This window comes from Hymenobacter sp. CRA2 (genome assembly GCF_002007105.1).
Taxonomy (GTDB): domain Bacteria; phylum Bacteroidota; class Bacteroidia; order Cytophagales; family Hymenobacteraceae; genus Solirubrum.
On record NZ_MVBC01000012.1, the window covers coordinates 1 to 115,343 of the forward strand.

Here is a 115,343-nt window from a genome sequence, read left to right on the forward strand (position 1 = left end):
TGCGGGTCCTGGTACAGGTGGTCGATGCGGTCCGTGTTGAACAGGGACGAACGGCGCTTGATGCCGTGCACCTCGTACCCTTTTTGCAACAGAAGTTCGGCAAGATAGGCACCATCTTGACCGGTGATGCCAGTGACCAGAGCTACTTTCATACGGAAGTTAGGGGATTACAAAAACAACAGGTGCCTTTCAGTCGATTAGGCACATTGGACGGCAAAAGTACGGATAATCAGCTTCCTCGCCAACCTGCCATCCGGATTAGGGCGGGCGGAACGCTGTGGTGCACCGGCCTGAGCGAGGCAATTAATGCCGCAACCAACGGTCGTAAAACCCTCGGCGGTAATCACGAACAGAGGTAGTGCACCCAGGCTATGAGCGTCTACTCCCGTTTAGCGGCGGCCGGGAGCAGTTGATAAGGGTTACTTGCCCCTCTTCCACTGCCAACGGGCAGCGCGTCAGGGACTAAGTAGACCTTCGTTAGTTACGGGCCAGAATTTCTTTCAGCAGCGTTGCGCGGCAGGACGTGTAGTGCTTGTCCAGGATGGCGCGGTGCGTGTCGAAGGACGGCTTGTCGTCGTTGAGGTAGCGCAGCATCACCTGCTCAAACTCTTCGTAGGAACCTACGCTGGGGCACACCTTTTTCAACTCGTAAAACTCGGTTTCCTCGTTGTCAGGGTATTTGCCAATCAGGCGGCACTGGGCACTCAGCAGCTCCAGGTAGCGGGGCGTTACCGGGTTGAAACCGCCGGTGCGCACTTCGCCCCCATCAATGCCTGGCGTGCTGTAGAAGGAAATTCGGCTGGCCCGCAGCAGCTCCAAGTACTTCTCGCGCGACTGGAACTTGCCGATGATGCCGTTCTTGTTCGACTCGTAGTAAAACTCGCCGTTGATTTCCTTTTGGTAGAGGTACTCTACGTCCGGGTATTTGAGTACAAACTCTTCTAAATAGTTGCGCAGGTTTTGGTTCGTGCGGATGTTCAGGCGGCCGGCCAGCAGTACGTCGTATTTCTTTTCGTAGTGCGTTTCGGGGAGCATGCGCAGATTATCCGACAAGCTCAGCGGGAAGTGCTCGATGTTGAGCGGGCAGCCGTGCGCTTTGAGAAAGCAGTAGGCCTCGAGGCTGGAAATCAGCACCAGCTCACAGTCCTTGTAAATCCGGTAGAATTGCTCCAGGTCGGTATGCTTCCAGAAGTCAATCATGATCGGAATAGCCTTCGCGGAAGTCGAAAAGTTAGGTTCCTTGCTGACGTACAGCTCGAACACCAGATTCTTCGCGTCGGACTTCTTCGCCTTTACCGGCGCCTCCACTATGTTGTTGAGCGCCATCAGAGCACTATCGCCGAAAGCATTGAACACACGCTTGGTGTAGCGGTTGATCAGCATCTTCCGGTAAAAGGGCTTGGCATCGACAACCGGCAACGACAAGGCTTTGGCTAGCCCATCTTCCCACTCGAAGATCAAGTGGTAGCTCGGATCAAATTCGAAAGAACGTGAGGTTAGGATCTTAGAAACTTTCATGGATTGTGTAATTCCGACGGGCGGAACGGAGGAAGCCCCCAGAAAGTTCTGGCCATAGGCTTATAAGTAGCCCAACCGGGCTATTTAGTCGGTAGTAGCGGTAAATAAACCTACGAACGCTGCCGCTCTGCTTACTAGGTTATTTCAGTTGTTGCAGCGCTTTATCGATGGCCTGGGAGCGGAATTTGTACTCTTCGGGGCGCCGGGCATTAAACTGCTCCATGAATTCATCACACACCCGGAAGGCCTCGTTCAGGCGGTCAGCGTTTGCATTGGGCACGTAGCCGGTAGGCATCCGCTCGAAGCCCTGGTACTGCTTGATGTTCAATACATCGAACAGCCGACGCTTGGCCGGCCGCAACGGGCGCTTGAGAATCTCGCTCCAGCCGAACTGCGGCTTCATACGCTCCAGGTAGCTGGTGCCGATCTGCTTGTCGTAGAAGTGGCGCATGCGCTCTGCTTCTACCTCGCTGGCCCGCGCCGCTTTGCCTTGGTTCATCACCCGGAAATTGCTTTGCGGGTTTTCGATACGCATGGCCAGCATGGCGGTGCTCCACGCGATGTTGACCTTGAGGCTGGTGATGCGGTACGTAAATTCCGTATCGATCTGCACCATGCCGGTATGAAACAAGCCCGTCAGCGCCAGCGACTTGCGCCGAATCAGCAGCGGCAGGCCAATCATCCAGATAACTTCCTTGGTGTCAAACCAGCGCTGGAAGTTGGCTTCTACATCTTCATACAGGGTAGCATAGCTGGGGTCTTCCAGCATGACCTGCCCCGTATTGCCGGACAGCACGTCCACCTCGGGGTGCTGCTGCATGAAGGCGGCGGCGCGGCGAATGGAAGGGTAGTGAAACGCGTCGTCGTCCGTAATAATCTTAATCAGCTCGCCGCGGGCCATCAGCATCCCTTTGTTGAAGCCGTGGGCCTCGCCCTTGTCGGGCTCGGAGACGAACTGCTGGATCTGCCCGGCGTCGTGGAGCTGCTGCAGGTAGGCAGCGGTGCCGTCCTTGCTGCCCCCGTCGCACACCACGATTTCCTCGTCCGCCTGCCGCGCCGCCACCAGCCGCCCCAGCACCTGCTGCAGGTACGGCAGCTTGTTGTACGTCGTTACGACGTACGAAATGCGATATTCACTCATGTTGTCCGCTCCGTTATCAGTAGCCGAGGCGCTTGGCGTACTCCAGCATTTTTTCCCGCGGCCGAACCTTCACCGGCCGGGCTGGCACGCCCACATACACCGTCCAGGGTTCGGTGTCAGCCGTAACCAGTGAGCAGGCACCGATTACGCAGCCTTCGCCAATGGTCACGTTGGGCATAATCACCACGTTGGTGCCGATGCCCGAAAACTTCTCGCAGCGAATGGTACCCAGGTCCACCGAATCGCGGAACTCCTCGGGTACCGTGACGCTGGTAAACCCGTCGCCCATAAAGTGGTCGGAACCACAGATAAGGCGGCTGCCAGCGGCAATGGTCACGAAATGCTCCACGACCAAAGTGCTTTGGGCCCCACCGATAATGGTGAGGTAAGGCGACAGGTGAGTATAATCCCCGATTTCGGCGGCAGTGGTGAGGTAAACGCCCGAGTCGATGGCTACGTGGCTCCCCACCGTGACAAGGTGCGGGCGCCGGATTTCAACGTTGGCGCTGATGAACACATCTTCGCCGCAGCTCTTCAGCAACGACTTGTCGAACTGGGGGGATTGTAATTGGGGGTTGGTGGCCATGAAGTAGGCGAAGCCAAGCAAACGGGCTTGGTGGTGTTAGTTGAAATAGCCTAGCTCTTTGGCAAATGTCAACATCCGTTCCCGCGGGCGCACCTTCACCGGGCGCGCGGGCACGCCGATGTAGATGGTCCAGGGTTCGGTGTCTTTATTGACCAGGGAGCCAGCCCCGACGACGCTGCCTTCGCCCAAGGTTACCCCGGGCATCACCATTACGTTCGTACCAATGTTGGCGAAGTTCTCAAACACCACCGGAGCGGTGTGGACGATGTCGTGATACTCTTCGGGAACGGTCGGGCCGACCAAACCATGGCCGAGGTGCTCGTCGCTGGCGCAGATAATACGGCTACCCGCAGCAATGGATGCGAAATGCCCCATTTTTAATAACGCCTGCGACCCACCGATAATGGTGGTGTACGGCGCAATGTGAATGTAGTCACCGATTTCGGCGGCCGTAGTCAGGTAGAAGCCCGTATCGATAGCCACGTGGTTGCCCACCGAAACAAGGTGCGGGCGCCGGATTTCGATATTGGAGCTGATGAACACATCCTCACCGCAGCTCTTCAGCAACGACTTGTCGTACTGAGGGGAGTTTAGTTTTTCACCAGAAGAACTCATGAGCTTGGTTGTTGAAGTGGGCGAAAGACGTTGGCACGCGCCAACAAGGAACCGTACTTAGTAAGGGAAAACCGACTCGTAGTAGGCAATGGTATTAGCAATGCCCTGCTCGAAATCCGTGAACTTAAAGTCGGGGAATACTTGCCGGAAACGGGTATCGTCCATCACCTTCTTGGGGGCGCCATCGGGCTTGCTGTGGTCCCAAACCACCTTGCCGCGGTAGTCGAATTTCGCCTGAATGATGTCCACCAACTCCTTCACACTGAGGCCATCGTTCTGCGCAATGTTGAGCGGCTGGTCCAGACCGGGACGGTCGGGCAGCAGCATGATGTCCCACACGATGCGGGCAAAATCACGCGCGTACAGCCACTCCCGAATAGCCACCCCAGTACCCCAAATGGGCAGCTCGGGCTGGCTGATTTTTTCGGCCTTCACAAATTTCGATACCAACGCATTCAGGGCATGCGCCTTGTTGGGGTCGGTCGAATCGAAGGGGCCGTACATATTGGGCACCAGCAGATTGATGCTGCGCATGGCGTACTGCATGGCGTAGCTTTCTGCCACCGTCCACAGCAACCGCCGCGTGGAGCCGTAAGCCAGTACCGAACGGTGCAGGTGCCCGTTCCACCACTCATCTTCCCGGTACAGCTCGGCCTGGCCAGGATAGGCGCAGTTGGCAATAGGGTTAATGATGATGGCACGCGGGCAGGCCGCTGCCGCAGCCTCGTACATGCTCAGGATCATGCGGGTGTTGTCAGCAATAACCGTTGCGGCTAGTTCCGTAACGTAGTTAAGGCTGCCGACGTGGGCCGCACAGTTGATAATGAAATTGGGCCGGTGCTTTTTCAGGAACTCGGTCACTTGCGCCGTGTCGCGCAGGTCCAAGCCAGTGGCGCGTGACGCCTCAATAGGCGTTACGCCGTTTTCACGCAGCACTTCGGCCACGTTGCTGCCAACAAATCCGTTGGCGCCAAACAATACTACTTTCATATTACCAGCCCTGCTTAATGGTGTCGATGACGAAAGCTACCTGTTCGGTAGTCAGCGCATCGTGCAGCGGCACGTGAATTTGGGTTTCGTCAAAACGGCGCTGCTTCGTCAGCTCTTGACGCTTGCCGCCGAAAAGCGTGTTTTTATCAATGCCGTCGTGCACCACCGAGCTTACGATGCCTTTGGCCCGCAAAGCCCGGATGAACTCCAGACGGTTTTCTACGTGGAAGCCGAAAAGCCAATGGGCGCTTTCGCGGTCGGCCTGGTGCTGAAACAGCGTCACGCCGGGCACGTTGCGCAGCCCTTCTTCGTACTGCTGCACCAACTGGCGGCGGTACGTCATGCGTTCCTGGAAGCCTTCCAGGTTAGCAATACCCAGGGCCGCGGCGTAGTCGCTCAGGTGGTATTTATACCCTACGTCGGTCAGGTCGTACACCCGCTCGCCGATTTCCGACACGGGCGAGTTGGCGCGGTCGATGCTGAACCAACGGCGGCGGAATACTTCGCGCGCATTGGCCGGGTCGGGGCAGCACAGGGCGCCACCGTCGCCGGTGGTCAGGTGCTTAATAGCCTGAAACGAGAAGCAGGTAAAATCAGAAATTGAGCCGATAGCCCGGCCTTTGTAGGTGGCACCGGGAGCGTGAGCCGCATCCTCAATCACCAGCAGGCCGTGTTTTTTGGCAATGGCGTGAATCTCATCCAAATCACAGGGATAACCGCCCCAGTGCACGGCCATGATGGCCTTGGTACGCGGGGTAATGCGGCTTTCAATCGTAGCTGGGTCGATGTTGCCGTTCTCGTAGTGGATGTCGGCAAACACGGGCGTTGCCCCTTCCTGCACCACTGCCAGCGCGGAGGCAATAAAGGTTTGGGGGGCCATGATGACCTCGTCGCCGGGGCCGATGCCCGCCACTACTACTGCCAGATGCAGCGCGCTGGTTCCGCTGTTCAGGGCAGCCGGGTTGGCCATGCCCAACTCCGAAGCCAGCCGCGCTTCGAACTCCTTCACCAGCTTGCCTTCGCTCAGGAAGGTCGTGTTCAGCACTTCAGCTACACGCGCCTGCGCCGAAGCATGGACAAACGTGTTGAAAATAGGAATGGTAACTGCCGGTGCGCCGCTCGCGGAAGCTATATCTGCCATACTCAAGCAAAGTCGTGAATGAGCCGGCAAAGGTAAGGTGATTTTGTTAATCAAAAGGTTTCGGATAGGTTATTAACACGAATGAGGCACCAAGCTCTCCCCACAACTTCAAATCATTAATACCATGACTACCAGCACCATAATTAATATTCGGCCAATTGTATAAAGTTAGGTATATCACTCTGGCTACTGCCTAAAGCATCATATCCAAGAGTAGCCTGGTTTGCGAGAGGTAAGGGTGATGCGGCGCTAGTGCTTGGGCAAGCAGTAGCTCTCTACAGCAAGTGGGCCGCTGCTATGCCTTCCAAGGAAGACATGGTAGCGGCCCACTTACAAGGAATATCCGAAGGCTTACTTGCGGTTGCCCCGGAAAATAAACTCCGTCTCGACGCCCTCGTTTTGGGCTGTCAGGAACTCGTCGCAGACACGGTATACTGCCGTCAGCGCGTCTTCGCCTTCCTGCGGCACGTAGCCGGTCTCAATCCCTTGACGATGCTGAATCTGGGCCAGTCCGAGACGGGCGAATATCGCCCGCTTCAGCGGACGAATGGGTTTCTTCAGCGCTTCCATTACGTCACGCTGTATGGCTTTCATCGACCGCCGCTGGCGTGCGTGGCCCAGGTAGAAGGCGTGCGCCCGTAGTCCTTCCTCTTTGATGGCTTCCTGCTTCATCTTTGAGAAGTTGCCATTGGGGTTGGCTACGTGCATACTCATTACCCCCGTGTACCACCCGATATTGGCGCCGACGCTGGTCATGCGGAGAATGTACTCCATATCAACCAGCACCATGCCCGTGTACAGGAACCCCGTCAGCGCGAGTGAGCGACGGCGAATCAGCAGCGATAGGCCCACCATCCAGAACGGCGTCTGGTCATCCAGCCACCGCTCAAACTCTTGACGCGGCCCGTGGAGAATGTAGGCTTCGCCGGGGTTATCAAGGTAGGTACCTGCCGAGTAACTCACTGCTACGTCCACCTCGGGGTGCTGCTGCATGAAGGCAGCGGCGCGGCGGATAGCCGGGTAGTGAAACGCGTCGTCGTCCGTGATGAACTTGACAAATTCCCCCTGCGCCATCAGCAGGCCCTTGTTGAAGCCGTGGGCTTCGCCCTTGTCGGGCTCGGAGACGAACTGCTGGATCTGCCCGGCTTCGTGGAGCTGCTGCAGGTAGGCGCCCGTGCCGTCCTTGCTGCCCCCGTCGCACACCACGATTTCCTCGTCCGCCTGCCGCGCCGCCACCAGCCGCCCCAACACTTGCTGCAGGTACGGCAGCTTGTTGTACGTCGTTACGACGTAGGTAATCCGGTAGTTCGAGGTGGACGCGGCGGAGGTGTGGGCGGCGCTGTTCAACGGGCGGCGGTTAGGCTTGTTGGTATTCGGAATATACTTGACGAACGCCGTCTTCCAACTTGGTAGTGTAGTGCCAGCCGAGCGAAGCCAGCTTGCTCACATCCATCACTTTGCGCGGCGTGCCGTCGGGGTAATTGGTGTTGAAACGGATCTGCCCCTGGTAGCCCACTACGTCGCGCACAAGTTCGGCCAGCTCGCGGATGCTCAGGTCTTCACCGGTACCGATGTTGATCAAACCAGGCTCGTTGTAATGCTGCATCAGGAAGAAGCAGGCATCGGCCAGATCATCGGAGTGCATCAGTTCGCGGCGGGGCGTGCCCGTGCCCCATACTTCTACTTCTGGCGCGTTTTGCTGTTTAGCCTCGTGGAACTTCCGAATTAGGGCCGGAAGTACGTGGGAGTTCTTCAGGTCGTAGTTGTCGTGCGGGCCGTACAGGTTCGTCGGCATGGCCGAGATGAAGTTGCAGCCATACTGGCTCCGGTACGCATCGCACAGCTTGATGCCGGCAATCTTGGCAATGGCGTAAGGCTCGTTGGTGTGCTCCAGCAAACCCGTCAGCAGCGCGTCTTCCTTCAGCGGCAGCGGAGCCAGCTTCGGGTAAATGCACGACGAACCTAGGAAAAGCAGTTTCTTGACGCCCTGCACGTAGCTCTCATGAATCACATTGGATTCGATCATGAGGTTGTCGTACAGGAAGTCGGCGCGGTAGGTATTATTGGCATGGATGCCGCCTACCTTGGCGGCGGCCAGCACTACGTATTCCGGTTTCTCTTCCGCAAAGAACGCGCGTACTGCCTCCTGACTGCGCAGGTCGAGCTCCTTAGAAGTGCGAACCACCACGTTGTGGTATCCGGCCTCCGCCAGTCGGCGCACGATGGCCGACCCAACCATGCCGCGGTGGCCGGCCACGTAGATTTTCGCGTTCTGTTCCATATGTATTGCGGCTGCCGCCCGGTGGAAGCGGCGATTTTTTGCAGGTGGTAAGGAATATAAAAAGGTATGTCGCCCGGCGTGCGCCGGCGTAGCCCGTCAGTAGGGGCCAAACCCGCGCAACATCCAGTTCGCCACTCCGAAGCGAGGCTGCGCAGCTCGCACAGCCTACGTGAGGAAAGGTCGTCAGTTGCGGGCGCAACCGGAATGCCAATGCAGGCGAAGTCGTGCGGCCCAGGCAGCCGCCGCGGCATAAGCTGCTGCCTGGGCCGCTTGCGGTGCGGTTAGATGCCGAGACCCTGCAGGTCAGCCAGCCACAGATCCAATAGCTCCAGCTCCTGCTCGGTAACGATGCTTTCCTTGGCCAGTTCGGCGTAAGCCCGGCGCAGGTTTTCGCCCACGCTTACCGCCGGGTCGATGGCGCGGTTGACGGCGGCAATGACGCGGTTCGGGTGCAGGTAGCAGGGGATTTCCGACTCGAAGTCCTTTACGTAATCGTGCGGGTTGCGCTCCTGAAGCACGGTGGCTTCGGTAAAGCCGAGGCGGTAGCCGTGGGCCCACATGATGGGCTGGGCAATCAGGCCGCGCAGGATGTCGGTGAAGCGGAACGTAACGTAGGCCGGCAGGTAGAGCAGCGGGAACAGTTCGCGGCGTACGGCCGTGTTCTGCGAGTTGAAGGGGCAGAGCGTGCCCTCAGCCAGCACGATGGGCGTGCGCTTGTCGAAGAACACTTCCGTGTTGTCCACCAGACGGTAGATGGCGTCGACGTCCGGGTCGCTGTCGGCCAGGCCCTGCCACACCCCGATCTTCACGTTCTGCTTTTGCAGTTGGTCGTCTTTCAGCACCTGCTCCTGGTTCAGGATCAGATCCAGCGGGTAGCCGCGCGGCCAGATGTGGTGGCTGGTGAAGTTCTTGTAGATGTTGACAAACCCTTTGCCGCTCGGCGATACGTCAAACTCGCCTTCCATGAAAGGGAACGTCCAATCGTCGTACGGGATGTTGTCGTCGTCGGTATCGATGATAACCTGCGCCCCTTGGCGGATGGCGTGCAGGTAGCCCATCATCTTGCGGCCGTAGTGGTTGAAGGGCAGCTTGTCGAACATGCGGAAGCCGAGGGCCTCCTGATCGGCCACGGATAAATAAGCCACGTTGGGCTCACTCCAGTCAGCAGGCGACTTCTTGTCTCCGGCCACTACCAGCTGGTAATCCGGCAGCGAGGCGAACTTGGTTACGGCTTTGGTCGGCGCGAAGATAGAAGTAATGACGATGCTGGTTGGCTGGGCACTCATGCGAATGGGCTAAGGGAAAAACCGGTTTGTTTTTCTGGGGCACAAAGATAGGAGCTTTCCAGCAAGGCTGAAAGGCGCAAAAAATAGTAGCGCACCGACTAACGAATACCTGCTGCGGCCTACGGGACCTGCGTAGCCCTCGCAAGCCGCAGCGGAAGCAAACGAGCAGCAACCCGGGCGAGGAGCCAAGCTGCGGGCAACAGCAGCAACACATCCGCCTGCAGCAGGTAGCGCATTTCCAGGCTCCGAAAATCGAAGCTCACGTAGAAATAAATGAACAGGAAGTAAGCGGCTACCGGCCCGAATAGGGCCTGCCGCCGGGCCGCCAACAGGCCCGCCGCTCCTACCAGTAGCAGCAGCGTGCGGTACAGAAACAGCACCCGCTGAATCAGCAGCTTGCCGCTGGACACTTGGTGCACCGTGGCCGTCTTAAAAAAGGCTTTGACCAGGTTGGCAGTGGGTACGGCGGTGTAGTAGGCCACGGGCTGGCGGCGGATGTAGCTGCGGCGCAGGGAGTCGAAGCCCGCGGCTACCTGGGCATTACAGTTGGCAAAGCGCTCCGGCAATACTAGCCGATACTCATGCGTATCGAGGCGGCGTAGGTGGAAGCTGCTGCCGCAGCGAGCCGCTAGCGCCGTCAGGGCATAGGCCCGGCGTTCTTCGGTAGCGTCCTGAAATATCTCCCCCGGGTAGTGCAAGGGCACGTCGCGCACTAAGCCTTCCACCCAGGTGGTATTGTCGTTGGTCCAGCAATGCAGCCAATCGAGGTAAGCCTGCATGTCTTCGCGCTGGTTGGCATAGCCGGCCGCTACCGGCTTCACGAATACCCAGCGGCCGTAGTTGATATAGTTGCGCAGCGGCCAGCCGGCATAGAGCAGCAGAAAGCCGAGCATTACCCACGCGGGGCGTTGCCAGCGGCGCAGGAGCGCACCTTCGGCTGGCCAGAGCCACACGAACAATAGGCTGATAGGCAACAGAATGCCCATGAACTCACGCACGTAGAAAGCGGCTGCCGTCAGCAACCCCACCAGCAGGTAATGGCGGCGGGTATGAGCCCGCGCCGTAATCACATTCAGCCAGAGCACCGTGCAGAAGGTATTCATGGTTTCGCTGCCCACCACAGTTACCCACACGATGGCGAAGGGATAAGCGGCGTAGAGCAGGGCTACCAGGCGCGGCGCCAAAGTTGCACCGCCGGTCCAACGGCGCAACGTGTAGTACAGCAGCGCGATGGTGCCTGTATCGCAGAGAATCTGGGTGGCCGTGAGGGCGGCTGCCACCCGCTGCGGCCCGAAAAGCACGTAGTGCAGGCCGTAGAAGAACGGGTAACCGGGCAAGCGGCCGAAAGCAGCATCCGGAATGAGCGGCTCCAGGGTATACTGCCCGGAGCGCCACCAGTTCATGAAGCTTTCGATGAAGGAAAAGGAGTCACCGTTGTAATGCTCCTGGCCGGCACCGTAGTAGATGGTTGCGCCCTTCCACCAGAATGCCAGGCGTAGCAGCAGGCCCAGGGCGAGGATGGCCAGCAGCCACCGATCGGCGGGCAGGCGCTTACTGGACGGGCCCATACACTTGCTTGACCACGTACAGCGGGCGGCTGCGGGCCGCATCGAGGCCGCGCCATACGTACTCGCCAATGATGCCCAGGGCAATCATCTGAAAGGAAGACACCAGCAGCACAATCAGCATGAGCGTGGTCCAACCTTCGGGCACATGCGAGCCGCTAATCTTGAGCAGCACGATGTAGCAGCCGTAGAGCAGCGCCGCGAGGCCCAGCGTCAGGCCCATGCCCGAAATCAGGCGGATGGGAAAAAACGAGAAGGACAGCAGCGAGTCAATGAACAGCTTCACCTTTTTCTGCAGTGTCCAGCGCGACTTCCCGATTTTGCGCTTCTGCCGCACGTAAGGGATGTTGACGTAGGCGTAGCCCAGCCAGATCATCAGGTAAAACAGGTTGCTGTTGCGCTCCTGCAGCTGCACCACCTGGTCGCGCACCTGCCGGTCAAAGAGCACGTAGTCGAAGCCGCCGTCGGGAATGTTGGGCAGGGCCAGACGCTTCATCAGGGTGTGAAACAGGTTGGCAAATAGCTTCTGCGGGCCGGTTTCCTCTCGGTCCTGCCGGTTGCCGATAACCAGCTTGATGCCCTGCTTCCAGTACTGGTACATCTGTACCATCAGCTCCGGCGGGTCCTGTAGGTCGGCGGTGATGATGACCATACAGTCGCCGGTGGCCTGCTCCATACCAGCTACGATGGCGTTGTAGGAACCGACATTGCCGGCCAGCTCCACCACTTTCACGCGGTCGGGCACCTGGCTCTGAAAAGCCAGCAGGGCCTGCAGGGTATTGTCGCCGGAGCCGTCGTCCACCATCACGTACTCTACTTCTACTTCGGCCGGGAACCGGGCTTCGTTGGCCAGCAGTTCCGCCGTGGTGACGGGGATGTTGCCTTCGTTGAAGTAGCAGGGAATGATGACGGAAAGCTTGGGCATGCGAGAAAACGGCGGCCGAAAATCAGTTAAAAAAGGAGTGCACGGCGGTACTTACAGCCTGCAGATCGGTTTCCGTCATGCCCGGCCACAGCGGCAGGCTGAGGCTGGTGCGGGCCAGCTCTTCGGCCAGCGGAAAAGCGCCGGGCTGGTAGCCCAGAAACTCGTAGGCTTGCTGCAGATGCGGGGGTACCGGGTAATGAATTAGCGTGCCGATGCCGTGCTGGGTGAGGTGCTGCTGTAGTGCGTCGCGGCGGGCGGTGCGCACCACGTATAGGTGGTACACATGCGTGGCACCGGGCGCGGTGCGAGGCAGCACCAGTTCGGGTAAGTCGGCTAGTAAGGCATCGTAGCGGGCAGCCAGCTGTTGCCGCTGCGCCGTCCAGGTGGGCAGGTGGGGCAGCTTCACGCGCAGCACGGCGGCCTGCAGCTCGTCCAGACGCGAGTTATAACCGACTCGCTCGTTGTAGTATTTCTGCTGCGAGCCGTAATTGCGCAGGGTGCGCACACGCTCGGCCAAGGTAGCATCGTGGCAAGTCACGGCGCCGGCGTCGCCGAGGGCGCCGAGGTTTTTGCCGGGGTAAAAGCTGGTGGCGTTCAACTGCCCAAAGCTGCCGGTCAGCTGCCCCTGCCAGGCTGCCCCTTGTGCCTGCGCGTTGTCTTCCACCACGTGCAGGCCGTGCCGCGCCGCTACGGCCATGATTTCGGACATGGCGCAAGCCTGCCCGTACAAGTGCACCGGCATGATGGCCCGGGTACGCGGCGTGATGGCGGCTTCGATGCGAGCCGGGTCAAGGTTGTACGTGTGCGGGTCGGGCTCCACGGGCACCGGCGTGGCGCCCACAAACGTGGCGGCCAGCCAGGTGGCGATGTAGGTATTGGAAGGCACGATGACCTCGTCGCCCTCCCCTACTCCCAGCGCGACCAGCGCCAGGTGCAGTGCATCGAGGCCATTGGCCACGCCCACGCAGTGCGGCACCCCGCAGAAGGCGGCATATTCCTGCTCAAACTGCTGCACCGACTTGCCCAGCACGTAGTAATGCGAGTCGTATACCTGCCCGATAGCGGCCATGATGTCCTGGCGCAAGGGGTCGTGCTGGGCGGCAAAGGAAAGAAACGAAACAGGCATAAGTCAGAAAAAGCCGCAGTACTAACCGGTTAGTGGCCTGCCAGAGGTGCCCACACCCGCCGGTACTCGTCGTAGTCGCGGATATAATCGGTTTCGGTGTAGGGCTGCGAGGCCATGACCAGCTGCACCGCCGTGTGCGAGTACTGCATGGTGTGCCAGGCATTGGGCGGTAGGTACAGGCCCACGTTGGGTTCCTCCAGCCGGAAGGTGTGCAATGTGCCATCGGGCGTTTCGGCCGTCACCACGATGCGTCCCGCCACGGCTACTAGTATTTGCTCGGTGCGGTGGTGGGCATGGCGCCCCCGCAGAATGCTCTCGGGCGTGTAGTACGTCCAGAACACCCGCTCTACCCGAAAGGGCAACGCACCTTCAGCTTCCACCACCGAAATGTACCCGATGCTGGGTTCGCCGAGCCGGGGCAACGTGATTAAGTGCGGAAGCAGGTAGGCTGAATTCATAGGAGGAGCTGTTGCAAAGCTAACCGTTCGCGCGGAAGCATCCTAGCTGACAGCAGCTCCAGAACCGTGCCCACAAATGCGCAATGCCCGAAACGCCTGCGACAAGAGCCGCATTCGTTTCGGGCATGGGATGGCACTTCGGTGCTGCTTAAGCGGGCGTCTGGATGTTTTCCTTGAAGTACTCCAGCGTCCGGCGCAGGCCTTCGGCGCGGTCAATCTTCGGCTCCCAGCCGAGAATCTCCTGGGCCTTGGTAATGTCCGGACGGCGCTTCAGCGGGTCGTTCTCCGGCAGCGGGTGGAAAGTCGGCTTAAACTCGACCCCGGCCAGGCGCGCAATTTCTTCGCCGAACTCCCTGATTGTAATTTCCGCTGGGTTGCCGATGTTCACGGGCAGGTGGTAATCCGACAACAGCAGGCGGTAGATGCCTTCTACCAGGTCGTCCACGTAGCAGAACGAGCGGGTTTGTGACCCGTCGCCGAACACCGTCAGCTCCTCCCCTTTCAGGGCCTGGCTCAGGAATGCCGGCAGTACGCGGCCGTCGTCGAGGCGCATGCGCGGGCCGTAGGTGTTGAAGATGCGCACGATGCGGGTTTCCACGCCGTGCACGTTGTGGTAAGCCATAGTAATGGCTTCCTGGAAGCGCTTGGCTTCGTCGTAGCAGCCGCGCGGACCCACCGGGTTCACGTTGCCGTGGTACTCCTCTACCTGCGGGTGAATGTCCGGGTCGCCGTACACCTCCGAGGTGCTGGCAATGATGATACGCGCTTTCTTCACCCGGGCTAAGCCCAGGAGGTTGTGCGTACCAAGCGAGCCGACCTTCAGGGTCTGAATCGGAATCTTCAGGTAGTCGATGGGCGAGGCCGGCGAGGCAAAGTGCAGGATGTAGTCGATGTTGCCCGGCACATGGACAAACTTCGACACATCGTGGTGGTAGAACTCGAAGTCCTTTTTGCCGAACAGGTGCTCGATGTTGGCGAGGTTACCGGTCACGAGGTTATCCATGGCAATGACATGGTACCCTTCGGCCAAGAACCGGTCGCAGAGGTGCGAGCCGAGGAAGCCGGCGCCGCCCGTAATCAGGACGCGTTTCTTTTCGGAGCTGTTAGCCATAGGCTGTTAGCTGATATTAGCAGGTTTGGAATTGATTTAGGCTATCCGCCGACGGGCTTTATTGCACCGCGGGCTCCCGGTGACGCGTGCGGATGCCGATGCAGTGGTAGGCAAAACCGGCTTCTTCCATCTCCTGGGCGTCGTAGATGTTGCGGCCGTCGAAAACCACGCGCTGCCTCATCAGGCGGGCTACCACCCCGAAGTTGGGTGAGCGGAACTGCGGCCACTCCGTTACCACCAGCAGGGCGTCGGCGTCGATCAGGGCCTCGAACTGATCCTTGGCGTAGCCGATCCGGTCACCCAGGCTATGCTGGGCTTCCTTCATGGCCACCGGGTCGTAAGCGGTTACCGTCGCGCCAGCTTCGAGCAGCTTTTCGATGATAACCAGCGACGGTGCTTCGCGCATGTCGTCGGTCTTGGGCTTGAACGAGAGGCCCCACACGGCGAATTTCTTGCCGGTCAGGTCGCCCCCGAAGTGTTGCTCTACCTTGCTGTAGAGCACCGACTTCTGGTTATCGTTGACGTTTTCCACGGCTTTGAGCACTTGCATCTCGTAACCGTTTTCCGAAGCCGTCTTGATCAGCGCCTTCACGTCCTTGGGGAAGCAGGAGCCGCCGTAGCCGATACCGGGATAAATGAACTTGTTGCCGATGCGGGCGTCGGAGCCGATGCCCAGGCGCACCTTGTTCACATCAGCCCCCATGATTTCGCACAGGTTGGCAATGTCGTTCATGAACGAAATCTTGGTCGCCAGCATGGAGTTGGCGGCGTATTTCGTCATTTCGGCCGACGGAATGTCCATGAAGATGATCGGGTGGCCGTTCATCAGGAAGGGCTTGTAGAGGCGACGCATCACCTCTTCGGCGCGCTCCGAGGCCACACCTACCACAATGCGGTCAGGCTTCAGGAAGTCGTCGATGGCGGCACCTTCCTTCAGGAACTCGGGGTTGGAGGCCACGTCAAACTCGATGTCGGCATCGCGCTTAGCCAGCGCCTGCTCGATTTCGCGGCGCACCTTGGCGGCCGTGCCCACCGGCACGGTGCTCTTGGTCACCACCACGCAATGGCGGTTAATGTTCTCGCCAATGCCGCGGGCCACGGCCAGCACGTATTTCAGGTCGGCCGAGCCGTCTTCGCCGGGCGGGGTGCCCACGGCGATAAAGGCCACGTCGGCATCCTGAATGCTCTCGGCCAGCGAGGTGGAGAAGTGCAGGCGGTCCGCTTCGACGTTGCGGGTTACCATTTCCTCCAAGCCGGGCTCGTAAATGGGCAGAATCCCTTGCTTGAGGTTGTCAATTTTCCGTTGGTCGATATCGATGCAGGTTACCTCAATGCCAACTTCGGCAAAGCAAGTACCCGTCACGAGGCCCACGTAGCCCGTGCCTACAACTGCAATTTTCATGGCGAAGACGATGTCTGGAATGAAGGAATTAAGAGTTGGCCGACTGCGCCAGCGTCGACTTGCTGGTGGCCACCCCGCTACCGGGCATCATATAGCGCTTCCACCAATGCTGGAACACAATGAGCGCCCAGATGCGGGCGTGCACGTCGCCGGGGTTACGCGAAAATAGTTGCTGCTTCAATGCCCGCACGGCGTCCACGGAAAAAATTCCTTGGGATTCTACAAAACCATCCGATAGCAGGTCGTCCTCAATCAGCGGACGCAGCTCGTTGCGGAACCACTTCAGCAGGGGTACTTCAAAGCCGTGTTTGGGGCGCTTGTACAGCTCCTCGGGCAGCATTGGGCGGAAAGCATCCTGCACGATGCGCTTCTTCAGCTGGGCGTTGATTTTGCTGTCGACGGGCAGCGAAAAGGCGAAGTTGACGACGTGGTAATCGAGAAAAGGGCTGCGCACTTCCAGCGAGTTGGCCATGCTCATCAGGTCCACCTTGGTGTTCATGTCGTAGGGCAGCACCAAGCCCATGTCCGTTAGCAGCACCTCGTTCAGGTCGCCATCGGCGTGAATGTTCTCCAGAATATCCTTGCGGCGCTTCTCGGCCAGCTTCTTGTTGACTTTGCGCCGCGACTCCGGGCTAAGCAGCGAGCGGGCGTCCTTTTCGTTAACGAAGGTGGCCCAGTCCCAGTAACGGTCCTTGGGGCCGGAGAGCATGCCGCGCGAGAAGCGCTGAAACTGCCGCACCTTGTTGCCGAAGTACGAATTGCGCGACTTAGGCAGCGCATCCCACAACAGGTTCAGGCCCGTGACGGCCTCGGCCTTCCAGTCGGGGTTGCGCACCTGCCACTCGCCCATGTGCTTGTTGTAGCCGGCAAACATCTCGTCGGCCCCGTCGCCCGATAAAGCCACGGTGACCTTCTGCCGGGTTTCGCGGCTGAGGATGTACACGGCCAGGGCCGAGGAGTCGGCAAAGGGCTCGTCGAAGTAGTCCAGCACGTCGAACAGGTGCTGGTACATGTCGTTGTTGGTGAGCGAGAAGACCGTGTGGTTGGTCTTGTGCATCTTGGCCACCAAGTTGGCGTACTTCGTCTCGTCGAAGAAGGGCTCGTCCTTGAAGCCGATGCTGAACGTGTTCAGGTGCGGCGTGTGCTTGGCAGCCAGCGCCGTCACCACCGAAGAGTCGATGCCGCCGCTCAGGAAGGCGCCCAACGGCACGTCGGCCACGAGGCGGCGCGCCACGGAGGCGTCCATCAGCTCGACCAATTTGGCCTGCTGCTGCTCGTAGCTGAGCTTGTTTTTGGCAACCTTCTTCGGGTCGTACGGAATCTTGTACCAGCGCTTGCGCACCACCTTGCCGTCGGCCTTAATAAAGAGGTAATGGCCGGGCAACAATTTCTTGACGCCCTTGAAGATGGTAGCCGGACCAGGAATGTAGTTCAGCTGCAGGTAATGACTCAGGGCCGCGTAGTCGAGCTTGCGCGGTACGCCCAGGGCCAGCAGCGACTTCATCTCCGAGGCAAACATGAGCTTGTCCTCGTCGCGGTACACCAATAAGGGCTTCACGCCCATCCGGTCGCGGGCGATGAAGAGGGTATTTTCCTCTTTATCGTAAATAGCCAGCCCGAAAAAGCCGTTCAGCTTCTTCAGAAAGCCGCGGCCCTCCGTGATGTAGAGCTTCAGAATAACCTCCGTGTCGGTGTGCGACTTAAAAGTGTAGCCCTTCTTCTGCAGCTTGGCGCGCAGCTCGCGGAAGTTGAAAATCTCGCCGTTGAAGACGATGGTGTACCGCCCCGACTCGTCGGTCATGGGCTGGTTGCCATCGGCGGAAAGGTCGAGAATGGCGAGGCGCCGGAAGCCCAGGCCTACGCAGTCGTATACGAAATGCCCCTGCGAGTCGGGCCCCCGGCTCACAATAGCGTCGGTGGAAGCTTGCAGGCCCGCGAGCGACGACCGACCAGGGTCAGAAAAGGCGAAGAGTCCGGTTATTCCACACATAATTGGTGGGCAAAGGTACGAAGGTTCAGGACTTGGGGCAGACGAATTAGCACCGTTGCCGCCGCAACGGGCCTGGCGCAACCAAAGCTAGGCGGTGGCAGTAGAGTTCCTATCGGCCCGGCCGATTATCCAGTCCCACTTTCAAAGCACCCTCCATACGATGAGCCTTCAGAATCAGCTAAACCTGCAACAAGAATTTGAGCAGGCCGTGTCGCGCGTCGACAACCTGCCCGGCGACCAGGCCGCCGCCCACATGAATGACCTGTACGGCCTGTACAAGCAAGCCACCGAAGGCGACCATGACACCCTGGATCCGCAGAACGTGGGCGACGACTCGCCCGATGACCCGAGCGGTAAGCCTGGCATGTCGCAGGCCCAGTGGGATGCGTGGAGCAAGTTTAAGGGCGTGAGCCAAGACGACGCCAAGCGCCAGTACATCGAGAAAGTCAACGAGTTGGCGGGCCCCGTCGGCGAGGCCACTACGGCCATTACCGGCATCGGCCAGCCAGCTACCGGCTCACAAGTCGGCAGCGGCGACAAAGTCCCCGGCAACGAAGCTGCCGCTCCCGGCACCGCCAAGGCCCCCTATGAAAACGAGGGCGGTATTTCGATGGGCGGCCTGCGCGGCGACATCAACGACGGTGCCCCCTATGGCGGCGAAGACCGGCTGAAAACGCAGCAGTAAGAATCACGGATTTAGACGGATTGGTCGTATTGCTCGGATTTCGTGGACGATTGTGCGTCATATCAAACAGCCCGGCCTTGCGGTCGGGCTGTTGTATTTATACCCGCTAGGCTCGGCAGGAAACAAAAAGAGCCGAAGCTTTCCAGCTTCGGCTCTATAATCGCCCACGAAATCCGTGCGATACGACCAATCCATCTAAACCCGTGCTTAGAAGATCTTGCCGGGGTTGAGAATTCCGTGCGGGTCGAATACCTGCTTGATGCCGCGCATCAGGTTCAGATTAGCCTCTTTCAAGGCAATACCGATGTAGCCTTTCTGCACCAGACCGATGCCATGCTCCCCCGAAATCGTGCCGCCGAGCTTCACGCACAGCTCGAAGATTTCGGTGATGGGTTGGCGCAGTCCCACGTTCCACATCTCGTCGTCCAGGTCGCCGCGGATGATATTCACGTGCAGGTTGCCGTCGCCGGCGTGGCCGTAGCAGACACTTTTAAAGCCGTAGCGGGCGCCGATTTCCTTTACCCCCTTGAGCAGCGTGGGCAGCTCGGCGCGGGGCACTACAGTGTCCTCTTCCTTATATACAGAGTTGTAGCGCACCGAATTGCCAATGTTGCGGCGAATTTTCCACAGTTCGTCCTTCTGCGTGGCATTGTCGGCCAGCAGAATTTCGCCTACGTCGTAGCTTTCCAGCACGGCATATACCTGCTCCGCTTCTTTATAGAGCTGGTCCAGATCCTGTCCGTCCAATTCGATGAGCAAGTGCGCCTTGATATCCTCGGGCAGCGTGAGCGGAATCTTGAGGTAATCGGACGACCAGGCAATGGCCTCGCGCTCCATGAATTCCATGCCCGACGGAATGATGCCCGCGCGAAACACGGCCGACACCGCCTCGGCGGCCTGCTCTTCCTGGCGGAAAGGCACCAGCATCAGCACGTTTTGCGGCGGGTACGGCAGTAGGCGAAACACCACTTTAGTGATGATGCCCAGCGTGCCCTCCGAGCCAATCATGAGCTGGGTCAGGTTGTAGCCGGTCGAATTTTTCAGGGTGTTGGCGGCCGTCCAGATGATGTCGCCGTTGGGCAGCACCACTTCTAGGTTCAGCACGTAGTCCTTGGTGGTACCGTACTTCACCGCCTTCGGCCCGCCGCTGCTGTGGGCCAGGTTGCCGCCCAAAGAGCAGGAACCCTTGCTGGCCGGGTCGGGCGGATAAAACAGCCCGACCTCCTTCACCGCGTTCTGAAAGGTCTCATTGATGACGCCGGGCTCCACCGTAGCCTGCAGGTTCCGCTCGTCGATGTGCAGAATCTTGTTGAGCCGTTCGGTACTCAGCACCACCCCATGGTGCACGGGTAGCGCCCCACCCGAAAGCCCCGTGCCCGCCCCCCGCGGCGTGACGGGCAAGCGGTGTTCGTAGCAGAGCCGCATAATACGGCTAACCTCGTCGGCGTTGGCGGGGCGTAGCACCACGTCGGGCCGGTAAGCGAGGTCTTCGGTATGGTCTTGGCCATAGCGGACGTACTCGTCCTCTTCCAGGCGGCCGGGCGTGAGTACGTGCTCCTCTCCTACGATGGCCTCGAAGGCCGCCAGGAGTTCGGTCGTGAGCTGCCCAAACCGGATTTCTTCAAGCAAATGACTCATTCGCGTATCTTTGTGCCGATGCGGAAAACGTTCCCACCAAAGGTACAGCATTCAGCCCGGCCCGATGCCCGGTTGTTTCTGTGGCTGCTTACCGGCCTGTTGTGCCTTGCCGGCTGCGGCGGCACCAAGAAGCTGAATTACCGCAACGGCCGCTACTATTCCGCCTCGGAAATAGCGCGCATGAAAGCCGCCGAGCGACGCGGCGTGGGCTCCTCCAAGACCAAGGTTAAAACCAAGACGGCACGCATGAGCCCGGGTGGCCGCAAGATTGTGGCCAAGGCGCCTAAGCGCCCGAGCAGCGCAGCCTCGGTCAGCCGCCAGCTGGCTACCGTTATCCAGACGGCCCGCTCCTACCAAGGCACGCCCTACAAATTTGGCGGCACTACCCGGTTGGGGCTCGACTGTTCGGGCTTGCTGAATGTGTCGTTTGCCGCAGCCGGTATAGAAATTCCGCGCTCTTCCAACGAACAAGCCGTGTGGGGCGAACCGGTACGTACCCAGGACCTGCAAGCCGGCGATTTGGTATTTTTCGGTGCTTCTGCTGGTAGTAATACCATTACGCACGTGGGCCTTGTGACGGAAGTTAGCGACGAAGGCGTTCAGTTCATCCACGCTTCCACCTCATTAGGGGTCGTCGAGAATGCGCTGGAGAGTGATTATTACCTACGCCGCTTTATTAAAGCAGTACGGCCTAAGTTGTGAATTTCCGTCGTAGATTTGCCAAGCCATTGGTCTGGCTGTTACCAAAATCGCCTTTCTGCGACATGTAACAGTTCAGTAATACAAATTGCCTCTTCGTGCAGTAGCTTTGCGCCGTTTTTTGCCTCGCGTCTCCCTGCTTTCCCCTCTTGTTCTGACGTCTTTCTCCTGCATTTGGCCCACCGGTCGACGGACGCCCCTTTAGCGGCATCTATTAACCGGGAGCACACCTGACAGGCTGAGCCCAATTAAGCACATTGTTTCCGTTTCACCAACGCACTCACTCATGAGACACAAGTTTATTCACCATCTCCTGGCGCCGACGCTGGTAGCAGTTGCGGCTACTCAGAGTTGGGGTCAAGGTGCTACCACCTCTGCCATGGGTGGTACTATTACCGACAAAGCTGGGGAAGGGTTGCCCGGTGCGACGGTTATTGCCATTCACACGCCCACGAACACGCAGTACGTAGCTCCCACCAACTCGGAAGGCCGCTACAACATTCAGAACATGCGCGTGGGCGGTCCTTACACTATCCGCGTGACGTTCGTAGGCTACCAGGAAACCACCCGCGAGGGCGTGTACCTGACGCTGGGCCAGACGCTGCGCATGGATGTGAACCTGAGCGAAGCAACCACTCAGCTGCAAGGCGTAGAAATTTCCGGTCGTCGCGACCCGGTTATCAACGCCGGCCGCACGGGTGCTGAAACTACCGTAACGCGCGAGCAGATTCAGCGCCTGCCCACCCTGAACCGTTCGTTGAACGACTTCACCCGCCTCAACCCTCAGGCTAACGGTGGCGGCAGCAGTTCCATCGGTGGCTCGAACAACCGCTATAACAACATCACCATCGACGGTGCGGTAAACAACGACGTATTCGGTCTGGCCGGTAGCGGCACGCCCGGTGGCCAGTCGGGTACTACCCCCATCGCGCTGGACGCAATTCAGGAAATCCAGGTAGTCGTGGCTCCCTACGACGTGACGCTGGGCAACTTCACCGGCGGCGGCGTAAACGCCGTCACCCGTTCGGGCACCAACGACTTTTCGGCTTCGGTCTACGGCTTCGGCCGTAACCAGAACTCGGTAGGCAAGAGCGTAACCGAGCCCCGCACCAAAGCAGAAGAGTTCTACAACTACCAGACCGGTGCCCGCGTAGGCGGTGCCATCGTGAAGGATAAGGTGTTTTTCTTCCTGAACGGTGAAATTGCCCGTCAGAGCACCCCACTCTCCTTCGAGCCCGGCACTTCGACCTCGCGCATCCGCACCAGCACGCTGGACTCCATCACCAACTACGTACGCAACCAGTATGGTTACGAAGTAGGCGAGTACGGCGCCATCAACGTTCGTCGCGAAAGCAATAAGATTTTTGGTCGTCTGGACTTCAACCTGTCCCAGAACCACCAACTGACGGTTCGCCACAACTACGTGGAAGCCTTCGACGACAACAACTCGCGTACGTCGACGTCTTTGCGCTTCGGCACCAACGCCTACAAGTTCAACAACGTGACCAACAGCTCCGTTGTGGAATTGAACAGCCGCTTGGGCCGCTACTCGAACAAGCTGCTGCTGAGCTACAACCGCATCCGCGATACCCGCGGCGTGCAGGGCGACATCTTCCCGGCCTTCGAAATCACGGCTGGCGCCAACCGTTACACCTTCGGTACGGAGCGTAGCTCGGCAGCCAACGAGCTGGATCAGGACATCGTGGAAGTAACCGACAATGTGACGGCCGCCTTCGGCAAGCACACGCTGACGGCCGGTACCCACAACGAGTTCTTCAAGTTCCGGAATCTGTTCTTAAACAACGGCAACGGGTTCTACCAGTTTAACTCGCTGGCCAACTTCTACGCCGGCCGCGCCAACCGCATTCAGGCGGCTTACGCTACCGCCGATAACGGCGAAGCCAAATTCTCGGCTGCGCAGCTGGGCTTCTATGTGCAAGACCAGTACTCGCCCATCGAGAACCTGCGTCTGACTGGCGGTCTGCGCGTAGACATCCCGGTGTTCAATGACAAGCCGGCCTTCAACCAAAAAGTAGTCGACCAAGCGGCTTACGCCCGCTACGGCGGCATCAACACCCAGAACCTACCTGGCGGCCAGTTGCTGTTTGCTCCGCGCCTGGGCTTCAACTGGGACGTGAACAACGACGCCAAAGTGCAGGTGCGCGGCGGTACGGGTATCTTCACCGGCCGTGTGCCGTTCGTGTGGATTTCGAACAGCTACACCAACAGTGGCATCATCCAAGGCTCCGTCGACGTAACTAACCCGGCTTCGGTACGCAACGGCAACAACCAGCCGGTTGTGCTCACGGACATCTCGCAGTTCCCGAGCTACTACGCCGCCGGTGCTGCCCGCACCACGCAGGTGAACGTGCTGAGCGACGACTTCAAGCTGCCGCAGGTATGGCGCACCAACTTGGCCGTTGACTTCCGTCTGCCTGGCGACATCGTGGCTACGGTGGAAGGTATCTACACCAAGACCCTGAACGATATCTACTACAAGGATATCAACCTGGCTGACCCGATTGGCCGCCTAGCTGGTCCGGACCAGCGTCCGGTGTACTCGAGCAGCACGGGCGGTACGGCTACCCTGCCGCCTCGTCGCCTCGACCAGAACTTCACCAACGTGTATTTGCTGGACAACACCAACAAAGGCTACCGCTATAACGCAACGGCTCAGCTGCAGAAGCAGTTCACTAACGGCCTGAGCACGACCGTTGCCTACACCTACGGCGTATCGAAGGAAATCAACAGCGGCTCGAGCAGCACGGCTTCGTCAAACTGGGGCTTCAACCAGATTCAGTTTGACCCGAACAACCCGGAACTGGGCTACTCGCGCAACGACCAGCGTCACCGCATTCTGGCCACGGGTGGCTACACCTTGCGCTACGGCGGCGACAAGTTTGCCACGGGCATCTCGGCCGTGTACGAAGGTCTGTCGGGTGCGCCCATCACGTACCTGTACAACCGCGACCTGAACAACGACGGCAGCACGGGTAACGACCTGATCTACATCCCGACGGACGTACGTGACCCCAACCAGATCAAACTGGCTGCCTCGGAAGGACGCGACCTAGCAACGGTGCAGAACCAGCTGGAAGCCTTCATCAACAACGACCCCTACCTGCGTAGCCATAAGGGCCAGTACGCCGAGCGTTTCGGTGCCCGTATGCCCTGGACGCATCAGGTGGACGTTCGTCTGACCCAAGACTTCAACTTCATGGCCGGCGGCAAAAAGAACACCATCCAACTGACGTTTGATATCATCAACTTCGGCAACCTGCTGAACAAGGACTGGGGCCACCAGTACTCGCTGCTGAACAACGCCACCGAACTGCTGTCGGTAGTAGGTACCTCGGCGCCGAACGTACAGCCGACCTTCACTTTCCCCAGCGGCTTTGCGACCAACAACCGCTCGTACGACATTGCTCCTTTCAACTCGCGTTGGCAGGGTCAGCTCGGCGTGCGCTACATCTTCAACTAAGCAACCGACTTGGTTTTCCTCGAAAGGGGCGGAGATATTCTCCGCCCCTTTTCTTTTGCCCTTACTTCCTGTAAATCATTTGCTTCGGCCATTTGCCAGCCATTAAAAATTAATTAAAATCAGTACGGAATTAACATTTTGGTAATCAAAGCCGGATAGGCCAGCCCTAGTTTTGCCCCACTTTTCACTCACACACCTATGAAACAACATTACCTGTACTACCACTTGCAGCGGGTGTTTGCCGCGTTGCTGCTGGTGCTGACTGCGGTAACCACCGGCTGGAGCCAGGGCGCTACCACGGCGGCCATGAGCGGCACCATCACGGACAAGGGCGGCATGGGCTTACCCGGTGCCACGGTCATTGCCGTGCACACGCCCACGAACACGCAATACGTGGCCCCAACCAACTCAGACGGACGCTACAACATTCAGAATATGCGCGTGGGCGGGCCCTACACCGTGCGTATCACCTTCGTGGGGTATCAGGAAACCACCCGTGAGGGCGTTTTCCTGACCTTGGGCCAAAACCAGCGCCTGGATGTAAACCTGAGCGAAACCACTACCCAGCTGGCCGGCGTGGAAATTTCGGGACGGCAGGACCCGGTTATCAACTCGGGCCGCACCGGCGCCGCTACCACGGTGCAGCGTGAGCAGATTGAGCGCCTGCCCACTCTGAACCGCTCGCTAAACGACTTCACCCGCCTTACGCCGCAGGCCAACGGCCAGAGCTTCGGTGGCCGCAACAGCGGCTTCAACAACATCACCGTCGACGGGGCCATCTTCAACAACTCCTTCGGTCTTTCTTCCACCGTGGGCGGCCAGGCCAGTGCTCAGCCGATTTCGCTCGACGCCGTTGACCAGATTCAGGTCAGCATCGCGCCTTACGATGTGCGCCAGGGCTCTTTCACCGGAGCCGGCATCAACTTGGTGACCCGCTCGGGCACCAACAAGGTGCAGGGCTCCCTGTACGGCTTTTACCGCAACGAAAACTTGGTGGGCAGCAAGGTGGGCGACGTCAAGCAGCCTTACCCCAACTTCGACCTGAAGAACATGGGCTTCCGCCTCGGCGGCCCCATCGTGAAGGATGAGCTGTTCTTTTTCGTGAACGGGGAACGGGAGCGCCGCAACGACGCGCCGACCGGCAACTACACCGCCAACCGAAGCAGCAGCGCGCCGCCCGCCAACTCCACCGTTTCGCGCGCCGCCGCCACGGATCTGGACAACCTGCGCACTTTCCTCGTGGGCAAATATGGCTACGACCCGGGTGCTTACGAAAACTACCAGCTGCGCCAGAACAGCGACAAAATCACGGCTCGTCTGGACTGGAACATCTCGCAGAACCACCGCCTGAACCTGAAGTACAACTTCCTGCGCTCCTACGCCGACATCAACCCCAGCTCCTCGGGTGCCATCGGCGGGCAGTCGGGCACGCGGGCACAGTCGCAGTTCGGCCTGCCGTTCTTCTCCTCGTACTACACCATCAACAACAACCTGGACTCGTGGATCGGGGAGCTGAACAGCACCTTCGGCTCGCGCTTCGCCAACAACCTGACGGCCGGCTACTCGCGCTTCCGCGACTTCCGCGAAAGCCCTGGCGGCGGGCTGTTTCCGCTGGTCGACATCGGCAACGCCACTTCGGGCCTGAGCCCGGCCAACTCGCGCATCTCGGCCAGCAACGCCCTGACGACCTTCGGCTACGAGCCTTTCACGGCCTTCAACATCCTGAACTCCGACGTGTACCAGTTCGGGGACAATTTCACGGCTTTCCTTGGCAAGCACAATGTGACGGTGGGCACCTATAACGAGCTGTACCGCTTCCGCAATGGCTTTGCCCCGAACTACTACGGCTCCTACCAGTTCAACTCGCTGGAGGACTTCTACGCCGCGGCCCGCACGCCGGAGGCCCCGAACGGCTACACCCTCGACGCTAACCGCAACCCGGTGCCGCGCGCCACGGGCACAGCGGGTCCGGCCGCGGCCTTCGCTCAGCGCTACCAGCTGCAGTACTCGGCTCTGCCGGGCGGTGCCTTCCCCTTTGCCGTGACCAAAGCGGCTCAGCTGGGCCTGTTTGCCCAGGATGAGTGGACGCCCAAGAGCAACCTGCGCATCACGGCCGGCCTGCGCGCCGACCTGCCCATCATCTTCTCCGACATCGAGCGCAACGTGTACGTGGCCGGCGGCCAGGTGAACGGCCAGACCGTGCCCGGTCTGACCTTCCGCGACGGCGTGCGCATCGAAACCGACCAGCAGCCCAAGAGCCGGGTGCTCTTCTCGCCGCGCGTGGGCTTCAACTGGGACGTGTTCGACAACAAACGCACCCAACTGCGCGGCGGTACGGGTATTTTCACCAGCCGCGTGCCGTTCGTGTGGATTTCCAATCAGGCCAGCAACAATGGCGTGCAGTTTGGCTCGGTGGACCTGAACAACAGCAACACCACCACGGCCTCCACCAACGGCTACTACTTCACCCCCGACGTGGACGCCTACCGCAACCAACTGCAGGCCCGCGGCGCCAACACCCAGTACAATCTGGCCGTGACGGACCGCAACTTCAAGTTTCCGCAGGTGTGGCGCTCCAGCCTGGGCATCGACCAAGAGGTGTTTGCCGGCATCATCTTCACGTTCGACGCCTTGTTTACCAAGGACCTGAACGCGGTGTACCACCAGAACGTGAACCTGCCCGCGCCCGCCGGCAACGCCGTAGGCGCCGACAACCGCCCGATCTACTACACGTTCGGCGGCTTTCAGCCCGCCCCGAATGGCGACCTGCGGGTGACGACGGCCAACAACCGCATTTTCAACGGCCAGGGCGGCGTGTCGGCCACCAACCCGGTGATTACCGATGCCATCCTGATGCGCAATACCAACAAGGGCTACTCCTACTCCCTGACGGGCCAGCTGCAGAAGACCTTCGGCAACGGCCTGTTCCTGAGCGCGGCCTACACCTTCACCGATTCGCGCTCCGTCAACGACGGCGGCTCCATTGCCCAGTCGATCTGGCGTGACCGGGTAGTGTCGGGCGACCCGAACGCCGACGTGCTGAGCTACTCGCAGTACCTGCAGCAGCACCGCGTGGTAGCTTCGGCCTCGTACCGCCGTGAGTACCTAGGCCACCTGGGCACCACGTTGTCGTTGTTTTACGAAGGTGCGCCGGCCATCAACTTGGGCACCAGCCGCTTCTCCTACATCTACGCCAACGACATGAACGGCGACGGGCAGACCAACGACCTGATGTACATCCCGCGCAGCCAGAGCGAAATCGTGCTACGTGACATCGCGCTGACCACGGCCCAGGGTGGCGGCACGTACACGGCCGCCCAGCAGTGGGCCGACCTGGACGCTTACATCAGCCAGGACAAGTACCTGAATAAGCACCGCGGCGGGTACGCCGAGCGTAACGGCGCCGTGCGCCCCTGGCAGCACCGCATCGACGCCCGCATCCTGCAGGACCTGTTCACCAACATCGGCGAGAGCCGCAATACCCTGCAGCTGAGCCTAGACGTGTTCAACCTCGGCAACCTGCTCAACAGCAAGTGGGGCGTAATTCAGACGCCCAACCGCAGCAACCTGCTGACCTTCGACGGCTACAACGCCCAGAATCAGCCGGTGTTTGAGTACCGCTACTTCACCAACCCTGTTCGCAACGGCGACGGCTCCGTGACGCCTGGCGTACCGCTGAGCAGGACCTTCCGCAACGACACGGGCAACATCAACTCCCGCTGGCAAATGCAGGTGGGCCTGCGCTACATCTTCAACTAAGCCAAGCGCTTACCAACTAAAAAGTGGGCTGGCACTGCTGTCAGCCCACTTTTTTTGAAAATTTTCCTCAATTTTTTTTGAGCAAATACTTGCAGAAACAAAAACGCGCTGTACTTTTGCCTCACCAAACGCGAACGGCGGATGGTTAAATGAAAAACGGGGGATTAGCTCAGCTGGCTAGAGCGCTTGCATGGCATGCAAGAGGTCATCGGTTCGACTCCGATATTCTCCACTCCTGTTTTTTATAATTGCCCCAGGAAGCCCGGCCCTCTAGCCGGGTTTTCTGTTTTCCCTTGGTTGCGGTTCTGCCCTGCCGTAACAACACAAAGCCCCGGCGTCGTGTGACGCCGGGGCTTTGTGTTGTAGCAGCCGAGCGTGGGCTACACAAACAGCCCGTCGACGGAGAGGTACCGCTCGCCGGTGTCGTAGCAGAAGGTGAGCACGCGGCCGCCCTGGGGCACTTCGGCCAGCTTCTTAGCCACGGCGGCCAGCGAAGCGCCGGACGACACTCCCAGGAAGATGCCCTCTTCCCGGGCGGCGCGGCGGGCATACTCAAACGCCTCGGCCTGGCTGACCTGGATGACGCCGTCGAGGACATCCTGGTGCAGGTTGGCGGGGATGAAGCCGGCACCGATGCCCTGAATGGGGTGCGGACCGGGAGCCCCGCCGCTGATAACCGGAGAAAGTTCGGGCTCCACGGCGAAGACCTTCATGTTCGGGAACTGGGGCTTGAGCACCTCGGCCACGCCGGTGATGTGCCCGCCAGTACCCACGCCGGTAATGTAGTAATCGAAGCCCTCGGGGGCATCCTGCAGCAGCTCCCGGGCCGTGATTTCGGCGTGCACGCGGATGTTGGCCGGGTTGTCGAACTGCATGGGTATCCAGGCGCCGGGGGTGCTGGCTACGATTTCGTGCGCTTTTTCGATGGCGCCCTTCATGCCTTTCTCCCGCGGCGTCAGCTCCAGGTTGGCCCCGTAAGCGGCCATCAGCCGGCGCCGCTCGATGGACATGGACTCGGGCATGACCAGCGTGAGCTTGTAGCCCTTGACGGCGGCCACCATGGCCAGGCCCACGCCGGTGTTGCCGGAAGTGGGCTCCACGATGAGGCTATCGGCCGTGAGCAGGCCGTCGCGCTCGGCCTGCTCGATCATCGACAGGGCAATGCGGTCCTTGATGCTGCCGCCGGGGTTGGCGCGCTCCAGCTTGATCCACACCTCCACGTCGGGGCGGATGGACTGAAACAGGCGGTTCAGGCGGAGCAGCGGCGTGTTGCCGATGGTGTCAAGAATGGAATTGGCTTTCATGGGTTGTGAGTATTGCTAAATGGAGGAATGGTCAAATGATTGATTGTTCACGCCGGAACGACCAGCCATTCGATCATTTAACCATTCAAATGGAAAACGTTAGGTCTGCGGTGGGGTCTTCTACGCGCGTGACGTAGAGCTGCGCCCGGTGGTAGACGCGCGAGTGCGACGGCACGCTCTCGGTAAGCCAGACGTTGCCGCCGATGATGCTATGCCGGCCCACCACCGTGCTGCCGCCCAATATAGTGGCACCGGCGTAGATGACCACGTGGTCTTCGATGGTGGGGTGGCGCTTCTGGTGAGCCAGCTCCTTGGCCACGCTCAAGGCCCCTAGGGTAACGCCTTGAAACAGGCGCACATGGTCGCCGAGCACGGCCGTTTCGCCGATGACGATGCCCGTGCCGTGGTCGATGCTGCAGGAGCGGCCAATGCGGGCGCCGGGGTGAATGTCGATGCCGGTGAGCTGGTGAGCGTATTCGCTGAGCAGGCGCGGCAGCAGCGGCACCTGGCGCTGGTACAGGGCATGCGCCAGGCGGTGTAGCGCCAGGGCGTAGAAGCCCGGGTACGTGCAAATGACCTCGGCCAGGTCCTGCGCGGCCGGGTCGGCGGCCATGATGGCCTGGGCATCCAGCAGCAGCAGCTCGTGCAAAGTGGGCAGGCGGGCAAACAGGTCGGCGGCCAGCTCAGCCGGCGTGACGGGCAGGCCCGTCACGCTGGTGAGCACCGCTTCGAGCTGCTGCTGCAAGGCCTGCAGTTGCGCGGCTATGGCCGGCGCGGCCGTGAGGCGCTGGTGCGTGCGCTCGGGGAAGAGCAGCGCCAGCAGCTCGTCGGCGAGGCGGCAGAGCTGCGGCCCGGGCAGTGGCGGGGGCGCGGCGTGGTGCGTTTCGGCCAGGCTGCGGATGAAAAGGTCGGTCATGAGAAAGGAGTAGGCAGGCGCCGTTTGCGCGGGCAGGCCAACGGGAGTCAACCGCGAAACGAACCAAAAGTTAGCAGCCAGCGGGATACAACCGCTACCCCGCCGGCTGCGTTAGCCTGCCAAGAGCTTTTCCGTCTTACACACCAAACACCTTTCACCATGCCGGATACTTCGGTCACCAAAATTGATTCGCGCTTTTCGCCGCACGGCCCGGACGGGCAGAAATACTTGGCTTCGGGCACGCAGGTAGCCATGCGCCTGTGGGAAAACGAGGAGCCCGGCGACGCCAAGGAGCCCGTCAGCCGCGAATACGAAACGGTGGGCTTCGTCATCAGTGGCCGCGCCGAGCTGCAGCTCGAAGGCCAGACCGTGCTGCTGGAGCCCGGCAACTCCTGGGTAGTGCCCAAGGGGGCGCAGCACAGCTACCGCATCCTGGAGTCGTTTACGGCCGTGGAGGCCACCACGCCCCCGGCCCACGCCCACCACCGCGACGCCTAAGCCGCGTCCGTACTAGTTACCAAAGAAGCTGCCCGGCATTGGACTCGGGCAGCTTTTTCTTTGCCTCTATCGATATTCACAAGTATATTGATATCAACTTATTACGTATAATTTTTTCAGCGTTTTTATCCGCTAAAAACGCGCTACGGACTCCGGCGGGGCTTTGCCAGGGCACAAGAAGCGGCTGAGGCCGGGACGGGCATCAACCCGCGACGGGCCGGCTACGTTGGAGGGGCGCAGCTCTACTTGTTCTTTGGCTATGAAAACACTCCTACCTGCTTTGGCCTGCCTGTTGCTGAGCACGGGCTCGGTGTGGGCACAATCCTCGGTTTACGTCAACGACGCCAGCACCAGCGGCGACGTGTACACTTCCACTATCGGCAGCGACGCTACCGGCAACGGCTCGGCCGCGGCACCTTTTGCCACGGTGCGCCGCGCCTTGGAGGTGGCTACGCCCGGCGCCACGGTATACGTGGACGCGGGCAGCTACCAGGAAAGCGTGAACCTGAACAAACCGGTGAACCTGCTGGGCGCCGGCGACTCGCTGAGCCGCCCGGGCAGCGCCACCATCTTCCGCGACGGCCCCCGCACCGCCGACAACGTGTACGACGGCGTGCCCGCCCTGCGCCTGTCGGCTACCGGCACGGCGGCCCAGCCGCTGCGCATCGGGCGCATGAGCCTGCGCCGCTACGACGTGGGCATTCTGGGCAGCTTCGCTACGTCCACGCTCACCGGCGTGGTGTTCGAAGACCTGGATATCTTCAAGTGCTACCGGCAGGGCATCGAGCTCGACGGCAACGTGAGCGACCTAACGTTTCGGCGGGTGAGCATCCGCATGACGCGCATTCAGGGCCAGCCCAGCATCAGCAACAATAACTACGGCCGTGGGCTGTTCTTCAACGGCACCGACGCGGGCGCCGACAAGCGCAACCTGCTCATCGAGGATTGCGCCTTCGAGCAGAACCGGCGCGCGGGCATCGACGTGAATGAGCGGGCCACCTCCAACCTGGTGGTGCGCCGCTCCCGCTTCTACGGCAACCTGGGCCCGGCGCTGGCCGTGCTCAAGGCCGCCGGGCAGCGCGACGCGGGCGGCAACTACGTATCCATCGCCGCCCTGATCGAAGACAACGTCATTCAGGACAACGCCGACAACGGGCTGGAGCTGAAGTCGTGCACCGGCACGGGGCTGGGCAGCGGCCCGGGCTCCTTCGTGGTGCGCAACAACCGCATCACGCGCAACCTGAGCATTTCCACTAACCTCGTGGCCGACAACGCGGCTATTGCCGTTATTGACCGCGACCGGGTGGTGGACGGGCGCCCGAGCTTCAACGACGACCTGAGCACCGGCGGCGCCTGGGTAGAAGGCAATGTCATCCGGGGCTACCGCTCCACGGCTTTTGCCCTGCTCTTTCGCAACGGCTTCGGCATCGTGCTGGAGGGCAGCAACCACCAGGTGCGCCACAACCAGATTACGCGCTGCCAGTACGGGGTGCAGGTGCAGGACCGCCCGGCTGCCTCGGCCGAGCAGTTTACGCCCTACTTCGACATTCCGCGCAACCGGCAGCTGACCTCGGCCGGGGTGATGGTACAGGAAAACCTGATTGATACCTGCGACGTGGCCGGCCTGCGCGGCATCAACCTGAGCAACATCGTCAACGCGGGCCTGAACTGGCTGGGCAGCAACGCCTCGGCCGACATCCGCGGCGCCGACGGCACGGGCGGCCGCGTGCGCACTCTCAGCGGCAGCTTCGCGGAGGTGTCGTCCTGGGCCCCGGCCGGCCGCCTGCAGTTCAGCCCTTACTTGAACAACGCCACCGACGTGGACGGCGCCACTGCCGGCTTTCAGCCCGACCTGAGCTACCTGAATGTGGCGGCCAACGTGCCCGACGCGGCGCCGGCCGGCAACCTGCAGGAAGCCATGACGGCCTTGCTCGACGGCGGCACCATTTCGGCAGAGGGCGGCACGTATAACGAAGCCGTAACGGTCACCAAAAACACGACGCTGACCCAGTCCAGCGCCTCGCTTATCGTGCGCGACCTGACCCTGGACGGCGGCGGCAAAACGCTGACGCTGGCTGCCCCGCTCACCGTCAGCGGCAGCCTCACGTTTGCCCGCGGCTTCATCAGCAGCTCGGCGGCCAACCGCCTCACGCTGGCCGATGGCGCCAGCAGCAGCACGGGCAACGCGGGCAGCTACGTCAGCGGGCCGATGAGCAAAATCGGGTCGTCGGCCTTTGTGTTTCCGCTCGGCCGCAACGGCGTATGGGCCCGCCTGGGCATTTCGGCCGCCAGCGCCAGCAGCACGTTCACGGCCGAGTACATCGATCAGGCTTACCCCAGCGCTACCACGGCGCCCACGCTGAACAGCATCAGCCAGGTGGAATACTGGAACCTGACCCGCGACGCCGGCAGCGGCGACGTAAGCGTGCAGCTGTTCTGGCAGGATGGCGCCCGCAGCGGCATCACCTCGCTCACCGACCTGCGCGTGGCCCGCTTCGACGGCACGCAGTGGCAAAGCGAGGGCAACGGCGGCACCACCGGCTCGCTGGCCAGCGGCTCGGTGGCCTCGGCCAATGCCGTGGGCGGTTTCGGGGCCTTCAGCTTCGGCGCCACCAATACCCCGCTGCCCGTGCAGCTGGTGGCCTTCCGGGGCGAAGCCGTAGGCGAGGGCAAAGCCCGCCTGTACTGGACCACCGCCCAGGAGAAAGACAACCGCGGCTTTGCCGTGGAGCGGGCCCTGAACGGCCGCGCCTGGGAGCAGGTGGGCTTCGTGGCGGGCCACGGCACCAGCACCAACGAGCATCAGTACAGCTTCCTCGACGTATCGGGGCTGACGGATGTGGTGTACTACCGCCTGCACCAGTTCGATACCGACGGTAGTTCGTCTTACTCTTCAGTAGTAGCCGTACGGCTGCCGGCCAGCAAGGGCCAGATATCCTTGTACCCCAACCCCACTGCCAACGAGCTGACCGTGCGCCTGCCCTCCCCCACCGCCGGCCCCCTGACGGTGCAGGTGTATGACGGCGTGGGGCGTGCCGTTTGGAGCACCAAGGTCGTAGCCAACAACCAACGCCTGCAACTGGAACTGGCCGGCCACGTGAAGCCGGGCTTGTACGTGGTGCGGGTGAGCGGCCCTGGCCTAAGCTCCTGGGCGCAGCAGTTGCAAGTACAGTAAACCCACGCCTTCCTTGTTCTTAACGGCATCGGCCCGCCAGACTGCGCAGTCTGGCGGGCCGATGTGCTTAGTGGCTTGACTGTCCGGCGGGGGTCAGCGCCACGCTGGTTATCCGGTCACCGATGTCGAGGCGGTGCACCACGTCCATGCCTCGCTCCACGACGGCAAAGATGGTGTAGCGGCCGTCGAGGTGGGGCGTGGGGCTGTGGGTGATAAACCACTGGCAGCTTTCGGTGTCCTTGCCGGCCGAGGCTAGCCCCACGGCGCCTTCGCCGTAGCCGCGGTCAAAGAATTCGGAACGTAGGGTGTAGTCGGTGCCGCCCCACCCGTCGCCGCGGGGACAGCCACCCTGGGCCACGAAGTTGGGCACCACGCGGTGGAAGTTTTTGCCGTTGTAGAAGCCGTCTTTGGTCAGCTGCACGAAGCTGGCCACCGAGCCGGGCGCTTCTTCCACCAGCAGGCGCAGCTCAACAACGCCCTTGGAGGTGGTGACGGTAGCACGCTGCCCGGCCGGAATCGTCTGCACCAAGGCCCAGTCGATGGGGTGCTGCGCGGCGGCGCTAGGAGCCGGGGTGGGCGTGGTTTTGTTTTCGAGGTAATCCAAGGCCTGCTGCAGAGCAATCCAGGCTTCCACGTCGCGCGGGAGGCTGATGCGCTGCTGGGCCGAGCGCAGCAGCGCGAGGTTGCGGAAGTCGCGGCGCATCTGCAGCTTCGGCTCCTTCAGGGCCCCGGCTGCGGTGCCGATCAGCGCCACGTCGTTGCTGCCGATGGCTTTTTCCAGCGTCTGCACAAACAGCGGCTGCTGAGCCTCCGGAAAATCCACGCGGCTGCGCAGGGCCACCAAGGCCTCGATGCCGTAGGTGCTGACCACCGGCGGCTGGTTGGGCGCAAACGTGGCCTGCTCCACGAAGGCAAACGCTGCCGGGTCTTCGCCCAGCGCTTTGAGCAGAAAGGCCTTTTCGTAGGCATCGGTGGCCGCTACGTAGCGCCGCTGAATGGCCTCCCGAATGGCTGGCTTCTCGGTGGGAGCGGCGTGGTGCAGCGCCGCGGCCAGTACCACCGCGCGCGGCCGCCACGCCGTCATACGGCTGGCTTTATCGAGGAACAGCTGGCCGGTTTCGCCGGTGGCGTGGGTCAGAAAAAACTCGGCGGCCGTCAGCGCTACCTGCCCTTGCGGGTCCTCCAGCGCAGCCCAGGCCGCTTCTTTCACCGGCAGGTACATGCTGGCATTCATGGCGCGCAGCGCCGCCACGCGCACCCGGTAATCCGGGTCGCGGCGCAGTATGCCCGCCAGCGTGGGAGCCAGCGTCGGGGCTTTTACCTTGCCCAAGGCGGCCGTGGCGGCGGCCCGCACCGCGTAGCTGGGGTCGTTGGTGGCCGCGGCGGCTACGGGGGCTTCGTAGTCGGTCAGGTCCAGGCGCGGGGTACGGGCCAGAGTTTGCGCAGCGGCCAGGCGGGCGCCGTACGGCTGGGTGCGGCTCAACAAACCTACCGTTCGGCGCACGGCGGCTTCGGAAGTCAGGCCCCGCAGACCGGCCCGGTACAGTCCCCAGGCCTGCCCGACGGCCAGCAACGTATCGGTGGGGGTAGCCGAGGAAGGCACGCGCAGCAGCAAGGGCAAGGTGCCTTTGGCCACGCACTTGCCAAGGGCTTCCAACTCGTAGCGACGAGCCCGGGCATCCGTTTCCGTCCCGATCTGACTGGCTAGCGGAGCAGCGGCGAGGCTGTCGGCCGTCTGGCCCAGGGCAAAAGCCGTGGCTACGCGCACGTCCACATTTGCGTCGGAAAGTGTGCTGAGCAGGTCCGGCAGTACGGCGCGGTCCTGCACGGAAGCAAAGGCCATGGCAGCGGCTTGCCGGTAACGGGCCTTGGGGTGGTGCAGAAAGGGCCGCAGTGCCTGGCTTTGGCGCTGGTCCTGGGCCGTGGCAATGCGGCGCAGCGTGGTATCGGCCGCAAACTGGTTGAGCGGGGCGGCGGCCTGCGGCGTGCGGCTGGTAGAGCAGGCCGCGAGCAGCAGGCCGAGGGCAGCGAGGGGGAAGGCGGAGCGAGGCGTCATCAAGCCGGAAATTAGGCAAACGGCGCCGGATGAGGCGCTACACCAAATATAGCCGCTCGTAGCCCCGGCACATTTCCAGCACCAGTGTTGCGGCAGGCGTCGTTGGGTGCTGCTTATCCAGATCTTGATCCAGCGTCGCCTCCATTGGTTTCCCCTGCAAGGTCAGAAACCGGTAGCCCTCGGCCTCGAGGTGCAGAAAGACAGCCGTTGCCCGTAGCTGCTCACCCAAGTCCTTGAACCACTTCGCGACGCTGGCTGACTGCTGGAACAAGCGGCTCATCCTGCTCGTAACCGCCGTGAAGCTCACGTACAGCTGACCCGAAACACTATCCAACTGGGTTTCCAGATCGATGCTGTCTACCCGCCCGGTCGTATCAGTGGGGAAATAATGCTGGTATTGGCTTTCGTGGCTTAACAGAGGCCAGTGGATGGTTTCGGCGTTGCGTTTTGCGTCTTCTAACAAGTAAGCTAGTAGGGCGTCGTCCAACGGAAAATCCAGCGTAATGTACGCTTCGATGGGCCCTGACTGCCATGTGAGTGTACCGACCGCTGCGGCTGATCCTGTCCAGCAACTGCGCCTTAGCGCTTGGTTCGATGACGAGCACGTAAGTGTAATTGAGTCCCATCCGTCGGCTCACTCTACTGGTCCGACATAGCCCGCACCAGCTCCGCGTCCAGCGCCTGGAACAGCTCCTCATTCCCTTCCTGCTGGTACTTGCTCAGGGCCTGCTCAAACGGCGCCAAGTCGTACAGAAACGCTTTCAGGTTATCGGGCGTGAGGGCGCTGAAGTTGCGGCCGTAGCCCAGCTTCTCCACTTCGGCCGCGTTCAGCCACTGCTCGAACTGCGCTGGAATGGGAATGGCGCACACGGGCTTGCGCAGGTATATGGCTTCGGAAATCAGCGAAAAGCCGCCGTTGGTGACTACGGCGCGCGCCGAGGCCAGATCGGCAATGAAGCCGGCTTCGGAGAAGGGCCGCAGCAAAACGTTGCCGTGCTCTTCGTCGCGGTTGAAGCCGTAGACGCGAAACTCCTGTTGCGGCAGCTGCTGGAGCAGGGCTACCAGGTCGCGCTGGTTGGTGCTCGACTGGTACACCAGCACGTGCTGGCCGCGCGTGGGCGTCTGGGCAATGATTTCGGGCCGAACGATGGGCGGCACCAGCGTGGTATCAGGCTTGGCTAGGGGCGGTCGGAAAAACGTGGTGATGAGGTAGTGCTGCGAGCGGGGCAGCTTGGCGCGCACAATGCTGCGCGCCAACTCGAAGTTGCCGCGCTCCTCGCGCGGGATAGCCACATCGAGCTGAGTGCGACTGATAATCTGCATGTTGTCGATGCTGACGACGGGCAGGCGCTGGGCTTTGGCGAAGAAGTAGCTGAACGACTCGAAGTCGGAAATGACCAGATCGAAGCGGCAGCAGGTGGCCAGCAGGTCGCGGTAGCGGCGAAAATTCAGCTGCAGGTTGTCCGGCGCGGCGCGCAGCGTAAGGGCGGCCGTGCGGCTTTTCGACACGGTCAGCTCCTTGTAGGCCAGGTGGAAGCCCTTGATTTCGCGCACCCGGCCGGGAAAGTTGTCGGCCAGCAGCTTGTAGGCCCGGCTGCTGCTCACCACCTGCACATCGTGGCCCTGGGCCAGCAGGTAACCGATAATGACTTTGCTGCGGGTGGCGTGGCCGAGCCCTTCGCCGGGGACGCCGTAAAGGATATTCATCTGCTTCGGGAATTCGGGTATCAGCGGCAAATAACGAGGAATTGACAGCAGGCCGCGCTTACTCCGTGCGGCGAAAACCCTCGGCCAGGGTGCAGCCGCGCAGACGCAGGCCGGCTTCGGCGCAGTGGGCGCAGGGCAAGGGCGCATCCCAGCACTGAAAACCCTCGCGCGGCACTCGCACCCACAGCCCCGGCGCGACGGGCACCGGTACCGTCGCAGGCACGGGCGGCAACTCGGGCCATACCGTGCGCCGCGCAAAGCGGGCCGGCTGGTGGCGCAGCTGGTAGAGCGGGTCGCGCAGATTGTGTAGTACCCAGAGCACCAACAGCCCTGCTGGCACGTAGCGTAGCCACCGGCTGGCGCCCAGCCCCGGCCACCGCGGCCCGACCCAGGGCCACACCGCCGCTACCACCAAAAAGCCCGCGCCGAAGCGGAAATCGGGCGCGGCCACAAACCAGAACACGCTGCCCAGCCAAGCCACCAGCCAGCCGCCGGCCCAGCCGGCCTCGGACGTAGTGCGTGGCCGGCGCCAGCGCCACAGCGCTACCAGCGGCGAGGCCAGCCCGGCAATAAACACCGCGCCGGGGAAGCCGCGCATGGGCTGCCACCAGTTGGGCCACCATTCCCAGAGCGTCTGGTGCGGCGGCGCGTACGGGCTCTGCGCCGAGTTGCGGGCCAGGTTCACAATCATGTTATGCTCCATGCGGGCGTAGGGGGCGGGCAGCTTCCAGTCGACGGCAAACAGGTCCAGGGCCGGCAGCGGGTACACCAGGTAGCCCGACAGCACCACGTTGCGCGCCAGCCAGGGCAGCCCCAGCGTCAGGCCCAGGCCTAGCGGCAGCAGCCAGGTACGCTGCCAACCTTGCAGCCCGCGCCCGGCCCACACGGCGTAGGCCGGCAGCAGCAGCACCGGCAGGGCCGAGAGCTTAAACGTCACGGCCAGCGCGGCCAGCAGCACCAGCACGAGCCGGTTGGCTTCGGTGGCCTGGCCGGGCGGGTGCTGCGCATAGTAGAGAAACAACAGCGCCAGCAGGGCGGCCGTGGTGCAGTCGGAGGTCACCGACGACAACCACACCTGAAACGTGTACACCAGTAGCAGCAGCACCAGTACCGGCACCCACACCAGGCGGGCATCGGGGGCGGTGCCGCGCAGGCTGGCCACCACGGGCCGCACGGCAGCCAGGCTCAGCAGCGGGTACGCGTAGGAGCTAAGCGCATACACCCCGCCGGCGGGCAAGCTGACCTTGAATAGTGCCAGCGGCAGGTACAGGCTGGAATTGAAAGCGAGGCGTCCGTGCAGATTGCCCAGACCGGGCACTGCCGCAAAGTGCTCCGTCCACTGCAGTGTCTGCAATTGATAGAGGCCCACGTCGTAGTTGATGGGCACCTGCGCGGCAAACGTCAGCAGCCAGGCTACCAGCAAGGCCAGGAGTAAGGCCCCGGCCCACTCCGGGGCGGCCCACCGGGCGGGCAGTTGGGCTTGCCACCAGCTGACGAGGGGCCGCCGGTTTAGCCCCATTAGTACTACCGTAAGCCCACCTGCCACGCCTTGCGCCCAGGCGTCGATGGGGGCTGCCAGTGACCAGACTTCCAACCCCGCCGTGAGCAGGGCCAGCCCCACCAGGCTCAGCCATTCCGGCGCCGGCAGCCGCTCGGCGCCCGCCACGCCCAGCCGGGCCGCCAGCCGAAACGCGGCCGCGCCAAACACGGTGGAAACCACGGCCGCCAGCAGCCACACGAGGAGTACGAGGAGCATAGTGGCGTCAAAGTTGCCCAAAACCCGCCCGCCCGCCAATATTAGTCGCAGACCGGCCCGTTTTTTGGATATTGCCCGGCCGCTTCCCCCTTCTCACTTCGGCAACGCTTTTTCTATGCTTCGTTTTTCCCCCGGTCGGCTCCTCCCCTTTCTGATGCTGGGCGCTGCGGCCTGCACGGCTCCGCGCTCGGTTATTTTATCGGGCAAGGTCACACCCAAGGGCCAGTTCAAAGTCGGTGGCAACCTGGGCTTCAACGTGGGCACTTCCTCGACCGGCAAAATCACCGGCGCCGTGAAGTCGCTGGCCAACCAGGCCATCACCCAGGACAGCGTGGATTATCAGCCGGCCCTCGACAAGGTGCAGGCCGCCGCCATTGCCTACCTGCTCGACCCCACCGCCACTACCACCGACCTGTACGTGCGCTACGGCGTCGTCGACCGGCTCGACGTGGGCTACAAGTACTCCTTCGGGGCCCACAGCTTCGACGCCATGTACCAGTTTATGGGCCCGGTAGGTACGCCCGAGCGGCCCGGCGGCCCGGCCGGCGCCACCTACGGCAGCGCCGGGCTGCAGTTCTCCACGCAGCGCGCCAAGCTGCCGAGCCTGCCCTTCCTCGACACGGCCACGGACCTGCTGGGCTTTACCTCCAGCCGGGTGGATTTGCTCGTACCGGTCATCTTCAGCCGCTCGTTCGGCCCGGAAGAAGAAATCGGCAACATCTCCTACGGCCTGGCCTACAGCCACACCTTCGTCAAATACGGCATCGAGCCGGGCAAAATCTTCAACCGCGTGCCCGGCGGCGGCAACATCCGCGAACGGGTGCCCTCGGTGCTGGCGCACCGCAACTTTGGGGCGCTCGGGGCTTTCGTCAACGCCAAAGTGGGCTACCGCTACGCCTACCTGCTGCCCGCCCTGGCCATCTACTACCAGAATTTCGGTACCTACCCGCTGCTCAACGGGCAGCAAACCAAACTCAAGGGCCTGACCATCATCCCGTCGCTGGGCCTGCAGTTCCGCATTCCGGCCGGTAAAGGCCGCTAGCACCGCTGCCGACACAAAACGAGCCCGTCGTTCCTGCTGGGGGAACGACGGGCTCGGTGGTTATACGCGTATGGCGAGGCTTACCTACTACCTCGCCAAGCCCACTTTAGCGCATGGGCGCATCGTGCTGGTAATCTTCGGACAGCACCCGGTAGCGGTCGAAGATGGAGCGCACGGCCCGGCGCATCACTGCGTAGGCCTGCGGACCGTGCGAGGCCGTTACGTTCGAGGCGTAGCCCTGCCACACGGCGCGGCCGTTTTTGTGGTCGATGAGGGTGATGAGCAGCGTGCCGTCGTTGAGCAGGTAGCGCACCCGGTCGTAGCCCTGCCGCTCGTCCTTGGGCGTCTCGTCGCTTTCCACCACGTCCTGGCGCATCCAGTTCATGAGGTCGGGCTGGTTGTAGCCGGTAAAGCGCATGGCCCCGTCAAACACCCGGTACGAAATCAGCAGGTCGGGCCGCCGGTCGTTCAGGCGGTAGCCCTGGGCCCGCAGGTGCGTCTGGATGGCCTCTTTCACCGTGGCATCGAGGGCCTGGATACTATCGGACTTCAGCTGATCGATGCCCTGCAGGAAGGCAAAGGTGCGGTAGTGCCGAAAGTTACCGGCGTAGCTGTAATCCGATTCGATGCGCCCCTCGCGGGCCGTAAAGCAACTGCTGAGCAGCAAAGCGAGCAACGCGGATGCCGTAGTAGCGGTGGTTTTCATAGGTGCGGGGCCAGAGTGTAGGTTTTGGGTCTAGAAGTTACGCAGATTTCCAATTACGCAAAAAGCGTAGCTTCTGATTCTCAAAGTTTAAACCACGGGGCCGCCGCCACGCGTCCGGATTTGCTATCTTGCTAATCCGGCCTTGCCGGCGCGTCTACTTATGATTCAGTTTTACCTCAACGACCAGCTCGTGCGGCCCACCCTGCGGGCCGGCAGCACCTTGCTCGATTACATCCGCTACCACCAGCACCTGACGGGCACCAAAATCGGCTGCCGCGAGGGCGACTGCGGCGCCTGCACCGTGCTGGTGGGTGAGTTGCGCCCCGAGGGCCCGGACGGGCAGCCCGTGGTGCGTTACCAATCCATGACCTCCTGCCTGACGCCGCTGGGCAACGCCCACGGCCGGCACATCGTCACGGTGGAAGGCATTAGCCGCCCGACCGACCTTACGCCGGTGCAGCAGGCCATCGTGGCCGAGGGCGGCACCCAGTGCGGCTTCTGCACGCCGGGCTTTGTGATGTCGCTGACCGGGCACTGCCTCGCCGGCGCCGCCACCGCCGAAGCCGCCCGCGCCAGCATCGACGGCAACATCTGCCGCTGCACGGGCTACAAGTCGCTGGAGCGGGCTACTGACCGTCTCACGGCCCAGCTGGTGGAACGCGACGCGGCCCCCGAGCGCCTGCAGTGGCTGGTGCACCAGGGCTTCATCCCGGCGTACTTCACCGACATGCCGGCTCGCTTAGCCGAGCTGCGCGCCGAAACCGTAGCCGACGTGGCGGCCCGCACCGGCGGCCAGCTGCCCGGTCCCGAGGGCGCGGCTCCATTGGCCACTTACCTGCTCGGCGGCGGCACCGATCTGCTGGTGCAGCGCGCCGACGACGTGCTGGCGGCCGAAGTGCAACTGCTTTATGGCCACACCGAACGCAGCTTTATCCGCGAGCTGCCCGACGGGCGCATCAGCCTGGGCAGCGCCACCACGGCCGAGGACCTGCGCAGCTCGGCCTTGCTGCAAGCCCGATTTCCGCGGCTGCGCCAGCACCTGAAGCTGGTGTCGAGCACGCCTATCCGCAACATGGCCACCGTAGCTGGCAACTTTGTCAACGCCTCCCCCATTGGCGACCTGACCATTTTCTTCCTTGCCCTCGATGCCGAGCTGACCCTGCAGGACGCCACCGGCCGCACGCGCCAACTGCCCCTGCGTGAGCTGTACCGCGGCTACAAGCAGCTCAACCGCCAGCCCGACGAGCAGGTGGCCGAAATCAGCTTCCGACCGCCGGCTGCGGGTGAGGTCTTCAACTTCGAGAAAGTCAGCAAGCGCACCCACCTCGATATTGCCAGCGTGAACTCGGCGGCGCGGCTGCGCGTGCAGGATGGCCGCATCGAAGAGGCGCACCTCTCGGCGGGCGGTGTGGGCCCTACCCCGCTGTACCTGCGGCAAGCCTCTGCCTTCCTGACCGGCCGCGAGCTGACGCCCGATACGCTACGCGCCCTGAACGAAGTGGCGCAACAGGAAATCAGCCCCATCGGCGACGCCCGCGGCACGGCCGAGTACAAGCGCCTGCTGCTTCGGCAGCTGCTGTACGCGCACTTCCTGGAGCATTTCCCGCAGCAGCTCACGCTGCAGGAGCTGGTGTAGTCTATTCGGCTGCTGGCGCTGGTTTAGCCGCTTACGCTGCCAAACCAGCGCCTACTATACACTATACAGCAGGCTTTTAGCCTGCGTAAGGCGCCCGGATATGTGTTTGGGCCCTGGACGTTACTCGCAGGTTGCCAACCTGCTTTATTTCTGGCACCGGTCACACCCACTGGGTGGTAATCGGTGCCAGCCTCCCTCCCCTTCTCATGCACAACCTCGACGCTGCCGGCCACGTGCGCGGCGAATCCCAATACCTCGACGATATTCCGGTGCAGCGCGGCACCTTGCACGCCGCCGTGTACGGCTCCCCGCTGGCCCACGGCGTGCTCCAGGGCCTGCACCTGGAGCGGGCCCGCCGCGCGCCGGGCGTGGTGCGCATCCTCACTGCCGCCGACATCCCGGGCGAAAACCAGATTGGCGGCATCGTGCCCGACGAGCCGCTGCTGGCCGAAGGGCACGTGCACTTTCAGGGCCAGCCTGTAGCGCTGGTGCTGGCCGAAACCGAGCCCCAAGCCCGCGCCGCCGTCAAGCTCATCGAAGCCGACATCAGCCCGCTGCCCATCATCACCGATCCGCGTGTGGCGGCGGCCCAGGGCGAGCTGATTGTGCCGCCGCGTACCTTCCGCCTCGGCGACCCAGCTACGGCCTGGGCCGAGTGCGCCCACATCATCGAGGGCACGGCCGAAAACGGCGGGCAGGAGCACCTCTACATTGAAACGCAGGGCGCCTACGCCTATCCTACGGATGGCGGCGGGGTGCGCGTGCACTCCTCCACTCAGGGCCCGACGGCCGTGCAGCGCCACACCGCGCGGGTGCTGGGCACGGGCATGCACAAGGTGGAAGTGGACGTGGTGCGCCTCGGCGGCGGCTTCGGCGGCAAGGAAGACCAGGCCACGACCTGGGGCGCCCTGGCCGCGCTGGGCGCTTACGTGCTACGCAAGCCGGTGAAGCTGGTGCTGCCCCGCCACGACGATCTGCGCATGACGGGCAAGCGCCACCCCTACACCTCCGACTTCAAGCTAGGCCTCTCGGCCGACCTGAAGCTGCTGGCCTACGAGGTGACCTTCTACCAGAATGCCGGCGCCGCGGCCGACCTCTCGCCGGCAGTGCTGGAGCGCACGCTGTTTCACGCCTGCAATACTTACTTCATCCCAAACGTGCGGGCCACGGCCTACAGTTGCCGCACCAACCTACCTCCGAATACCGCTTTTCGCGGTTTTGGCGGTCCGCAGGGCATGTTCGTCATCGAGTCGGCCATTGCCAAGGCGGCCGAGCAGCTGGGCGTGCCGGCCTATGATATTCAGCGGCGCAACCTGCTGCAGGACGGGCAGGTGTTTCCCTATGGCCAGCGCGTGCAGGACTGCAACGCCACGCAGAGCTGGCAAACGGCCGCCGAGAAATTCCAATTGGAGCAGTGGCAGGCCGAGGTGGACCGCTTCAACCAGACGCACTACACCCGGAAGCGCGGCCTGGCAGTAATGCCCATTTGCTTCGGCATTTCCTTTACCAAAACGGCCATGAACCAGGCCCGGGCGCTGGTACACATCTACACCGATGGCACGGTGGGCGTGAGCACCGGGGCGGTGGAAATGGGCCAGGGGGTCAATACCAAAATGGTACAGGTAGCCGCCCGCACGCTGGGCATCAGCCCCGGCCGCGTGCGCCTCGAAACGACCAACACCACCCGCGTAGCCAACACCTCGCCCTCGGCAGCCTCGGCCACGGCCGACCTCAACGGCAAAGCTGTGGAAATGGCCTGCCAGGCCCTGCGCGCCCGCCTCATGCGCCACGCCGCCGACGAGCTGAAGCTGCAGTACGAGGGCCTGGAAATCCGCGACGAGCAGGTGCTCGACGCCGGCCGCCCGGCCGACACCGACTGGGAAAAGCTGGTATCCTCGGCGTACTGGAAGCGGGTGAGCCTGACGGAAAACGCCCACTACGCCACACCGGACCTGTGGTTTGATCAGACCCAAGAAAAGGGCAACCCCTTCGCCTACCACGTGTACGGCACCGCCGTGGTGCAGGCCACTGTCGACACCGTGCGCGGCACCTACGACCTCGACGCGGTGCGCTTGGTGCACGACTTCGGCCAGAGCTTCACCCCGGGCATTGACCGCGGGCAGATCGAGGGCGGGCTGGTGCAGGGCTTGGGCTGGATGACCATGGAGGAGCTGATTTACAACCAGGAGGGCCGCCTGCTAAGCAATGCCCTGAGCACCTATAAGGTGCCCGACCTGTACAGCGTGCCGGCCGTGCTCGACGTGGAATTCTTGGAAACGCCGGGCCACCCCAACGCCATTCTGCGCGCCAAAGCTGTGGGCGAACCGCCGCTGATGTACGGCCTGGGCGCTTACTTCGCCATCCGTAACGCGGTGCGCGCCTTCCGCCCCGAAGCCCGTCCGGCTTTTTCGGCGCCCATCACACCGGAAAAGGTGCTGCTGAACCTACACGGCCCGCTGCCAACGACTCAGCCGGTGACGTCGGCTGGCTCGGCTGCCGTGCCCGCCTCCTAGTCTACCGGATTTCGCAAGAGAAGCCCGCCGATAGCAGCTACTAGCGGGCTTCTCTTAGAGCCTATTCGACAAGTGCAAGCGTCATGTCGAGCTGGTCGAGACATCTCGCTCAGGGCTCTGCTGTTCGTTGAATGAGTTGATTGCTATCTGAGTAAACACGCGAGATGTCTCGACCAGCTCGACATGACGACCTGTTTTCACTCTGTGTCATTTGTCGGATAGGCTCTCACGGTAGCAGCTGATCATCATACCTGGATGCACAGGCAACAAAATGCCAGGAGGCGGAGCTACTGCATTACTAATCAGCAATTCACTCCCCTCTTCATCCTATTTCTGCGCGCAAACTGCTTTCTTGCAGGACGATTCACCACCCCCTTGGATCTACTTACTGCTTTTCCGCCCGTTCCACGCGACTTGCTGGTGTGGCAGCACGCCGTTGCGTGCCTGCGCGCCGGCATTCCGGCCACGCTATTGCTGGTGGTGAGCAGCAGCGGCTCCAGCCCGGGTCGGCAAGGCTTCAAGATGAGCGTGGCGCCGGGCAGCATGGTAGGTTCCATCGGCGGGGGCATCATGGAGCACAAGTTTGTGGAGCTGGCCCGCAGCCGCATGGCCGAGCAGCAGCCCGAGGTGCTCATCCGGGAGCAGATTCACCGCAGCGAGGCCCCGCATGACCGCTCGGGCATGATTTGCTCGGGTCAGCAGACGGTGGTGCTGCTGCCGCTACAGCCCACGTACCTGCCCGCGCTGCGCCAGATAGCTCACGCCCTGCAGCACGACGAACGCGCCTGGCTGCAACTCACCGGCAGCGGCGAGCTGCAAGTGGGAAATGGCGTCCCGCCGCTGCCGGCTGGTTTTCAGCCCGCTCAAGACCCCTATCCGTGGCGCTACACCGAGGCCTTGGGCTTCCGCGACCAACTCGTCATTGTGGGCGGCGGCCACGTGGGCCTGGCCCTGTCGCAGCTGGCGGCTACGCTGGACTTCCGCCTCGTGGTGCTCGACGACCGTGCCGGGCTGAATACCCTACAGCTCAACCCCTACGCCCACGAAAAGCGCACGGTGGAGTACCAAAACCTAGCCCAGGAAATAGCCGAAGGCCCGCATCAGTACGTGGTCATCATGACGGTTGGCTACCGCACCGACGCGGTGGCGCTGCGTCAGCTGCTCGCCAAGCGCTTCGCCTACCTCGGCCTGATGGGCAGCGAAGCCAAAATTGCCCAGCTGCGCCAGGACCTTTACGCCGAGGGCTACACCGCCGAGCAGCTGGCCCACTTGCACGCCCCGATTGGCATTCCGATTCATAGCCGTACGCCGCCGGAAATTGCCGTTAGTGTGGCTGCTGAGCTGATTCGGGCGCGCAATGCGCCGGGCGCCGACACGTCGCCGCAGCGGTAGGGCAGCGTACCCTTTGGACCGGTCCACCAGAGAAGCAGGCGGCCCAAGAGGGCTAGCGCACTACCGATCCAGGCCCTGAATCATCACGCACTCCTCCATCGTCAGCCCGGACATCTGCACCCAGTGCAGCAGCTCGGGCGTTTTGATGGTTTCAATCCGGTCGTTGCGGTGCCGCTGGCTGAGCTGCTCTACCAGCTCGTGACCAGCGGTTTGCTCGATCAGATAGCCGATGGCACACACCCGGCCGTCGCGGTCCATCAGGCAGGGCCGGCGCCGGGCGGGGTGCTCCGTATCGATGGGAAACAGGCCGGTGGTCCAGTACGCGTGGAGCAACTTGAGCGTGCGGTAGCGGCGGCGGCGCAGGTGACTGGGCATGCCACGGGTGCCCTTGTGCCGCAGCACGTCCTCGGTGTACTGCAAGTGGGCGGCAATGCGCGCGTGTTCGTCGGCGACGCTCAGCACGGGCTCCACCGCCGCGGGTTTATAGCTCACGGGCCGGATCAGGAAACTGGCAGCAGTGCCCTCAGCCGCCGAATTTTGCTGGCAGCCAGTGCTGAATAAACCGCCGGCCACCAGACCAGCGAGGATAACCAATGTTTTCACGGTGGGTAAGGATAGCTGCGCGCAAAGCAGCGGTCAGGCGCCGGGCGTTGGTAGCCTCCAACTGCTGCTTCGCTTTCTATGATCCAAAAATACCCCAACAGGTTGCAAAACACCAAAAACTTTTAATAGAATCAGCCTATTTATTCTTGTTATTGTTGAGTTAACCAAACTAAATAAGCGCTAGGACTTATTGGTACCCGGCAGCCTGTAACTGAAACAGCTCAGCGTAGCGCCCGCCGCGCGCTAACAACTCCTGGTGGCTGCCCAGCTCCACAAACTGACCGTGCTCAATGACCAGAATGCGGTCGGCCATGCGCACGGTGCTGAAGCGGTGCGAAATGAGCACGGCGGTTTTGCCCTGCGTCAGCTCCTTGAAGCGCTGAAACACCTCGTACTCGGCGCGGGCATCGAGGGCGGCGGTGGGCTCGTCGAGGATGAGCAACTGGGCGTCGCGCATGTAGGCGCGGCCCAGCGCAATTTTCTGCCACTCGCCGCCCGACAGGTCTACCCCGCCGTTGAAGCGCCGCCCGATCATCTGCTCGTAGCCGGCGGGCAGCTTGGCAATGACGGAGTCGGCGAGGCTCTGCGCGGCGGCCTGCTCGATGCGCGGGCGGTTGTCCTTTTCCTCGATGCGGCCCACGGCCAGGTTCTGGCCCGCCGGCAGCTGAAAGCGCACGAAGTCCTGGAAGATAACCCCGATTTCCTGCCGCAGCTCGGCCGGGTCGTATTCGCGCAGATCGTGGCCATCGAGCAGGATGCGGCCTTCGGTGGGGTCGTAGAGGCGGGCCAGCAGCTTGACGAGAGTCGTTTTGCCCGCGCCGTTTTCGCCCACCAGGGCCAGCTTCTCGCCCGCCCGAAGCTGGAAGTTGAGGTGGCGCAGAGCCCATTTTTCGCTGTTGCGGTAGCGGAAACCCACATTGTCGAAGGTAAAGCCCTCCCGGATAGGCCGCGGGAAGGGCCGCACCGACTGACCCGTTTCGGGCCGCCGGATGCGCGGCTGCAGGTGGAAGAAGTCGAAGAAGTCCTGCAAGTACAGGGCGCCATCGGCCACTGAGCTGAAGCGGCTCAGGATGCCTTCGAGCAAGCTGCGCATGCGCCCGAAGGAGCCGGCCAGAAACGTCAGCTGGCCCACCGAAATCTGCCCGCGCACGGCCTGGCTGATGATGTACACGTAGGCGGCGTAGTAGCCGGCCGCGCCTACGGCGGCGAAGAACGTGCCCCAGCCCGCGCGACGGATGACGAGGTCCTTGTTTTGCTGGTAGAACTGATCCGACAACAGCCGAAAACGGTCAATCAGAAAGCCCGAGAGGCCGAAAATCTTCACCTCCTTGGCCGTTTCGTCAGAGGCCCCGGTCTGGCGCAAGTAGTCCAACTCGCGCCGCTCGGGCGTCCAGCCGTGCACCAGCGAGTAGCTACGCTCGTTGAAGTGCGACTCGCCCAGAAACGCTGGTACCACCGCCACCAGCAGGAGCAGGAGTAGCCAGGGATTGAACGTTACCAGGCCCACGGCCAGAAACGCCATGGTGATGAAATCCTGCGCCTGCGAGAGCACCTGCGCCATGAGCACGGTGCGCGAGAGGGTTTGACGCCGGGCCCGTTCCAGCTTGTCGTAGAAGGCGCTGTCCTCGAACTGGTCGAGGTCGAGCTCGGCCGCGTGCTCCATCAGCCGGATGGAGGTCTGGTTGGCAAACAGGTCGCCGAGCAGGGAATCGAGCAGGGCCACGCCCCGGCCCAGGGCGTCGGAGAGAATGGCCAGGCCGAACTCCAGCGCCACGAGCGTGAGGGCCGGGGTCAGGCTGCGCTCGGCCGCGGGCTGGCGGCTCAGCGTCACCACCGCGTCGAGAATCAGCTGGCCTACGTAGAGCATGGCCACGGGCAAAGCGGCGCGCACCAGGCGTAGGGCAATGTTGCCCAGGGTGAGGCCGGGGGAGGTCTGCCAGATCAGCCGCAGAAACTCCGGTAGGTTTTTGAGGGCCGAAAACCGCTCGCGCACCGTCACGGCGGGCTTGCCGTCGGGGCGCGGGCGCTTGGCCGAAATGCGCTGCAAAAAAGTAGTCCAGAAACTCATAGGTACAGGCGCTTACGCACACGGCGCGCCAACGGTCAAGCTGCGCCGTTTTGGCAGCATACTCCGCTGCCGTTGGCTTCGCCGCAGCGCGGCGGCCCCGGACCCGAATCCGTGGCCCTTCATTTCGGGCTACCTTTGCGGGCGCAACAGCGTACCGCTTCTTCATGCCCACTGCTTCCACCCCGCGGGTGTACACGGCCGGTTTCTGGCTGATGTGCCTGAGCTCCTTTTTGTTCTTTCTGAGCTTCAACCTGCTTATTCCGGAGCTACCGGACCACCTCACGCGCCTGGGGGGAGGCGAGTACAAGGGCTACATCATTGCTCTGTTCACCGTCACGGCGGCCATTTCGCGCCCGTTCAGCGGCAAGCTGGCCGATACGGTGGGGCGCATTCCGGTCATGGTCATCGGCACCCTGGTGTGCTTCGTGTGCGGCTTCCTCTACGCCTGGGCTACCACGGTTTTTACCTTTTTGGCGCTGCGCCTGCTGCACGGCTTCAGCACCGGCTTCAAGCCCACTGGCACCGCCGCCTTCATTGCCGATATCATCCCGGTGGAGCGCCGCGGCGAGGCCATGGGGCTACTGGGGGTGTGTGGTACTCTGGGTATGGCCGTGGGGCCGGCATTGTGCGGGCCCATCACCGAGTACTTCTCCATCAACACCCTGTTCTACGTCTCGTCGGGGCTCGCGCTGCTCTCGGTGCTGGTGCAAGGCACCATGACGGAAACGCTGGCCGTGACGCAGCGGCAGAAGTTTCACTGGGGCCTGCTGCGCATTGAGTGGCACGAGGTGCTGGAGCCGCGGGTGCTCAAGCCGGCTGTGGTCACGCTGCTCTGCCTGTTTCCCTACGGCGCCATCGTCACCATCGTGCCCGACCAAAGCCAGCTGCTGGGCCTGACGGGCCTGACCAAAGGCTCGTTTTTCATCTGCTACACCATTTCCACCTTGGCCGTGCGCCTGGTGGCGGGCCGCGCCTCCGATATCTACGGGCGGGTACCGGTGCTGCGCCTCTCTACCCTGGCGCTGGTGCTGGCCCTGGCCGTGCTCACGCTGGCGCACACGCCGCTGGTGTTCCTGATTGGGGCGGGCCTGTTCGGCCTGGCCTCAGGGCTGAACTCGCCTACCCTTTACGCCTGGACCGTGGATTTAAGTCACCCCGAGCACCGCGGCCGGGCCGTGGGCACCATGTATATCGCGCTGGAAGTGGGCATCATGTTCGGGGCGCTGCTGGCCGGCTGGGTGTACTCCAACGACGCCAGCCGCCTACCGCTGGTATACGCCCTGAGCGCGGCCTGCGTGCTCGGCGCGCTGCTGTACTTGTACCGCCAGCCCAAGCACCAAACCGCCGCGGCTTGACATTAAAAAATTTCATCTAGACTTCATTTATATTCCTTGCATATAGTACTTTTAGGGTACTAAACTGCGCGACCTAAGCATTTAGCGGCGGACAATCAGCTTTAGGCCGATTTGTCTCTTATCCCGCTGTATGCAATCCGTTGTAGGTGGGCTTCTCGGAGCCCTGTTAGCATGTTCCGTAGCCGGGGCTGCCATTGCCCAGGACGCCCCTATTAAGTTCGGAAAAGTAGAAGCCAAAGACTTCGACCCGGCCACTTACCACAACACCGCCGACGCGCCCGCCGTGGTGCTCTGTGACTTCGGTCAGTCGCGCATTGCGGGCGGCGACGAAGGCTTTTACGTGGTGTTCGAGCGCGTGACCCGCGTGCTCGTGCTCAATAAAGCTGGCTACGAGCAGGCCACCGTGCGCGTGCCGCTCTATCGCCGCGATGGGCAGGAAGAGAAGCTCCTGAACGTAAAAGGCTTCACCTACAACCTGGTCGGCGGCAAGGTGGAAAAGCAGAAGCTCGACGAGAGCGGCATCTTCCGCGAGCAGGTTGATAACAACCGCACCGTGGGCAAATTCACCTTGCCCAGCGTGCGCGAAGGATCCATCCTGGAGTACACCTACACGGTCAAATCGGGCTTTGTCTTCAACCTGCAGGACTGGCAGTTTCAGCGCGATATTCCGGTGGAGTGGAGCGAGTACCGCACGCTGATTCCCGGGTTTTACACCTACAAGGAAATACCCCACGGCTACCTGCCTTACAAGTGGCAGGAGCGCAAGGTAGTGAGCTACAGTACTTCGGTACGGCAGACAGTGCACGACAGCTACGGCAGCAGCACCGGCAACACCAACATGCTAACGCTAACCTGCAACGCGCTCAATAGCCGGTGGGTGATGGAGCAGGTGCCGGCGTTCCGCGAAGAGGCGTATATGACTACTCCGCGCGACTACCTGGCGGCTCTGGACTTCGAGCTGGACAAAATCCAGTGGGACGAAAAGCACGTGCAACAGGTAACATCTACCTGGGAGAAAATCAGCGAGGAAATGCTGAAGGACGACGACTTCGGGGGTTACCTGAAGGAACGCTCGTCGCTGACGCCCGCCGCCCAGGCCCTGGCCACGCAGGTGCCCGATCCGGCCGCCCGCGCCGCGGCGGCCGTAGCCCTGGTACAGCAGGCTGTGCGCTACAACGGCGAGACGCGCATGTACGCCCACACGCCGCTCAAGCGCGTGCTGGAGCAAAAACAAGGCACGTCGGCCGAGCTGAACCTGCTGCTGATCCGGACCCTGCGCGACGCAGGCTTGCAGGCTAACCCCGTGCTGGTAAGCACCCGCAGCCACGGCCGCATCCAGACGGAAGTACCGCTGCTCAGCCAGTTCAACTACACGCTGGCCCAGGTGAGCCTGGCACCCGGCCAGGACCTGCTGCTCGACGCAACCAACCCGCTGCTCGAACCCGGCACCTTGCCCGAGCAATGCCTGAACGGGCAGGGCCGCCTCATTGGCCCGCAGGGCCGCTGGGTGTCGCTGCTACCCACCCAACGCTTCCTGCACTTCACCAACGCCCGGCTGGTGCTGGACGAACAGGGCAACCTGAGCGGCAACGTGAAAGTGGAATACGGTGGTTACGCCGGCGTGGACGAGCGCGGCGCCGTGGCCGAACACGGAGAGAAGGACTACGTCGGCTCGTGGCAACGACGCCACCCCGACTGGAAGCTCACCCGCTCGGCCGTGCAGCGCCTGGAAGAACGGGCCAAGCCCCTGCTGCTCGACCTGGATGTGCACGTACCCGGCCCGGCCGCGACGACCGGGCAGCCGCTGTACCTGCCGGTGATGCAGCTGTTTGCCGACGTGTCGAACCCCTTTCCGCAGGAGCAGCGCCGCTACCCCGTCGACTTCGGCATGGCCCACGAGTACACGACCACCGTGCTGGTAACCCTACCCGCGGGCTACACTGTGGAGGAGCTGCCGGCCAAAACACTGCTGGAGCTACCCAACGGCGACGGCCGCTTCGTGTACGAGGCCACGCTGCAGGGCCAGACGCTGCAGCTCACCAGCCGCCTGCTGCTGCGCAAGGCCGAATACCAGCCGCGCGAGTACGCCGCCCTGCGCGAGCTGTTTACCCGCTCGTTGGCCAAGCACCGCGAACCGCTGGTGCTGCGCCGCCCCTAATTCAGCCACTACCGGGCCGCCCCGGTGGCCCGCTCCCGTTCGAATTCAATAACTCACTGCCTGTATGCAACACCGTTTACTACACTGGGGCCTCGCCCTCACCTGCGCCGCGCTGGCTTACCTGCCGGCTCAGGCCCAGACCGAGCCTGTCAAATTCGGCAAAATCGAACCCAAAGACTTTGACAAGGCGGCCTTCGTGGGCGACAGCGCCGCCAACGCGGTGGTGCTGTGCGACTACGGCCGCTCTTACTTCATCATGTCGCCGAAAGGCGAGTTTCGCGTCGCCTTTGAGCGCGTGACCCGCATCAAAATCCTTAAAAAAGGCGGCTACGAGTGGGGCGACGGCGAAGTGACGCTGTACCGCCGCGGCGGCGAGGAGGAAAAGATCAGCAACCTGCGGGGCTTTACCTACAACGAAGGCGCGAAAGGCGAAATCACCAAGACCAAGCTGGAGAGCAGCAGCATCTTCACCGAGCAGCTCGACGAGCACTACACCCGGCGTAAGTTCTCTATGCCCAATGTGCACGAGGGCTCGGTGGTGGAATATGCCTACACGGTTTCCTCCGACTTCCTCTTCAACTTCCAAGACTGGTCTTTCCAAAACAGCATTCCGACGCGCTGGAGCGAGTACCGGGCCAGCATCCCGGAGTATTTCGACTACAAGCAGCTCTGGCAGGGCTACGAGCCCATGGCCGTGCAGGAAAAAAACGAAGGCACGACGCAGTTCACCGTCAGCTGGGGTGGTGAGTCCGTAGGCTCGGGCTTCAACTCGCAGCGGGTATCGGGCGGCAGCGAAACCGTGACGCCGCGCGTGACCAACTACCGCTGGGCTGGCCAAAACATCCCCGCGCTCAAGTCGGAGCCTTACATGACCACGACGCGCGACTACATCACCCGCGTGGACTTTGAGCTGGCCGGGGTTCGGTTCCCGAATTCGGCGTACCAGAATGTTAGCAACTCCTGGGAAAAGGTGCAGTCCGAGCTGCTGACTTCCGACAACTTCGGCGGCCAGCTGCGCCGCGGCAGCGGGCTGCTTAAAACGCAGATTGCCGCCCTGGTAGCCAAATACCCTAACCCGGCCGAGCGCGCCGCCGCCGTGCACGAGCTGGTGCGTACGGGGATGAAAAGCTCCGATTACGGCCTGTTTTCGAACGTAGGGGTGCGCAAAGCCTGGGAGCAGCACGGCGGCAATGCCGCTGACGTGAACCTGCTGCTGGTGGCTGCCCTGCGCGACGCCGGGCTGCAGGCCAACCCCGTTATCCTCAGCACCCGCGACCACGGCCAGGTAAATGCTACCTTCCCGCTTATCTCGCGCTTCAACTACGTGGTGGCCCACGTGCAGCTGCCCGATAGCCAGCAAGTGCTGGCCGACGCCACCGAGGAGCTGGCTCCCTTTGGCATGCTGCCCGAGCACTGCCTCAACGGCCAGGGCCGCCTTATCCGGGACGAAAAGAACGGCTCGTGGGTGAAGCTGGACTCCCCGTTCCGCCACGTGCATTTCCGCTCAGCCCAACTCACGCTGGATGAGCGCGGCACGCTCAGCGGCAAGATGCGCGACGAGCAAAGCGGCTACCTGGCCCTGCAGCAGCGCAACGACCTGCGCCAGCAAGGCGAGAAAAAGTACGTGGAGAACCTGGTAAAGGAGCTGGAAGGCTGGAAGATTGACAAGTTTGCTTTCCAGAATGCAGCCGTGCTGGCCAAGCCCCTGATGCTGGACCTCGACCTGCGCATCCCGGGCGAGTCGGAGCAGCCGCTGGGTACCATCTACCTCAGCCTGATGCAGGCCCTGAACGACGCCGGCCAGAACCCCTTCAAACACACGGAACGCCGCTTCCCGGTGGACTTTGCTACGCGCCGCGAGCAAACCAGCATGGTAACGCTCACGCTGCCCGCCAACTACGCGGTGGAAGAGCTGCCGAAGAGTGCCCAGATAGAGCTGCCCAATGGTGGTGGCCGCTTCCTGTTCAACGTAACTCCCGTGGGCAATACGCTGCAGATCATGAGCCGCATGACCCTGAACCGCAGCATGTTTCTGGCCGAAGAGTACCCCGGCCTGCGCGAGTTCTACGAGCGGATGCTGGCCAAGCAGGCCGAGAAAATTGTGCTGAAGCGCAAGTCATGAGCATGCTACCAGCCTTCTTCTCCTACCGCCGGGCGCTGCTCGGCGGCAGCCTGCTGCTCAGCAGCCTGCTGGCCCGGGCCGGCGGTGGCGACACGCGCTGGCCGGTAGATGCCATTCCGGCCGCACTGCGCGAAAACGCCCACGCCGTCATCCGGCAGCAAGACGACATTCTCACCGTCAAATCGGCCGGGCGCATGGTGTACACCGTGCACCGGGTGGTGACGGTGCTCGACGAACAGGGCGAGCAGTGGGGCGTAGCCGGCGTGATGTACGACAAGCTCATCCAGTTCAGCTACCTGCGCGGGGCGGTGTACGACGAGTCAGGCAAGCAAATCCGCCCGCTGCGCAGCTCTGATATCAAGGATTACAGTGCCATCAGCGGCTTCAGCATCTACGAGGACAACCGCGTGCGCGTGGGCGACCTGCGCCAGCCACGCTACCCGTACACGGCGGAGTTTGAGTACGAGTTTACCTCCGAAAACACCCTGTCGTACCCGGACTGGCAGCCCCAGGACCACGAGCACGTGAGCCTGGAGCACGCCACGTTGCGCGTCATCACGCCGCCCGAGCTGCCGCTGCGCTACCTGGAAGCCCGCCTACCGGCCGGCAACACCGTTTCGAAAAGCCAGCAGGGCACGCAGCAGGTGCATTCCTGGCAGCTCACCAACCTGCCGGCGGTGGAGCGCGAGCCGTACAGCCCGCCGCTGGACGAGCAGCTGCCCGCCGTGTACGTAGCCCCAACGGCCTTCGAGGTGCAGGGCTACCGCGGCACGCTGTCTTCGTGGAAGGAGTTTGGCAAGTGGGATTACGACCTGAACCAGGGCCGGTCCGAACTGACGCCCGAAACCACGGCCAAAGTCGCGGAGCTGGTGAAAGGCCTCAGCGACCCGCGCCAGAAAGCGCAGAAGATTTACGAGCACCTGCAGAACTCCACCCGCTACGTGTCGATTCAGCTCGGCATCGGGGGGTACCAGACGTTTCCGGCTACTACCGTGGCCACCAATGGCTACGGCGACTGCAAGGCCTTGTCGAACTACTGCATGGCCTTGCTGCGCAGCGCCGGCGTGCCGAGCTACTGCGCGCTGGTGGGCGCCGGCGAGCAGAACGTCGGCATGCGCACCGACTTCCCCAGCAACCAGTTCAACCACATGATCCTGTGCGTGCCCCTGCCCAAAGACACCGTGTGGCTGGAGTGCACCTCGCAGCAGCAGGCCTTCGGCTACATGGGCAGCTTTACGGGCGGACGCCACGCGCTGCTGCTCACGCCGGAGGGCGGCAAGCTGGTGCGTACCCCGCGCTACGGCGCAACGCTGAACCGGCAGCTGCGTCGCGCCGATGTGCAAATCGATGAGCAGGGCCACGGCCGGGCCACGGTGCGCACCACCAGTACGGGCCTGCAACAGGACGATTTGGCCCAGCGGCTGCACTCGCTCACGGCCGATGAGCAACGCCAGTACGCCTACAAGCAACTGGCCCTGCCCGCCGTGACCATCGAGCAGAGCAACTGGCAGGCCGACCACCGCGGCGCCATTCCGGCCGTGACGGAGCGGCTGACCCTGGCCCTGCCCAGCTACGCCGCCCGCACCGGCCGCCGCCTTTTTCTCACGCCCAACCTGCTGAACCGCAGCTCGGCGCCTGCCCCGCGCGTGGGTGCCCGCCAGACGCCGCTGCAGCTGCTCATGCCCTTCACCGACGCCGACACCATCCGCTACCAGGTACCCGTCGGGTACAAGCCCGAATCGGTACCGGCCCCGGTGAAGCTGAGCACAGCTTTCGGCAGCTACGAAGCGCAGGTGCAGGTGCTGCCCGACGGCACCGTGCAGTACATCCGGCGCCTGCAGATGAACGGCGGCCGCTACGAGGCGGCCCAGTACGAAGCGTACGAGGATTTTCGCCAGCGCATCAGCAAGGCCGACCGCGCCCAGCTGGTGCTGGTGCGGCCGGAGTCCTGATGCCTTCGGGCTGATTTCACGGTTTGTGCACGGAGCCGGACGCAGCTAGCGTCCGGCTCCGTTTTTTTAGGCGCGGTAAGCCACGCCCGGCTGCAACTGCTAGGCTCCTGCCCGGGTCAGTGCAACTACCTGCTACCTTGCTGCTATGCTGCTCTTCGCCTTGTGGTTTCCGCTACTGCTAGCCTCGGTTGCTAATCAGGCCACCGCGCCTGCCAATTACTGGACCGACGTACCGACAGCGTCGGCCCGGCGGCGGCTGGGTGCCCCGCGCCTGCGGCCCACCCGCTACCGGGTGCTTAAGCTCGACGAAACGGCCGCGCGCCGCTTTCTGCAGCGCGTACCCGCCCAAGGCGACGCCCCTGCCCTGCTGGCCCTGCCGCTGCCCAACGGACGCATGGTGGCCTTCCGGGTGCAGCGCACAGCCGTGATGCACCCCGCGCTGGCGGCCCGCTACCCCGAGCTGCAAACATTTGCCGGCAAGGACGCCCAGGACCCCTCGGCCGACCTGCGTCTGGAGCTGACGCCAACCGGTTTGCGCGCCCAGATTATCGGCTACGGCAGCACTTTTCTCGTGGAGCCATACCGCCCGGACGACACCGCTCACTACCTGAGCTTCGACAAGGCCGCCCTGCCGTCCGGCAGCAAGCAATGGGCGGAGCCCGCGCCAACACCTTAAAGTTCTGCCACTAATGGCACTGGGTAGCGGTCCAAAAAGCCTATCTTAGGGCCACCCAAATTAGTTTTTCCCTTTTCTTCAACACCCTACCCTCTTTTTCTTTTGCCTATGCGCACAAGTTCTACCCTGACCGGCACCGCTTTACGCGGTGCGTTGCTGGGAAGTCTGCTGGCGACGGGTTTGGCCACTCCCTTTGCTGCCTCGGCGCAGCGCGTGCTGTGGGCTGAAGCCAAAACCGAACAACTGCCCGCCGCCGCCCGCCGCACCATCCAGGCGCTGGACCGGTACCGGGTGGTGAGCATTCAGGCCGCCAACTTGCGGGCGGCCCTGCAGCAGGCACCGGCCGAAGCCGGCGCCGGGGCTCGCCGCTCTGCCACGGTCATCTCGCTGCCCCTGCCGGATGGCACCTCCGCTCGTTTCCGCGTGGTGGAAACCGCCATCATGGCGCCGGGCCTGGCGGCTCGCTACCCCATGATCAAAACCTACGCCGCGCAGGGCATTGACGACCCGACGGCTACGGCCTACCTCGACTTGTCGCCGGCGGGTTTGCACGTTATGATCCTGTCGGCTACCAACACGGTGTTTGTGGACCCGACGGCCGATGGCACCAACCACTTGGTCTTCTACAAGCGCGACATCAACCAGTCGGCCGTGATGCGCGGCGTGTGCGGCGTGCAGGCGGCAAGCACTATGGGCCAGCGTCTGGCTCCGAAGGAAAGTACCCCCCTGGCCAGCCGCCCCAACGGTACGCAGCTGCGCACCTACCGCATGGCCATGGCCTGTACCGGCGAATACGCAGCTACCAAGGGCGGCACCGTAGCGGGTGCCCTGGCGGGCATCGTGGCCTCGGTTAACCGCGTGAGCGGGGTATACACCACCGAGCTGGCCATCCGCCTGCAGCTGATCAGCAACACCGACCAGCTGATATTCCTCGACGCGGCTAACGACCCCTACACCAACGTCAGCAACGGCGCTACGCTCAACACCAACCAGCAGATAGTGGACACGCGCATCGGCGCGGCCAACTACGACATTGGGCACGTGTTTAACACCGATGGCGGCGGCGTGGCCGGCCTCGGCGTGGTATGCGTGGCGGGCAACAAAGCCCGCGGCACTACCGGCCTGCCCAACCCCACCGGCGACGCCTTCGACATCGACTTTGTGGCCCACGAAGTGGGGCACCAGTTCGGTGCCAGCCACACCTTCAACTCCAGCACGGACGGCAACTGCAGCGGCGGCAACCGCACCGCCTCGGCGGCTTATGAGCCCGGCTCGGGCTCGACCATCATGGCTTACGCCAGCATCTGCGCCCCCAGCAACCTGCAGATGTTCTCGGATCCGTACTTCCACACGAAGAGCTACGATGACATCCTGAATCACATCAACGGCAACGGTGCCTGCGCCGTGCTGACGCCGACCAACAACGGCGTACCGACGGTGGATGCCGGCGTGCGCCGCGTCATTCCCAAGGGCACGCCGTTTGAGCTGACCGGCTCCGGCTCCGACCCTGATGGCGACGCGCTGACGTACTGCTGGGAGCAGTTCGACCTCGGCCCCGGCGGCCCGCCGAACTCGCCCTCGGGCGACGCGCCCATCTTCCGTTCGTTCAACCCCACGACCAGCCCCTCGCGCGTGTTTCCGCGCCTGAGCAACCTGCTGAGCAACACCAGCACCATCGGTGAAATCCTGCCGAGCTACGGCCGCACCCTGCACTTCCGCCTTACCGCCCGCGACAACCGCGTCAGCGGCGGCGCGGTGGAGTACGACACGGTATCGGTGCCGGTAATCGGCACGGCCGGCCCCTTCGTGGTGACGGCGCCGAACACCAACGTAACCTGGCGCGCTACCGTGCCCCAGCAAGTTACCTGGGACGTAGCCAACACCACGGCCGCCCCCATCAGTGCGGCCAACGTGGACATTCTGCTTTCGACCGACGGCGGACAGACCTTCCCCTACACCCTGGCGGCAGGTACCCCCAACGACGGCAGCCAAACCGTGACCGTACCGGCTACGGTGCCGGCCAGCACGCAGGCCCGCATCAAGGTAAAGGCCAGCGGCAACGTGTTCTTCGACCTGTCGAACGTCAACTTCGCGCTGCAGGTCCCCACGACCCCGGGCTTCTACCTGACCAGCGACTGCTCCAGCACGCCGCCCGCCTTCTGCCCCGGCTCTTCGGCTACTTGCACCCTGCAGGTGGGCCAGTTGCTGGGCTTCACGGGCCAGGTGGCGCTTTCGGCTTCCAACCTGCCCGCCGGCGTGACGGCTACGTTTGCCTCCACCTCGGTGGCAGCTGGCGCTAGCACGTCCATCACCCTCACCGCGACGCGCACCACCACTTCGGGCACGTACACCTTCAACGTCCTGGGCAGCAACGGCAACCAGCAGGAAAGCCAGCCCGTCACGATAATCATCCGCAACGCGGCCTTCGTACCGCCCACGCCGATTCTGCCCGCAGCCAACTCGGTACGCGCTCTGGCGCTGCCCACCTTCCAGTGGTCGGCTATTCAGGCCGCTACTTCCTACGACCTGCAAGTAGCCACCGACGCGGCTTTCACCAACCTGGTTATCAACCAGACGGGTGTCAGCACCAACTCCTACACCTCCACGGTCACGCTGACGTCGAACGGGCGCTACTTCTGGCGCGTGCGCGGCATTGCCGACTGCGGCACGGGTGACTGGTCGGCCAGCCAATCGTTCTACGTGGGCCGCACGGCGTGCACCACTTACGCCTCCACCAACGTGCCGGTGAACATTGCCTCTACGGGCTCGGCCGTGGCACTGTCCACGCTTACGCTCAACGGTGTGGGCACCATTTCCGACCTGCGCTTGCGCAACCTGAACATCACCCACCCGAACGTGGGCGAGTTGATCATCGCTCTGATCGGGCCGACGGGCCGCCGCATCACGGTGATGTCGGTACCCTGCGACGGCACGGCCAACGTCAACGCGAACTTCAGCGACGCCGGCAATGCCATTACCTGCCCCATCAACACGGGCGGCACTTACCAGCCCCTGAACCCATTCTCCACCTTCCGCGGCCTGAGCGCCGACGGCCAGTGGACGCTGCTGATTCAGGACGTAGTAACCGGCAACGGCGGCGACCTGACCTCGTGGGGCCTAGAAGTGTGCACGGTGCAGGATGCCGTCACCTCGGCCCGCGACGTGCAGAAGCTGCAGGGCGTATCGGTGTTCCCGAATCCGAGCACCGGCCTGTTTGAGCTGCAAGTGGACAACGGCGTGCGCGGCACCTTGCAGGTGCGCGTAACCGACGCCGTAGGCCGCGTGGTGATGACCAAGCAGCTGAACAAAGGAGCCGGCCTGCTGCATGACGGCCTCGACCTGAGCAAGCTCAGCCGCGGTATGTACCAGCTGCACCTGGAGCTGCCCGGCGGCGGTGTATCCGTCGAAAAGCTGATGAAGCTGTAAGCCAACTCCAGCTTTAGGTCTTAAAAAGGCCGCTCCTCGTGTGGGGAGCGGCCTTTTTTATTGGAGCTTGTGGCTCGGAGCATTTGCCATCGTATTAGCAATTGGAGCCTTTTATCACCTTACTCCTGTCCTGAAACTACTGGGGCTGGGTTAGTGCTGCTGATAAGTAACGGACTGAAGCTACTGCTCTGCGGAACGCTGGGCCCGTATGTAAGCATCAATTCGCCCTTCCACGCTACACCAAAAGCGGCCCACTCACAGCGCCACGCGCAGCTGCGCTTTCACGTCGGATCGTTTGGGTCCCTGGATTTCCTCCAGGCCGGAGCCGACAGTTTTCTGGTCGCGGTAGTGCGTGGTGGCGTAGCGCAGCCACAGCGTCAGGCGGCGGTTGATTTTGTACTCGGCCAGGGCGTAGTAACGGGTGCCGCGGCCGTAGAGAGCCGGAATGGAAAAGGCGTAGAGTACATCCTGCTCGTAGGCGTACTGGCGCGTGTCGTAGTCGTCGGTGTCGAAGAGGGCGTAGCGGCCGGTGAGGCGCAGGCGCGACAGAGGCTGCACCGTCACGTCCTGAGCCAGTAGGTAGCCGGTACGTACGGGGCCGCGGTCTTCGCGGTAGCGCACGCCCTGTAGGCGGGTGCGCAGGCTCAGGGCCGGGGTGGGGCTGGTGTCATAGAACAGCAGCAAGGAGCGGCGCATCACCGGCATGGGTTCGGGCACGGGGCGCACCCCATCGGCATCGTACTCCTTCAGGCGGGTGCGGATCTGGGCGTAGATCTGGCTGGTTTTGGTGGGCGAAAACGCCACCCGCAGCAACCAGTCGTAGCCACGCGAGGGGCCGCCCACCTGGTAGCGCAGCCACGGGAAGCTGAACTGGTCGTAGTAGGCCGACAGTTCCCAGCGCGAAATGGGCCGCACCTTCAGGCCCAGGTACAAGCCATTTTCGTTGATGTTGCGCGTGTTTTCGCTCAGCGCATTGCCGTAGAGCGTGTGGAAGTTCCGGTCGTAGTGGCGGTAGAGTACGGAGGCGTCCACATCGGTGCCGAGGCTGGCAATGAGGCCGTTGACGGTACCCAGGCCGCCGCTGCTGCTGCGCGCGGTTTCTCCGAACAAGCTCACGTTGCGCCAGCCGTAGCCATAGTGCGCGCCCACGGCTAAGTTGTGCCGCCCGCTAAACTCGTACAGGTTGTACGGCTCGGAACGGCGCTGCAGGGGCTTGTCGAAGCTGGTGTTGACGGCGGTCAGGCCTACGTTCAGCCGGCCGGAACCGGGCGCAAAAGTCAGGTCGCCGCCGGTCACTATCTCGCGCAGGCTGTGGCGGTTGCCGAGCTCGGAAGGCGTGCGGTGAAAGCCGGTGATGATGAGGCCCGAAGCGAAGTCATCGAACTGCCGCAGCGAATCGGCGCTGCCGGACTGAAGTGTGGCGTCGATGTGCTTGAGCGAGGCAAAGCCCGTCAGCTTCAGGGCCGGTGCCACGGCCACCGTAGCCGCCGCCCCGCGAAAAAACGCGGTTTCCAGCACCGACGCATACGGCCGCACGCCCACGTTGGAGCGGCGTAGCGTGGTGATGGTTTCGGCCCCTTTGCCCACCTGCAGCCCCGAGGACAGCAGCAAGCCCTGGCCGAACTGCAGCTGATAGTCGCCTACGATGACGGACTTGAGCCGGCCGCGGTCGAACAACCCGAAGTGCGCCGAGTAGTAATCGAAGCCGTAACGATTGTTATTCGGGTTCCAGGCAAACTGCTCGCCGGCGTCCTTTTCGGCCGCGAAACCCACCGAAAAGTCACGGGCGTGGCTGGTGCGGAAGCGCACGAGCAACTTGTCGGGCGAGCCAAGGTAATGGGAGGGCAAATCACCGCTGCTGTTGGGGGTGACGGGCGCGTAACCTTTGCGCTGCTGCAGTACCCGCTCGTAGCGCAGAAACAGCGCGTTGTTGTCTTCCTGCCAGATGCGGCGCCACAGCGGCCCGCGCGCGGCGTTGGGGTCGGTGTTGCCCACCGTCACGAAAGGGGCCACGCGGTAAATCGTGCGCAGATCGAAGCCGCGGATGGTTTGCAGCTCGTAGAGCGTGAGCAACGAGCCATTGAGCTGCCGGTGCTCCAGCAGCGCCGTAATCTGCGGCTCGGAGAGCAGCAGCAGGCTGCCCAGCTCTTCGCGGCTGGCCGTGTTCAGGTTCAGCGGCGTCTGCAGCAGCTGCAGCAGGGTTTCGTAGAGGTCCTCGTAGGGCACCTGGTCGCTCTGCGGTTCGGCAAACAGCTCCTGCACGAGCTTGTCGAGGTCGGGCCGGGGGCGCGGGTACTCCTGCACCTGCGCGTGGGCGGCGCCGGTGAGCAGCAGAGCGGCCGTCAGCAAGACGGCAGGGCGGGGGCGGGCTCCTCTCCCACCGCTCCGCCGCATAGCGAAGTCGAAGCGGCGCATCATGGCTGGTCGGTGGGCTGCGGTTGGGCTTTGGCTTCGAGGCGCAGGTTCACGCTCAGGTGCTGGCTCAGGCCAAGGGCATTGTGCCAGCCGGCGGCGTAGTTCAGATGCAAACGGCCGAAGTGTAAGCCGGCGCCGCCTGTTACCTGCTCCGAAAGCGTGGCTACGCCGGCGCGCAACGTCAGTGCCTCGAGGACCTGGTATTCGAGCCCGGCCTTGAAGTCGGCGTCCAGCTCCACGTCCTTTTCGGTTTCAACCACCAGCAGCACTTTGCTCGTGGGGCGGTAGCTCAGGCCAGCCTTGAGCACGGTGGGCACCCGCTCGTTCTGGTAGTCGGCCAGCTTGGCTTGGTTGAGGTTGTAGAGGTAGGCGCCAAAGGTCAGTTTCTGCGGAATCACCTCGGCCTGCCCGCCCAGCGACAAAGCAGCCGTGCGCCGGCTGCCCAACCCTTCGATGCTGACCTGCAGCACGTCGGCGCGGGCGCCGATGCTCACCAGGCCCAGCCGGTAGCCATAGCCCAGGCCCACGCGCTGCTCGCTGTAAAGCTTGCCGCCGAAGCGTTGCAGCTCTACTCCTACCACCCCGTGCGGGGCGGCCTTGGCACTAGTGCCATCGGCAATGCGCCCGAGCGGCAGCGCTGCCGCCAGCGAGGCGTTATTCAGCTCGCGGATCAGGTATTGGTTGTTGGCGTATACGCCCACTTCCGGGCGCGTGAGCTGCCCCAGCCCGGCCACGTTATTGCCGATGCTCCACACGTCACTAAGGGTGACGGAGGCGTTGCCGAGGCCGGCAGCACGGCCGCCGCGTACGCCGGGGCCGTTGCCCTGGGCGTGAGCGGCGGTGCTAAGAACCAAAAAAGAGAATCCTAATGCAGTGTAAAGTTTAATCATAGGCGCAGGCTAATCGGCACAAGTTAACTGGTCAGTAACGGATTAGCTAGTAACATAGTCGCCTAATATTTTGCCGTTGGCATCTTTCCAGAAGGTACGCCCATTAGCTGAATAACCGCATATTACCGCTCCTGCCTGCGTGGCGTTATCAAACGCCACCGGCTGCATAAACCGTAAGACATTTCCATCAGAGACTAAAATGCCATCTTCTATAAGCTTTTGGCGTAAGGCCGCGTAACCTTTAGAAAGAGAGGCAGTAGCCTTTAAAGCAGCAGTAGAGCCCGAAGCAACAATTAGCTGAGTGCGTTGTGGGTCTGACCATTGTGCCGTGGCCGTTATATCGCCACGCCATAGCTTCAAGTAGAATACCGGCTGCTGACTATTCTTATTTCCCTCTACCCTAGGGGTATCGTCCTTATTAGGGCTAGCTGGTTTCGCGATGGGCTCTACACTTCCAACCGGTTTCGGCAAAGCATCCCCGGCCAGGAAAGCCACGGCCTCAGCCCGTGTCACCACCAGTCCTTTGGCCGCCAGCAGTGCTACAAGTGCATCGGGCAAGGACGGAAATGGCGGTTGCGTAATGCGTTTTTCAGCTTCGGGCAACAGGTCTTTCATCACGCGTTCCTTGCGCGAGAGCAGCAGGTAGCTTTCGGCGGCGTGGCGGGCCGCTCCGCTCATAATGGCTTCCCGAGCCAGAAAGCGCTGCATTGCTTCTGCGGCTTCGGTCAGGTCATCCTGCACTAAATCGAGGCGAGCGAACAGCTTCTGCGCGAATTCGCCCGCAGTCAGCGCGTAGTAGAAACGCCAGTGCTGGCCATCGGTGATGATGGTAAACAGCGCCGAATGGTTGCGGTTGTAGTCGCGGAGCTGCCGCTCCACCTTCGCCAGGTCGTCGCCAATGCGGCCCACGTTTTTGCACTCAATAAAAATGGTGTCGCCGGCGAAATTGTGGGCAAACAGCGCCACGTCGACCCGAGTATTATCCTCCAGTTCGGTGGCTTTAAACTCGGTATAGACTTCCGTAGGGCTCCAGATATTCCAGCCCAGTTCCTGCACCACACGTGCTACCAAGGATAAGCGTACGTGCTCTTCGTTTTTGTATTCACCGTTCAGCAGCCGCTGACGAATATCCTGTAGGGTGTCCAGCATAAGGTAGAAAAGCTGAAAGTTCACGGATTATGTTCAGCCCACCAAAAAAGCCCCGATACCTATCGGCACCGGGGCTTTTTGCATTCAGGGCAGCAAAGCAGGCTTATATGGTTGCTGCTTCTTTGCCCTTTTTCTTGGTCTTGACCTTTATCTTTTGCGTTTTGCCGTCGACCTCGTTCGGGGCCGACACGGTGCTGGCGTTCGGGTTCGGGCCGTTGTCCACGATGGTCATTTCATCGACGATGTGCTTGGCGCCGCCGAGCTTCTCGATGCACCAGAGCACGTAGCGGATGTCGGCGTTGATGCATCGCTTCAGCTCCGGGTCGTAGGCTAGGTCGCCGGTCATGGCTTCCCAGTTGCCGTCGAAGGCCAGACCGATCAGCTCGCCGCGACCGTTGATGACCGGGGAGCCGGAGTTGCCGCCGGTGATGTCGTTGTCGGTGATGAAGGCCACGTGCAGCGTGCCGTCTTTGTCGGCGAAGCGGCCGTAGTCCTTGCCCGTCAGCAACTGCTCTTCCTTCTGCGGCACCACAAACTCGGGGTTGGAGTTGTCCTGCTTTTCCAGAATACCCTGCGCGGTGGTGTAGTACTGGTAGTTTACCGCGTCGCGGCCCTTGTAGGCCCGCACCGTGCCGTAGCTCAGGCGAATGGTGGAGTTGGCGTCGGGCGAGTACACTTTCTGGGTGTTTTTCTCGCGCAACGCGGCCACGTACAGGCGGTTGGCGCGCATCAGGCTGGCCTGCAGCCCCTGCATTTTGGGCAGGATGTTCTGCAGGTAGTTGGTGTATATCGAGTAGTAGGTTTTGAAGCCGGGGTCGGCCTCCAGCTTGGCCTGCGTCGGGGCGGCCAGGAAGGCATCAACTTTCGCCTTCGAGGTCAGGAAGGAGTTGGCAAAAACGTAGTCGGCGTACTTCTGCATCGAGCCGCCGTACTGCTTCTGCACGGTCTGGAACACCTCGGGCAGCTGCTCCTTGGGCACGTCCTGCATGTAGAGGTTCATGAGCGCAGCGAAGACCTTTTTGTCGGTAGCGGCGCTGTAGTCCTTGAAGTGCTCTTCTACCGGCGCCTTCAGGTCCTCGGCAGCTTTCCGGGCGGCGGCCGGGTCGGGGGCTACCGGCCCGGTGCCTTTAAAGGCCATGTAGATGGGCAGCATGCGGGCGGCCAGCGTCACGATTTCGGTACCGAAGGCGGCTTCGTTCACGTACTGGCTGCTCAGGTTGTACTCGCGCAGCCCGGCGTAAGCCTGGTTGATGTCGTTGAGCACGGTGCCGTACTGCTCGGTGCGCGTGGCGTCGGCGGCAATCCACTGGGCCAGCGCAGCCTCTTCGGCTTTCTTCTGGTCCACGGTCTTCAGGCGCTTCATGCCCTCGTTCTGGCCGATGTAGTACTTCCAGTAGTTGGCAATGTTGGCGTACTTCGAGGAATAGGCCAGGCGCAGGGCAGGGTCGCGGTCCATGTCCTCTTTCCACAGCTTCAGGCGGGTGTCGCGCAGCTTGATGCGGGCGGGGTTGCTCTGCTCCAGCGTCATCTGCAGGCCGGCGGCGGGCAGGAAGCGCTGCGTACGGCCGGGGAAACCGAACACCATGGCGAAGTCGCCTTCGTTGATGCCCTGCAGGCTAACGGGCAGGTGCTTTTTGGGCACGTAGGGCTGGTTGTCGGCCGCGTAGCTAGCGGTGGGCTTGTTGTTTTTGTCGGCGTACACCCGGAACATGGAGAAGTCGCCAGTATGGCGGGGCCACATCCAGTTATCCGTGTCGCCGCCGAACTTGCCTACGGCCTCGGGCGGCGCGCCCACCAAGCGCACGTCGCCGAAGCGCTGGTACACAAACAGGTAGTACTCGTTGCCACCGAAAAAGTCGCGCACGTAGGCCACGTACTGGCCGTTTTCCTTGGCCGCGTTGCCCAGCTCGCGCTGCCGCTGCTGGATGGTGGCAGCGCGGGTGAGTTCGGGCGTCTGGGGCGTGATGCCTTCGAGCACCTTGCCCGTCACGTCCTCCATGCGCACCAGGATATCCACGAACAGGCCGGGGTTCTGCAGCTCGTCCTGCTTGGTAGCGGCAAAGAAGCCGTTCTGCAGGATGTTGTTCTGCGTGGTGCTGTGGCTCTGGATGGCGTCGTAGCCGCAGTGGTGGTTGGTGAGCAGCAGGCCCTGCTTGGAGACGAATTCGCCGGTGCAGAAGCCGCCGAGCTGCACCACGGCGTCCTTCAGGGAAGCGTTGTTGACGTCGTAGATTTCCTCAGCGGTGAGCTTGAGGCCTTTTTTCTGCATGTCGGCCTGGTTGAGCCGCTTCACGAGCAGCGGGAGCCACATGCCTTCGTCGGCGCGGGCCGCCACGGGCAGCAGCAGCGCCAGCAGCAGGCCGCATAGCCAAGTGCGTTTGAGCATCGAATGGGAAAAATAAGTGAGTGAATCGGCAGAACTTGCCAGCGGCAACGCCGAACCAAACTTACAAAGGCCGGCGTTGTTTGCCTAACACTCGTTCGGCTCCTGGCCGTTCGCCCGCTTCCACTTCCCGCTGCCGTGTCCGCGCTGTTCAAGTACTTTTTTCTGGCCCTGATGTGGGTGTACCGCCACCTGATTTCGCCGCTCAAGCCCGCCACTTGCCGCTACCAGCCCACGTGCTCGGCCTACGCCACCGAGGCGCTGCGGCGGCACGGCCCCTGGCGCGGCGGCTGGCTGGCGCTGCGCCGCATCGGCCGCTGCCATCCGTGGGGCGGCTTCGGCTACGACCCGGTGCCGGAAAAGTAGCCTCTTATCAGCAGCCCGTTACCTAGCCCGCCACATCTTCCGTATACACCCCTACCTCCCCGACCGCCACCGGCGGCCGGGCTTTTTTTCACGGAAGCATTTGCGTTATGAATCGATTATATGCAGGCCTGTTGAGCTTGCTCATGCTGACTTCGGCGGCCTGCTCCGAGGCCCAGAACGACGGCGGCAAAAAAGGTGGTGGCAAAAAGGGCGGCAAGAAAAGCGGTAAAACGTCGGCAATGGACCCCATTGCGGGTCTTACCAAGCTCGGCACCCTGCCCTCCGAAGTTCCCGAAAGCTCGGGCCTGGCCAAAGGCCCGGAGACGGGCACCTACTATACCCACGGCGACCACGGCAACACGCCCACCTTGTATCTGGTGCGCGAAAACGGCGAGCTGGTGCGCCGCATCGAGGTGCCGGGCATTTCGCAGCAGGACTGGGAGTCCTTGGCGCAGGACAACGCGGGCAACCTCTACATCGGCGACTGCGGCAACAACGCCAACGACCGCCGCGACCTGACCATCTACCGGCTCAACCCGAACGCGCCGGGGCAAGTCGGCCAAATCAAGTTTCGCTACCCCGACCAGCAGGCGTTTCCGCCCGATAAGCAGGAGCGCAATTTCGACGTGGAAGCTACTCTCTGGCACGATGGGCAGCTGTACCTCTTCACCCGCAACCGCGCCCGCGGCAAGGTGTGCAAGATTTATACCCTGCAAGCCAACGGCCCGGCGCAGCAAACGGCCAAGCTGCTGGGCACGCTGACGCTGCCCGGTGAGGTTACCGGCGCCGACCTCAGCCCCGATGGCCGGCGCCTGGCCCTGATGGGGCGCGAGCAGATGTTCCTCTGCGACGTGCCGGGCCAGGACCTGACCAAGGCCCAGCCGCGCACCGTCGAGCTGCCGGGCGCCGGCCAGACGGAAGGCGTGGTCTTCAACGACAACAACACGCTCACCATCAGCACCGAGCAAGGCGTACTGTACCGCTACGAGTTGGGCAACTAACGCGTCAGCCTCCTTCTAAAGCGCGGCGAACGACTCCGGGTTCCTAAGTTCATTGGGACCGGCACCGTCCGCCGCTTACTTTTGTTTATCCCTTGACCCCGCAGCCGCCCCGGCTGCTTTTTCCATTCTCAGTATGAGCAGCACTGCCGTTTCCACTTTGCGCGCCGGCGTCCTTTTCGGCGACGAGGTACAACAACTGTTTGACTACGCCAAGGAGCAGGGCTTCGCCCTGCCCGCCGTCAACGTCACCGGCACCGACACCGTGAACGGCGTGCTCGAGGCCGCCCGCGAGCTGAACTCGCCCGTCATCATTCAGTTCTCCAACGGCGGCGCCCAGTTCTTCGCCGGCAAGGGCGTACCGAACGACAAGCAGCAGGCCAGCATTGCCGGCGCCATTTCGGGCGCCCAGCACGTGCACCTGATGGCCGAGCTCTACAACGTGCCCGTCATCCTGCACACCGACCACGCCGCCAAAAAACTGCTGCCGTGGATCGATGGCCTGCTCGAAGCCGGCGAAAAGCACTTTGCCCAGTACGGCCGCCCGCTGTTCTCCTCGCACATGATTGACCTCTCCGAGGAGCCCATCGAGGAGAACATCGAAATCTGCAAGGAGTACTTGGCGCGCATGGACAAAATTGGCATGACGCTGGAAATCGAGCTGGGCGTGACCGGCGGCGAGGAAGACGGCGTCGACAACTCCGACGTGGATTCGGCCCGCCTCTACACCCAGCCCTCGGAAGTAGCCTACGCCTACGAGGAACTGCTGAAGGTGAGCCCGCGCTTCACCATCGCCGCTGCGTTCGGCAACGTGCACGGCGTGTACAAGCCCGGCAACGTGAAGCTGCAGCCCGTCATCCTCAAGAACTCGCAGGAGTACGTGAAGGAGAAGTACAACCTGACGGAGGAGCGTCCCATCAACTTCGTGTTCCACGGCGGCTCGGGCTCGTCGCAGGAGGAAATCCGCGAGGCCATTAGCTACGGTGCCATCAAGATGAACATCGACACCGACCTGCAGTGGGCGTTCTGGGACGGCATCAAGAACTTCTACCAGAAGAACGAAGCCTACCTGCAGGGCCAGATCGGCAACCCCACCGGCGAAGACGCCCCGAATAAGAAGTATTACGACCCGCGCGTGTGGCTGCGCGAAGGCGAAAAGACCTTCGTAACGCGCCTGAAGCAGGCCTTCGAAGACCTGAACGCCGTGAATCGTCGCCCCTAGTTTTTGAGACACTAGTATGGAGAAGTGAGAGGTGAGACGCGGTTCAGCCTCATTTATTCTTATATCTCCATACTCACTTCCAACAAAAAGCCCGCTGGACACGTCCAGCGGGCTTTTTGTTTAGCGCTTCTGCGTTTGTACCGACAGCGGCTTCGGCGGCTCGGCGTCCGTCAGGTCGCGGGGGGCGTCCTGCGGGGTGCCGGGGCGGTTACGGGCAGTAAACAGCACCCACAGCCCTACCAGCACCAGCGGAATGCTCAGGATCTGGCCCATATTCAGCGCCATACCCTTCTCAAAATCTACCTGGTCTTCCTTCACGAACTCCACCAGGAAGCGGAAGGAGAAGAGCAGCACCACGAACAGGCCAAACAAGAGGCCGCGCGGCGTATTTTCCTTGTAGCGGCTCCAGAGGCGGTAGAGCAGCACAAACAGGAAGACGCAGAACAGCGACTCGTAAATCTGCGAGGGGTGACGGGGCACGGCCATCAGCGTGCCGGCGCCTACCGGCGTATTGATATCGACCGGGCGCACCACGTCGCCCGAGGCGTCGCGGCTGCGCTCTACCAGCACGGCACCGGACGGCAGCGGGCGCGTGGCCGGCTCCAACTTTTCGGCGTCGCGCACGAACACGAAGCCCCAGGGCTGCTGCGTGGGCAGGCCCACGATTTCCGAGTTCATCAGGTTACCCAGGCGGATCAGCGCGCCGCCTACGGCTACTACCAGCACGATGCGGTCGAGTACCCAGAGGTAGTCAAACTTGTTGTTGCGGCTAAACAGCCAGGTGGCCAGCAGAATGCCGAGCGTGGCGCCGTGGCTGGCCAAACCGCCGTGCCAGATCTTCAGGATTTCGCCTGGGTTGTTGCGGTACGACTCCCAATCGTAGAAAAACACGTGGCCCAGGCGGGCGCCCAGCACCGTGCCGATGAGCATGTACACGGTAATCACGTCGACCCAGTGCGGCGATACCCGCTCCGATTTGTAGACGTGCGAGAGGATAAACGAGCCGATGATAAAGCCCGAAGCGAAGAGCAGGCCGTACCAGCGCAGCGTCAGCGGGCCGATTTCGGCGATGATGGGCGAAACGTCCCAGGTAATAAAAGCGAGCATAGGCAGCGAGCTTAACGAAGATGCGGGGAAGGGCTCAAAGGTACTCAGACATTTGGCGGCGTAGGTATTTGTCGATGCGGCGAGCCGGCACCAGTCTGGCAGGCAGTTATTGGTGGCAAGGGGCCGTTAGCGCGTGGGCAGCGCCGGCTGCGGGCCATCAGTGGGGCTCTCATAGGGCGTAGTGCGGCCCGCCGAAGGCAGGGAAGCCCCGTCGCCGCTCAGGGCCAGCACCAGCATTCCGGACATGGCCAAGTAAGCGGGCCAGCGCAGCCAGGTCGGCAGCCAAGCTGGTTTTTCGGACGTGGCGTCGACGAGCCGGGCGTATACCCGGTTGTAGAAGAAAGGCCGCGGCTGGGCGGCGGATTGGGCCCGCCACTGGCGCAGCAGATCTTCCCATTCCTCGTCGGCGCCGGAATATTTAGCGGGGTCAGGCATGGGGCAAAGGGGCTTGAAGGTGTTTGCGGAGCGTTTGGCGGGCCCGAAACAGCAAGGATTCCACGGCTGGCACCGTAGTATTCAGCACGGCCGCTATTTCCTCGTAGCTTAATTCCTGCTCGTGGCGCAGCGTAAAAGCAACTTGCTGCTGATCGGGCAAGCGGGCCACTTGCTCGAGCAGCAACCGTAGCTGCTGCTGCCCCTCCAACTGCGCCTGCGGGTGAGCATGGTCAGGCGGGTCGTGCAGCACGTGGTTGTCGAAGCCCAGCAGGCTGGTGAAGGAAGCAAAGCGCTTTTTGGCGCGAGCCCACCGGCGGTGCTTCAGGGCCCGCGAGGTAGCCAGCCGGTAAAGCCAAGTGCTCAGGGCTGCGTCGCCCCGAAACCGGCCAACGGTTTGGTACACCTCCACAAAGACTTCCTGAGCCACATCTTCCGCTTCTTCCCGGGAGTGTAGCAGCGCCAGCACCGTGCGATAAACCCGGTTCTGGTATCGTTCGACCAAAGTGCGAAACGCCTGCTCGCGGCCCTGCTGCAGCTGCGCTACCAGCTCGGCATCGGCCGATGCGGCGGGGCGTGGAGCATCCGCCAAGGGCTCGGAGACAACGGACAATAAAAGCGTGTGCACCACGGAGGCAGAAGCTGAAGAAAGGAAAGTACCCGCTCCGTTTTCGGGCGTTGCCTCGAAGACCAACGGTATACATCGGCTTAGGCCCAATCAGCGCTTAAAACTTGCGCTACTGACCTCACTCCACTTGCAGACACCTGACTTACAAGGCAATAATTTCAAACCACCTCCTGACCGCTGATGCAAACGCTCAGGTGCCTACAGCGCACCCAGCTCCGCCGCGAAGCCGCCGCTCAGGATGGGGAAGCGCAGCCAGGAGCGCGGGTCGAGGTTGTAGTCGTCGAGGTGGAACGAGGGCGCGTACCGCTCGCGCTTCCACTGGTTGCGGCTCCAGAGCGAATAGAAGCGCTTGACGTAGGTTTTGAGCAGCTCCGGGTCGATATCCGCGTTCAACTCACCTTCCAGCTGGGTGAGCACCTGCTGCGGGCTCAGCCGCTCGTAGAAAGCCAGCCGCTCGATGCGGTTCAGCAGCGGGTAGGGCATCAGGTCCCGCTCGTCGGTCTGCTTGTCCTCCAGCGGCCGCAGCTCGGCGGTGGGCGCCAGGTTGTTGACGCGGTGCAGCCCGTAGTAGCCCAGTTCGGCTTCGGCCCACACCAGCCACTGCTTCACGAAAGCCTTATCCACGCCGGCGATGGGCGAAATGGAGCCGGCCGTGTCGCCGTCCATGGTGCAGTAGCCCACGGCGGCCTCCGAGCGGTTGGAAGTAGTGATGAGCAGGCAGTTGAGCACGTTGGCCAGCATCCAGATGCTGGGGGCGCGCACCCGGGCCTGAATATTTTGCAGCGTGAGGTCGTCGGTTTTCCAGCTCAGCTCCCGGCCCAGCGCGTGCTCGATCTTGCCGGTGTAGCCCTTCACTTCCTGGTCGATGTCCCAGCTGAAGAATACCGCGCCGATGTTGTCGGCCACGTCCTTGGCCGAGAGGTAGGTATCGTCGGAGGAATTGACGGTGCCCTGGTAGGCACAGGTGAGCAGGCGGCGGGTGAGCTGCTGATTCAACGTCATCTTTTCGCTGCCGGTGGTCTGCATAGCCGAGTGCGACACGGCCTGGGACCGGCCCCCGGTATCCGAAGCCGATTCGGGCCCTACCAGCGGGGCGCCGGGCAGCTGCGCGTACTCCACCGCGAAGCGGATTTCATCTTCGGTAAACGTGCCGACTTTGCGCATAAAGGCTTCGGCGCCCAGTTCCAGCACGCCCAGGCGCACCAGCTCGGCCACGCCCACGGCGCACATGCAGGAGTCGGCGCCACCCGAAAGGCTGAGCACGAAACCCTTGCTGCGGGCCTTGCGCAGGTAGTCGAACAGGGCCAGGCTTAGCGCCTGATTTAGCTCGCGGTACTCGTCGGGCGTGGGCAGCGGGGTGATGTCCGCCGCGACGGGCGGCTCCACGGCGAAGTCCACGTCGGCAAACTCCAGGTCCACGTCCTTGAAGCTCAGCAGCTGGTTGCGCGTGATGAGCTGCCCGTTGCGGGCAATGAGGATTTCGCCGTCGTAGGTGATGCGGCCGGCTTCGTTGCCGAGCAGGTTGGCGTAGAGGTAAGTCACCTGATAGTCGCGCGAGGCCTTGAGCACCAGCTGGTAGCGCACATCGGTCTTGCTCATGGCGAAGTGCGAGGCCGAGGGGTTTACAATCAGCTGCACGCCGCGGGGCTTGAGGCGGCCGGCGGGGCGGTCGGAGGCGGGGCGCCACGCGTCTTCGCAGATTTCAAAGCCAAACCGTACGCCCTGGTGCTCAAATACCAGGTCGCCAATGGTGTATTCTTCGCCGTTGAAGGTGAATGTGGCCGTGGTGCCGGGCCGCCACGAAGTGAAGAAGCGTGGCTCGTAGTGCACGCCGTCGTTGGCCATAAACTGCTTGGCCGCGAACCCTAGAATCTCTTGGTTGCGGATGACGCAGGCCGTGTTGTAGGTCTGCCCGTTGAGACGCACCGGCAGGCCCACGCACACCACCATGTTGGGATCGGTGCAGCACTGGCGCACCTGCTGCAGGTGCAGCAGGGCGGTTTCGCTCAGCCAGTCGTGCAGGAACAAGTCCTCGCAGCCGTAGCCCGTCAGGCAGAGCTCGGGCAGGCACAGCAGCTCTACGTCAGCATCTTGGGCCAACTGAATGGCCTCGCAGATGTTGCGCAGGTTGTTTTGCCAGTCAATGGGAGTTTGGTTCAGGGCAGCGCCGGCGAGTCGCATAAGCTGGGAGCAGGAGGTTGAAAATCGTCCTGCAAATAACTCTAAATGGCCGAGTCGGGTTGTGTACGCGCCCAAACGGCCGCCCAGTACCTGCCTGAGCAGCCGTCTTGAGGGCTGCTCAGGCGCTTTAAATGCGGTAGCGCAGGCCCAAAGTCAGCGTTTCCAGCAGCCCATACACATTGTTATACAGCGCATGCGTGCGCCCCGTGGGCTGGATGTTTTTGTTCAGCAGCACGTCGGCGGCCACTTCCGTTCGGCGGCTGGCTCCGAGGCCCAGGCGGGCGCCCACGCCCAGATTCGCTGCCAGCCCCAGGCCCTTTGCCAGCCCGGCATACTCGCCGCTGGGTTGCCCGTCGATAACCTGCGTGTTGCGGAAATGGTCGCGCGACACGGCCACTACCACGCCACCCACGGCATCGATCTGCAAGCGCCGCGTGGAGTGCCGCGTCAGCGTGTAGCGGGCCCGCAACGGCACGGAGGCCCTCCACCGCCTGGAATCGTAGCGGTAGTCCACCTGTTTGCCGTCGGTGGTGAAGAGCGTAGCGGAGGAGTTGGACTGGTCGCGCCAGTAGCTCGCGCCGGCTTCCACGCTCCAGCGCGGCCGCAGCTGGTAGCCGGCACTCAGCAGCAGCGGCCCGAAGGTCTCGATGCCCCGCCCCCGTTGGTCGTAGCGCATCACGTAAGTCTGCTTCGCCGCCTGCAAGCCGATGGTCCTAGCGGTGCCGCACCGAATCGGCGGCTACAGGCGCAGCAACTACTGCGTCCTGATTCATTGACAGGTTGGCTCCCGCCAGCGCTGTCGCTATGATAATGAGATTCAAAGCAAGTAAGGAATGAAGAGAAACAATAAAACAGGAAGGCCCGGAAGCATTAGCTTCCGGGCCTGAAGCGTACTACGCCGGCGTGGCATTGCTTGCCCGCACGCCAACTATTTTACTTTCCTTACACGCCCAGGGCCGCCAAGGCCCGCTCAGCCGCCTGCTGCTCAGCCTGCTTTTTCGACAGGCCCATGCCCGTGGCCACGGCTTCCTCGTCGATCAGCACTGTGGCGGAAAACTCCATCACGCCGCCCTGCCGCTGCTCTCCGTTCAGCTCGTAGCGCACGGCCTTGCCCTGCCGTTGCGCCCACTCGATGAGTTTGCTTTTGAAGTTGGCCGTGGTCGAGGTCAGGGCCTTTACATCAACGTAGGGCCGGATGAGCCGCTTGAGCACGAACTGCCGGGCCGCTTCGTAGCCGTGGTCGAGGTACACCGCGCCCACCAGCGCCTCCAGCGCGTTGCCGTTGACGGAGCGCGAACGGGCTGAACGGCTCTGCCCCGGGTCCAGCTGCACCAGCGCGTCCAGCCCCAGCTTCAGGGCCAGCTGGTTCATGCTTTCCCGGTTCACGATGCGCGAGCGGATTTCCGTCAGAAAGCCCTCCGGCTCGTAGGGGTACTTCAAAAACAGGTACTCGGCCACCACCGCGCCGAGCACGGCGTCGCCCAGAAACTCCAGCCGCTCATTGGAGAGGTGGCGCGTCTGGCCCTGCTGCCGTACCAGCGAGGCGTGCGTAAAAGCCAGCCGGTACAGGCGCACGTTGTCCGGCGCCCGGCCCGTCACGGAGGCAATGGCCTGCCGAAACTGCCGGTCGTGGCCCAGCAGGCGGCGAAAAATTCCGAACAACGGTAACGTGCGCCTGCCGCGGTAAGGCATAAGCGAAAGGGTTAGTGAAATCTGAACGTGAACCAGCGTGAGCGGTTCCGTTGCCTAAAAAGCGTCATGCTGAGCCCCGCGAGGCCTCTCCCGGACAACGAAGCGGAAGAGAGGCCTCGCGGGGCTCAGCATGACAATACGCGTAGCGGGCAGTACGGTCGGACTCAGCATGACGTTCTTGGTTCATCAGCTGGCCCGGCGTGCCCATTGTTAGTCGCGAAACTTCCCGAACACCACCGACGTGTTGTGCCCGCCGAAGCCGAAGGTGTTGCTCAGAGCAATGTTTACCTCGCGCTGCTGGGCCTGGTTGAACGTGAAGTTCAGCCGTGCGTCCAGCTCCGGGTCATCGGTAAAGTGGTTGATGGTCGGGGGCACCACGCCGTGCTGAATGGCCAGGATGCTCGCCAGCGCCTCGATACCGCCCGCGCCGCCGAGCAGGTGCCCGGTCATCGACTTGGTGGAGCTGATGTTCAGGCGGTAGGCTTCGTCGCCGAATACCTTCTGAATGGCCTTTACCTCGGCCCCGTCGCCCAGCGGGGTGCTGGTGCCGTGGGTGTTGATGTAGTCCACGTCGGCCGCCGTGATGCCGGCGTCGCGCAGCGCGTTCTGCATCACCAGTACCACGCCGTTGCCGTCGGGGTCGGGCGCCGTGATGTGGTAGGCGTCGGACGACAGACCGCCGCCGAGCAGCTCGGCGTAGATCTTGGCGCCGCGGGCCTTGGCGTGCTCGTACTCTTCCAGGATCAAGGCGCCGGCGCCTTCACCCAGCACAAACCCGTCGCGGTCCTTGTCGTAGGGGCGCGAGGCCAGCTCGGGCGCGTCGTTTCGCTCGCTCATGGCCTTGATGGCGTTAAAACCACCCACGCCGGCTTCGGTAATGGCGGCTTCGGAGCCCCCGGTCACCATCACATCGGCCATATTCAGGCGGATGTAGTTGAAGGCGGCGATGATGGAGTCCGACGACGAGGCGCAGGCCGACGTCGTGACGAAGTTCGGGCCGCGGAAGCCGTGCTTGATGCTGATGTTGCCCGACGAGGAGTCGGCAATCATCTTCGGAATGAAGAAAGGATTGAAGCGCGGGGTACCGTCGCCGCGGCCGAAGGCAATGCACTCCTCCTGGAAGGTACGCAGTCCGCCGATGCCCGAGCCCCAGATAACGCCTACGCGGTCCTTGTTCACGCCCTCCTGCAGACCCGCGTCGGCAATGGCCTGGTCGCTGGCGATGAGAGCGAACTGCGTGAACAGGTCCATTTTGCGGCCTTCCTTGCGTTCGAAGTAGTCGTCGGGGTTGTAGCCCTTCACTTCGCAGGCAAAGCGGGTTTTGAACTTGCTGGCGTCGAACCGGGTGATGGGGGCAGCCCCGCTCACGCCACGCGACAAACCGTCCCAGTATTCGGCAACCGTCTTGCCGAGCGGGGTAATGGCTCCGAGACCAGTAACAACAACTCTCCGTAACGCCATAAAGGGAATGCGAAGGGGAAAAGGGGAAAAGAAAAACGGCCGGCACGAGCCGGCCGGCAAAGCGGTGGTGCTTTAGCTAAGGTATTCGTGCCTTATTTGGCGTGCTCTTCGAGGTAAGCAATGGCCTGGCCCACGGTGCCGATGTTCTCAGCCTGATCGTCGGGGATGCTTACGTTGAACTCTTTTTCGAACTCCATGATGAGCTCAACCGTGTCCAGCGAGTCAGCGCCGAGGTCGTTGGTGAAGCTGGCCTCCGGGGTCACTTCCGACGGCTCTACGCCCAGCTTGTCAACGATAATGCTTTTTACTTTTTCTGCGATTTCAGACATTTCCGTGGGGTTTAAAGAAAACTCGGGCACAAATAACACCATCTTCCTCAACATTATCAAACCGGACGGTAGCATTTGCCCCGCCCGGGGCGCTGGTTTCGCCCCCGCAAGTGCGTAGTTTTACGGCCATTGGACCTGATTCTGTGCTGCGCTATGAAAACCCTGACCCTCGACTGCGACTACGATTGTGACTTCGACCTGTTCGGCGTGGTGTCGTCGAGCCGGGACCATAAGCTGGCCTGGACGCTGAACCGCGCCCTGCGCCTGCGCCTGATCAAGCAGCAAGACATCATCTACGACCTGCTCACCCGCGGACGCCTGGTTATCAGCAACTACCTGCACGCCACCGAAACGGCCACGCTGCGCCTGCTGCGCAACCGCTCGGTAGACCCCTCAGTGCTGAAAAAGCCATTTCTGGCGCCGGATATCAAGGAGTACGACTACCTGATTCAGGTGCAGAACGGCACCGGCGCCCTCGATGCCGACGAACTGCTCACCCAGCTTTCGGCCCTGCCGGAGGTGCAGTACGCCTGTCGTTTCGACCCGAATACCCTTAAGTTCAAAGAAAACTTGCTCTTTTAGGGCCGCAAACCCGCTTACCCGCTTTCTTCCTCCCGGATTAGCCGAAGGATCTTACTCCGCCCCAAGCGACGCTCCCACCGTCACTGCAGGCGCCGGCAAGGAACCTCGTCCGAACAGATAGTGGCCTGTCCCGTAGGCCTCTTCAGCTGTTGGTACCCACGAGTGGCCTTAGCTTGCGCCTTGTGTGCTGGCATCGAGCGCGCCGTTTTGGCGTCGTAAGGTCCTTCGGCTGCGCCTCGGCGAACCGCATAAAAAAACTCCGCAACTAATTTCGCCTTTCCCAAGCTCGCAGTACAGTCCCCATCAATACATGGAAAACCGCCCCCATTTCAACAAGACCAAAATCGTGGCCACCGTCGGGCCGGCCTCCAATACCTACGAAAAGCTGGGTATGCTCATCCGCGAGGGCGTGGATGTGTTCCGCCTGAATTTCTCCCACGGTGAGCACGAAGAGCACCTGAAAGTCATCAACCTGGTGCGCCGCCTCAACAAGGACCTGCGCACGCACGTGGGCCTGCTGCAGGACCTGCAAGGCCCCAAAATCCGCCTCGGCGAAGTGGAAGGCGGTTCGTTTGAAATCAAAGCCGGCGAGCAAATCCTGCTGGTGTGCGGCGAGAAGGAAATCAGCCGCCCCGGCCGCATCAGCACCATCTACCTGGGCCTGGCGCGCGACGTGAAGGCCGGCGACATGGTTCTCATCGACGATGGCAAAATCGAGCTGCGCGTGCTGGCCACCGACCGCGAGAAGGAAGTGCAGTGCGAGGTGATTTACGGCGGGCTGGTGAAGCCGCGCAAGGGCATCAACCTGCCGGACTCGGACGTATCGGCCCCGTCGATGACCGAAAAAGACATTGAGGATCTGCGGTTCGGCCTGGAAAACGACGTGGACTGGATTGCGCTGTCCTTTGCCCGCCGCGGCGAAGACATCCGCTTCATCAAGCAGATCATTGCCGAAAGCGGCAAGCACGCCAAGGTGGTGGCCAAGATCGAGACGCCCGAGGGCCTGAAGAACCTCGACGACATCATCGCCCTGACCGATGCGGTGATGGTGGCCCGCGGCGACCTGGGCGTGGAGGTGAAGATGGAAGAGGTGCCGATGGCGCAGAAGATGATCATCGAGAAGTGCAACAAGGCCGGCAAGCCGGTGATTGTGGCCACGCAGATGATGGAAAGCATGATTACGGCGCCGCGCCCCACGCGCGCTGAAACCAGCGACGTGGCCAACGCCGTGCTCGACGGGGCCGACGCCGTGATGCTCTCCGCCGAAACTGCCGTGGGCGCTTACCCTGCGGAGGTGATTCGCTCGATGGTAGGTACCATCATGAGCGTGGAGACGCGCCGCGAGTCGCTGTATCACCACTGGTTCCCCATCACGCCGGAGTCGCCCTCGTTCATGGTCGACAGCGTGCTGTCGGCGGCCTGCCACATGGCCAAGAACACCGGCGCCAAAGCCATTACCGGCATGACGCACCGCGGTTACACGGCGTTCCAGATTGCCAAGTACCGCCCCAAGGCCAGCATTTTCATCTTCACCGACAACCGGGACCTGCTCACCACGCTCAGCCTCATCTGGGGCGTGCGCGGCTTCTACTACGATCGGATGGTGAGCACCGACGGCTCCGTGGCCGACATCAAGTATATCCTCACCACCACCGGCCACCTGGCCAAGGGCGACGTGTTCATCAACACGGCCTCCATGCCCATCGGTGAGAAGGGTAAGACCAACATGATTAAGCTGAGCGTGGTGTAATCCACTACCTCAGGCTAAAAAAGGCCGCTCCTGATTCGACAGGAGCGGCCTTTTTTCGTTCGGGCGTCATGTCGAGCTTGTTGAAGCATCTCGCGTGCTGACATTAGAGAGCAATCAGTATGACAGAAGGATTACTATCCACCATCAGCACGCGAGATGCCTTGGCTGCCCTCGACATGACGTTCTGTTACGTGTTCGACACGCCAGCAAAGCGGCAGGCCTACAACGCGCGAAGGCCCCGCGCAACCTGCGCGGGGCCTTCGTCAAGAACTCGACGGACTCCTGACTGCTTAGGCAGCCAGCGAGTTTACGTGCTTGGCCAGGCTGGACTTGTTGTTGGCAGCCTTGTTCTTGTGGATGATGTTCTTCTTAGCCAGACGGTCCAGCATCGACGATACTTTCTTCAGCAGCTCTTGAGCTTCCGTAGCGTCGGTGGTAGCGCGCAGCTTCTTAACGGCCGTGCGGGTCGATTTGGCCTGGTAACGGTTCAACACGCGCTTGGCTTCGTTCGAGCGGATGCGCTTCAGAGCCGACTTATGATTTGCCATGATGCGAAAAGCGGAAAAAACAGAGGTTCTGTCGAGGTTCTAGTCAATTGGGTTGGCAAAGGTAATAATTCTCAGCGACGTTGCCAAGCCCATTTAAGAAAAGCCTACTTCTGCTGCCGCAGGAACGACCTAACCGGCGCCCTCAGGAGTTAATCAACTTTGTCCTCAATCTTATTGGCCATGGTTTCGTGCGCACGGAGCATGGGCAGCGTTTTGGTGGCAAACGTCTGTACAGTGGGCGTCTGAGCACCTTTGCTCTTTACTTCAAACATGGCTACGTCCATCTTGTGGGCCGTTTCCATAGCGTCCATGTAAGCTTCGTCGAATTGCTTACCGGATTTGTTCATCACTTTGTCCATCATGGCCTGGTGCACCGGCATCAGCGTGGTGGGCATCACCACACCCATGGGCGTGGCCACGTTCTTCCAGTCCTGCGTGGCTTTGCCGTGGTGGTCCACCATCATCTGCCCAAACTTCTTTACATCGGCGTTGGTGGATTTCTGGGTGGCCATCTGCCCCATCTGGATTTCCAGCATGTTGCTGCTGGCCGCGGTGAGCATGAAAGTGGGGTCATCCATGGTAGCGAAGGTGCCCATGAAAGCGGTCATGTCGGATGCGCCGCTGGCGCCCGTGGCACTGGCCGCAGAGGTGACGCTTTGGTTGTCGCCGGCTGCGGATACATTGGTACCCTGCCCGCCGGGGTTGCTGCTGGTGCCCGAAGTCATGTCAGTGCCCGCGGACGAAGCATCGGTCATGGAGCTGCCACCGGTGCTGGCGCCGGTAGTGGAAGTGGAAGAGCTGCTACAGGCGCAGGTAAACATCAGGGCGGCAGCAGCTAAGTAGTACGTGGGGGTTTTCATCCTTTTTGCAAGGTTTTGTGGAACATCAACCCGGATTGTACGCCCATACCAGCTCAATAGTTTACAACAAATATTTGTTTTGTTATAATAGACGAGCTTACTCGTATGATGTCATCCTATCTGCATCGGGCATACGCGGACTCCGGCAACTTCCCGGCTGCTGCTGGGGTTGATGGTAATGAATCTTCTGGTAGCTGTCATAATAGTATGCATGCCGAAAGATTTGCTTATATTCCTTGGTCCTACCGAGGTTCATCGCCTAGCCGCCCACGCCATGCCGCTCATTGCCGACTCCCGCTATCGGCCGCCCTTTTACCTGTTCAACGGCCACCTGCAAACCATCGTGCCCAGCCTGCTGCGCGAGGTGCCCGATGTGCAGTACCAGCGCCAACGCGTGGAAACGCCCGACGGGGATTTTCTGGATCTAGACTGGACGCGCACCGAGCACGTGACCGATACGCTCGGCATCATCTCGCACGGACTGGAGGGCGACGCCGGCCGTCCCTACGTGCGCGGCATGGCCCGGGCCCTGAACCAAGCCGGCATCGACGCGCTGGCCTGGAACTACCGCAGCTGTAGCGGCGAGCCGAACCGCCTGCTACGCGCCTACCACCTCGGCGACACCGATGACCTGCACTTTGTGGTGCAGCAGGCCGTGGCTACCGGCCGCTACCGCCGCGTGTTCATGACGGGCTTTTCGGCGGGCGGCAACATGACCTTGAAGTACCTCGGCGAAGACGTGCCCCGCGTGCCGCCGCAGGTGGAGCGCGCCGCCGTGTTTTCGGTGCCCACGGATCTGAAGGCGGGCTCAATGCACATCTCACGGCTAGAAAACCGCATCTACCTGAACCGCTTCCTGAAGACGCTGCGGGCGAAAATCCGGCAGAAGGCAGAGCTGCTACCCGGCCAACTGGACCTGGCGGGCCTGGAAGAACTCAGCGACTTTCCGCAGTTCGACGACCGGTACACTGCGCCGCTGCACGGCTTCAAATCGGCCGACGAGTACTACGAGCGCAGCAGCTCCGGCCGCTATCTGGACGGCATCCGCATCCCGACGCTCATCGTCAACGCACAAAACGACCCATTTTTGCCCCCGACGTGCTTTCCGCGTGCGGCGGCTGAGCGCAGCCCTTACGTGTTTCTGGAAACGCCCGAGGCGGGCGGCCATGTGGGCTTTGCCGAAGGCCTGCCCTCCGATGGGCAGTACTACTCTGAGCGGCGGGCCGTGGAATTTCTGATGGCGCAGGTACCGGCTTAAACAGCTTATTGCCACGAAGCACAACGGCCCCGCACTTCACTGTGCGGGGCCGTTGTGCTTCGTGGCCAAGGCTACACGTTGTTGGTGCGTTTGCCGCGGGCCAGCGCTTTGTTGGCCGGCACGAAAACCACCTTTTTCGTCTCGAAGAACTCCTCGCTGAAAAAGTCGCTGAGGTTGGTAACGGTGGCTACCAGCCCCGATTCTTCGAGTTCCTCGGTCAGGTCGCCGCCCTTCAGGTAATACAGGCCGTGGGTTTCGCTGGCCGCGGCGGTGTTGGTGTAGCGCTGAGCAATCCAGGGGTGAAAGTTGGCCAGGCGCGTCACGGCGCGGCTCACCACGAAGTCGAACTTAGGGCGCACCTGCTCGGCGCGGATCTGCTCGGCCGATACGTTGTGCAGCTTCAAAGCGTGGGCCATGTCCTGCACCGCCTTGATCTTTTTGCCAATGCTGTCGATGAGGTGAAACTCCACTTCCGGAAACAGGATGGCCAGGGGCAAGCCAGGCAGGCCGCCGCCGGTACCTACGTCGAGCACGGTGCTGCCGGCGGGGAACTGCACCACTTTGGCAATGCTGGCGGAGTGCAGAAAGTGGCGTTCGGCGAGGTTGTCGACGTCGGTGCGGGCAATGAGGTTGACGCGTTCGTTCCACTGGCGGAACTCGTGGTCGAGCTGCTGAAACTGCTCGCGCTGGCGGGGCGTGAGGTCGGGGAAGTAGCGGAAGAGGATTTCCATCGTGCAGGCAAAGGTACGCGATGCTGCGAACGACGGTAGCACCAGCCGCACTGGTCATGCTTGCAATCAACGGTCGCACCGGCAGTCATTGCGAGCGAAGCGCGGCAATCGTTCCCCCAGTACCCCCGCCGGCGCAATCCTTACTACTCGAAAATAGCCCCGCTCGAAACTTTGCATCTGGAGTTACGAGCAGGTCCGTCTTTTTAGTTGCTACCAGTTGGGCCGTTGTGCCGCGAGAGGAAGGATTGCTTCGCTCTGCTCGCAATGACAGCAGGGTGAACCGCTGCTGTCATAAACAACGCCGCCCCGCTGAAGCAGCGGGGCGGCGTTGGCAGAAAGCATCGGGCTTAGATGATTTCCTTTTTGTTCTTCACCATGTCGTAGAGCAGCTCACGGGCGCGGTGCAGTTGGGCTTTCACGGTGCCAAGCGGGGCTTTCAGCTCCTGGGCAATTTCCTCGTAGCTCAGCTCATCGAAGTAGCGCAGGGTGACGAGGCGCTGGTACTTATCGGGCAGCCGCGACACCACGTGCTGCATGATTTCGATTTTCTGGTTTTTGATGGCCGACTCCGCCGGGTTCAGGTTGTTGTCGCGGAAATCAATGGTGATTTCGTCGCCGTTGTCAATCTTGATGGCCGAGTCGATGGACATCGTCTTGATTTTATTCTTGCGAATAAAGTCAATGCAGTTGTTGGTGGCGATGCGGAACAGCCAGGTGCTGAAGGCGTACTCGGGGTTGAACTTGTGCAGGTTGCGGAAGGCCTTGGCGAAAGCCTCGATGGTGAGGTCTTCGGCGTCGTCGGGGTTGCGCACCATCTTCAACACCACGTGGTACACGGGTTTCTTGTAGATCTGCATCAGTTCGGCGTACGCTTTTTCGTCGCCCTTTTCCACGGCCGAACGAATAAGCTTGAAGTCGTGCTTGGCCTTGGCCGAGAACTGCTTCTGGAGGTCCTGATTATTTACTTCCATCGGGAGGGGTTACGGTAGAGCACTAACGAGGCTGTCAGGAGAGAGTAGGCAAAAAAATACCCCGCGTCCAATACCGGTATCAACCACAAAGGTTGCCGGTCGTGGAGGCGGCGGCTGGCCTGCGCGTACGTAGCAACGATAAGAGAGGTTCGGACGCCCCATACCGCCGCCAACGCTACCCATTCAGGCTCAGGCACTACGAATGCCGCCAGAGTTCCGAGATAAAATAAGCCGTTGGCTAAGATAAAGGTTCCAAGCCGAACTCGGTCGGCCGCGCGGTAACGGTTGCCCGCCGACAGGTGCCGCCGCTTCTGCCGCCACCACGCGCCCCAGGTTTCGGGTGCGTGGCTAACGGTTTGGGCTTCGGCCACCGTAACGACGCTGGCACGCCTGCCGAGTTGCACCGCATCCTGCACCAGCAGGTCGTCGTCGCCGCTGAGGCGGCGGATGTGCGAGGCAAAGCCCTTGGTGGCCTGAAAGGTCTGCTTGGTGTAGGCCAGGTTGCGGCCCACGCCCATGTAGGGCTGGCCGCGCTCGGCGAAGCTGAGGTACTGCAGGCCGGTGAGCAGCGTCTCGAAGCGCACGAGCCGGTTCAGAAAGCCGGGTGTTTCGGCGTAGGGGCTGTAGCCGAGTATTAAGTCGGCTCCCGTATCGAAGCCGCGGGCCATGTGGCGCAACCACTGATCCGAGGTGGGCTGGCAGTCGGCGTCGGTGAAGAGCAGGTACGGGTAGCGGGCTACCTTGATGCCGAGCGTGAGGGCGTATTTCTTGGGCGCAATGTTCTCGGGCGTGCTGCCGATGGTGACCAGGCGCACGTTGGGGTAGTACTGGGTGAGCTGCTGGGCAAACAGGCCGGTGTCGTCGCCGGAACGGTCGTCGATGAGCACGACTTCGAACGCGGCGTAGTCCTGCTGCAGCAGCTCGGGCATGAGGTAGCGCAGCTGCTCCAGGGCGTTGCGGGCGGCCACCACGATGGACACGGGCCGGGCTTTTTCCTGCTCGGGGTTGGGCTCCACGGCCTCGGGCACCCGGCGCAGGGCAAAGGGCCAGAAGTAATACGCGGCGTACACCAATTGCAGCAGCAGGCTGAGTACGAGCAGCCAGGAAACGGGCGAAAGGTGGACGGGCAAGGCGCGGAGGGGGTGATTCGGCCCGCAAAGGTAGAGGGCAGACGGGAGGGTAGCACTGGTGCGGGAAGAAATATGACCCCAACGGCCCACCGCCGTCATTGCTCCGTCGGGCCTCCTCGCAATGACAGCGGGGTGAACTGTAGCTTGCATTCATCAGCCGCCAAAGACTTTTGCGGGGTTATCTTTGCGGCTTGTTTGGCGGCCGGCGGCATACGCTTCATTCCGTGCTACTTCGGCCCCGCTTCTTTTCCCGATGACCTTCGACCTCGTCGCCAACGACCCGCAGAGCAAGGCCCGCGCCGGTGTGCTCACCACCGACCACGGCACCATTCAGACGCCCATTTTCATGCCCGTGGGCACCGCCGGCTCGGTAAAAGCCGTGCACCAGCGCGAACTAAAGGAGGACGTGCAGGCCCAGATCATCCTCGGCAACACCTACCACCTGTACCTGCGCCCCGGCCTCGACACGCTGCGCAAAGCCGGCGGCCTGCACAAGTTCAACGGCTGGGACCGGCCCATCCTGACGGACTCGGGCGGCTACCAGGTGTACTCCCTGTCGAACACGCGCAAGATCAAGGAGGAGGGGGTGAAGTTCCGCTCCCACATCGACGGCTCGCAGCACCTGTTTACGCCCGAGGGCGTGATGGACATTCAGCGCGTCATTGGGGCCGACATCATCATGGCCTTCGACGAGTGCACGCCCTGGCCCTGCGAGTACGACTACGCCCGCAAGTCCCTGGACATGACGCACCGCTGGCTGAAGCGCTGCATCCAGCGCATCGACGAGACGGAGCCGCTCTACGGCTACGAGCAGCAGCTATTCCCCATCGTGCAGGGCTCCACCTTTAAGGACCTGCGGGTAAAATCGGCGGAGTTCATTGCCGAGCAGGGCCGCGCCGGCAACGCCATCGGCGGGCTGAGCGTGGGCGAGCCGGCCGAGCTGATGTACGAAATGACGGAAATCTGCTGCGACATCCTGCCCAAGGACAAGCCGCGCTACCTGATGGGCGTGGGCACGCCGGCCAACATCCTGGAGAACATTGCCTTGGGCGTGGACATGTTCGACTGCGTGCTGCCCACCCGCAACGCCCGTAACGGCATGCTCTTCACTACGCAGGGCATCATCAACATCAAGAACAAGAAGTGGGAGCAGGACTTCTCCCCCATCGACGAAGAACTCGGCGGCTACGCCAGCACGTTCTACTCCAAGTCGTACGTGCGCCACCTGTTCCACGCCAGCGAGTACCTGGCGGGCATGGTGGCTTCGGTGCACAACCTGACCTTCTACCTGTGGCTGGTGCGCAACGCCCGGGAACAAATCCTGGCCGGCACCTTCCGGGAGTGGAAGGAGCGTATGGTCAAGCAGCTGATGGTACGGCTGTAGCATTATGGCCCGGCGTAGAGACGCATATTTGCGTCTCGTCGTTGAACGGCTTGCATTCCTACAGCATTAACAACGTCAGCAACGATTGAGACGCAGGTAGGCGTCTCTACTCCCATCCAACAATGCTCCGCTTACTCGATAAATACGTCCTCGGCAAGCTGCTCACCACCTTCTTTTTCACGGTGGTGGTGCTGGTCATGGTTATCTGCGTGATTGACTTCACGGAGAAAAACGACGACTTCATCAAGCACGACCTGGGCGCCTGGATGATTATCCGGGACTATTACCTGAACCTGTTTCCCTACTACGCCAACCTGCTCTCCCCCATCACCGTGTTCATTGCCACGGTGCTGGTGACGGCCCGGCTGGCGGCGCGCACCGAAATTGTGGCCATTCTGGCCAGCGGCGTGAGCTTCCGGCGGTTTCTGCTGCCCTACGTGATGGGCGGCGTGCTCATCGGCGGGGTCATCTTCGGGCTGATCGGCTGGGTAATTCCGCTGGCCAATAAGCCGCGCGTGGCTTTTGAGCGGAAGTACGTGAAGAACCCCTACCGCTTTCAGGGGCGCAACGTGCACATCAAAATCGGCCCGCAGGACAACGCCTACCTCGAGAGCTACGACAATTCCGCCAACATTGGCTACCGCTTCGCCATCGAGACGGTGGAGGGCACGCTGCTCAAGCGCCGCCTTGCCGCCGACGCCATCAGCTGGGACTCGACCAAAAAAGTGTGGCACCTGACCCCGCAGACCGTGCGCACCATCAGCCCCGACGGCCGCGAGACGATGCGCATTTACAGCGCCCGCGACACCACCCTGAACCTGTATCCCAAGGACTTCGGCAGCACCTACCGCCTGGCCGAAACCATGACCACGCCGGAGCTAAACCGCTTCATCAACGAGAAAATCAGCCGCGGCGCCGACGACACCGAAATTTACCTGGTGGAGAAGTACGAGCGGTACGCCTACCCCTTCGCCATCACCATTCTCACCGTCATCGGCGTGATTATGAGCGCGCGCAAATCGCGCAACGGCGTGGGCGGGCAGATTGCCCTGGGCTTCGTACTGGCCTTTATCTACATCGGCTTCGTTATCCTGAGCCGCAACCTGGCCCTGGTGGGCGACATGCACCCCATGCTCGCGGCCTGGGTGCCCAACATCGTCTTCAGCTCCATCGGGCTGGTGCTCTACCGTTTCATTCCCCGCTAGGTGGTGAAATGGTGAGCTGGTGAACTAAAGAGTGACGTTCCGCTTGCGCTAAATGCGCCCTACCGTCCTTCCGAACATCAAACTCACTATTTCACCATCTCACCATTTCACCACATGCTAAAGGATTACCTCCGCCTCCACTTCATCGTGTTTTTGTGGGGCTTCACGGCCATTCTGGGCAAGCTGATTTCGCTGCCACCGGTGGAGCTGGTCTTCTACCGCACGCTCATTGCATCGGTGGGGCTGGCGGGGCTGCTGAAGATGCGTAACATGCCGTGGCGCGTGCCCACCGGGCAGGCCGTACGGCTGATCGGGGTGGGCGCTCTGGTGGCCGCGCACTGGATTACCTTTTTCCTGGCGGCCCGCTTGTCGTCGGTGAGCGTGTGTTTGGCGGGCATGGCCACCTTGGCCCTGTGGACGTCGATTCTGGAGCCGTTGCTGCTGCGCAAGCGCTTTCAGCCCTACGAAATTCTGCTGGGGCTGCTGGCCATGGTGGGCTTGTACCTGGTGTCACAGGCCGAGTTTGACCAGCTGCTGGGCCTGGGCGTAGCCATTTTGTCGGCAGGCCTGAGTGCGCTGTTCAGCGTGCTGAATGCCCGGCTGATCAAGGACCACCCGCCGCTGCGCCTGACGCTCTACGAAATGGGCGGGGCCTGCGTCAGCATCATGGTGTTTCTGATTGCCCGCCCGGCCTTTGGCGGCGCGCTGCCCAGCCTAAACCCCACTCCGGCCGACTGGCTGTGGCTGGTGCTGCTGGCCGGCGTGTGCACGGTATACGCCTTCTCTACTTCCGTGGAGCTGATGAAGCGTCTCTCGGCCTTTGCCGTGAACCTGACCATCAATCTGGAGCCTGTATACGGCATCGTGCTGGCCGTGCTGATGTACTGGCTGGGGGCGCCCGGCTTCGGGCAGGAAAAGCTGTCGGGTGGCTTTTACCTCGGCACCTTCGTGATTCTACTCAGCGTGCTGATTCATCCGCTGCTAAACCAGTGGCAGCTGCGCCGCCGCCGGCCCACCGCCGACGAAGCCGTATCGTTGGTGGAGCGCTAAGGGCGTGACGTCACAAACAAGCGGGCCGTGCTTCGATGGGAAGCACGGCCCGCTTGTTTTTTGGTGTTAGCAGCTGGTCCTGCATAAAGGGCATCAGTGCTGGCAGAATCTTCCTCTACAGCTGCCCATCCCACACCAGAAACTCGGCCGGCAGCTTCAGCGCCGGTGGCAGCGCCTGCCCCGGCCACAGCCCAAACACGGCCGACCCGGAGCCCGAAAGGCTGGCGTACGCGGCGCCGGCCACGTAGAGCTGCTGCTTTAGCTGCTCCAGCAACGGGTACTTCGGTGCCAGCGAGTCTTCAAAATCGTTTACCACCGTGTCGCGCCACGTCTCGATGGGGCCGGCCAAGGCCGTACGCAGCTCGTGCCGGGGCGCTTGGGGCGTCACGCCGGCGTAGGCTTCGGCGGTGCTGATGTGCAGATTGGGGTAAATCACCTTGCAGGCCGCGCCGCGCAGTTGGGGCAGCGGCAGTGGCTGTAGCTCGTCGCCGCGGCCGGTGGCCAGGGCGGGCTCGTTGCGGATGAAGAAGGCACAGTCGGAGCCCAGGCGGCGGGCGTAGGCTTCGAGCTGCTCGCCGGTGAGGCCTAGACCAAGCACCGTGTTCAGCGCCCGCAGCGCAAAGGCGGCATCGGCCGAGCCGCCGCCCAGCCCGGCCCCGATGGGCACCACCTTGTGCAGGTGCAGCTGTACCGGCGGCACCTGCGGAAAGTCGGCCTGCAGCAGCTCGTAGGCGCGGCGGCAGAGGTTGGTGGCCGGGTCGCCGGGAATGGGCCGGCCGGTAAGCGCGAGGCTGGTTTCGGCGGCGGGCAGCACTTCCAGCGCGTCGCACCACGGTAGGGGCACCATCACGGTTTCGAGGGTGTGGAAGCCGTCGGGGCGGCGCTCCGTGATGTGCAGACCGAGGTTGAGCTTGGCGTTGGGGAAGACGAGCATGGCGCAAAGAACGGCAGGCTGGCGCAACCATGCCACCCCGGTGTATATTCCCGGGCTGCGTCCCGCGTCGTCGGCAGCCCGTAACTTGCTGCGTATTTCCGCCGCTCATGCCCGCGCTCCACGTCCCTCCTACTCCGGCCACTTCCTGGTACCGTCGCCGGGGCAAGCGCGGGCTCGACGTAGCGGTGGCCCTGCCGCTGCTGCTGCTCACGCTGCCGGTGCTGGCGCTGGCCGCCTTGCTGCTCTGGCTGCAGCCGGGCCAGCGGAGCGTCTTGTTTCGGCAGCTACGGCCGGGGCTGCACGCGCAGCTGTTCACGCTCTACAAGCTGCAGACCATGACCGAGGCGCGCGACGCCCACGGCCAGCTGTTGCCCGACGCCCAGCGCCTGACCCGCCTCGGCCGCTGGCTGCGCGCCACCAGCCTCGACGAGCTACCGCAGCTCTGGAACGTGCTGCGCGGCGACATAAGCCTGGTGGGCCCCAGACCTTTGCTACCCGAGTATCTGCCGCTGTATTCACCTGAGCAAGCCCGCCGCCACGCGGTGCGCCCGGGCATTACGGGCTGGGCGCAGATCAACGGCCGCAACGCCATCAGCTGGGAGCAGAAATTTCGCTACGATGTTTGGTACGTCGAGCGTGTGTCCTTTGCGCTGGATTTGCGTATTCTAGCGCTGACGGCCGGCCGCGTGCTCGGCGCCCACGGCGTTTCGGCGCCCGGCCAAGCCACTACCCAAGCCTTCCGCGGCTCGGCCCCTTCCTCTGAGTAAGCTGCATGACGCAATTGTTTTTCACCGACTACGAAGACCCCGATTTCACTGGCGTACGCCCCTTGGTTATCGTCGGTGCGGGCGGCCTTGGCCGCGAAGTGCTGATGCTGGTGCGCCAGATCAACGAAGTAGAGCTGCGCTGGAACGTGCTCGGCTTCTACGACGACCAGCGCCCGCCCAACGACCGGGTGCACGAGCTGCCGTGGCTGGGTACCATCGACGACCTGAACCAGCAGGAAGAGTCGGTGTACGCCGCCGTGGCCATCGGCAACAGCCACCACCGCGCTGCCGTGGTGGCCGGCCTCACGTCCGAGCGCGTGCATTTTGCCACGCTGCTGCACCCCTCGGTGGTGGTGCGGCCCTACCAGTTCGTGCAGTTCGGCGCGGGCTCTATCGTCTGCCAGGGCTGCATTTTCACCTGCGACATCCGCCTGGGCCGGCACGTGCTGCTGAACCTGGGCTGCACCATCGGCCACGACGCCGTGCTGGAGGATTTCTGCTCCCTGATGCCCCACGCCAACGTCGGCGGCGAGGCTTACCTGGAAACGGCCGTGTACCTGGGCACCAACGCCACCGTCATCAACCAAGTGCGCGTGGGGGCGCGTACCATCGTGGGCGCCGGCGCCGTGGCCGTGCGGGATTTGCCGGCCGATTGCACGGCTGTGGGCGTACCGGCGCAGGTCATTAAGCAGCACGGCGCCAACTAACCCGCCGTGTTCTTCGCGTAGACCTCCGAACTTGCTTCGGCACCGCCGCTGCGGTTGCTCTGTCCCCCTTTCCACCGTGGCTGCTCTCCCGGCAGCCCGAGCTTCGGCTTTTGCTTTCTTCTGATGCGTAGCGACGAATACGACCGGCTTTACCTCTCGCCGCCCCACCTCGGCCGCCACGAGCTGAACTACCTGCACAAGGCCATCGAAGACAACTGGGTGGCGCCCGTGGGTCCCAACCTCGACGGCTTCGAGCGGGACCTGTGCCAATACACCGGTGCCGGGCACTGCGTGGCGCTCAGCTCGGGCACGGCCGCCATTCACCTGGCACTGCTCCTGCTCGGCGTGGGCCCTGGCCACGAGGTCATCGTGCCCTCGTTCACCTTCGTGGCCACCGCCAACCCGGTGCGCTACGTCGGGGCCGAACCGGTGTTTGTCGACAGCGAAGCCACCACCTGGAACCTCTGCCCCGAGCAGCTGCGCGAGGCCCTGGCCGACCGGCAGCGCCAGGGCAAGCAGGTGAAGGCGGTGGTGGTGGTGCACCTGTACGGCATGCCTGCGCGCCTCACGGAAATCCTGGCTGTGGCCGCCGAGTACGGCGTACCGGTGCTGGAAGACGCCGCCGAAGCCCTGGGCGCCCGGTACCGGCAGCAGCCGCTGGGCTCGTTTGGGGCCGTGAGCGTGCTGTCGTTCAATGGCAACAAAATCATCACCACCAGCGGCGGTGGGGCCCTGCTCACCAACAACCCGGAATGGGCCCAGCAGGCGCGTTTCCTGGCCACGCAGGCCCGCGACGCGGCGCCCTACTACCAGCATTCGGTGCAGGGCTACAACTACCGTCTGAGCAACCTGCTGGCCGGCATCGGCCGCGGGCAGATGGAGCTGATTGAAGACCGCGTGAAGCGGCGGCGCGAGATTTACGCGCAGTACCATGAGCTACTGCAGCCTGTGGAGGCCGTGCAGGTAGGCCCGGCCGAGCCCGAAGGGATGCGCGCCAACCGCTGGCTCACGACTATCCTATTGCGGCCCGAGCACACCGACCGCACGCCCGAAGACCTGCGCCAGCACCTCGAAAGCCACAATATTGAGGCCCGGCCGCTGTGGAAGCCGCTGCACCTGCAGCCCCTGTTTGCTAGCAGCCCGATGTACGGCGGCACCGTCTGCGAAGACTTATTCGCCCGCGGCCTGTGCCTACCATCCGGCTCAGCCATGACTGATACCGACGTGCGGCGCGTAGTGAAAGCGTTACGGGAGTTTTTCTAATTTCCGCGCCGAAGCCTGAAACTTAGCCCAAAACGGAGGATAAACAGCCCATAAAGTTCATTCTGCAGTACAAAACGCAGACCTGCCAGCATAAAACGCCAGCTGAGTAGTATAAAACTTGGCGACTCTAGCTCAGAGCTTGTTGTAAGTCGGCCATCAGCTCTTCGATTGGCTCGATACCAACTGACAGCCGAATCAAGCCGACGGTAATGCCCAGCGCGGCTTGCTGTTCGGCCGTGAGGGCGCGGTGCGAGGTACCAAGCGGATACGACAGCGAAGAATCGACCCCGGCCAGGGACGGGGCAAACGGGAAGCGCGTGGTGCGGCGCATGAACTCACTCACGGCTTCCTTGTCGTCGGTGAGCTTAAAGGAAAGCATGCCGCTGAACAGCCCGCCGCCCTGCGCGGCTGCCAATGCATGTTGCTCGTGGGTGGGCAGGCCGGGGTAGTACACCGCGCGCACGGCCGGGTGCTGGTTCAGCATTTCGGCCAGGGCCAGCGCGTTATGGCTGTGCTCCCGAATGCGCAGACGCAGCGTTTTGAGGCCGCGCACGGCCAGCCAGCTTTCCATAGGGCTCAGCGTGAGGCCGTAGAACACCCCGATTTGCTTAAGACGCGCCGCTACTTCCCGCTCAGCGGCCACGGCCACGCCCGCCGTCACGTCGGAGTGGCCGGCAATGTATTTGGTGACGCTGTGCAGGGTAATATCAGCCCCCAGAGCCAGCGGCTGGGTCAGCAGCGGCGTGGCGAAGGTGTTGTCGACCACCAGCTTCAGGCCCAGCTCGTGGCAGTGCGCGGCGAGGCGGCGCAGGTCGGCCACGCGCAGCAGCGGGTTGCTGATGGTTTCGGCCAGCAGCAGGCGCGTGTTGTCCTGCCGGTGCTGACCCAGGTCGTAGAGCTGCTCGAAGGGCACGTACGTCACCGAAACCCCCATGCGGCTCAGCTCGGTGTTCAGCAGCGCGGCCGAGCCGCCGTAGATATCCGCCGCGCACAGCACATGGTCGCCGGCCTGGCAGTAGGCCAGAATAGCCGCAAAAATGGCCGCCATGCCCGACGACGTAGCCACGGCCCCGGCCCCGCCCTCCAGCGCGTTTACGGCGTCGGCCAGCTCGTCGGAGTTGGGGTTGCCGTTGCGCGAGTACAGGTAGCGGCTGTTGGGCTCCTGGTAGTACTGGTCTAGCTCGTCGAGGTCCTGAAACTTAAAGACCGACGTTTGGTAGATGGGCGTGATTTTCGGGTGGATAGAGGCCATGGGAAGCGGGGAAGTTGGGGGCAAAGGCACCGGCCGGACAGCGGGGTTGCACCAGCCGGCCGACGGTCCTGCAAGCTACAGCCGCGGCCCCGTTAATCCCGCCTGCCCGCCCTCCTGCTTGCCTGTTACCCCACGCCCGGCGCCTCCGTACCGGGCGGAAGCCGGTTTTTCTTTTTTTGCGCCGCCCGGTTTTCGCGCCGAAATACCTCCATAAGCACCAGGAAATACGACACCAGCAGCGGCCCCACCACCAGCCCGATGATGCCAAAGATTTCCACGCCCAGCACCAGCCCCACGAGCGTCACCAGCGGGTGAATGTCGCCCATGCGCTTGGCCAGCAGGATGCGCAGCAGGTTATCCACATTGATGATGACGATAAGCCCGACCAGCAGGATGCCGATGGCCCGACCCGTCTCGCCCTGCGAAAACTGGTACAGGGCCGCCGGCCCCCACACCAGCGGCGTGCCCAGCACCGGCAGAAACGCCATAAAAAAGGCCACCACGCCCCAGAACAGCGGATCGGGCACGCCGAAAAGCAGCAAAGTGAGGCCCGTTAGGATGCCTTGCACCAGGGCCACCAACACTTGCCCCAGCACGTTGGCGTTGACGTTGTTTTTCAGCGACTCGCCCAGCTCGTTCATCGTCTCGCTGCGGAAGGGCATGTAGCGACGCAGCCCGAGCAGGAAGTATGTTTCCTGCACGAACATGTAGTACATCGTGAACAGCATCAGCCCGACTACCACCAGGAAGTTCAGAGCGCTGCTGGCCAGCGTGGGCAGCCAGCGGCTCACCTGCCCCGCGCCCTGCTGCAGCAGCTGCCGCACGTTGTCCTGCGAGGTTATCTTGAAACCTGTGGCCTGCTCCAGCTTGTGCAGCACGTCCAGAATGCGCTCCGGCTGCCGGGCATAGGCCACCAGCCGGTCAATCAGCAGGGAGCTGAGCGCGTAAAACGGGATGACCAGCACCACCACCGTCAGTACCAGAATGCCCACGGTGACCAAGCGCCGGTTCCAGCGCCGCTTGTGCACCAGCGCCACCCACAGCGGCCGAAACACCACGAATAGGATGCCCGCCGCCAGAAAGGCTGTCAGGTAGTGCGCCAGCCCAAACAGCATCAGCGTGACCAGCCCCACTAGCGAGGCAATGAGCAACACGTGCCGCTGCCGGGGCGTGTAAATGTTCTCGATGGAATTGTACGGGTCGACGGGCGGCATATGGAGGCGGCTTTGCAGCCACAACGATACGACAGCGCGGGGTATTTGCCCGCCAAAGTGCCAAAAAGGCGCCCCCGGGTTCCGCAAGCGCCTTTTCTATGCCTGCTACCCGCTGCGGCGGTGGCCTACTTGACCTGCTTCAGCTGTTGATTGAGCTCGGCCACCAGTTCCTGGGTTTCGGGCAGCTTCCGCAGCTGCGTGAGGTACTGTTGGGCCTCGGTTTTGTGGCCTAGCACCAAGCTCGTTTTTACCAAAGCTGCCAGCGTGGCCGCTTCCTTAGGCTGGAGCTTGGCCGCCTGTTTCAGCTGCGCCAGCGCTTCTTCGTGCTGCCCGCGGCTGCTGTAGTACTGGCTCAGGTTAAAGGGCCCCAGGTAGCTTTCCGGGTAGAATTCGGTAATCAGCTCCGTCAGCTGCTTGCCCGTGGCCAACGCAGCCTCGCCGCCCTGCTGCCAGTAGAACTCAGCGTAATCATCCAGCGAAGCCGGCACAAACTCGCCCTCCGGCGCCGGCAGTTCGGCGCTGTCGTACCAGTACCAGGGCTGCCCGTTTTTGCCGTGGCTGTTCAGGGCCTGGCGCAGCGCCACCACCTGCTGCCGGGCGTCGCCCTGCTTTTCGTACGACTTGGCCAAGGCGAAGTGTACGTCGAGGCGGTCGGGCGCCAGCGTCAGTGCTTGGCACAGGGCGTCCTGGGCCGCTTCAGTTAGCTGCGCCGCTGTGGGGGCAGCGGCTTTGCCGGCCGGCGCCGCCGGGCTACCCTTGCGGCCGCGGCTTTGCTCGGCCCGCCGCAGCAGGTAACTGGCCCGGGCCACGTACACGTTGGCGTTACGCGGCTCCTGCTGGCGCCAGCGGGCCAGGGTCAGGCGCATGGTAGCCGTATCGTTGATCTGGTACGCTTTGCGGAAGGTCGTCTGCTGATCCTGCGCCGCCACCTCGCCGCATGCGACAGCCGCCACGGCTACCGCTAGTATCCCTCTGAGCACGGGTTGTCCTGATTACGTGAATGGGCAAGGATGCCCACCCAAAATTACGCGGCGCCGCGCCGCCAAACTAGCCGCCGCGCAAAAACAAAAACCCCGCAGCCGGTAAGGGCCACGGGGCTTCCAATTAGGTCGGGACGTAGCTTAGGCCAGAACGGATTCGGCCAGCACCGTCACGTTGTTGCGCAGCACTTCCACCACGCCGCCGCTCACCCGGAACGACTCGCGGCCGGTGGCGCTGGTCACCCGCAGCTCGCCGGCCTGCAAGGCGGCAATCATCGGCGCGTGGTTGTTGAGCACTTCAAACTGACCGGATGCACCCGGAAATACGGCCGAGGTAACTTCCCCCTCAAACACCTTCCGGTCCGGCGTGATGATTTCTAAACGCATGGCTTTCTAATGTGAGAAATGTGGAAATGTGATGAATGTGCTGAGGGTTGTGTGAAAGTTATTTTCACATTTCCCACATCAGCACATTCCCCACATTAGAAATTAGCGGGCCTCAGCCATCAGACGCTCGCCCTTCGCTACGGCATCCTCGATGGTGCCCACGAGGTTGAACGCAGCTTCCGGCAGGTGGTCGTACAGACCATCGATGATGCCGTTGAAGCCTTTGATGGTGTCCTTGATGTCTACCAGCACGCCTTTCAGGCCGGTAAACTGCTCAGCCACGTGGAAGGGCTGCGACAGGAAGCGCTGCACGCGACGGGCGCGCGACACCACCAGTTTGTCCTCTTCCGAGAGTTCGTCCATGCCCAGGATGGCGATGATGTCCTGCAGTTCCTTGTAGCGCTGCAGAATCTCCTTCACGCGCTGGGCCGTGTTGTAGTGCTCGTCGCCGATGATGGCGGCATCGAGGATACGCGAGGTCGAGTCGAGCGGGTCCACGGCCGGGTAAATGCCCAGCTCGGCGATTTTACGCGACAGAACCGTGGTAGCGTCCAAGTGGGCGAAGGTCGTAGCCGGCGCCGGGTCAGTCAAGTCGTCAGCCGGTACATATACCGCCTGTACCGAGGTGATGGAACCGCGCTTGGTCGAGGTGATGCGCTCCTGCATGGCACCCATTTCGGTGGCCAGCGTGGGCTGGTAACCTACGGCCGACGGCATACGGCCCAGCAGAGCCGATACTTCCGAGCCCGCCTGCGTGAAGCGGAAGATGTTGTCCACGAAGAACAGGATGTCGCGGCCGGCACCCTGGCCGTCGCCGTCGCGGAAGTTCTCAGCTACCGTCAGACCCGACAGGGCCACGCGGGCGCGAGCTCCGGGGGGCTCGTTCATCTGGCCGAACACGAAGGTCGCTTTCGAGTCCTTCATGCCTTCCAGGTTCACGGCGTCGAGGTTCCACTCGCCTTTTTCCATGCCGTGCATGAACTCCTCGCCGTACTGTACGATACCGGCTTCGATCATTTCGCGCAGCAGGTCATTGCCTTCGCGGGTACGCTCGCCCACGCCGGCAAATACCGACAGACCCGAGTAGGCCTTGGCGATGTTGTTGATCAGCTCCTGGATCAGTACGGTTTTGCCTACGCCGGCACCACCGAACAGCCCGATTTTACCGCCCTTTGCGTAGGGCTCGATCAGGTCGATAACCTTGATACCGGTGTACAGTACCTCGGTGCTGGTGGAGAGGTCTTCGAAGCGCGGGGCCGAGCGGTGGATGGGCAGCGAGCCGGAGGCCGAAGGCTGGGGCAGGCCGTCGATGGCCTCGCCGACCACGTTGAAGAGGCGGCCGAGCACGGCGTCGCCGGTCGGCATCTGGATGGGCGTGCCCAGGTCGCGCACTTCGGCGCCGCGGGTCAGGCCGTCCGTCGAGTCCATGGCAATCGTGCGCACACGGTCTTCGCCCAGGTGTTGCTGGCACTCCAGGATAACGCGCGTGCCGTTGTCCTTGATGACTTCGAGGGCGTCGAGAATGTTGGGAAGCTTAATGCCTTCACCCGCGAAGCTCACGTCCACGACGGGGCCGATAACCTGGGTGATTTTGCCGGTATTCGCCATTGCAGTTCTTTATATGGGAGAATGAGAGCAGTTTCAGGCCGCAAAAGTACGGCCCAATCGGCGCCCGAACAAACCAGCTCGGCGGCGAAAATGCGCAGAAAGTTTTCTCGCTGAAAATCACCGGAAAAAGGGCCTTTTTGAGCTTACTGAGGGGGTTTCGTTGAAATTTTTTTTTGGGTAAAATTTGGAGGCAGCGAAAACGTAGCTACATTTGCAAACCCAAACGGCACAACCACTGGTAACCGGATGGAAAATTGTCCGATGGTGTAACTGGCAACACGCTTGATTTTGATTCAAGAAAGTCCAGGTTCGAGCCCTGGTCGGACAACCAACAAGGCGCTGGCCCCCTCTTCGGAGCGGAGTCGGCGCCTTTTGCGTTTTACGGTCTCTGCCGGTCGGCCCACGCGTTAGCGGCGGTCCGGGGCCTGAGTGGCCTGCGAACCAAGCCTCTAGCGCGTGCTTCCCCGACTTTGCGGCGGCCGGCTCCTTGCTTCGCTCACTCAGTTCCCATTCTTCTCTCATGTCCTCGCAGGTCAAAATCTTCTCCGGCACCACGTCGCGCGCCGTGGCCGAAAAAATTGCCGCCGCCTACGGTCAGCCCCTCGGCGACCTTACCATTCAGCGCTTCGCCGACTCCGAAATCGGCCCGAGCTTCAACGAGAGCGTACGCGGCTGCGAGGTATTTCTGATCCAGAGCACCTTCCCGCCCTCCGACAACCTGATGGAGCTCATGCTGATGGTGGACGCGGCCAAGCGCGCCTCGGCCTACAAAGTCAACGTGGTGATGCCCTACATGGGCTACACCCGGCAGGACCGCAAGGACAAGCCGCGCGTGAGCATCGGCGCCAAAGTGGTGGCCGAGTTCATCCAGAGCGTGGGCACCTCCCGCCTGATGACCTGCGACCTGCACGCCGGCCAGATTCAGGGCTTCTTCGACATTCCGGTGGATCATCTGGACGGCTCCACCATCACGGCGCCCTACATCAAGTCGCTGAACCTGGATAACCTCATCTTCGCCTCGCCCGACGTGGGCGGTGTGGTGCGCACCCGGGCCTTTGCTAAGAAGTTCGGGGCGGAAATCGTGGTCTGCGACAAGATGCGCCTGCGGGCCAACGAAATTGCGTCGATGCAGGTCATCGGCGACGTGACGGGCATGAATGTGGTGCTCGTGGATGACATCGTGGACACGGCCGGCACCGTGTGCAAGGCTGCTGACCTGCTGCTGGAGCGCGGTGCCGCTTCCGTGCGCGCCGTCATCACCCACCCCGTGCTCAGCGGCCCGGCCCACGAGCGAATCCGTAACTCCTCGCTGGTGGAGCTGATTACCACCGATACCATCCCGCTACGCGAGGAAAACGAGAAGATCAAGGTGATTTCCGTGGCTGACCTCTTCGCCCGCGCCATTCACAACGTGGTGTCGCACGAGTCCATCAGCTCGCTCTTTATATAATATAGAACGGCGGTAATAAATCGTCCGTCATCCTGAGCAGAGCGAACCGAAGGTCGACGTAGTCAAGGACTTTTCTCCAGCCCTGCACTAACACAAAAGCGCAGCCACTAACGCCCAATCGTCCGGGCCTCAATGGCTGCGCTTCTGGTTTATTAGAAAAGCGTCGTCACTTCGTAGCCAACAGCGGTACAGGGTGCGGGAAAGGTCCTTTGACTACGTCGACCTTCGGTTCGCTCTGCTCAGGATGACGTTCTTTTTGCCTCTCTCCTATTCCATTCAATACATATAGTCTCTGCGCGCTTTTCAATCCCAACTTAACCGCGTACCTTTGCGGCCCCTTCGGCCTTACCCGCTGAGCGGAACAAATTCATTTCAAGGCCTTTAACGGGGCCACACTTTTTCAACACCAGTTTTATGAAAAGCCTGGAGATTGTAGGGTTTAAAAGAGCGAATCTCGGCAAGAAGGAAGCCAAGCGCCTGCGCCTGGAGTCGTATGTACCGTGCGTGATGTACGGTGGCGAGACGCAAGTTCACTTCTACGTGCCCGCCATCCTGTTCCGCGAGTTGCTGTACACCCCCGAGGTGCACATTGTGGACCTGAACGTGGAAGGTGACACCTACCGCGCCATCGTGCAAGACGCTCAGTTCCACCCCGTGAACGAGATGCTGCTGCACGTCGACTTCCTGCAGCTGCAGGAAGGCAAAGAGGTGAAAATGGACGTACCGGTGAAGTACGTGGGCGTATCGCCGGGCGTACAGCAAGGTGGCAAACTGGTGTCGAAGCTGCGCAAGCTGAAAGTGCAGGCGCTGCCCGAGAACCTGCCCGACTTCGTAGCCGTGGACATTTCGGACCTGGGCCTGGGCAAGTCGATCAAAGTAAGCAAGGTGGAAACCACTGGCTACAAGATCCTGACCAACCAACTGGCTCCTATCGCCACCGTGGCCATCCCGCGTGCGCTGAAAGGCCAGATGCAGGCCGAGAAATAGGTTTTTGCGCTACCCGCAAGAGAAAAATCCTGCTCTGCCTGGTGGCGGGGCAGGATTTTTTACGTTTGCGCCCCAGTAAGACTTCTGTATGAAATTTCTGATCCTCTGCCTGGGCAACATCGGGCCGGAATACGCTGATACACGGCACAACGTGGGCTTTATGGTGGGCGACTACCTGGCCCGCAAGTTCGAAGCGGCGCCCTGGGAGCTGGGCCGCCACGCCTTCACCACCGAAATCAAGCACAAAGGCAAAACCTTCGTGCTGGTGAAGCCCACCACGTACATGAACCTGAGCGGCAAAGCCGCGGCCCACTGGCTGAGCACGCTCAAGCTGGAAAAGGAGCAGATGCTGGTGGTAACCGACGATTTGGCCCTGCCCTTCGGCAAGCTGCGCCTGAAGGGCAAAGGCTCGGCCGGCGGGCAGAATGGCCTCAAGCACATCCAGGAGACGCTGGGCACCGACGAATACGCCCGCCTGCGCTTCGGCATCGACTCCAGCTTCTCCAAAGGCCGACAGGTCGACTACGTGCTCAGCCCCTTTTCGGCCGACGAGCAGATCGACCTGCCCCTGCGCTTGGAAAAGGCTGGCGAGGCTGTACTGGCCTTTGGCACGCTGGGCATCGAGCGGGCCATGAACGTGGTGAACGTGAAGTAGCGCCCGTTCACCGTCATTGCGAGCGAAGCGCGGCAATCCTTCCCCTCGCGGCACAACGGGCCATTACCTACTCACCGAAAACAGCACCGCCCGAAACCACAGTTGCAGGTTTCGGGCGGTGCTGTTTTGGCTGATGCCAGTTATAGCGTCAGTACTACTGGAGGAAGGATTGCCGCGCTTCGCTCGCAATGACTGCCAGTGAGCCGGCGGCCTTACGCCACGAAGGAACCGGGGCGCACGGGCTGGCCGGGCTGCATCAGGCTGAGCTTACCGTCGGCGTTTTCGGCCATCAGCAGCATGCCCTGCGACTCGATGCCTTTGATTTCGCGCGGGGCGAGGTTCAGCAGCACCAGCACTTGCTGGCCGATGAGCTGCTCGGGCGCGAAGTGCTCGGCAATACCCGAGACGATGGTGCGCTTGTCGAGGCCGGTGTCCACGGTGAGCTTCATCAGCTTCTTGGTCTTGGCTACTTTCTCGGCCGTGAGGATGGTACCGATGCGCAGATCCATGCGCCCGAACTCCTCGAACGAAACGTTGTCTTTGGCCGCCTGCACGGGCGCGTTGGCCAGTTGATTAGCCAGCTTGGTATCGAGCAGCTTCTGCACCTGGGCTTCCACCGTCTTGTCCTCAATCTTGTCGAAGAGCAGGAAGGCTTCGCCGAGCTGGTGACCAGCGGCCAGGGTGGCAGGATTACCGGCAGTAGACCAGCTGCCTTGCGCCGTGTTTAGCATGCGGCCCAAGTTGGCGGCGGCTACGGGCAGGAAGGGCTCCATGAGCGTGACCAGCGAGGCGGCCAGCTGCAGAGCCACGTGCAACACGGTGCCAGTGCGCGCTTCGTCGGTTTTGATGAGCTTCCAGGGCTCGGTCTCGGCCAGGTACTTGTTGCCGAGGCGCGTGAGGTTCATCAGCTCGTTGAGCGCGTCGCGGAAACGGTAGTTTTCGATCAGGTCACCGATGCGCTGGGGGAAGTCGGCCAGCTGGGCAAAAACTTCCTGGTCGGCGCTGGTCAGCTCGCCGGCCGCGGGCACCTGGCCGCCGAAGAACTTGTGCGTCAGCACCACGGCGCGGTTGACGAAGTTGCCAAGGTTGGCAACCAGCTCGTTGTTGTTGCGGGCCTGGAAGTCCTTCCAGGTGAAGTCGTTGTCCTTGGTTTCGGGGGCATTGGCGCAGAGCACGTAGCGCAGCACGTCGGCCTTGCCGGGGAAGTCCTGCAGGTACTCGTGCAGCCATACGGCCCAGTTGCGCGAGGTCGAAATCTTGTCGCCTTCCAGGTTCAGGAACTCGTTGGCGGGCACGTTGTCGGGCAGGATAAAGTCGCCGTGGGCCTTGAGCATTGCCGGAAAGATGATGCAGTGGAACACGATGTTGTCCTTGCCGATGAAGTGCACCAGCTTGGTGCTGGGGTCCTGCCAGTAGGGTTTCCAGGCGTCGCCGGGCAGCAGGTCCTTGGTGGCGGAGATGTAGCCGATGGGCGCGTCGAACCACACGTAGAGCACCTTGCCGTCGGCGCCTTCCACGGGTACGGGCACGCCCCAGTCTAGGTCGCGCGTTACGGCGCGGGGCTGCAGGCCCTGGTCGATCCACGACTTGCACTGGCCGTACACGTTGGTTTTCCAGTCCGATTTGTGGCCTTCGATGATCCACTCGCGCAGCCACTGCTCGTACTGATCGAGCGGGAGGTACCAGTGCTTGGTTTCGCGCAGCACGGGCTGATTGCCGGAGAGCATGGAGCGCGGGTTGATCAGCTCGGTGGGGCTGAGCGAGGAGCCGCACCGCTCGCACTGGTCGCCGTAGGCGTTTTCGTTGGCGCAGGTGGGGCAGGTGCCCACGATGTAGCGGTCGGCCAGAAATTGCTGGGCCTGCTCGTCGTAGTACTGCTGCGACACCTGCTCGGTGAACTGCCCGGCCTCGTACATCTTGCGGAAGAAGGCGGAGGCCGTCTCGCGGTGCGTCTCGTTGGAGGTGCGGGCGTAGATGTCGAAGGAAATACCGAAGTCCTTGAAGGAGTCGCGGATGATGGCGTTGTATTTATCGACCACCTGCTGGGGCGTGACGCCCTCCTTCTGGGCGCGGATGGTGATGGGCACGCCGTGCTCGTCGGAGCCGCACACGAACTTCACGTCGCGGCCCTGGCTGCGCAGGTAACGGGCGTAGATATCGGCGGGAATGTACACGCCGGCCAGGTGACCGATGTGTACCGGGCCGTTGGCATAAGGCAGCGCGGCCGTAATGGTATAGCGTTGGGGAGCGGTTTGCATCGGGAGAGAAAACAGCGGAAGCCGCGGGGAGGTTGGGCCGCGGCAAAGTCAAAAGCAGATTTGAAACCGCAAAGAAAGAACGAATAGCCTACATGCGCGGCCACGCAGTCTTCGGCCTGATACGCAGCGCGGTGAAAAACATAACATAAGCCGTTGATAACAATTACCTTGATTTGCCCGTCCAATACACTACCGAGCTAAATACCCCTTTTCATGGCCGCATCACCCCCAACCGACCCTTCCACCCCCCAACCCCTGGCCGATTCTCCGCCGCTTAAGAAAAGCAAGAAAGCCCTTAGCAAAGAGGAGCGCAAAGCCGCTAAAGCCCAGGCCAAAGCGGACCGCAAAGCCATCAAGGCTCAGGCAAAGTCTCCTTCCCTGGCCGCCCACAGCAGCATTGATCTGCCAGCTGCCATCAGCCCCGAGCTATCCAAAAAAGGCCAGAAGCGCCAGATAAAAGCCGCCGCCAAACAAGCGCAGAAAGACCTTGATAAGCGCGTAAAGGAACTGACGAAGCGCATCCGCAAGGAAACCAAAGTGCAGATTCAGGACCTGGTAGCGGCGGCGTCGCTGCGCCTGGAGCAGGAAACGCAGCGCCTGTTCGAAGAAGCACTGGGCGCCGCCCCTACCGCTGCTGCCAGCCCCGAGTCAGCAACCCCGTACGCAGCGCCGGCGGCCGATGAGCCAGCCGCGGCACCAGCAATGGTCCCTGCGCCTGCCCGCCGCGCGGCCCCGCGCCGCCAAGCGGCCACGCCCGCGGGCGCCAAGCCCGCCGCTTCGGGCCGCACAAACCGCTCCCGCACTACGGCCACCGGGCGCAGCGCCGCCATCAGCCCCGATGGCACACAGGCTAATGGCACTGCGCCAGTGCCCAACGACGTGTAAACCGCCGATTGACGCCTATAAACCAAATGGCCCGGCTTCTCTGCGGAGAAGCCGGGCCATTTGGTTTATTGCACCTCTACACGTGAGCTATGGCCGGCGCAGCGAATCTGAAATGATAATTGTCGAATTGCCCTGAATGCGGCGCATGCGCGTTTCCTGGGACGTGTTATTTGGGTCGTTGGTGTTGATAGATTCGATGCGCTGCCGGCCGCCCGTCGCGGCGGCCTGCTCGCGTACTTGCGGTACGCGGCCGGGCGTGGCATCGGGGGCTGAGCTGCCGGTGCCAATGCCGCGGTTGTAAGCGGCCTGGCGGTCGGCATCGGTGCGGATTTCGGTGGGCGCGCGGTCGGTTTCGAGGGCGGTATCGGAAGCGGAGCAGGCCCCGAGAAAGGCCGCACCGGCCGAGGCCGCGAGGAGCGCGAAGCGAAATGGAAGGTTCATCAGCGGCGCGGGGCGGCGCGTAAGTGCCTCGCCCCTCCCCTGCTGAACGCAAGTGCAGCGCCGATGTTCGGTTAATTTGTCCCTGACACAGCTATGCGGCAGCCCTTCTGCGGAGCCAGGGCGTGCGAAAGCGCAATGACGGGGCTTGTGGCATGTAAGAATTGTGCCTCAAGGCACTTAAGCCTTACAAGTTGGGCTACCGCACTTGGATGGTTCGCTAATACAAACAACAACGACGCAGGCACACCACGGTGCTACCTAAAACAAGCACCGCCCGAACCGCCTACTGTTGCAGGTGCTTCGGGCGGTGCTTCTTACCGAGTCGTGCTTTGTCCTTGTAAATACAGCAGAGCGCGCTGCTACTTGGCTTTCACGAACACCATTGCGTTGCCATCCATGCAGTAGCGCAGGCCAGTGGGTTTGGGGCCGTCGTCGAATACGTGGCCGAGGTGGCCGCCGCACTGGGCACACACGATTTCGTCGCGGCTCATGCCCAGCGAGTTGTCGCCGGTGACCTTCACGCTCTGGTTTGTAGCCGGCGCCCAGAAGCTTGGCCAGCCCGTACCCGATTCAAACTTTTCGGAGCTGTAGAACAACAGGTTGTGGTCGGCGGCGCAGTAGTAGCTGCCCTTTGCGTGGTTGTCGTGGTTCTTGCCGGTGAAGGGGCGCTCAGTGCCCTGCTGGCGCAGAATGTAGTACTGGTCGGGCGTGAGCTGCTTGCGCCATTCCGCGTCGGTTTTACGCACCGGAAATTCGTCGGGCTTGCCGGTCACGGGCTGGGCTTTGGGATAATCCTTGGTGGCGGCCGTCTGACCAGTCACTTTGGCGTTGGGCGGGTTGGGGCCGGCAGGCGCGGCGGCTTTATGGTCCTGCGAGCAGGCGGGCAAAGTTGCCAGGCACAGCAGGCTCAACAGCACAGAAGGAAGACGCATGGAGTAGGCAATAAGGAGGGTAACGTGCTGCCACACAGATGTGAGTCAGCAGCAGAACGTATGCCCCGCGGGTTTTGTTCAGCCTACCTACGCAGCCCGCCTATCGGTTGGATTGGGTTGAAACATTAAGGGTAACAAGCATTTGCGCGAAATATTCCGTACCTTTGCACCCGCAAAACCGCTCTCATGCAGAACATTCGCAACATCGCCATTATTGCTCACGTTGACCACGGCAAAACGACGCTCGTGGACAAGATCATCCACGCCTCGAAGCTGTTTGCTGACCACCAGCACTTCGACGACCTGATCCTGGACAACAACGACCTGGAGCGGGAACGTGGCATTACCATCGTCTCCAAGAACGTATCCGTTCGCTACAAAGACGTTAAAATCAACATCATCGACACCCCGGGTCACGCCGACTTCGGCGGCGAGGTGGAGCGCGTACTGAAGATGGCCGACGGCGTGCTGCTGCTCGTCGACGCCTTCGAAGGCGCCATGCCCCAGACCCGCTTCGTGCTCGGCAAAGCCATCGACCTGGGCCTGAAGCCCATCGTGGTAGTCAACAAGGTGGACAAGGAAAACTGCCGTCCCGACGAGGTGCACGAGCAGGTGTTTGACCTGATGTTCAACCTCGGCGCCACCGAAGACCAGCTGGACTTCGTGACGCTGTACGGCTCGTCGAAGCAGGGCTGGATGAGCACCGACTGGAAGCAGAAGACCGAGGACATCACCCCGCTGCTCGATGCCGTTATTGCCTCCATCCCGCCGGCGCCCTACTTGGAAGGTACCCCGCAGATGCAGGTAACCTCGCTGGACTACTCGGCTTTCGTGGGCCGTATTGCTATCGGGCGTGTGCACCGCGGCACCCTGAAGGAAGGCTCCAACATGAGCCTGATGAAGGCCGACGGCACCGTCAAGAAGGTTAAGATCAAAGAACTGCAGGTATTCGAAGGCCTGGGCAAAGTGAAGGTTTCGGAGGTTTCGGCCGGCGAAATCTGCGCCGTGACCGGCATCGAAGGCTTCGACATCGGCGACACCATTGCCGACGCCGACAACCCGGAGGCGCTGACCCGCATCAGCATCGACGAGCCGACGATGAACATGCTGTTCACCATCAACAACTCGCCGTTCTTCGGCAAGGAAGGCAAGTTCGTGACCTCGCGTCACCTGCGTGACCGTCTGTACAAGGAGACCGAGAAGAACCTCGCTCTGCGCGTGCAGGAAACCGACCGCGAAGACACCTTCCTGGTGTACGGCCGGGGCATTCTGCACTTGTCGGTACTGATCGAGACCATGCGTCGCGAAGGCTACGAGCTGCAGGTAGGTCAGCCGCAGGTACTCTACAAGGAGGACGACAACGGCAACCGCCTGGAGCCCATCGAACACCTGGTGGTGGACGTACCGGAGGAAACCGCTGGCAAGGTTATCGAGCTGGTGACCATGCGCAAGGGCGAGCTGACCATCATGGAGCCCAAGGGCGACCTGCAGCACCTGGAGTTCAACATTCCGTCGCGCGGCCTGATCGGCCTGCGCAACAACGTGCTGACCGCCACCGCCGGTGAGGCCATCATGAACCACCGCTTCCAGAGCTACGAGCCCTTCAAAGGCACCATCCCCGGCCGCATCAGCGGTTCGCTCATTTCGATGGAAAGCGGCCCCGGCACGGCTTACACCATCGACAAGATGCAGGACCGCGGCGAGTTCTTCGTGGACCCGGGCGAAGAGGTGTACGGCGGCCAGGTTATCGGCGAGCACACTCGCCCGAACGACCTGACCATCAACATCCAGAAAGGTAAGAAGCTCACGAACATGCGCGCCTCGGGCTCGGATGAAAACGTGAAGATTCAGCCTAAGCGCCAGTTTTCGCTGGAGGACGCCATGGAATACATCCAGAAGGATGAGTACCTGGAGGTGACGCCGAAGTCCATCCGCATGCGCAAGATCCTGCTCGACGAAAACGAGCGTCTGCGCTCGGCTAAGAAAGAAGACTAATTCGCGGCTGCCGGTTGGCAGTTCCGGATTATCGGTAAATGAAAAGGCGCGGCTTCGGTCGCGCCTTTTTTGTTGGGTGGGTCGCCGGCGAAATCCTTCTGTTGTACGGCCCAATTAGTATTTACACCTGCTAATATTGTACGCCCCTTTCCCTTATCCTACCGCCTAGCATGAAACAACGTTTACTCTTCCTCTTGCCACTTGCCGCCTGCCTGAGCACGGGCTACCGGGCACAGGCCCAAGGCGTGGGCATCGGCACGACCAGCCCAGACGGAGCCGCCGCCCTCGACGTGAAATCAACGAACCGCGGCTTTTTGCCGCCGCGGATGACGCAAAGCCTGCGCGCACAGATTCCCGTCACGAACCAGAGCGCCGGGCTGCTCGTGTACCAGACCGACGGCACGCCGGGTTATTACTATTACACCGGCACCGACTGGCTTCCGCTCGGCGCCCAGGGCCCTACCGGCCCCCAAGGGGCTCAGGGTCCGGCTGGACCTTCGGGGCCGCAAGGGCCGCAGGGCCCGGCCGGCGCGCTGGCGCACTACGGCGACGGCTCGGGCGGCACGTTGAACGTGGGCGTGGGCAGCACGCTGGACCTGACAACGCCGGCCGGCTACAATTCTTTGGCGGGCCGGCAGCATCTGCAATTCACCAACCTCACCATCTCCGGCACCCTCATCGTGCCGAGCGGCACTGCCATTCATGCCACGGGCACCGTGACTATCAGCGGCATCATTACCGTAGCTGCGGGTGCTCAGGATAACGGCAACGGGCCGGCTAACCCGGGCATCTCGCTGGCGGCTCCGGGAGTACTGGCGGGCGGCGTGGGCATCGGGCAGCTGGCGGCGGCCAGCTTTACGCGGGCAGTACCCGCTGCGGGCGGCGCCGGCGAGCGGAGCAGCAGTGTTTCGTCGGGCGGGGAAGGTGGCGGTTCGATCCTGATTGTGGCCGGGGGCAACGTAAACATCACGGCGGGCGGCGGTATCAACGCCAATGGCAGCAACGGCGTCAACCCATCGGGCACTACCGATATAGCGGGTGGCGGCGGAGGCGCCGGGGGCATCATCGTCGTTGTCGCCAAAGGCTCGCTCACGGTGTCGGGTGCACTGCGCGCCAACGGCGGCCAGGGTGCCAACGGCCTCAACGGCAACGGCGGCGCCGCCGGGGCGGGGGCCGGCGGAGGAGGCGGCGGTGGGATCATCCACCTCATCTCGACCTCAACCCCTATCGTCACCGGCCTTACCCAAGCCAATGGGGGCGCGGCCGGCACCGACGCTCTGGTGGCGAATGGTGCCGCCTCTAGCAACCAAAACGGCATGGGTGGCGGGGCTTGCGGCGGCAACGGTGGCAACGGTGGTGGCAACCTCCCCGGCTTGACGCCCACCGCCGCATCGGGCGGCAGCGTAGGCTACGTTCTTACGTCGGTAGTGCCCGCACCCGAAAACTTGATCCACTAGGCCTTGCAGGCGGCAGGTGAGCAAGGCGCGGCTTCGGTCGCGCTTTTTCATTGGCGGCAGGAACCCTAGTCCGGCTCTGGTTGCCCTACCCGAGCTACCGCGTTAGCAGAACCGAGGACTTGGGTTCAACCGCCAAAGCCTGTCACACCCAATTGTCGGCGCAGGGTGCTGTCGGCGGGCGTGTGGCGCTGCCAGTAATCGGAACGGAGGGTGCGGGTGCGCACGGCGCGGGTGGTCAACACTTCGGAGCTGCCCATGGTCTGGTCACCGAGCTGCATCTGGCTGTCGTAGCTGTCTTCCCAGCCTGCAATGAGGCGAGGGAAGGCCGTTTCGAACACGATGGTCAAGGTGCGGTTGCCGGTGGCGTAGCGCACGGTATAGGCCTGCAGCGGCGCGCCGGGCTGGCTGGGCTGAAATTCCCGGCCGGCATAGGGCGTCAGCGAGGCGGTGGCCTCTTCGGGCCGTAGCGGGCGGTGGCGCAGGCGGCTGGCCACGGTACCCGGAATCAGGCGGATCTGGCCAGTGGGCAGGCTGCTGGGCCCCAGGCGCAGGCGCGTCCACAGCTCGTCTTCGAGCAGGGCATCGGCGGGCAGGTCCTGCTCCTGGTCGGCTTCCTGCTGAAAGTAGGAGCGGCTTTCGAGGTGATACTGGCGGCCGCGCAGGTTGAGCTGGCTGAACGTCTGTCCGCACCAATCCTGCACCGTGGTCACTACTTTCAGGGTGCGCGGCTCGGCCACGGGCGTAAACACGGAGGTATTGAGGGAGTAGTCGTAGAGGCCCGTGGCAAAGCGCCGCAGCTGGTTCATCTTCAGCACCGAAAGCGACTTTTCCGGGGTTTTGCCGCCCTCAAACTTTACTTGCTGCCGGGGCAGGAAATCCTCCGTCACGAAGACCAGCACCGCCTCGCCGGGGTGCAGCGCTCCGTAGCGGCTCTGCGTGAGCTGGTAGCGACTCAGCTCGGCCTGCCCGGCGTACCAGTAGCGCTGAAACTCGGGCGTGACGGGCGGCAGCGCCGGTCCTTGCGGGGCGGAAGACGGCGACGAGCAGGCCAGCAAAGAGGCCAGAACCGCAATGGACAAACGCAGCATACAAGCAGGATAATCAGCGTCGAACAATCAAGAAACCGGGCCAACTACGTGCTTTGGCGCGGTGGGCCTCACTCAGCGGCGCACCTCAAAGCCCGCGTAGCCCTGCACCGCGCCGGGCTGCACCTCTACTTTATCCACGCGGGCCAGCGGCGGGCCGTGCCGGCACCACTGCTCCAGCGTCGCCAGGGCGTCGGCTGGGCCCTCAGCTTCGATGGTGACGGTATCGTCGGGGTTGTTGCAGGTGTAGCCGTGCAGGCCGAGGCGGTCGGCTTCCTGCTTGGCAGACTGGCGAAAAAACACGCCCTGCACGCGGCCGTGGATGCGGAGTATACGGTGTTCGGTCATGGTAAGGAGGAGGGTTTACGGCCGACCCAACAGCTCCCAGCGGCCATCGGTTTGGACCCACTGCGTGAACTGCAACAGCTCGTTGACCTGCTGGTTGACACCTTCCAGTTTCAGCCGGCGCATGGTGCGTCGGTCGAGGTCGTACTGGTCGATAACGAGCCGGGGCTGGGGGGCGGTTTGGACGAGGCTGGGGAATCCGCCGGCGCCGGTTTTGACGGGTACGACATTGGGCCGGTACACGCGGGCCAATACGCGCAAATCGGGCGAAACGGTGTAGGCTACGTGGGCGGTCCAGGGCAAGCCGTACAGCTCCGCGGGCTCCGGCAGGCGCACCGGCTCGCTGCGCAGCGTACGCTCGTTAAAGAGCCAGCCGGAAGTATGGGTTTCGGGCATGTAGGATACCGGGCCGCCGTTGAGCGGCTGCAGCACCAGGCGGCGGTGCACGGGCAGCTCGTTGACGGCGCCGATGCGGATAAACTCGGGGCCGGTAGCCGAAAGGCGCAGCAGGTACGCCACTCGCTCCTGGCTGCAAAACGTGTTGAGCAGCCAGCGCGGCGCAGCGCCACTTTGGCGCCAGGCATTTTCGATGAAAGGTCGCCGCCACTGGCCCGAGCCCGGCTGGGCCGATAGTTCGCAGCTGTCGAAGGGCATGATCGGCTGGCCGCGGTAGCGCAGCTCCACACCGGTGGTATCCCGGCTCAGCGTAAACACCCAGAAAAGATGGTCGCGCCGGATGTTGTAGCGCACTTCCAGGGGCTTGGTGCGCCGGGCCTGCCGCACCACCCGCACCGAGCCGCAGGCCCCCAGCACTTCTATCACCACCAAGCCCAGCAGCAGCAGCGCGGGCCACAGGCGACGCATTTCGCGCAGAAATCGGGCGGGCAAGGGGCTCATCGGGCGGGGTTAGGAGCGGGCAAGGTAGCACTCCGCCCCGACCCATCATACCGGTTGCTTGCCGGCTCCGGCGCTACCTTGCGCCCGGCCCTTACGCCGGCCACCTCGTCGGCTGGTGCGTATACGGGGCTCCAGTTGCCTTTTGCCTATGCGCTACGCTCTCACCAACGGTACGTTCTACACCGGTTCCCACGTCCTGCCTCACCACGCGGTGCTCATCGGCGAGGGCCGCATCGAGGCGGTGCTGCCCGCCGCTGAGCTCCCCGACGACGTGCCGCGCCACGACGCGCGCGGCCTGCACGTAGCCCCGGGGCTGATGGACTTGCAGGTGTACGGCGGCGGGGGCGTGCTTTTCTCCACCCAGCCCACGCCCGCCACGCTGGCGCGCATGGAAGAGACATTCCGCGCGCAGGGCACCACGCACTTCGTGGCCACCATGCCCACCAATGCGCCGGAGCTGATGCTGGGCGCGCTGCAGGCAGCACACGCGTACCGCACGGCCCAGCCCGGCACCGGCCTGCTCGGCGTGCACCAGGAAGGGCCGTTTATCAACCCCGCCAAGAAGGGCGCCCACCAGGCCGAGTTTATCCGCCCGGCCCGGCTGAGCGAAGTCGACGAGTGGCTGAGCGTGGCCCCGGGGCTGCTGCGCATCGTCACGCTGGCGCCGGAGGTGGTGCCACCGGCCGTGGTGGAGCGGCTGCGCGCGGCCGGGGTGGTGCTGTCGGCCGGGCACTCCAATGCCACCTACGAGGTGGCGCGGGCCGGTTTTGCGGGGGGCTTCACGGCGGCCACGCACCTGTTCAACGCCATGTCGCAGCTGGGCAGCCGGGAGCCGGGCCTGGTAGGTGCCGTGTACGACGACGAGCTGGCTCACGCCAGCATCATCGCCGACGGGCAGCACTGCGACTTCGCGGCCGTGCGCATCAGCCAGAAAATCCTCGGCGAGCGGCTGTTCCTCATTACCGATGCCGTGGCCGAAAACGCGGAGGGCGCCTACCGCTTCCGCCGCGCCGGCGACCGGTTCGTGGACGAGCAGGGCACGCTGGCCGGCTCGGCCCTGACGCTGCTGCAGGCCGTGCACAACTGCGTGCAGCACGTGGGCCTCCCTTTGGCCGAGGCCTTGCGCATGGCTACCCTGTACCCGGCCCGCGTGCTGGGCCTCGACGGGCAGTTGGGCCGCATCGCGCCGGGCTACGAGGCCTCGCTGTGCCTCTTCGACGACACCTTTACGGCCCACGGGGTGGTTATCGGCGGCGAGCTGCGCTGGAACGAGCCGGCGTAGGCGCCGCGGAGGCATGTCGGCCGCGCAGCCGGGCGCCACATGCTTATGCGGTTGAACGGTAGCGGCCGGCGCGGTTTCTTTGCCGCATCGTCCGCTACTGCCATGCCCACTACCGCTGTCTACGCCCTCATGATTCTGCTGCCCATAGTGGCCACCGCCGTAGCCTTGCCGGCCGGTGGCTGGCTCCGGCGCATCTATGTCGTGGGGGCCCGCCTGCTGCTCGGAGCACTGATGCTCGGCGGCGGCCTCTACAAGCTTTCCGACAACCACATTCCGGGCCTGATGGGGCCACCGATGAACCACGCGTTTCTAGCCAAATACGGCCTGGAAATCTTCGCGCAGTTTATCGGCGTGGCGCAGCTGATCATCGGCCTGCTACTGCTCACGGGGCGCTTTGCCCTGCTGGGTGCGGTGCTGCTGGTGCCGATGTGGCTGAACATCATTTTCCTCACCTGGTCGCAGCACTGGGTGGGCACACCCTTTCTGGTCACGGGCTTTCTGGTGCTCACCCTGGGCCTGCTCCTGCACGACTACCCGCGCCTGAAGTGGCTGCTCTACCCGCCCGCCGACCCGGTGGTGCTGCGCCATGCCCCCTTGCGCACCGGCCCAACCAGTACGGAGCTGTTATGGTGGCTGGGCACCGGGGTGGTCATCGGCGGCAGCCTGCTTTACCCGCTTTCCTTCGCGCTCATGCTCGGCACCATGGCTGCCGGGCTGCTGCTGTTATTAGCAGCTGGGTGGCGTTTGTGGCGCCGGCGGTCGGCGGTGTAGTACTCGTTAGCCGCGCTGGCGTATCGCCTCGAAGGTGAGTATGGCCGTGGCCGTGCTCACGTTGAGCGAGTCGATGTAGCCGCGCATGGGGATGATGATGGTTTCGTCGCAGGCCTGCATCAGCTCGGGCGTGAGGCCGTCGGCTTCGGTGCCCATGACCAGCGCGGTGGGGCCGCGAAAATCGTAGTCGGTATAGGGCTTGGCTTTGGGAGTGAGGGCAGCGGCGTAGGTGCGGATGCCGTGCTGCCGGCACCACGCCAGCAATTCCTCGCGCGAGGTGGCTACCACCGGCACCGTAAACACGCAGCCGATGCTGCTGCGGATAGCGTTGGGGTTGTAGAGGTCGGTGCGCGGGTCGCACACGATAACGGCATCGGCGCGGGCCGCATCGGCGGTGCGCAGCACGGCGCCCAGGTTGCCGGGCTTTTCCACGGCTTCCAGCACCAGCAGCAGCGGATTGGCGGGCAGCGCCAGGTCCTGCAGGCGGCGCTGCGGGGCGCGGGCCAGCGCCAGCACGCCGTCGGAGCCTTCGCGGTAGGCCACTTTCTCAAACACCGCCTTCGACACCTCAAACTGCTCCGTCTCGGGCGCCAGGGCCTGCTGCAGCTCCT

93 protein-coding genes and 2 tRNA genes (1 of these 95 running past the window's edge) are annotated in these 115,343 nt (G+C 62.5%); 38 read left to right on the plus strand and 57 right to left on the minus strand.

The window, feature by feature from the left end; genetic code table 11:
• The 17 genes from B0919_RS17715 to asnB form a co-directional block, all read right to left on the minus strand.
• Positions 1-152 (minus strand): GDP-mannose 4,6-dehydratase (locus tag B0919_RS17715; protein WP_139362222.1); only part of this gene is annotated, 152 nt, incomplete at its 3' end.
• A gap of 325 nt (positions 153-477) precedes the next feature.
• Positions 478-1,518, minus strand: a complete 1,041-nt coding sequence (locus B0919_RS17720) for a glycosyltransferase family 1 protein (RefSeq protein ID WP_139362223.1) — start codon at positions 1,516-1,518, stop codon at positions 478-480.
• 139 nt (positions 1,519-1,657) lie between these two features.
• Entirely contained in the window at positions 1,658-2,659 is a 1,002-nt protein-coding gene (locus tag B0919_RS17725; RefSeq protein WP_078013629.1) for a glycosyltransferase, read from the minus strand.
• Between the two features lie 16 nt (positions 2,660-2,675).
• Positions 2,676-3,245 carry an acyltransferase gene (locus B0919_RS17730; protein ID WP_078013630.1) on the minus strand — a complete coding sequence of 190 codons (570 nt, stop codon included), beginning with the start codon at positions 3,243-3,245 and terminating at the stop codon, positions 2,676-2,678.
• A gap of 36 nt (positions 3,246-3,281) precedes the next feature.
• A complete protein-coding gene (locus B0919_RS17735) occupies positions 3,282-3,860 on the minus strand; it encodes an acyltransferase (RefSeq protein ID WP_078013631.1) in 579 nt (192 codons plus the stop codon).
• 57 nt (positions 3,861-3,917) lie between these two features.
• Positions 3,918-4,850, minus strand: coding sequence for an NAD-dependent epimerase/dehydratase family protein (locus B0919_RS17740; RefSeq protein WP_078013632.1), 933 nt, complete (start codon positions 4,848-4,850; stop codon positions 3,918-3,920).
• A gap of 1 nt (position 4,851) precedes the next feature.
• A complete protein-coding gene (locus tag B0919_RS17745; protein ID WP_078013633.1) occupies positions 4,852-5,991 on the minus strand; it encodes a DegT/DnrJ/EryC1/StrS family aminotransferase in 1,140 nt (379 codons plus the stop codon).
• 351 nt (positions 5,992-6,342) lie between these two features.
• A complete protein-coding gene (locus B0919_RS17750; RefSeq protein WP_176133111.1) occupies positions 6,343-7,338 on the minus strand; it encodes a glycosyltransferase family A protein in 996 nt (331 codons plus the stop codon).
• Between the two features lie 10 nt (positions 7,339-7,348).
• Positions 7,349-8,272 carry a GDP-L-fucose synthase family protein gene (locus tag B0919_RS17755; RefSeq protein WP_078013635.1) on the minus strand — a complete coding sequence of 308 codons (924 nt, stop codon included), beginning with the start codon at positions 8,270-8,272 and terminating at the stop codon, positions 7,349-7,351.
• 281 nt (positions 8,273-8,553) lie between these two features.
• Positions 8,554-9,558: an STELLO glycosyltransferase family protein gene (locus tag B0919_RS17760; RefSeq protein WP_078013636.1), complete on the minus strand. Its 1,005-nt coding sequence runs from the start codon at positions 9,556-9,558 to the stop codon at positions 8,554-8,556.
• Positions 9,559-9,677: 119 nt separating this feature from the next.
• The gene (locus B0919_RS17765) at positions 9,678-11,126 is read right to left on the minus strand and encodes an ArnT family glycosyltransferase (RefSeq protein WP_078013637.1); all 1,449 of its coding nucleotides are present in this window, start codon (positions 11,124-11,126) and stop codon (positions 9,678-9,680) included.
• Entirely contained in the window at positions 11,110-12,048 is a 939-nt protein-coding gene (locus tag B0919_RS17770) for a glycosyltransferase family 2 protein (protein ID WP_078013638.1), read from the minus strand. The genes B0919_RS17765 and B0919_RS17770 overlap by 17 nt, the downstream gene beginning before the upstream one ends.
• A 22-nt stretch (positions 12,049-12,070) precedes the next feature.
• Entirely contained in the window at positions 12,071-13,174 is a 1,104-nt protein-coding gene (locus tag B0919_RS17775; RefSeq protein ID WP_078013639.1) for a DegT/DnrJ/EryC1/StrS family aminotransferase, read from the minus strand.
• A 29-nt stretch (positions 13,175-13,203) separates the two neighbouring features.
• Positions 13,204-13,632, minus strand: coding sequence for a sugar 3,4-ketoisomerase (locus tag B0919_RS17780; RefSeq protein WP_078013640.1), 429 nt, complete (start codon positions 13,630-13,632; stop codon positions 13,204-13,206).
• Between the two features lie 148 nt (positions 13,633-13,780).
• Positions 13,781-14,743, minus strand: a complete 963-nt coding sequence (locus B0919_RS17785) for a UDP-glucuronic acid decarboxylase family protein (RefSeq protein WP_078013641.1) — start codon at positions 14,741-14,743, stop codon at positions 13,781-13,783.
• A gap of 58 nt (positions 14,744-14,801) precedes the next feature.
• Positions 14,802-16,145, minus strand: coding sequence for a UDP-glucose dehydrogenase family protein (locus B0919_RS17790; RefSeq protein ID WP_078013642.1), 1,344 nt, complete (start codon positions 16,143-16,145; stop codon positions 14,802-14,804).
• A 28-nt stretch (positions 16,146-16,173) separates the two neighbouring features.
• Positions 16,174-18,135 carry an asparagine synthase (glutamine-hydrolyzing) gene (asnB, locus tag B0919_RS17795; RefSeq protein ID WP_078013643.1) on the minus strand — a complete coding sequence of 654 codons (1,962 nt, stop codon included), beginning with the start codon at positions 18,133-18,135 and terminating at the stop codon, positions 16,174-16,176.
• Positions 18,136-18,295: 160 nt separating this feature from the next.
• Here asnB and B0919_RS17800 point away from each other — a divergent pair, with 160 nt between their 5' ends.
• Positions 18,296-18,820, plus strand: a complete 525-nt coding sequence (locus B0919_RS17800) for an acyl-CoA-binding protein (protein ID WP_078013644.1) — start codon at positions 18,296-18,298, stop codon at positions 18,818-18,820.
• Between the two features lie 207 nt (positions 18,821-19,027).
• On the opposite strand, the gene B0919_RS17805 is transcribed toward B0919_RS17800, so the two are convergent.
• Positions 19,028-20,458, minus strand: coding sequence for an FAD-binding oxidoreductase (locus B0919_RS17805; RefSeq protein ID WP_176133112.1), 1,431 nt, complete (start codon positions 20,456-20,458; stop codon positions 19,028-19,030).
• A gap of 18 nt (positions 20,459-20,476) precedes the next feature.
• Here B0919_RS17805 and B0919_RS17810 point away from each other — a divergent pair, with 18 nt between their 5' ends.
• The 4 genes from B0919_RS17810 to B0919_RS17825 all read left to right on the plus strand — a co-directional run bounded on the left by B0919_RS17810 (position 20,477) and on the right by B0919_RS17825 (position 28,629).
• Positions 20,477-21,160 (plus strand): C40 family peptidase, encoded by a 684-nt coding sequence (locus tag B0919_RS17810; protein WP_254846605.1) that lies wholly within the window; start codon positions 20,477-20,479, stop codon positions 21,158-21,160.
• 283 nt (positions 21,161-21,443) lie between these two features.
• Complete coding sequence (locus tag B0919_RS17815) at positions 21,444-24,638, plus strand: TonB-dependent receptor (protein ID WP_078013645.1); 3,195 nt, start codon at positions 21,444-21,446, stop codon at positions 24,636-24,638.
• Between the two features lie 198 nt (positions 24,639-24,836).
• Entirely contained in the window at positions 24,837-28,397 is a 3,561-nt protein-coding gene (locus tag B0919_RS17820) for a TonB-dependent receptor (protein ID WP_078013646.1), read from the plus strand.
• A gap of 158 nt (positions 28,398-28,555) precedes the next feature.
• A tRNA-Ala gene (locus tag B0919_RS17825) sits at positions 28,556-28,629 on the plus strand.
• Between the two features lie 148 nt (positions 28,630-28,777).
• Here B0919_RS17825 and cysK read toward each other — a convergent pair.
• Both cysK and epsC read right to left on the minus strand, forming a co-directional pair.
• Entirely contained in the window at positions 28,778-29,701 is a 924-nt protein-coding gene (gene cysK, locus B0919_RS17830) for a cysteine synthase A (RefSeq protein WP_078013647.1), read from the minus strand.
• Between the two features lie 85 nt (positions 29,702-29,786).
• Positions 29,787-30,617 carry a serine O-acetyltransferase EpsC gene (gene epsC / locus B0919_RS17835; RefSeq protein WP_078013648.1) on the minus strand — a complete coding sequence of 277 codons (831 nt, stop codon included), beginning with the start codon at positions 30,615-30,617 and terminating at the stop codon, positions 29,787-29,789.
• Positions 30,618-30,776: 159 nt separating this feature from the next.
• Between epsC and B0919_RS17840 the strand changes: the two genes are divergently transcribed.
• Both B0919_RS17840 and B0919_RS17845 read left to right on the plus strand, forming a co-directional pair.
• Complete coding sequence (locus tag B0919_RS17840) at positions 30,777-31,115, plus strand: cupin domain-containing protein (protein ID WP_078013649.1); 339 nt, start codon at positions 30,777-30,779, stop codon at positions 31,113-31,115.
• A gap of 259 nt (positions 31,116-31,374) precedes the next feature.
• Complete coding sequence (locus B0919_RS17845) at positions 31,375-34,290, plus strand: T9SS type A sorting domain-containing protein (protein WP_078013650.1); 2,916 nt, start codon at positions 31,375-31,377, stop codon at positions 34,288-34,290.
• A 67-nt stretch (positions 34,291-34,357) separates the two neighbouring features.
• Here the strand turns inward: B0919_RS17845 and B0919_RS17850 are convergent, their stop codons facing one another.
• The 4 genes from B0919_RS17850 to B0919_RS17865 form a co-directional block, all read right to left on the minus strand.
• Positions 34,358-36,346, minus strand: a complete 1,989-nt coding sequence (locus B0919_RS17850) for a peptidylprolyl isomerase (RefSeq protein WP_078013651.1) — start codon at positions 36,344-36,346, stop codon at positions 34,358-34,360.
• A 37-nt stretch (positions 36,347-36,383) separates the two neighbouring features.
• The gene (locus B0919_RS17855) at positions 36,384-36,833 is read right to left on the minus strand and encodes a hypothetical protein (protein WP_078013652.1); all 450 of its coding nucleotides are present in this window, start codon (positions 36,831-36,833) and stop codon (positions 36,384-36,386) included.
• Positions 36,834-36,985: 152 nt separating this feature from the next.
• Entirely contained in the window at positions 36,986-38,053 is a 1,068-nt protein-coding gene (locus tag B0919_RS17860; protein WP_078013653.1) for an MJ1255/VC2487 family glycosyltransferase, read from the minus strand.
• 58 nt (positions 38,054-38,111) lie between these two features.
• Positions 38,112-39,809 carry an LIC_10190 family membrane protein gene (locus B0919_RS17865; RefSeq protein ID WP_139362224.1) on the minus strand — a complete coding sequence of 566 codons (1,698 nt, stop codon included), beginning with the start codon at positions 39,807-39,809 and terminating at the stop codon, positions 38,112-38,114.
• Between the two features lie 115 nt (positions 39,810-39,924).
• Here B0919_RS17865 and B0919_RS17870 point away from each other — a divergent pair, with 115 nt between their 5' ends.
• Positions 39,925-40,851, plus strand: coding sequence for a hypothetical protein (locus B0919_RS17870; protein WP_139362225.1), 927 nt, complete (start codon positions 39,925-39,927; stop codon positions 40,849-40,851).
• Positions 40,852-40,957: 106 nt separating this feature from the next.
• On the opposite strand, the gene B0919_RS17875 is transcribed toward B0919_RS17870, so the two are convergent.
• Positions 40,958-41,557 (minus strand): DUF4136 domain-containing protein, encoded by a 600-nt coding sequence (locus tag B0919_RS17875; RefSeq protein WP_078013656.1) that lies wholly within the window; start codon positions 41,555-41,557, stop codon positions 40,958-40,960.
• 160 nt (positions 41,558-41,717) lie between these two features.
• On the opposite strand from B0919_RS17875, the gene B0919_RS17880 reads away from it, so the two are divergent.
• The 3 genes from B0919_RS17880 to B0919_RS17890 all read left to right on the plus strand — a co-directional run bounded on the left by B0919_RS17880 (position 41,718) and on the right by B0919_RS17890 (position 47,098).
• Complete coding sequence (locus tag B0919_RS17880; RefSeq protein ID WP_078013657.1) at positions 41,718-43,193, plus strand: FAD binding domain-containing protein; 1,476 nt, start codon at positions 41,718-41,720, stop codon at positions 43,191-43,193.
• Positions 43,194-43,399: 206 nt separating this feature from the next.
• On the plus strand, positions 43,400-45,706 hold the full coding sequence (locus B0919_RS17885; protein WP_078013658.1) for a xanthine dehydrogenase molybdopterin binding subunit: 2,307 nt from the start codon (positions 43,400-43,402) through the stop codon (positions 45,704-45,706).
• Positions 45,707-46,081: 375 nt separating this feature from the next.
• A complete protein-coding gene (locus B0919_RS17890) occupies positions 46,082-47,098 on the plus strand; it encodes an XdhC family protein (RefSeq protein WP_176133113.1) in 1,017 nt (338 codons plus the stop codon).
• Positions 47,099-47,158: 60 nt separating this feature from the next.
• On the opposite strand, the gene B0919_RS17895 is transcribed toward B0919_RS17890, so the two are convergent.
• Both B0919_RS17895 and B0919_RS17900 read right to left on the minus strand, forming a co-directional pair.
• Positions 47,159-47,701, minus strand: a complete 543-nt coding sequence (locus B0919_RS17895) for a hypothetical protein (RefSeq protein WP_139362226.1) — start codon at positions 47,699-47,701, stop codon at positions 47,159-47,161.
• Between the two features lie 187 nt (positions 47,702-47,888).
• Positions 47,889-49,769, minus strand: coding sequence for an ABC transporter ATP-binding protein (locus B0919_RS17900; RefSeq protein ID WP_078013661.1), 1,881 nt, complete (start codon positions 49,767-49,769; stop codon positions 47,889-47,891).
• A gap of 164 nt (positions 49,770-49,933) precedes the next feature.
• On the opposite strand from B0919_RS17900, the gene B0919_RS17905 reads away from it, so the two are divergent.
• The 6 genes from B0919_RS17905 to B0919_RS17930 all read left to right on the plus strand — a co-directional run bounded on the left by B0919_RS17905 (position 49,934) and on the right by B0919_RS17930 (position 61,458).
• Positions 49,934-51,124, plus strand: coding sequence for an MFS transporter (locus B0919_RS17905; protein WP_254846606.1), 1,191 nt, complete (start codon positions 49,934-49,936; stop codon positions 51,122-51,124).
• Positions 51,125-51,254: 130 nt separating this feature from the next.
• Positions 51,255-53,282, plus strand: a complete 2,028-nt coding sequence (locus B0919_RS17910; RefSeq protein WP_078013662.1) for a DUF3857 domain-containing protein — start codon at positions 51,255-51,257, stop codon at positions 53,280-53,282.
• Between the two features lie 64 nt (positions 53,283-53,346).
• Positions 53,347-55,404, plus strand: coding sequence for a DUF3857 domain-containing protein (locus tag B0919_RS17915; RefSeq protein WP_078013663.1), 2,058 nt, complete (start codon positions 53,347-53,349; stop codon positions 55,402-55,404).
• On the plus strand, positions 55,401-57,356 hold the full coding sequence (locus B0919_RS17920; protein WP_078013664.1) for a DUF3857 domain-containing protein: 1,956 nt from the start codon (positions 55,401-55,403) through the stop codon (positions 57,354-57,356). Before B0919_RS17915 ends, B0919_RS17920 begins: the two co-directional genes overlap by 4 nt.
• Positions 57,357-57,501: 145 nt before the next feature.
• Positions 57,502-58,032 (plus strand): hypothetical protein, encoded by a 531-nt coding sequence (locus tag B0919_RS17925; protein WP_078013665.1) that lies wholly within the window; start codon positions 57,502-57,504, stop codon positions 58,030-58,032.
• Between the two features lie 108 nt (positions 58,033-58,140).
• Positions 58,141-61,458, plus strand: a complete 3,318-nt coding sequence (locus B0919_RS17930) for a reprolysin-like metallopeptidase (RefSeq protein WP_217701041.1) — start codon at positions 58,141-58,143, stop codon at positions 61,456-61,458.
• A 255-nt stretch (positions 61,459-61,713) separates the two neighbouring features.
• Here the strand turns inward: B0919_RS17930 and B0919_RS17935 are convergent, their stop codons facing one another.
• The 4 genes from B0919_RS17935 to B0919_RS17950 form a co-directional block, all read right to left on the minus strand.
• Positions 61,714-63,807 (minus strand): helix-hairpin-helix domain-containing protein, encoded by a 2,094-nt coding sequence (locus tag B0919_RS17935; protein ID WP_254846607.1) that lies wholly within the window; start codon positions 63,805-63,807, stop codon positions 61,714-61,716.
• Between the two features lie 65 nt (positions 63,808-63,872).
• Positions 63,873-64,727, minus strand: a complete 855-nt coding sequence (locus tag B0919_RS17940) for a hypothetical protein (protein WP_078013667.1) — start codon at positions 64,725-64,727, stop codon at positions 63,873-63,875.
• Positions 64,728-64,805: 78 nt separating this feature from the next.
• The gene (locus B0919_RS17945; protein ID WP_139362228.1) at positions 64,806-65,912 is read right to left on the minus strand and encodes a DUF4357 domain-containing protein; all 1,107 of its coding nucleotides are present in this window, start codon (positions 65,910-65,912) and stop codon (positions 64,806-64,808) included.
• A gap of 103 nt (positions 65,913-66,015) precedes the next feature.
• Positions 66,016-68,298 (minus strand): S46 family peptidase, encoded by a 2,283-nt coding sequence (locus tag B0919_RS17950; RefSeq protein WP_078013669.1) that lies wholly within the window; start codon positions 68,296-68,298, stop codon positions 66,016-66,018.
• 135 nt (positions 68,299-68,433) lie between these two features.
• On the opposite strand from B0919_RS17950, the gene yidD reads away from it, so the two are divergent.
• The 3 genes from yidD (at position 68,434) to fbaA (ending at position 70,881) form a co-directional block, all read left to right on the plus strand.
• Positions 68,434-68,661, plus strand: a complete 228-nt coding sequence (gene yidD / locus B0919_RS17955) for a membrane protein insertion efficiency factor YidD (protein WP_078013670.1) — start codon at positions 68,434-68,436, stop codon at positions 68,659-68,661.
• 107 nt (positions 68,662-68,768) lie between these two features.
• Complete coding sequence (locus tag B0919_RS17960) at positions 68,769-69,662, plus strand: hypothetical protein (protein WP_139362229.1); 894 nt, start codon at positions 68,769-68,771, stop codon at positions 69,660-69,662.
• Between the two features lie 133 nt (positions 69,663-69,795).
• Positions 69,796-70,881 carry a class II fructose-bisphosphate aldolase gene (gene fbaA, locus B0919_RS17965; RefSeq protein WP_078013672.1) on the plus strand — a complete coding sequence of 362 codons (1,086 nt, stop codon included), beginning with the start codon at positions 69,796-69,798 and terminating at the stop codon, positions 70,879-70,881.
• A 120-nt stretch (positions 70,882-71,001) separates the two neighbouring features.
• Here the strand turns inward: fbaA and lgt are convergent, their stop codons facing one another.
• The 8 genes from lgt to B0919_RS18005 all read right to left on the minus strand — a co-directional run bounded on the left by lgt (position 71,002) and on the right by B0919_RS18005 (position 78,711).
• Positions 71,002-71,988: a prolipoprotein diacylglyceryl transferase gene (gene lgt, locus B0919_RS17970; protein ID WP_078013673.1), complete on the minus strand. Its 987-nt coding sequence runs from the start codon at positions 71,986-71,988 to the stop codon at positions 71,002-71,004.
• Between the two features lie 126 nt (positions 71,989-72,114).
• Positions 72,115-72,423, minus strand: coding sequence for a hypothetical protein (locus B0919_RS17975; RefSeq protein ID WP_078013674.1), 309 nt, complete (start codon positions 72,421-72,423; stop codon positions 72,115-72,117).
• On the minus strand, positions 72,416-73,048 hold the full coding sequence (locus tag B0919_RS17980; RefSeq protein ID WP_078013793.1) for an RNA polymerase sigma factor: 633 nt from the start codon (positions 73,046-73,048) through the stop codon (positions 72,416-72,418). The genes B0919_RS17975 and B0919_RS17980 overlap by 8 nt, the downstream gene beginning before the upstream one ends.
• A 198-nt stretch (positions 73,049-73,246) precedes the next feature.
• Positions 73,247-75,229: an NAD(+) synthase gene (gene nadE / locus B0919_RS17985; RefSeq protein ID WP_078013675.1), complete on the minus strand. Its 1,983-nt coding sequence runs from the start codon at positions 75,227-75,229 to the stop codon at positions 73,247-73,249.
• Between the two features lie 127 nt (positions 75,230-75,356).
• Complete coding sequence (locus tag B0919_RS17990) at positions 75,357-75,905, minus strand: hypothetical protein (protein WP_139362230.1); 549 nt, start codon at positions 75,903-75,905, stop codon at positions 75,357-75,359.
• 266 nt (positions 75,906-76,171) lie between these two features.
• Positions 76,172-76,921 carry a ribonuclease III gene (gene rnc, locus B0919_RS17995; protein WP_078013677.1) on the minus strand — a complete coding sequence of 250 codons (750 nt, stop codon included), beginning with the start codon at positions 76,919-76,921 and terminating at the stop codon, positions 76,172-76,174.
• A gap of 210 nt (positions 76,922-77,131) precedes the next feature.
• Positions 77,132-78,382 carry a beta-ketoacyl-ACP synthase II gene (gene fabF, locus B0919_RS18000; protein WP_078013678.1) on the minus strand — a complete coding sequence of 417 codons (1,251 nt, stop codon included), beginning with the start codon at positions 78,380-78,382 and terminating at the stop codon, positions 77,132-77,134.
• 92 nt (positions 78,383-78,474) lie between these two features.
• Positions 78,475-78,711, minus strand: coding sequence for an acyl carrier protein (locus tag B0919_RS18005; protein WP_059067513.1), 237 nt, complete (start codon positions 78,709-78,711; stop codon positions 78,475-78,477).
• 153 nt (positions 78,712-78,864) lie between these two features.
• Between B0919_RS18005 and B0919_RS18010 the strand changes: the two genes are divergently transcribed.
• Positions 78,865-79,293 carry an IPExxxVDY family protein gene (locus B0919_RS18010; protein ID WP_078013679.1) on the plus strand — a complete coding sequence of 143 codons (429 nt, stop codon included), beginning with the start codon at positions 78,865-78,867 and terminating at the stop codon, positions 79,291-79,293.
• Positions 79,294-79,603: 310 nt separating this feature from the next.
• Positions 79,604-81,043 carry a pyruvate kinase gene (gene pyk, locus B0919_RS18015; protein ID WP_078013680.1) on the plus strand — a complete coding sequence of 480 codons (1,440 nt, stop codon included), beginning with the start codon at positions 79,604-79,606 and terminating at the stop codon, positions 81,041-81,043.
• 290 nt (positions 81,044-81,333) lie between these two features.
• Here the strand turns inward: pyk and rpsT are convergent, their stop codons facing one another.
• Positions 81,334-81,591 (minus strand): 30S ribosomal protein S20, encoded by a 258-nt coding sequence (rpsT, locus tag B0919_RS18020; protein WP_078013681.1) that lies wholly within the window; start codon positions 81,589-81,591, stop codon positions 81,334-81,336.
• A 149-nt stretch (positions 81,592-81,740) separates the two neighbouring features.
• The gene (locus B0919_RS18025; RefSeq protein ID WP_078013682.1) at positions 81,741-82,451 is read right to left on the minus strand and encodes a DUF4142 domain-containing protein; all 711 of its coding nucleotides are present in this window, start codon (positions 82,449-82,451) and stop codon (positions 81,741-81,743) included.
• Positions 82,452-82,725: 274 nt separating this feature from the next.
• Between B0919_RS18025 and B0919_RS18030 the strand changes: the two genes are divergently transcribed.
• Complete coding sequence (locus B0919_RS18030; protein ID WP_078013683.1) at positions 82,726-83,709, plus strand: YheT family hydrolase; 984 nt, start codon at positions 82,726-82,728, stop codon at positions 83,707-83,709.
• A gap of 71 nt (positions 83,710-83,780) precedes the next feature.
• Here B0919_RS18030 and rsmG read toward each other — a convergent pair whose 3' ends face one another.
• The 3 genes from rsmG to B0919_RS18045 form a co-directional block, all read right to left on the minus strand.
• Positions 83,781-84,440 (minus strand): 16S rRNA (guanine(527)-N(7))-methyltransferase RsmG, encoded by a 660-nt coding sequence (gene rsmG / locus B0919_RS18035; RefSeq protein WP_078013684.1) that lies wholly within the window; start codon positions 84,438-84,440, stop codon positions 83,781-83,783.
• 347 nt (positions 84,441-84,787) lie between these two features.
• The gene (locus B0919_RS18040) at positions 84,788-85,411 is read right to left on the minus strand and encodes an RNA polymerase sigma factor (RefSeq protein WP_078013685.1); all 624 of its coding nucleotides are present in this window, start codon (positions 85,409-85,411) and stop codon (positions 84,788-84,790) included.
• Positions 85,402-86,541, minus strand: a complete 1,140-nt coding sequence (locus B0919_RS18045; RefSeq protein ID WP_176133114.1) for a glycosyltransferase — start codon at positions 86,539-86,541, stop codon at positions 85,402-85,404. Before B0919_RS18045 ends, B0919_RS18040 begins: the two co-directional genes overlap by 10 nt.
• 253 nt (positions 86,542-86,794) lie before the next feature.
• Between B0919_RS18045 and tgt the strand changes: the two genes are divergently transcribed.
• From tgt to B0919_RS18060, 3 genes are all read left to right on the plus strand, one after another.
• On the plus strand, positions 86,795-87,925 hold the full coding sequence (tgt, locus tag B0919_RS18050) for a tRNA guanosine(34) transglycosylase Tgt (protein ID WP_078013687.1): 1,131 nt from the start codon (positions 86,795-86,797) through the stop codon (positions 87,923-87,925).
• Positions 87,926-88,047: 122 nt separating this feature from the next.
• Positions 88,048-89,130, plus strand: a complete 1,083-nt coding sequence (locus B0919_RS18055; protein ID WP_078013688.1) for an LptF/LptG family permease — start codon at positions 88,048-88,050, stop codon at positions 89,128-89,130.
• Between the two features lie 114 nt (positions 89,131-89,244).
• The gene (locus B0919_RS18060; RefSeq protein WP_078013689.1) at positions 89,245-90,180 is read left to right on the plus strand and encodes a DMT family transporter; all 936 of its coding nucleotides are present in this window, start codon (positions 89,245-89,247) and stop codon (positions 90,178-90,180) included.
• Between the two features lie 115 nt (positions 90,181-90,295).
• Here the strand turns inward: B0919_RS18060 and ispE are convergent, their stop codons facing one another.
• Positions 90,296-91,114: a 4-(cytidine 5'-diphospho)-2-C-methyl-D-erythritol kinase gene (ispE, locus tag B0919_RS18065; RefSeq protein WP_078013690.1), complete on the minus strand. Its 819-nt coding sequence runs from the start codon at positions 91,112-91,114 to the stop codon at positions 90,296-90,298.
• 107 nt (positions 91,115-91,221) lie between these two features.
• On the opposite strand from ispE, the gene B0919_RS18070 reads away from it, so the two are divergent.
• From B0919_RS18070 to B0919_RS18080, 3 genes are all read left to right on the plus strand, one after another.
• Complete coding sequence (locus tag B0919_RS18070; RefSeq protein ID WP_078013691.1) at positions 91,222-91,881, plus strand: sugar transferase; 660 nt, start codon at positions 91,222-91,224, stop codon at positions 91,879-91,881.
• A 5-nt stretch (positions 91,882-91,886) separates the two neighbouring features.
• Positions 91,887-92,588, plus strand: a complete 702-nt coding sequence (locus B0919_RS18075) for an acetyltransferase (RefSeq protein WP_078013692.1) — start codon at positions 91,887-91,889, stop codon at positions 92,586-92,588.
• Between the two features lie 123 nt (positions 92,589-92,711).
• Complete coding sequence (locus B0919_RS18080) at positions 92,712-93,851, plus strand: DegT/DnrJ/EryC1/StrS family aminotransferase (RefSeq protein WP_078013693.1); 1,140 nt, start codon at positions 92,712-92,714, stop codon at positions 93,849-93,851.
• Between the two features lie 127 nt (positions 93,852-93,978).
• On the opposite strand, the gene B0919_RS18085 is transcribed toward B0919_RS18080, so the two are convergent.
• The 5 genes from B0919_RS18085 to atpD form a co-directional block, all read right to left on the minus strand.
• Positions 93,979-95,103, minus strand: coding sequence for a trans-sulfuration enzyme family protein (locus B0919_RS18085; RefSeq protein WP_078013694.1), 1,125 nt, complete (start codon positions 95,101-95,103; stop codon positions 93,979-93,981).
• 125 nt (positions 95,104-95,228) lie between these two features.
• A complete protein-coding gene (locus tag B0919_RS18090; RefSeq protein ID WP_254846608.1) occupies positions 95,229-96,317 on the minus strand; it encodes an AI-2E family transporter in 1,089 nt (362 codons plus the stop codon).
• Positions 96,318-96,442: 125 nt separating this feature from the next.
• Positions 96,443-97,270, minus strand: a complete 828-nt coding sequence (locus B0919_RS18095; protein ID WP_139362231.1) for a hypothetical protein — start codon at positions 97,268-97,270, stop codon at positions 96,443-96,445.
• A 168-nt stretch (positions 97,271-97,438) separates the two neighbouring features.
• Positions 97,439-97,684 carry an ATP synthase F1 subunit epsilon gene (atpC, locus tag B0919_RS18100; protein WP_078013696.1) on the minus strand — a complete coding sequence of 82 codons (246 nt, stop codon included), beginning with the start codon at positions 97,682-97,684 and terminating at the stop codon, positions 97,439-97,441.
• Positions 97,685-97,786: 102 nt separating this feature from the next.
• Positions 97,787-99,292 carry a F0F1 ATP synthase subunit beta gene (atpD, locus tag B0919_RS18105; protein ID WP_078013697.1) on the minus strand — a complete coding sequence of 502 codons (1,506 nt, stop codon included), beginning with the start codon at positions 99,290-99,292 and terminating at the stop codon, positions 97,787-97,789.
• A gap of 255 nt (positions 99,293-99,547) precedes the next feature.
• Here atpD and B0919_RS18110 point away from each other — a divergent pair.
• From B0919_RS18110 to pth, 4 genes are all read left to right on the plus strand, one after another.
• Positions 99,548-99,623: transfer RNA gene (locus B0919_RS18110), tRNA-Gln, on the plus strand.
• 189 nt (positions 99,624-99,812) lie between these two features.
• Positions 99,813-100,742: a ribose-phosphate pyrophosphokinase gene (locus B0919_RS18115; RefSeq protein WP_078013698.1), complete on the plus strand. Its 930-nt coding sequence runs from the start codon at positions 99,813-99,815 to the stop codon at positions 100,740-100,742.
• 414 nt (positions 100,743-101,156) lie between these two features.
• The gene (locus B0919_RS18120; protein WP_078013699.1) at positions 101,157-101,729 is read left to right on the plus strand and encodes a 50S ribosomal protein L25/general stress protein Ctc; all 573 of its coding nucleotides are present in this window, start codon (positions 101,157-101,159) and stop codon (positions 101,727-101,729) included.
• A gap of 88 nt (positions 101,730-101,817) precedes the next feature.
• Positions 101,818-102,384 (plus strand): aminoacyl-tRNA hydrolase, encoded by a 567-nt coding sequence (pth, locus tag B0919_RS18125; protein WP_078013700.1) that lies wholly within the window; start codon positions 101,818-101,820, stop codon positions 102,382-102,384.
• Between the two features lie 212 nt (positions 102,385-102,596).
• Here the strand turns inward: pth and metG are convergent, their stop codons facing one another.
• The gene (gene metG, locus B0919_RS18130; protein ID WP_078013701.1) at positions 102,597-104,642 is read right to left on the minus strand and encodes a methionine--tRNA ligase; all 2,046 of its coding nucleotides are present in this window, start codon (positions 104,640-104,642) and stop codon (positions 102,597-102,599) included.
• A 213-nt stretch (positions 104,643-104,855) separates the two neighbouring features.
• Here metG and B0919_RS18135 point away from each other — a divergent pair, with 213 nt between their 5' ends.
• The gene (locus tag B0919_RS18135; protein WP_078013702.1) at positions 104,856-105,527 is read left to right on the plus strand and encodes a hypothetical protein; all 672 of its coding nucleotides are present in this window, start codon (positions 104,856-104,858) and stop codon (positions 105,525-105,527) included.
• 87 nt (positions 105,528-105,614) lie between these two features.
• On the opposite strand, the gene B0919_RS18140 is transcribed toward B0919_RS18135, so the two are convergent.
• Both B0919_RS18140 and msrB read right to left on the minus strand, forming a co-directional pair.
• A complete protein-coding gene (locus B0919_RS18140; protein WP_078013703.1) occupies positions 105,615-105,968 on the minus strand; it encodes a hypothetical protein in 354 nt (117 codons plus the stop codon).
• Positions 105,969-106,327: 359 nt separating this feature from the next.
• A complete protein-coding gene (gene msrB / locus B0919_RS18145; protein ID WP_078013795.1) occupies positions 106,328-106,900 on the minus strand; it encodes a peptide-methionine (R)-S-oxide reductase MsrB in 573 nt (190 codons plus the stop codon).
• Between the two features lie 186 nt (positions 106,901-107,086).
• Here msrB and typA point away from each other — a divergent pair, with 186 nt between their 5' ends.
• Both typA and B0919_RS24860 read left to right on the plus strand, forming a co-directional pair.
• Complete coding sequence (gene typA / locus B0919_RS18150) at positions 107,087-108,895, plus strand: translational GTPase TypA (RefSeq protein WP_078013704.1); 1,809 nt, start codon at positions 107,087-107,089, stop codon at positions 108,893-108,895.
• A gap of 170 nt (positions 108,896-109,065) precedes the next feature.
• Positions 109,066-110,352 carry a collagen-like protein gene (locus B0919_RS24860; RefSeq protein ID WP_139362232.1) on the plus strand — a complete coding sequence of 429 codons (1,287 nt, stop codon included), beginning with the start codon at positions 109,066-109,068 and terminating at the stop codon, positions 110,350-110,352.
• A gap of 125 nt (positions 110,353-110,477) precedes the next feature.
• Here B0919_RS24860 and B0919_RS18160 read toward each other — a convergent pair whose 3' ends face one another.
• From B0919_RS18160 to B0919_RS18170, 3 genes are all read right to left on the minus strand, one after another.
• Positions 110,478-111,440 (minus strand): hypothetical protein, encoded by a 963-nt coding sequence (locus B0919_RS18160; protein ID WP_078013705.1) that lies wholly within the window; start codon positions 111,438-111,440, stop codon positions 110,478-110,480.
• Positions 111,441-111,512: 72 nt separating this feature from the next.
• Complete coding sequence (locus B0919_RS18165; RefSeq protein WP_078013706.1) at positions 111,513-111,785, minus strand: acylphosphatase; 273 nt, start codon at positions 111,783-111,785, stop codon at positions 111,513-111,515.
• 15 nt (positions 111,786-111,800) lie between these two features.
• Positions 111,801-112,679: a hypothetical protein gene (locus tag B0919_RS18170; protein WP_139362233.1), complete on the minus strand. Its 879-nt coding sequence runs from the start codon at positions 112,677-112,679 to the stop codon at positions 111,801-111,803.
• A gap of 148 nt (positions 112,680-112,827) precedes the next feature.
• Between B0919_RS18170 and nagA the strand changes: the two genes are divergently transcribed.
• Positions 112,828-113,961 (plus strand): N-acetylglucosamine-6-phosphate deacetylase, encoded by a 1,134-nt coding sequence (gene nagA, locus B0919_RS18175; RefSeq protein ID WP_078013708.1) that lies wholly within the window; start codon positions 112,828-112,830, stop codon positions 113,959-113,961.
• A gap of 102 nt (positions 113,962-114,063) precedes the next feature.
• A complete protein-coding gene (locus B0919_RS18180; protein ID WP_176133115.1) occupies positions 114,064-114,732 on the plus strand; it encodes a DoxX family membrane protein in 669 nt (222 codons plus the stop codon).
• A 6-nt stretch (positions 114,733-114,738) separates the two neighbouring features.
• Here the strand turns inward: B0919_RS18180 and B0919_RS18185 are convergent, their stop codons facing one another.
• Positions 114,739-115,343, minus strand: partial view of a TrmH family RNA methyltransferase gene (locus tag B0919_RS18185; protein WP_078013710.1) — the 3' portion only. Its footprint extends 196 nt past the window's final position; only the last 605 of its 801 coding nucleotides appear in the window; its start codon lies beyond the right edge, outside the window — the gene reads right to left on this strand; the stop codon is at positions 114,739-114,741.

Bases quoted from the DNA above. Each gene is read 5' to 3' on its own strand.
- B0919_RS17720 (WP_139362223.1), bottom strand. From the start codon at position 1,518: ATGAAAGTTTCTAAGATCCTAACCTCACGTTCTTTCGAATTTGATCCG.
- B0919_RS17725 (WP_078013629.1), bottom strand. From the start codon at position 2,659: ATGAGTGAATATCGCATTTCGTACGTCGTAACGACGTACAACAAGCTG.
- B0919_RS17730 (WP_078013630.1), bottom strand. From the start codon at position 3,245: ATGGCCACCAACCCCCAATTACAATCCCCCCAGTTCGACAAGTCGTTG.
- B0919_RS17735 (WP_078013631.1), bottom strand. From the start codon at position 3,860: ATGAGTTCTTCTGGTGAAAAACTAAACTCCCCTCAGTACGACAAGTCG.
- B0919_RS17740 (WP_078013632.1), bottom strand. From the start codon at position 4,850: ATGAAAGTAGTATTGTTTGGCGCCAACGGATTTGTTGGCAGCAACGTG.
- B0919_RS17745 (WP_078013633.1), bottom strand. From the start codon at position 5,991: ATGGCAGATATAGCTTCCGCGAGCGGCGCACCGGCAGTTACCATTCCT.
- B0919_RS17755 (WP_078013635.1), bottom strand. From the start codon at position 8,272: ATGGAACAGAACGCGAAAATCTACGTGGCCGGCCACCGCGGCATGGTT.
- B0919_RS17760 (WP_078013636.1), bottom strand. From the start codon at position 9,558: ATGAGTGCCCAGCCAACCAGCATCGTCATTACTTCTATCTTCGCGCCG.
- B0919_RS17765 (WP_078013637.1), bottom strand. From the start codon at position 11,126: ATGGGCCCGTCCAGTAAGCGCCTGCCCGCCGATCGGTGGCTGCTGGCC.
- B0919_RS17770 (WP_078013638.1), bottom strand. From the start codon at position 12,048: ATGCCCAAGCTTTCCGTCATCATTCCCTGCTACTTCAACGAAGGCAAC.
- B0919_RS17775 (WP_078013639.1), bottom strand. From the start codon at position 13,174: ATGCCTGTTTCGTTTCTTTCCTTTGCCGCCCAGCACGACCCCTTGCGC.
- B0919_RS17780 (WP_078013640.1), bottom strand. From the start codon at position 13,632: ATGAATTCAGCCTACCTGCTTCCGCACTTAATCACGTTGCCCCGGCTC.
- B0919_RS17785 (WP_078013641.1), bottom strand. From the start codon at position 14,743: ATGGCTAACAGCTCCGAAAAGAAACGCGTCCTGATTACGGGCGGCGCC.
- B0919_RS17790 (WP_078013642.1), bottom strand. From the start codon at position 16,145: ATGAAAATTGCAGTTGTAGGCACGGGCTACGTGGGCCTCGTGACGGGT.
- asnB (WP_078013643.1), bottom strand. From the start codon at position 18,135: ATGTGTGGAATAACCGGACTCTTCGCCTTTTCTGACCCTGGTCGGTCG.
- B0919_RS17800 (WP_078013644.1), top strand. From the start codon at position 18,296: ATGAGCCTTCAGAATCAGCTAAACCTGCAACAAGAATTTGAGCAGGCC.
- B0919_RS17805 (WP_176133112.1), bottom strand. From the start codon at position 20,458: ATGAGTCATTTGCTTGAAGAAATCCGGTTTGGGCAGCTCACGACCGAA.
- B0919_RS17810 (WP_254846605.1), top strand. From the start codon at position 20,477: ATGCGGAAAACGTTCCCACCAAAGGTACAGCATTCAGCCCGGCCCGAT.
- B0919_RS17815 (WP_078013645.1), top strand. From the start codon at position 21,444: ATGAGACACAAGTTTATTCACCATCTCCTGGCGCCGACGCTGGTAGCA.
- B0919_RS17820 (WP_078013646.1), top strand. From the start codon at position 24,837: ATGAAACAACATTACCTGTACTACCACTTGCAGCGGGTGTTTGCCGCG.
- cysK (WP_078013647.1), bottom strand. From the start codon at position 29,701: ATGAAAGCCAATTCCATTCTTGACACCATCGGCAACACGCCGCTGCTC.
- epsC (WP_078013648.1), bottom strand. From the start codon at position 30,617: ATGACCGACCTTTTCATCCGCAGCCTGGCCGAAACGCACCACGCCGCG.
- B0919_RS17840 (WP_078013649.1), top strand. From the start codon at position 30,777: ATGCCGGATACTTCGGTCACCAAAATTGATTCGCGCTTTTCGCCGCAC.
- B0919_RS17845 (WP_078013650.1), top strand. From the start codon at position 31,375: ATGAAAACACTCCTACCTGCTTTGGCCTGCCTGTTGCTGAGCACGGGC.
- B0919_RS17850 (WP_078013651.1), bottom strand. From the start codon at position 36,346: ATGACGCCTCGCTCCGCCTTCCCCCTCGCTGCCCTCGGCCTGCTGCTC.
- B0919_RS17860 (WP_078013653.1), bottom strand. From the start codon at position 38,053: ATGAATATCCTTTACGGCGTCCCCGGCGAAGGGCTCGGCCACGCCACC.
- B0919_RS17865 (WP_139362224.1), bottom strand. From the start codon at position 39,809: ATGCTCCTCGTACTCCTCGTGTGGCTGCTGGCGGCCGTGGTTTCCACC.
- B0919_RS17870 (WP_139362225.1), top strand. From the start codon at position 39,925: ATGCTTCGTTTTTCCCCCGGTCGGCTCCTCCCCTTTCTGATGCTGGGC.
- B0919_RS17875 (WP_078013656.1), bottom strand. From the start codon at position 41,557: ATGAAAACCACCGCTACTACGGCATCCGCGTTGCTCGCTTTGCTGCTC.
- B0919_RS17880 (WP_078013657.1), top strand. From the start codon at position 41,718: ATGATTCAGTTTTACCTCAACGACCAGCTCGTGCGGCCCACCCTGCGG.
- B0919_RS17885 (WP_078013658.1), top strand. From the start codon at position 43,400: ATGCACAACCTCGACGCTGCCGGCCACGTGCGCGGCGAATCCCAATAC.
- B0919_RS17900 (WP_078013661.1), bottom strand. From the start codon at position 49,769: ATGAGTTTCTGGACTACTTTTTTGCAGCGCATTTCGGCCAAGCGCCCG.
- B0919_RS17905 (WP_254846606.1), top strand. From the start codon at position 49,934: ATGCCCACTGCTTCCACCCCGCGGGTGTACACGGCCGGTTTCTGGCTG.
- B0919_RS17910 (WP_078013662.1), top strand. From the start codon at position 51,255: ATGCAATCCGTTGTAGGTGGGCTTCTCGGAGCCCTGTTAGCATGTTCC.
- B0919_RS17915 (WP_078013663.1), top strand. From the start codon at position 53,347: ATGCAACACCGTTTACTACACTGGGGCCTCGCCCTCACCTGCGCCGCG.
- B0919_RS17920 (WP_078013664.1), top strand. From the start codon at position 55,401: ATGAGCATGCTACCAGCCTTCTTCTCCTACCGCCGGGCGCTGCTCGGC.
- B0919_RS17925 (WP_078013665.1), top strand. From the start codon at position 57,502: ATGCTGCTCTTCGCCTTGTGGTTTCCGCTACTGCTAGCCTCGGTTGCT.
- B0919_RS17930 (WP_217701041.1), top strand. From the start codon at position 58,141: ATGCGCACAAGTTCTACCCTGACCGGCACCGCTTTACGCGGTGCGTTG.
- B0919_RS17945 (WP_139362228.1), bottom strand. From the start codon at position 65,912: ATGCTGGACACCCTACAGGATATTCGTCAGCGGCTGCTGAACGGTGAA.
- B0919_RS17950 (WP_078013669.1), bottom strand. From the start codon at position 68,298: ATGCTCAAACGCACTTGGCTATGCGGCCTGCTGCTGGCGCTGCTGCTG.
- B0919_RS17960 (WP_139362229.1), top strand. From the start codon at position 68,769: ATGAATCGATTATATGCAGGCCTGTTGAGCTTGCTCATGCTGACTTCG.
- fbaA (WP_078013672.1), top strand. From the start codon at position 69,796: ATGAGCAGCACTGCCGTTTCCACTTTGCGCGCCGGCGTCCTTTTCGGC.
- lgt (WP_078013673.1), bottom strand. From the start codon at position 71,988: ATGCTCGCTTTTATTACCTGGGACGTTTCGCCCATCATCGCCGAAATC.
- B0919_RS17975 (WP_078013674.1), bottom strand. From the start codon at position 72,423: ATGCCTGACCCCGCTAAATATTCCGGCGCCGACGAGGAATGGGAAGAT.
- nadE (WP_078013675.1), bottom strand. From the start codon at position 75,229: ATGCGACTCGCCGGCGCTGCCCTGAACCAAACTCCCATTGACTGGCAA.
- B0919_RS17990 (WP_139362230.1), bottom strand. From the start codon at position 75,905: ATGCGCTACGACCAACGGGGGCGGGGCATCGAGACCTTCGGGCCGCTG.
- rnc (WP_078013677.1), bottom strand. From the start codon at position 76,921: ATGCCTTACCGCGGCAGGCGCACGTTACCGTTGTTCGGAATTTTTCGC.
- fabF (WP_078013678.1), bottom strand. From the start codon at position 78,382: ATGGCGTTACGGAGAGTTGTTGTTACTGGTCTCGGAGCCATTACCCCG.
- B0919_RS18005 (WP_059067513.1), bottom strand. From the start codon at position 78,711: ATGTCTGAAATCGCAGAAAAAGTAAAAAGCATTATCGTTGACAAGCTG.
- B0919_RS18010 (WP_078013679.1), top strand. From the start codon at position 78,865: ATGAAAACCCTGACCCTCGACTGCGACTACGATTGTGACTTCGACCTG.
- pyk (WP_078013680.1), top strand. From the start codon at position 79,604: ATGGAAAACCGCCCCCATTTCAACAAGACCAAAATCGTGGCCACCGTC.
- rpsT (WP_078013681.1), bottom strand. From the start codon at position 81,591: ATGGCAAATCATAAGTCGGCTCTGAAGCGCATCCGCTCGAACGAAGCC.
- B0919_RS18025 (WP_078013682.1), bottom strand. From the start codon at position 82,451: ATGAAAACCCCCACGTACTACTTAGCTGCTGCCGCCCTGATGTTTACC.
- B0919_RS18030 (WP_078013683.1), top strand. From the start codon at position 82,726: ATGCCGCTCATTGCCGACTCCCGCTATCGGCCGCCCTTTTACCTGTTC.
- rsmG (WP_078013684.1), bottom strand. From the start codon at position 84,440: ATGGAAATCCTCTTCCGCTACTTCCCCGACCTCACGCCCCGCCAGCGC.
- B0919_RS18040 (WP_078013685.1), bottom strand. From the start codon at position 85,411: ATGGAAGTAAATAATCAGGACCTCCAGAAGCAGTTCTCGGCCAAGGCC.
- tgt (WP_078013687.1), top strand. From the start codon at position 86,795: ATGACCTTCGACCTCGTCGCCAACGACCCGCAGAGCAAGGCCCGCGCC.
- B0919_RS18055 (WP_078013688.1), top strand. From the start codon at position 88,048: ATGCTCCGCTTACTCGATAAATACGTCCTCGGCAAGCTGCTCACCACC.
- B0919_RS18060 (WP_078013689.1), top strand. From the start codon at position 89,245: ATGCTAAAGGATTACCTCCGCCTCCACTTCATCGTGTTTTTGTGGGGC.
- ispE (WP_078013690.1), bottom strand. From the start codon at position 91,114: ATGCTCGTCTTCCCCAACGCCAAGCTCAACCTCGGTCTGCACATCACG.
- B0919_RS18070 (WP_078013691.1), top strand. From the start codon at position 91,222: ATGCCCGCGCTCCACGTCCCTCCTACTCCGGCCACTTCCTGGTACCGT.
- B0919_RS18075 (WP_078013692.1), top strand. From the start codon at position 91,887: ATGACGCAATTGTTTTTCACCGACTACGAAGACCCCGATTTCACTGGC.
- B0919_RS18080 (WP_078013693.1), top strand. From the start codon at position 92,712: ATGCGTAGCGACGAATACGACCGGCTTTACCTCTCGCCGCCCCACCTC.
- B0919_RS18085 (WP_078013694.1), bottom strand. From the start codon at position 95,103: ATGGCCTCTATCCACCCGAAAATCACGCCCATCTACCAAACGTCGGTC.
- B0919_RS18090 (WP_254846608.1), bottom strand. From the start codon at position 96,317: ATGCCGCCCGTCGACCCGTACAATTCCATCGAGAACATTTACACGCCC.
- atpC (WP_078013696.1), bottom strand. From the start codon at position 97,684: ATGCGTTTAGAAATCATCACGCCGGACCGGAAGGTGTTTGAGGGGGAA.
- atpD (WP_078013697.1), bottom strand. From the start codon at position 99,292: ATGGCGAATACCGGCAAAATCACCCAGGTTATCGGCCCCGTCGTGGAC.
- B0919_RS18115 (WP_078013698.1), top strand. From the start codon at position 99,813: ATGTCCTCGCAGGTCAAAATCTTCTCCGGCACCACGTCGCGCGCCGTG.
- B0919_RS18120 (WP_078013699.1), top strand. From the start codon at position 101,157: ATGAAAAGCCTGGAGATTGTAGGGTTTAAAAGAGCGAATCTCGGCAAG.
- pth (WP_078013700.1), top strand. From the start codon at position 101,818: ATGAAATTTCTGATCCTCTGCCTGGGCAACATCGGGCCGGAATACGCT.
- metG (WP_078013701.1), bottom strand. From the start codon at position 104,642: ATGCAAACCGCTCCCCAACGCTATACCATTACGGCCGCGCTGCCTTAT.
- B0919_RS18135 (WP_078013702.1), top strand. From the start codon at position 104,856: ATGGCCGCATCACCCCCAACCGACCCTTCCACCCCCCAACCCCTGGCC.
- B0919_RS18140 (WP_078013703.1), bottom strand. From the start codon at position 105,968: ATGAACCTTCCATTTCGCTTCGCGCTCCTCGCGGCCTCGGCCGGTGCG.
- msrB (WP_078013795.1), bottom strand. From the start codon at position 106,900: ATGCGTCTTCCTTCTGTGCTGTTGAGCCTGCTGTGCCTGGCAACTTTG.
- typA (WP_078013704.1), top strand. From the start codon at position 107,087: ATGCAGAACATTCGCAACATCGCCATTATTGCTCACGTTGACCACGGC.
- B0919_RS24860 (WP_139362232.1), top strand. From the start codon at position 109,066: ATGAAACAACGTTTACTCTTCCTCTTGCCACTTGCCGCCTGCCTGAGC.
- B0919_RS18160 (WP_078013705.1), bottom strand. From the start codon at position 111,440: ATGCTGCGTTTGTCCATTGCGGTTCTGGCCTCTTTGCTGGCCTGCTCG.
- B0919_RS18165 (WP_078013706.1), bottom strand. From the start codon at position 111,785: ATGACCGAACACCGTATACTCCGCATCCACGGCCGCGTGCAGGGCGTG.
- B0919_RS18170 (WP_139362233.1), bottom strand. From the start codon at position 112,679: ATGAGCCCCTTGCCCGCCCGATTTCTGCGCGAAATGCGTCGCCTGTGG.
- nagA (WP_078013708.1), top strand. From the start codon at position 112,828: ATGCGCTACGCTCTCACCAACGGTACGTTCTACACCGGTTCCCACGTC.
- B0919_RS18180 (WP_176133115.1), top strand. From the start codon at position 114,064: ATGCCCACTACCGCTGTCTACGCCCTCATGATTCTGCTGCCCATAGTG.